The 115,343-nt window shown below is 73.3% G+C and carries 78 protein-coding genes and 1 pseudogene (1 of these 79 running past the window's edge); 27 read left to right on the forward strand and 52 right to left on the reverse strand.

What is annotated here, in order from left to right; genetic code table 11:
• Window positions 1-150: 150 nt before the first annotated feature.
• Window positions 151-1,215: a uroporphyrinogen decarboxylase gene (gene hemE / locus ACIQUR_RS17990; protein WP_403665084.1), complete on the reverse strand. Its 1,065-nt coding sequence runs from the start codon at window positions 1,213-1,215 to the stop codon at window positions 151-153.
• A gap of 91 nt (window positions 1,216-1,306) precedes the next feature.
• Here hemE and ACIQUR_RS17995 point away from each other — a divergent pair, with 91 nt between their 5' ends.
• The 3 genes from ACIQUR_RS17995 to ACIQUR_RS18005 all read left to right on the forward strand — a co-directional run bounded on the left by ACIQUR_RS17995 (window position 1,307) and on the right by ACIQUR_RS18005 (window position 4,312).
• Window positions 1,307-1,957, forward strand: coding sequence for a DUF3000 domain-containing protein (locus tag ACIQUR_RS17995; protein ID WP_403665086.1), 651 nt, complete (start codon window positions 1,307-1,309; stop codon window positions 1,955-1,957).
• 258 nt (window positions 1,958-2,215) lie between these two features.
• A complete protein-coding gene (locus tag ACIQUR_RS18000) occupies window positions 2,216-2,878 on the forward strand; it encodes a LuxR C-terminal-related transcriptional regulator (protein ID WP_399952367.1) in 663 nt (220 codons plus the stop codon).
• A gap of 141 nt (window positions 2,879-3,019) precedes the next feature.
• A complete protein-coding gene (locus tag ACIQUR_RS18005) occupies window positions 3,020-4,312 on the forward strand; it encodes an HRDC domain-containing protein (RefSeq protein WP_403665088.1) in 1,293 nt (430 codons plus the stop codon).
• Window positions 4,313-4,441: 129 nt separating this feature from the next.
• Here the strand turns inward: ACIQUR_RS18005 and ACIQUR_RS18010 are convergent, their stop codons facing one another.
• Entirely contained in the window at window positions 4,442-5,623 is a 1,182-nt protein-coding gene (locus ACIQUR_RS18010; RefSeq protein ID WP_403665090.1) for an alpha/beta hydrolase, read from the reverse strand.
• Window positions 5,624-5,950: 327 nt separating this feature from the next.
• On the opposite strand from ACIQUR_RS18010, the gene ACIQUR_RS18015 reads away from it, so the two are divergent.
• The 3 genes from ACIQUR_RS18015 to ACIQUR_RS18025 all read left to right on the forward strand — a co-directional run bounded on the left by ACIQUR_RS18015 (window position 5,951) and on the right by ACIQUR_RS18025 (window position 10,617).
• On the forward strand, window positions 5,951-7,171 hold the full coding sequence (locus ACIQUR_RS18015) for a thiolase family protein (protein WP_403665092.1): 1,221 nt from the start codon (window positions 5,951-5,953) through the stop codon (window positions 7,169-7,171).
• Window positions 7,168-9,306, forward strand: coding sequence for a 3-hydroxyacyl-CoA dehydrogenase NAD-binding domain-containing protein (locus ACIQUR_RS18020; RefSeq protein ID WP_403665094.1), 2,139 nt, complete (start codon window positions 7,168-7,170; stop codon window positions 9,304-9,306). Before ACIQUR_RS18015 ends, ACIQUR_RS18020 begins: the two co-directional genes overlap by 4 nt.
• A gap of 270 nt (window positions 9,307-9,576) precedes the next feature.
• The gene (locus tag ACIQUR_RS18025) at window positions 9,577-10,617 is read left to right on the forward strand and encodes a signaling protein (RefSeq protein ID WP_403665096.1); all 1,041 of its coding nucleotides are present in this window, start codon (window positions 9,577-9,579) and stop codon (window positions 10,615-10,617) included.
• A 24-nt stretch (window positions 10,618-10,641) separates the two neighbouring features.
• Here ACIQUR_RS18025 and ACIQUR_RS18030 read toward each other — a convergent pair whose 3' ends face one another.
• From ACIQUR_RS18030 to ACIQUR_RS18060, 7 genes are all read right to left on the reverse strand, one after another.
• Window positions 10,642-11,652, reverse strand: a complete 1,011-nt coding sequence (locus ACIQUR_RS18030; RefSeq protein WP_403665098.1) for a quinone oxidoreductase family protein — start codon at window positions 11,650-11,652, stop codon at window positions 10,642-10,644.
• A gap of 152 nt (window positions 11,653-11,804) precedes the next feature.
• On the reverse strand, window positions 11,805-13,412 hold the full coding sequence (locus ACIQUR_RS18035; protein WP_403665100.1) for a glycosyltransferase family 2 protein: 1,608 nt from the start codon (window positions 13,410-13,412) through the stop codon (window positions 11,805-11,807).
• A gap of 64 nt (window positions 13,413-13,476) precedes the next feature.
• Window positions 13,477-14,304: an Ig-like domain-containing protein gene (locus ACIQUR_RS18040; protein WP_403665102.1), complete on the reverse strand. Its 828-nt coding sequence runs from the start codon at window positions 14,302-14,304 to the stop codon at window positions 13,477-13,479.
• The gene (locus ACIQUR_RS18045; RefSeq protein ID WP_403665103.1) at window positions 14,301-15,176 is read right to left on the reverse strand and encodes a rhamnogalacturonan acetylesterase; all 876 of its coding nucleotides are present in this window, start codon (window positions 15,174-15,176) and stop codon (window positions 14,301-14,303) included. Before ACIQUR_RS18045 ends, ACIQUR_RS18040 begins: the two co-directional genes overlap by 4 nt.
• Before the next feature lie 5 nt (window positions 15,177-15,181).
• Window positions 15,182-16,693 (reverse strand): SDR family NAD(P)-dependent oxidoreductase, encoded by a 1,512-nt coding sequence (locus ACIQUR_RS18050; protein ID WP_403665105.1) that lies wholly within the window; start codon window positions 16,691-16,693, stop codon window positions 15,182-15,184.
• Between the two features lie 82 nt (window positions 16,694-16,775).
• Window positions 16,776-18,896, reverse strand: coding sequence for a hypothetical protein (locus ACIQUR_RS18055; RefSeq protein ID WP_403665107.1), 2,121 nt, complete (start codon window positions 18,894-18,896; stop codon window positions 16,776-16,778).
• A gap of 259 nt (window positions 18,897-19,155) precedes the next feature.
• On the reverse strand, window positions 19,156-20,706 hold the full coding sequence (locus tag ACIQUR_RS18060) for a hypothetical protein (RefSeq protein ID WP_403665109.1): 1,551 nt from the start codon (window positions 20,704-20,706) through the stop codon (window positions 19,156-19,158).
• Window positions 20,707-20,947: 241 nt separating this feature from the next.
• Here ACIQUR_RS18060 and ACIQUR_RS18065 point away from each other — a divergent pair, with 241 nt between their 5' ends.
• A complete protein-coding gene (locus ACIQUR_RS18065) occupies window positions 20,948-22,021 on the forward strand; it encodes an LCP family protein (protein WP_403665111.1) in 1,074 nt (357 codons plus the stop codon).
• Window positions 22,022-22,107: 86 nt separating this feature from the next.
• Here ACIQUR_RS18065 and ACIQUR_RS18070 read toward each other — a convergent pair whose 3' ends face one another.
• The 6 genes from ACIQUR_RS18070 to ACIQUR_RS18095 all read right to left on the reverse strand — a co-directional run bounded on the left by ACIQUR_RS18070 (window position 22,108) and on the right by ACIQUR_RS18095 (window position 30,643).
• A complete protein-coding gene (locus tag ACIQUR_RS18070; protein WP_403665113.1) occupies window positions 22,108-23,625 on the reverse strand; it encodes an amino acid permease in 1,518 nt (505 codons plus the stop codon).
• Between the two features lie 226 nt (window positions 23,626-23,851).
• Entirely contained in the window at window positions 23,852-25,765 is a 1,914-nt protein-coding gene (gene dxs / locus ACIQUR_RS18075) for a 1-deoxy-D-xylulose-5-phosphate synthase (RefSeq protein WP_403665115.1), read from the reverse strand.
• Window positions 25,766-25,897: 132 nt separating this feature from the next.
• Window positions 25,898-27,196, reverse strand: a complete 1,299-nt coding sequence (locus tag ACIQUR_RS18080; protein WP_403665117.1) for a sugar ABC transporter permease — start codon at window positions 27,194-27,196, stop codon at window positions 25,898-25,900.
• Entirely contained in the window at window positions 27,193-27,981 is a 789-nt protein-coding gene (locus ACIQUR_RS18085) for an ATP-binding cassette domain-containing protein (RefSeq protein WP_403665119.1), read from the reverse strand. Before ACIQUR_RS18085 ends, ACIQUR_RS18080 begins: the two co-directional genes overlap by 4 nt.
• Window positions 27,982-28,173: 192 nt before the next feature.
• The gene (locus ACIQUR_RS18090) at window positions 28,174-29,292 is read right to left on the reverse strand and encodes a sugar ABC transporter substrate-binding protein (protein WP_403665121.1); all 1,119 of its coding nucleotides are present in this window, start codon (window positions 29,290-29,292) and stop codon (window positions 28,174-28,176) included.
• Window positions 29,293-29,410: 118 nt separating this feature from the next.
• Window positions 29,411-30,643: an ROK family transcriptional regulator gene (locus ACIQUR_RS18095; protein ID WP_403665122.1), complete on the reverse strand. Its 1,233-nt coding sequence runs from the start codon at window positions 30,641-30,643 to the stop codon at window positions 29,411-29,413.
• A gap of 649 nt (window positions 30,644-31,292) precedes the next feature.
• Here ACIQUR_RS18095 and mgtA point away from each other — a divergent pair.
• Window positions 31,293-34,013, forward strand: coding sequence for a magnesium-translocating P-type ATPase (gene mgtA, locus ACIQUR_RS18100; protein WP_403665124.1), 2,721 nt, complete (start codon window positions 31,293-31,295; stop codon window positions 34,011-34,013).
• 72 nt (window positions 34,014-34,085) lie between these two features.
• Here the strand turns inward: mgtA and ACIQUR_RS18105 are convergent, their stop codons facing one another.
• The 4 genes from ACIQUR_RS18105 to acnA form a co-directional block, all read right to left on the reverse strand.
• A complete protein-coding gene (locus ACIQUR_RS18105) occupies window positions 34,086-35,021 on the reverse strand; it encodes a carbohydrate ABC transporter permease (protein WP_403665126.1) in 936 nt (311 codons plus the stop codon).
• Window positions 35,022-35,035: 14 nt separating this feature from the next.
• On the reverse strand, window positions 35,036-35,980 hold the full coding sequence (locus ACIQUR_RS18110; protein ID WP_399952300.1) for a carbohydrate ABC transporter permease: 945 nt from the start codon (window positions 35,978-35,980) through the stop codon (window positions 35,036-35,038).
• A gap of 27 nt (window positions 35,981-36,007) precedes the next feature.
• A complete protein-coding gene (ngcE, locus tag ACIQUR_RS18115) occupies window positions 36,008-37,459 on the reverse strand; it encodes an N-acetylglucosamine/diacetylchitobiose ABC transporter substrate-binding protein (protein ID WP_403665129.1) in 1,452 nt (483 codons plus the stop codon).
• A gap of 352 nt (window positions 37,460-37,811) precedes the next feature.
• Window positions 37,812-40,526 (reverse strand): aconitate hydratase AcnA, encoded by a 2,715-nt coding sequence (acnA, locus tag ACIQUR_RS18120; RefSeq protein WP_403665131.1) that lies wholly within the window; start codon window positions 40,524-40,526, stop codon window positions 37,812-37,814.
• Window positions 40,527-40,961: 435 nt separating this feature from the next.
• Between acnA and ACIQUR_RS18125 the strand changes: the two genes are divergently transcribed.
• The 3 genes from ACIQUR_RS18125 (at window position 40,962) to ACIQUR_RS18135 (ending at window position 44,167) form a co-directional block, all read left to right on the forward strand.
• Window positions 40,962-41,585 carry a hypothetical protein gene (locus ACIQUR_RS18125; protein ID WP_403665133.1) on the forward strand — a complete coding sequence of 208 codons (624 nt, stop codon included), beginning with the start codon at window positions 40,962-40,964 and terminating at the stop codon, window positions 41,583-41,585.
• 222 nt (window positions 41,586-41,807) lie between these two features.
• Entirely contained in the window at window positions 41,808-43,337 is a 1,530-nt protein-coding gene (locus ACIQUR_RS18130) for a helix-turn-helix domain-containing protein (protein ID WP_399952290.1), read from the forward strand.
• Between the two features lie 140 nt (window positions 43,338-43,477).
• Window positions 43,478-44,167 carry a hypothetical protein gene (locus ACIQUR_RS18135; RefSeq protein ID WP_403665136.1) on the forward strand — a complete coding sequence of 230 codons (690 nt, stop codon included), beginning with the start codon at window positions 43,478-43,480 and terminating at the stop codon, window positions 44,165-44,167.
• 38 nt (window positions 44,168-44,205) lie between these two features.
• Here the strand turns inward: ACIQUR_RS18135 and ACIQUR_RS18140 are convergent, their stop codons facing one another.
• On the reverse strand, window positions 44,206-45,732 hold the full coding sequence (locus ACIQUR_RS18140) for an MFS transporter (protein ID WP_403665138.1): 1,527 nt from the start codon (window positions 45,730-45,732) through the stop codon (window positions 44,206-44,208).
• Between the two features lie 123 nt (window positions 45,733-45,855).
• Between ACIQUR_RS18140 and ACIQUR_RS18145 the strand changes: the two genes are divergently transcribed.
• Window positions 45,856-47,910: a prolyl oligopeptidase family serine peptidase gene (locus ACIQUR_RS18145; RefSeq protein WP_403665140.1), complete on the forward strand. Its 2,055-nt coding sequence runs from the start codon at window positions 45,856-45,858 to the stop codon at window positions 47,908-47,910.
• Between the two features lie 131 nt (window positions 47,911-48,041).
• Here the strand turns inward: ACIQUR_RS18145 and ACIQUR_RS18150 are convergent, their stop codons facing one another.
• The 14 genes from ACIQUR_RS18150 to ACIQUR_RS18215 all read right to left on the reverse strand — a co-directional run bounded on the left by ACIQUR_RS18150 (window position 48,042) and on the right by ACIQUR_RS18215 (window position 64,238).
• Complete coding sequence (locus ACIQUR_RS18150) at window positions 48,042-49,073, reverse strand: ABC transporter ATP-binding protein (RefSeq protein WP_403665142.1); 1,032 nt, start codon at window positions 49,071-49,073, stop codon at window positions 48,042-48,044.
• Window positions 49,070-50,080, reverse strand: coding sequence for an ABC transporter ATP-binding protein (locus tag ACIQUR_RS18155; protein WP_403665144.1), 1,011 nt, complete (start codon window positions 50,078-50,080; stop codon window positions 49,070-49,072). The genes ACIQUR_RS18150 and ACIQUR_RS18155 overlap by 4 nt, the downstream gene beginning before the upstream one ends.
• The gene (locus ACIQUR_RS18160; RefSeq protein ID WP_403665146.1) at window positions 50,080-51,066 is read right to left on the reverse strand and encodes an ABC transporter permease; all 987 of its coding nucleotides are present in this window, start codon (window positions 51,064-51,066) and stop codon (window positions 50,080-50,082) included. Before ACIQUR_RS18160 ends, ACIQUR_RS18155 begins: the two co-directional genes overlap by 1 nt.
• Window positions 51,063-52,007 (reverse strand): ABC transporter permease, encoded by a 945-nt coding sequence (locus ACIQUR_RS18165; RefSeq protein ID WP_403665148.1) that lies wholly within the window; start codon window positions 52,005-52,007, stop codon window positions 51,063-51,065. Before ACIQUR_RS18165 ends, ACIQUR_RS18160 begins: the two co-directional genes overlap by 4 nt.
• Window positions 52,008-52,036: 29 nt before the next feature.
• Window positions 52,037-53,782, reverse strand: coding sequence for an ABC transporter substrate-binding protein (locus ACIQUR_RS18170; RefSeq protein ID WP_403665150.1), 1,746 nt, complete (start codon window positions 53,780-53,782; stop codon window positions 52,037-52,039).
• Window positions 53,783-53,962: 180 nt separating this feature from the next.
• Window positions 53,963-54,682 (reverse strand): GntR family transcriptional regulator, encoded by a 720-nt coding sequence (locus ACIQUR_RS18175; protein ID WP_403665152.1) that lies wholly within the window; start codon window positions 54,680-54,682, stop codon window positions 53,963-53,965.
• 41 nt (window positions 54,683-54,723) lie between these two features.
• Window positions 54,724-55,668: an ornithine cyclodeaminase family protein gene (locus ACIQUR_RS18180; protein ID WP_403665154.1), complete on the reverse strand. Its 945-nt coding sequence runs from the start codon at window positions 55,666-55,668 to the stop codon at window positions 54,724-54,726.
• Window positions 55,665-56,720: a proline racemase family protein gene (locus tag ACIQUR_RS18185; RefSeq protein ID WP_403665554.1), complete on the reverse strand. Its 1,056-nt coding sequence runs from the start codon at window positions 56,718-56,720 to the stop codon at window positions 55,665-55,667. Before ACIQUR_RS18185 ends, ACIQUR_RS18180 begins: the two co-directional genes overlap by 4 nt.
• Complete coding sequence (locus ACIQUR_RS18190; RefSeq protein WP_403665156.1) at window positions 56,708-57,709, reverse strand: proline racemase family protein; 1,002 nt, start codon at window positions 57,707-57,709, stop codon at window positions 56,708-56,710. The genes ACIQUR_RS18185 and ACIQUR_RS18190 overlap by 13 nt, the downstream gene beginning before the upstream one ends.
• 1 nt (window position 57,710) lies before the next feature.
• The gene (locus ACIQUR_RS18195; protein ID WP_399952255.1) at window positions 57,711-58,622 is read right to left on the reverse strand and encodes a dihydrodipicolinate synthase family protein; all 912 of its coding nucleotides are present in this window, start codon (window positions 58,620-58,622) and stop codon (window positions 57,711-57,713) included.
• A 74-nt stretch (window positions 58,623-58,696) separates the two neighbouring features.
• Window positions 58,697-60,277, reverse strand: coding sequence for an NAD(P)/FAD-dependent oxidoreductase (locus ACIQUR_RS18200; protein WP_403665159.1), 1,581 nt, complete (start codon window positions 60,275-60,277; stop codon window positions 58,697-58,699).
• Window positions 60,258-60,581, reverse strand: coding sequence for a (2Fe-2S)-binding protein (locus ACIQUR_RS18205; protein ID WP_403665161.1), 324 nt, complete (start codon window positions 60,579-60,581; stop codon window positions 60,258-60,260). Before ACIQUR_RS18205 ends, ACIQUR_RS18200 begins: the two co-directional genes overlap by 20 nt.
• Window positions 60,578-61,753 (reverse strand): NAD(P)/FAD-dependent oxidoreductase, encoded by a 1,176-nt coding sequence (locus ACIQUR_RS18210; protein ID WP_403665163.1) that lies wholly within the window; start codon window positions 61,751-61,753, stop codon window positions 60,578-60,580. Before ACIQUR_RS18210 ends, ACIQUR_RS18205 begins: the two co-directional genes overlap by 4 nt.
• Before the next feature lie 103 nt (window positions 61,754-61,856).
• Entirely contained in the window at window positions 61,857-64,238 is a 2,382-nt protein-coding gene (locus ACIQUR_RS18215; protein ID WP_403665165.1) for a collagenase, read from the reverse strand.
• A 194-nt stretch (window positions 64,239-64,432) separates the two neighbouring features.
• Between ACIQUR_RS18215 and ACIQUR_RS18220 the strand changes: the two genes are divergently transcribed.
• Complete coding sequence (locus tag ACIQUR_RS18220) at window positions 64,433-65,809, forward strand: aminopeptidase P family protein (RefSeq protein ID WP_403665167.1); 1,377 nt, start codon at window positions 64,433-64,435, stop codon at window positions 65,807-65,809.
• A gap of 132 nt (window positions 65,810-65,941) precedes the next feature.
• Here ACIQUR_RS18220 and ACIQUR_RS18225 read toward each other — a convergent pair whose 3' ends face one another.
• Together ACIQUR_RS18225 and ACIQUR_RS18230 are read right to left on the reverse strand one after the other, a co-directional pair.
• Window positions 65,942-66,340, reverse strand: a complete 399-nt coding sequence (locus tag ACIQUR_RS18225) for a RidA family protein (RefSeq protein WP_403665169.1) — start codon at window positions 66,338-66,340, stop codon at window positions 65,942-65,944.
• Window positions 66,337-67,449 (reverse strand): acyl-CoA dehydrogenase family protein, encoded by a 1,113-nt coding sequence (locus ACIQUR_RS18230; RefSeq protein ID WP_403665171.1) that lies wholly within the window; start codon window positions 67,447-67,449, stop codon window positions 66,337-66,339. The genes ACIQUR_RS18225 and ACIQUR_RS18230 overlap by 4 nt, the downstream gene beginning before the upstream one ends.
• Before the next feature lie 121 nt (window positions 67,450-67,570).
• On the opposite strand from ACIQUR_RS18230, the gene ACIQUR_RS18235 reads away from it, so the two are divergent.
• The 3 genes from ACIQUR_RS18235 (at window position 67,571) to ACIQUR_RS18245 (ending at window position 70,927) form a co-directional block, all read left to right on the forward strand.
• Entirely contained in the window at window positions 67,571-69,175 is a 1,605-nt protein-coding gene (locus tag ACIQUR_RS18235) for an AMP-binding protein (protein ID WP_403665173.1), read from the forward strand.
• A 4-nt stretch (window positions 69,176-69,179) separates the two neighbouring features.
• The gene (locus tag ACIQUR_RS18240; protein WP_403665175.1) at window positions 69,180-69,986 is read left to right on the forward strand and encodes a PaaX family transcriptional regulator C-terminal domain-containing protein; all 807 of its coding nucleotides are present in this window, start codon (window positions 69,180-69,182) and stop codon (window positions 69,984-69,986) included.
• 101 nt (window positions 69,987-70,087) lie between these two features.
• Complete coding sequence (locus ACIQUR_RS18245; RefSeq protein ID WP_403665177.1) at window positions 70,088-70,927, forward strand: GNAT family N-acetyltransferase; 840 nt, start codon at window positions 70,088-70,090, stop codon at window positions 70,925-70,927.
• 157 nt (window positions 70,928-71,084) lie between these two features.
• Here ACIQUR_RS18245 and ACIQUR_RS18250 read toward each other — a convergent pair whose 3' ends face one another.
• Window positions 71,085-73,352: a bifunctional salicylyl-CoA 5-hydroxylase/oxidoreductase gene (locus ACIQUR_RS18250; RefSeq protein WP_403665179.1), complete on the reverse strand. Its 2,268-nt coding sequence runs from the start codon at window positions 73,350-73,352 to the stop codon at window positions 71,085-71,087.
• Window positions 73,353-73,354: 2 nt separating this feature from the next.
• Window positions 73,355-74,182: an enoyl-CoA hydratase family protein gene (locus ACIQUR_RS18255; protein WP_399952216.1), complete on the reverse strand. Its 828-nt coding sequence runs from the start codon at window positions 74,180-74,182 to the stop codon at window positions 73,355-73,357.
• Window positions 74,183-74,370: 188 nt separating this feature from the next.
• Here ACIQUR_RS18255 and ACIQUR_RS18260 point away from each other — a divergent pair, with 188 nt between their 5' ends.
• Window positions 74,371-74,859, forward strand: a complete 489-nt coding sequence (locus tag ACIQUR_RS18260; RefSeq protein ID WP_403665182.1) for an ATP-binding protein — start codon at window positions 74,371-74,373, stop codon at window positions 74,857-74,859.
• Here ACIQUR_RS18260 and argF read toward each other — a convergent pair whose 3' ends face one another.
• The 7 genes from argF to ACIQUR_RS18295 all read right to left on the reverse strand — a co-directional run bounded on the left by argF (window position 74,860) and on the right by ACIQUR_RS18295 (window position 83,966).
• Complete coding sequence (gene argF, locus ACIQUR_RS18265; RefSeq protein ID WP_403665184.1) at window positions 74,860-75,870, reverse strand: ornithine carbamoyltransferase; 1,011 nt, start codon at window positions 75,868-75,870, stop codon at window positions 74,860-74,862. It lies immediately after the preceding gene.
• A 150-nt stretch (window positions 75,871-76,020) separates the two neighbouring features.
• Window positions 76,021-77,250, reverse strand: a complete 1,230-nt coding sequence (locus tag ACIQUR_RS18270) for an arginine deiminase (protein WP_403665186.1) — start codon at window positions 77,248-77,250, stop codon at window positions 76,021-76,023.
• Between the two features lie 40 nt (window positions 77,251-77,290).
• Window positions 77,291-77,749 carry a hypothetical protein gene (locus tag ACIQUR_RS18275; protein WP_403665188.1) on the reverse strand — a complete coding sequence of 153 codons (459 nt, stop codon included), beginning with the start codon at window positions 77,747-77,749 and terminating at the stop codon, window positions 77,291-77,293.
• A 186-nt stretch (window positions 77,750-77,935) separates the two neighbouring features.
• Window positions 77,936-80,521: a polynucleotide kinase-phosphatase gene (locus ACIQUR_RS18280; RefSeq protein WP_403665189.1), complete on the reverse strand. Its 2,586-nt coding sequence runs from the start codon at window positions 80,519-80,521 to the stop codon at window positions 77,936-77,938.
• Entirely contained in the window at window positions 80,518-82,041 is a 1,524-nt protein-coding gene (locus tag ACIQUR_RS18285) for a 3' terminal RNA ribose 2'-O-methyltransferase Hen1 (protein WP_403665191.1), read from the reverse strand. The genes ACIQUR_RS18280 and ACIQUR_RS18285 overlap by 4 nt, the downstream gene beginning before the upstream one ends.
• A gap of 66 nt (window positions 82,042-82,107) precedes the next feature.
• Window positions 82,108-83,016, reverse strand: coding sequence for a homocysteine S-methyltransferase (gene mmuM / locus ACIQUR_RS18290; protein WP_403665193.1), 909 nt, complete (start codon window positions 83,014-83,016; stop codon window positions 82,108-82,110).
• The gene (locus ACIQUR_RS18295; RefSeq protein ID WP_403665195.1) at window positions 83,016-83,966 is read right to left on the reverse strand and encodes an LLM class F420-dependent oxidoreductase; all 951 of its coding nucleotides are present in this window, start codon (window positions 83,964-83,966) and stop codon (window positions 83,016-83,018) included. Before ACIQUR_RS18295 ends, mmuM begins: the two co-directional genes overlap by 1 nt.
• A 204-nt stretch (window positions 83,967-84,170) precedes the next feature.
• Between ACIQUR_RS18295 and ACIQUR_RS18300 the strand changes: the two genes are divergently transcribed.
• Window positions 84,171-84,410, forward strand: a complete 240-nt coding sequence (locus ACIQUR_RS18300) for a hypothetical protein (protein ID WP_403665197.1) — start codon at window positions 84,171-84,173, stop codon at window positions 84,408-84,410.
• Between the two features lie 92 nt (window positions 84,411-84,502).
• Here ACIQUR_RS18300 and ACIQUR_RS18305 read toward each other — a convergent pair whose 3' ends face one another.
• From ACIQUR_RS18305 to ACIQUR_RS18325, 5 genes and pseudogenes are all read right to left on the reverse strand, one after another.
• Complete coding sequence (locus tag ACIQUR_RS18305) at window positions 84,503-85,147, reverse strand: dihydrofolate reductase family protein (protein ID WP_403665199.1); 645 nt, start codon at window positions 85,145-85,147, stop codon at window positions 84,503-84,505.
• Between the two features lie 161 nt (window positions 85,148-85,308).
• Entirely contained in the window at window positions 85,309-85,803 is a 495-nt protein-coding gene (locus ACIQUR_RS18310; RefSeq protein ID WP_403665201.1) for a DUF6099 family protein, read from the reverse strand.
• Between the two features lie 162 nt (window positions 85,804-85,965).
• A complete protein-coding gene (locus ACIQUR_RS18315) occupies window positions 85,966-86,334 on the reverse strand; it encodes a nucleotide pyrophosphohydrolase (RefSeq protein WP_403665203.1) in 369 nt (122 codons plus the stop codon).
• Window positions 86,331-87,483: pseudogene (locus ACIQUR_RS18320) on the reverse strand (AAA family ATPase). The gene ACIQUR_RS18315 and the pseudogene ACIQUR_RS18320 overlap by 4 nt, the downstream one beginning before the upstream one ends.
• A 55-nt stretch (window positions 87,484-87,538) precedes the next feature.
• A complete protein-coding gene (locus ACIQUR_RS18325; protein ID WP_403665205.1) occupies window positions 87,539-87,922 on the reverse strand; it encodes a cell division protein SepF in 384 nt (127 codons plus the stop codon).
• 332 nt (window positions 87,923-88,254) lie between these two features.
• Here ACIQUR_RS18325 and ACIQUR_RS18330 point away from each other — a divergent pair, with 332 nt between their 5' ends.
• A complete protein-coding gene (locus ACIQUR_RS18330) occupies window positions 88,255-89,496 on the forward strand; it encodes a YncE family protein (protein ID WP_403665556.1) in 1,242 nt (413 codons plus the stop codon).
• Here the strand turns inward: ACIQUR_RS18330 and ACIQUR_RS18335 are convergent.
• Entirely contained in the window at window positions 89,472-89,846 is a 375-nt protein-coding gene (locus ACIQUR_RS18335; RefSeq protein ID WP_403665207.1) for a nuclear transport factor 2 family protein, read from the reverse strand. The two genes, ACIQUR_RS18330 and ACIQUR_RS18335, sit on opposite strands and share 25 nt — an antisense overlap.
• 177 nt (window positions 89,847-90,023) lie before the next feature.
• On the opposite strand from ACIQUR_RS18335, the gene ACIQUR_RS18340 reads away from it, so the two are divergent.
• Complete coding sequence (locus ACIQUR_RS18340; RefSeq protein ID WP_403665209.1) at window positions 90,024-93,122, forward strand: AfsR/SARP family transcriptional regulator; 3,099 nt, start codon at window positions 90,024-90,026, stop codon at window positions 93,120-93,122.
• Window positions 93,123-93,127: 5 nt separating this feature from the next.
• On the opposite strand, the gene ACIQUR_RS18345 is transcribed toward ACIQUR_RS18340, so the two are convergent.
• Window positions 93,128-93,307 carry a hypothetical protein gene (locus tag ACIQUR_RS18345; protein ID WP_403665211.1) on the reverse strand — a complete coding sequence of 60 codons (180 nt, stop codon included), beginning with the start codon at window positions 93,305-93,307 and terminating at the stop codon, window positions 93,128-93,130.
• 301 nt (window positions 93,308-93,608) lie between these two features.
• Here ACIQUR_RS18345 and ACIQUR_RS18350 point away from each other — a divergent pair, with 301 nt between their 5' ends.
• The 7 genes from ACIQUR_RS18350 to ACIQUR_RS18380 all read left to right on the forward strand — a co-directional run.
• Window positions 93,609-95,138 (forward strand): helix-turn-helix domain-containing protein, encoded by a 1,530-nt coding sequence (locus ACIQUR_RS18350; RefSeq protein ID WP_403665213.1) that lies wholly within the window; start codon window positions 93,609-93,611, stop codon window positions 95,136-95,138.
• Between the two features lie 178 nt (window positions 95,139-95,316).
• Complete coding sequence (locus ACIQUR_RS18355; RefSeq protein WP_403665215.1) at window positions 95,317-101,742, forward strand: amino acid adenylation domain-containing protein; 6,426 nt, start codon at window positions 95,317-95,319, stop codon at window positions 101,740-101,742.
• A 12-nt stretch (window positions 101,743-101,754) separates the two neighbouring features.
• Window positions 101,755-102,573 (forward strand): thioesterase II family protein, encoded by an 819-nt coding sequence (locus tag ACIQUR_RS18360; RefSeq protein ID WP_403665217.1) that lies wholly within the window; start codon window positions 101,755-101,757, stop codon window positions 102,571-102,573.
• A gap of 47 nt (window positions 102,574-102,620) precedes the next feature.
• The gene (locus ACIQUR_RS18365) at window positions 102,621-103,652 is read left to right on the forward strand and encodes a TauD/TfdA family dioxygenase (RefSeq protein ID WP_403665219.1); all 1,032 of its coding nucleotides are present in this window, start codon (window positions 102,621-102,623) and stop codon (window positions 103,650-103,652) included.
• 5 nt (window positions 103,653-103,657) lie between these two features.
• Complete coding sequence (locus ACIQUR_RS18370) at window positions 103,658-105,496, forward strand: amino acid adenylation domain-containing protein (RefSeq protein ID WP_403665221.1); 1,839 nt, start codon at window positions 103,658-103,660, stop codon at window positions 105,494-105,496.
• Window positions 105,493-110,742, forward strand: coding sequence for a condensation domain-containing protein (locus tag ACIQUR_RS18375; protein ID WP_403665223.1), 5,250 nt, complete (start codon window positions 105,493-105,495; stop codon window positions 110,740-110,742). Before ACIQUR_RS18370 ends, ACIQUR_RS18375 begins: the two co-directional genes overlap by 4 nt.
• A gap of 237 nt (window positions 110,743-110,979) precedes the next feature.
• Window positions 110,980-115,343, forward strand: partial view of an amino acid adenylation domain-containing protein gene (locus ACIQUR_RS18380; protein WP_403665225.1) — the 5' portion only. 2,881 nt of this gene lie beyond the right edge of the window; 4,364 of the gene's 7,245 nt are visible here — the first part of the coding sequence; its start codon is at window positions 110,980-110,982; its stop codon lies beyond the right edge, outside the window.

The following is a 115,343-nucleotide window of genomic DNA, read 5'->3' on the forward strand; positions in this document are numbered from 1 at the left end:
TGGACCTGGGCCACCCCCCCGGGTTCCCGCGGGTTGGGGCCGGGTTGGGGGGGGGGGCGGGGGGGGCGGCCCGGGGGGGGGGGGGGGGGGGGGGGGGCCCGGGGGGGGGGGGCCGCGGGGGCGGGCCCCGGGCGCCACCGCGCGGGAGTGCTAGCGCTGCGTGCGGGTGTGGACGTAGTCCACCAGGCGGGTCAGGGCGTCGGGGTCCGTGGTCGGGAGGACGCCGTGGCCGAGGTTGAAGACGTGGCCCTCCAGGCCGGCGGCCGCGGCCAGGACCTCGTCGGTCTTCTTCTCGACGGCCTCCGTCGTGGAAAAGAGGACGGCCGGGTCCAGGTTGCCCTGGAGCGCCTTGCCGGGGCCCACCCGGCGGGCGGCCTCGTCGAGGGCGACCCGGTAGTCGACGCCCACGACGTCCGCGCCGGCCTCGCCCATCAGGCCGAGCAGCTCGCCGGTGCCCACGCCGAAGTGGATGCGCGGGACGCCGTAGGAGGCGACGGACTCCAGGACCTTCGCCGACGCCGGCATCACTGCGCGGCGGTAGTCGGCCGGGGGCAGGGCGCCGACCCAGGAGTCGAAGAGCTGGACCGCGGAGGCGCCGGCCTCGATCTGGACCTTGAGGAAGGCGGAGGTGATCTCGGCGAGGCGGTCGACCAGGTCGGCCCAGAGCTGCGGGTCGCCGTACATGAGCGCCTTGGTGTGCTCGTGGTTGCGCGACGGGCCGCCCTCGACCAGGTAGCTCGCGAGGGTGAACGGCGCGCCGGCGAAGCCGATCAACGGCGTGCCGCCGAGTTCACCCGTGAGCATGCCGATGGCCTCGGTGACGTACGGGACGTCCTCGGGCGTCAGGTCGCGCAGCTGTGCGAGGTCGGCGCGGGAGCGGATCGGCTGGGCCACGACCGGGCCGACGCCCGGCTTGATGTCCAGGTCGATGCCGATGGCCTTGAGCGGGACCACGATGTCGCTGAAGAAGATCGCGGCGTCCACGCCGTGGCGGCGGACCGGCTGCAGCGTGATCTCGGTGACCAGGTCCGGGCGCATGCAGGATTCGAGCATCTGGGTGCCCTCGCGGACCCGGCGGTACTCGGGGAGTGAGCGGCCGGCCTGGCGCATGAACCACACGGGGGTGTGCGGTACGGGCTCGCGGCGGCACGCCTTCAGGAAGGCGGAATCGTACGTCTGGCTCTGCTGGCCCGCGGGCCGGTCAATGGCGCTCACGGTGCAAATCTTCGCACGTATGAAGAAGTGCCCGACCCGGGGCGGGTGTCCCTGCGCTGAACGGGGCCTCCTTCCGCCTAGTCTTCCCCGCATGGCTGCGGCTCAGGGACGATTTTCAGATGGCGCTGACGGTACTGACAGCGCGGAGGAGAGCTCCGTCCCGCTCCCGTTCCGGCGGGCGGTCGACGGCTTGCGGAAGGCGCGGCTGAGGCCGGGGATCGAGATCGACCCGACCAGACCGCCCAAGCGACTGGCCCCGCACGCCTACGCGCTGGAGGCGGCGGTGGTCGAGGACGACGAGGACCTGGCCGACGGCCGGCTGATCCTGCTGCACGACCCGGCCGGGCACGAGGCCTGGCACGGGACCTTCCGGCTGGTGACGCTCGTACGGGCCGAGCTGGAGCCGGAGATGGCGGCGGACCCGCTGCTGCCCGAGGTGTGCTGGTCCTGGCTGACCGGGGCGCTGGAGGCGCGCGGGCTGACCTACGGGGAGCCGAGCGGCACGGTGACCCGGGCCGGCTCGTACTACTTCGGAGGGCTGTCGGCCCGGAGACCGGCGACCCAGATCGAGATCAGGGCCTCGTGGACGCCGCGCGAGGGCGTGGGCGGGGTGCCGGACACGGCGTCCCACCTGTCGGCCTGGTGCGAGCTGCTGGCCCAGGTGGCCGGGCTGCCGCCGGCGGGCCCGGCGGACACGGCCGTGGTGTCCCTGCCACAGCGGCGCGGCCCGCACCACCCGTAGGAGTGGTCCGTCCGGCCGTGCGTGCGGGGCACGCGTGGCCGGGTCCGACCGCATCGGCGCGGCGGAGTGTCCCCCTTGCGGGGTTCTGATCACCCTACGATCGATCGCGCGTCCGAATTGCCCGAATTGTTACTCACCAAATCGTGATCATTCTCTAAAGCCGGGCGGGTGACGTGCCGAAGAGGTCAGTGACCATCCGCACGGTTCGCACCGGCTTCTTCCCCGAGCCGGCCGTCCCGCCACTCCCCAGGAGGCCTGGTGTCCGTTCTTCTCGAGCAGCCCGCAAGCCTGGTCGCCTACCGCCCGAACAAGCCGACGGCCATGGTCGTCGTGGCCGACCCGCGCGTCCGTTCCACCGTGACCCGCCATCTGTGGGCCCTCGGAGTACGTGACGTGATCGAGGCTTCGTCCATCGCGGAGGCCCGCCCCCGCGTCGGCAACCCGCGCGACATCTGCGTGGCCGACGTCCACCTGCCCGACGGTTCCGGGCTCACGCTGCTGTCCGAGACCCGCGCCGCGGGCTGGCCCAACGGCCTGGCCCTGTCCGCCGCCGACGACATCGGCGCCGTCCGCAACGCCCTCGCGGGCGGCGTCAAGGGTTACGTCGTCACCGGCACCCGCACCAACCTCGGCCTGCCCAGCCGCCCCGGCGCCGCCCCCATCGGCGCCGCGGCGGCCCGGATGCACCGCCGCCCCCCGGGTGCCCCGAGCCACCCGGGCGGCTACCGCGAGCTGTCCGGCCGCGAGGTCGAGGTGCTCCGCCTCGTCGCCGAGGGGCAGTCCAACAAGGCCATCGGCGTCTCGATGGGCCTGTCCGCCCTGACCGTCAAGTCCCACCTCGCCCGGATCGCCCGCAAGCTGGGCACCGGGGACCGGGCCGGGATGGTCGCGGTCGCCCTGCGGACCGGGATCATCCACTGACCCCCGGCTCCCGCACGACCGGCACGCCAACATCCGGCATAGGCCGGGCGAACGGCCGGACAACCGCTTCACACCACGACCGCGCCCGTCGACGGAACGTTCCGGCGACGGGCGCGCCGTATCCACGGATACCCTTGACAGGTGACCGACGCCCAAGAGACCACACGTGACGCGACCACACCGCGCACCACCACCGGGGGCGGCCCTCCGGACGACGTCGTTTCTGCCGATGGGCTGCCGATCCCGTTGCTCGAACCCCGCGAGGGGATCCCGCCGGTGGTCGCCGACCAGGACGGCCTGGACCGGGTGATCGCGGCCTTCGCCGCGGGTACCGGCCCGGTGGCCGTCGACGCCGAGCGCGCCTCCGGCTACCGCTACGGCCAGCGCGCGTACCTGGTGCAGCTGCGCCGCGAGGGCGCCGGCTCCGCGCTGGTCGACCCGGTCGGCTGCCCCGACCTGTCGGGGCTCGGCGAGGCGCTGTCCGGCACCGAGTGGATCCTGCACGCCGCCACGCAGGACCTGCCGTGCCTGCGGGAAATAGGCATGGTGCCCACCACGCTGTTCGACACCGAGCTGGCCGGACGGCTGGCCGGCTTCCCGCGGGTGGGCCTGGGCGCCATGGTCGAGAGCGTCCTCGGCTACGCCCTGGAGAAGGGCCACTCGGCCGTCGACTGGTCCACCCGCCCGCTGCCCGAGCCCTGGCTGCGCTACGCCGCGCTCGACGTGGAGCTGCTGGTGGACCTGCGGGACGCGCTGGAGAAGGAGCTGGACCGCCAGGGCAAGCTGGAGTGGGCCCGCCAGGAGTTCGACGCCATCGCCTCCGCCCCGCCGGCCCCGCCGCGCAAGGACCCCTGGCGCCGCACCTCCGGCATGCACAAGGTGCGCCGCCGCCGTCAGATGGCCGTGGTGCGGGAGCTGTGGAACACCCGCGACCGGATCGCGCAGCGCCGCGACGTCTCCCCCGGCAAGGTGCTGGGCGACGCGGCCATCGTCGAGGCGGCCCTCGCCCTGCCGCTGAACGTGCACGCGCTCGCCGCGCTGCCGGGCTACGGCCAGCGGATGGGACGGCGCCAGCTGGACCAGTGGATGGCGGCCGTGGACCGGGCCAAGGCCCTCCCCGACACCGAGCTGCCGCAGCCGGGCCAGACCCCCTCCGGTCCCCCGCCGCCGCGCTCCTGGGCGGAGAAGGACCCGGTCGCCGCGGCCCGGCTCTCGGCGGCACGGGCCGCCGTCTCCGCGCTGGCGGAGGAGCTGAACCTGCCGCAGGAGAACCTGATCACGCCGGACACGGTGCGCCGGCTGTGCTGGGAGCCCCCGCAGCGGGTGGACCCGGACACGGTGGCCGAGGCCCTCGCCGGCCACGGCGCCCGCCCCTGGCAGGTCGAGCAGGTGACCCCGGCCCTGGTCGGGGCGCTGACCTCCGCGCAGGCCTGACCCGGCGACGGACCCGCGACACCCCGAGAGCCCCCCGGCCATCCGTCCGGGGGGCTCTCGCATGGGGGCTCTCGCTTGGCGCTCGCTCGCTCGGGGGCGCCGGGGACTCCCCGGCCGGGGCGGCAGCCCCTACGGCACGGGCAGCGGCGTGACGTCGTCGTTGCCGTCCACGTGGAAGCTGCCCGTCTCCCTGCCGAACACCTTGCCGTGCTTGAGCCACTGCTTCGACATCGTGTGCAGTGTCGTCCGCCGGCCCTCCCAGGGCCACTGGTGGCTGGCGCAGGACACCTTGAACAGGAGCTTCCTCCCGCCCGGGACGGTCTTGTACAGCTCGGTGACCGACAGGCCCAGGGTGGTCACGGTCTTGTCCAGGTCGCCGTAGACGATGCACACCGGGACCTCGCCGCCCAGCACCCCGCGCAGCGGCACCGTCTGCTTGTTCCAGCCCCACCAGAAGGGCTGGCGCTGCCGGCTCACGCCCTCTGTCCGGCCGTCGGGCAGCACCTTGCCCCAGGTGCGCCCCTTGGTGTCGCTCGCCATGATCTCGGCCCAGACCAGGTCGACGAGGGCGTCGAGGTCGTCGCCGTGCTGGCCGGGGCAGTCCGCCCCGGCCTCGGCCTCCAGGGCCGCCTTCAGCCCCGCCTTCGTACCGAGGTTCATCGGGAACGGCGGGGTGTTCACCGGCATCGTGAACGGCGCACCGAACTCGGTCCCCGGGGCACTGGCCTGGCCGTCGGGCCGGAAGACCGGCGCCTGGAGGAACAGGCTGCGGACGTTCTCCTTGTGCTGGATGGCGTACGGGCCGAGCGCGAAGGCCGCGGCCGAGTTGCCGATCAGGTCCAGTCTGCCGACCCCGGGGTGCACCTCCGTCCTGATGTACTCGACGACCCGGTGGACCTCGTCCCAGTCGCTCTGCGAGTTGTTGAGCTGGAACTTGTATTCCGGCGCGCAGGGGGCCGTGAGCGGCAGGTTGGGGTCCGTCACCCGGCTGTGGTGTTGCGGGTTCGCGTTGCACGGTTTGTCCATCTTCGGGCGGGGCGAGCGGCCCATGCCCTGGAGGTCCATGACGAACACGTCGTAGCCGGCGTGCGCCAGCACGCGGGACCAGCTGTAGTCGCCGGTGCCGATGTCGTAGATCGCCAGGCCGGGCACCGTCCTGCCGTGCAGCATCAGGACGGCGCGGCGGTCCTCGATCGGGGTGCCCGGAGGGGTTCCGTCGTACTCGCGGACGAACAGGCTGACCAGCTCGTTCTCGTTCGCGGGGACGGTCGACTTGTGCTGGACGGCGTGGTCGGTGTGCTTGATGGGCATGCGGGACTCCGTTCCGTCGGCGGCCGCCCCGGGGCGGGCGGCCGGGCGCGCCCAGGATCCGGGCCGCGCGGCCGCCGGGTCCCGGGACGGGCCGGACGGCCGGCCGGGGACGACCCCTTCGGGGCGCGCGGCCGGTCCGATCGGTCGGCGCGCGGCGGGGGCGCGCGGCGATCGGGGCCCACCGTCCAGGTGTGACCTTCGCCGCTCCCGGGGCAGGGGCTGTGCACATTGGTTACCCGCAAGTAGCATGGGCGAGGTGAGCGCGCGCTCAGTCGCGGTGCGCGCTCCCGCGCAGCAGTGCCATCCCGCACCTGGAGGAGAGCCAACGTGCCTCGTACCGTCAGGGACGTCGTCTTCGTCGACGGCGTCCGCACCCCGTTCGGCAAGGCGGGCCCGAAGGGCATCTACCACGAGACCCGCGCCGACGACCTCGTCGTGAAGGCGATCCGGGAGCTGCTGCGCCGCAACCCGGACCTCGACCCCAAGAAGATCGACGAGGTCGCGATCGCCGCGACCACGCAGATCGGCGACCAGGGCCTGACCCTCGGCCGCACCGCGGGCATCCTCGCGGGCCTGCCGCAGTCCGTCCCGGGCTACTCGATCGACCGCATGTGCGCCGGCGCGCTCACCGCCGTCACCGCGGTCGCCGGCTCGGTGGCCTTCGGTGCGTACGACGTCGCCATCGCGGGCGGTGTCGAGCACATGGGCCGCCACCCCATGGGCGAGGGCGTGGACCCGAACCCGCGCTTCGTCTCCGAGAAGCTCGTCGACGAGTCGGCCCTCTTCATGGGCATGACCGCCGAGAACCTGCACGACCGCTACCCGACCATCACCAAGCAGCGCGCCGACGAGTACGCCGTGCGCTCGCAGGAGAAGGCCGCCAAGGCGTACGCGGACGGCAAGATCCAGCCCGACCTGGTGCCGATCTCGGTCCGCCGCACCAACCCCGAGGCCGGCGAGACGGGCTGGGGCCTGGTCACCGCCGACGAGCCGATGCGCCCGGGCACCACCCTGGAGTCGCTGGCCAACCTGAAGACCCCGTTCCGTACGCACGGCCGGGTCACCGCGGGCAACGCGGCCGGTCTGAACGACGGCGCCACCGCCTCGCTCATCGCGTCCGAGGACTTCGCGCGGGCCAACAACCTGCCGGTCAAGATGCGCCTGGTCTCCTACGCCTTCACCGGCGTGGAGCCGGAGGTCATGGGCTACGGCCCGATCCCGGCCACCGAGAAGGCGCTGGCCCAGGCCGGCCTGTCGATCTCCGACATCGGCCTGTTCGAGATCAACGAGGCCTTCGCCGTGCAGGTGCTGGCCTTCCTGGAGCACTACGGCATCGCCGACGACGACGCCCGCGTGAACCAGTACGGCGGCGCCATCGCCTTCGGCCACCCGCTCGCCTCCTCCGGCGTCCGCCTGATGACGCAGCTGGCCCGCCAGTTCGAGGAGCAGCCGCACGTCCGCTACGGCCTGACCACCATGTGCGTGGGCTTCGGCATGGGCGCGACGGTCATCTGGGAGAACCCGCACTTCGAGGGAGACGACAAGTGAGCACCACCGCTGAGCTCCTGAAGGGCGCGGCCGAGCTGTTCCCGGACGAGGTCGTCACGCAGGCGCACGTCCGCCACCTCGACCTGCCGTACGGCGCGGGCCGCTTCGCCCTGATCACGCTGGACAACGGCTTCGACCACACCAAGCCGACCACCTTCGGCCCGCAGTCCCTCGCCAACCTGAACACGGCGCTGGACCAGGTCGAGAAGGAGGCCGCCGAGGGCTCCATCGTCGCTGCGGGTCTGACCGGCAAGCCGTTCATCTTCGCGGTCGGCGCCGATCTCAAGGGCGTCGAGCTGCTGAAGAAGCACGAGGAGGCCCTGGCCATCGGCAAGGGCGGCCACGACGTCTTCAAGCGCCTCGCGGCCCTGGCCGTCCCCACCTTCGCGTACTACAACGGCGCGGCGATGGGCGGCGGTGTCGAGGCCGGTCTGCACTGCACGTACCGCACGGTCTCCCGCGCGCTCCCCGCGTTCTCGCTGCCCGAGGTCTTCCTCGGCCTCGTCCCCGGCTGGGGCGGCTGCACGATCCTGCCGAACCTGATCGGCGCGGAGAAGGCGGTCTCGGTGATCATCGAGAACTCGCTGAACCAGAACAAGCAGCTCAAGGGCCAGCAGGTCTTCGACCTGGGCATCGCGGACGCCGCGTTCGACGGCGCCGACTTCCTGGAGCAGTCGCTGCTGTGGACCGCGAAGGTCCTCAAGGGCGAGACCGAGGTCGTCCGCCCCGAGATCGACCGCGGCGAGGGCTGGGACGCGGCCGTCGCCAAGGGCCGCGCCATCGCGGACTCCAAGGTGCACGGCGCCGCCCCGGCCGCCTACCGCGCCCTCGACATCATCGAGGCGGCCAAGGACGGCGACCTCCAGAAGGGCTTCGACGCCGAGGACACCGCGCTCGCGGACCTCATCATGGGCGGCGAGCTGCGCTCCGGCATCTACGCCTTCAACCTGGTCCAGAAGCGCGCCAAGCGCCCGGCCGGTGCCCCGGACAAGTCCCTGGCCCGCCCGGTCACCAAGGTCGGCGTCGTCGGCGCGGGTCTGATGGCCTCGCAGCTGGCGCTGCTCTTCCTGCGCCGCCTGGAGGTGCCGGTGGTCCTCACCGACATCGACCAGGAGCGCGTGGACAAGGGCGTGGGCTACGTCCACGCCGAGATCGAGAAGCTGCTCGGCAAGGGCCGCATCAACCAGGACAAGGCCAACCGCCTCAAGGGCCTGGTCAGCGGTGTCCTGGACAAGGCCGAGGGCTTCGCGGACGCGGACTTCATCATCGAGGCCGTGTTCGAGGAGATGACGGTCAAGCAGAAGGTGTTCGCGGAGGTCGAGGCGGTCGCCCCGGCGCACGCGATCCTCGCCACCAACACCTCCTCGCTGTCGGTGTCGGAGATGGCCTCCAAGCTCCGGCACCCGGAGCGCGTGGTCGGCTTCCACTTCTTCAACCCCGTCGCGATCCTCCCGCTCCTGGAGATCGTCCGCGGCGAGCAGACCGACGACGCCTCCCTGGCCACCGCCTTCGGCGTCGCCAAGAAGCTGAAGAAGACCGCGGTCCTCACCAAGGACGCCCCGGCGTTCGTCGTGAACCGCATCCTCACCCGCTTCATGGGCGAGATCCAGAACGTCATCGACGAGGGCACCCCGGTCGTCACGGCGGAGAAGGCCATCGAGCCGCTCGGCCTGCCGATGTCCCCGCTGGTGCTCCTGGAGCTCGTGGGCCCGGCCATCGGCCTGCACGTCTCCGAGACCCTGAACCGCGCCTTCCCGGAGCGCTTCACGGTCTCCCCCAACCTGAAGGCGGTCGTCGAGGCCGGCAAGCGCGGCTTCTACGTGTACAACGCGGAGAACGGCTTCAAGCCGGAGCTGGACCCCGAGGTCGCCGCGCTCCTCAAGCAGGGCGACTCCGTCCTGACCGAGGAGCAGGTGCGCGACCGCGTCCTGGACGCCGTCGCGCAGGAGATCGGCCTGATGCTGGAGGAGGGTGTCGTGGCCGAGGCCCAGGACATCGACCTCTGCCTGATCACCGGCGCCGGCTGGCCCTTCCACCTGGGCGGCATCACGCCGTACCTGGACCGCGAGGGCGTGTCGGAGCGCGTGAACGGCAAGAAGTTCCTGGCCCCGGGCCTGGCGAGCGTCCCCGCCTGAGCCTGAACGGTGCCGCCCGGCTGCCCGTCCGTGGAACCGCCACGGACGGGCAGCCGTCTTTCCGGGCGGCGTACGGGATCTTCCCGGCCGCCGTGCGGGATCCGGCGGGGTGCCCGTACCGGATCGGGGCGTGCTGCCGACCGGGGCGACGTACCGGCCCCGGGGGCGACGTACCGGATTGGGCGTCCGTCCCGGGGCGTGGAAGAATGCCCGGTCCCGCACCCACCAGGACACCTGGTGCCACGTCAACCCGAGGCGGAAGGACGCCCCATGCACCGGCCGCGCACCCGGCTGTCCCGCCGCGCGCTCCTGCTGACCGGCGGCTCGGCCGCCGTCGCGGTCTCCGGCGGACTGCTGGCCGGCCGGCTGGCCGGCGGCCCGGAGGAGTCCTCCCGCGTCGGGGTGTTCGACGCGGCCGACACCGGCGAGGTGCTGGCCCCCACCCGCCTCGCCCAGACCACCGTCGCCCAGTCCTTCGCCTTCGACGACACCCGCGGCGAGGTGTACGCCGTCCAGCTCGTCCAGGGCGGCCTGCGCCTGCCGGGCGAGCGGGAACGTTTCTCCAGCGAGGTGCGGGCCCGCAGCGGCGATCTCTGCGTCACCCGGGTCCCGGCCGACGGCGGCGACCTCCAGCACATGGTCCTGCGCGGCTTCGGGCACGGCGTCTCGATGGGCGTCCAGCCCACCCGCAGCGGCGTGTGGCTGTGGACCGAGTCGGACGCCGACCCCACGACCGGGTACGGGCGGGCCGTGGCCCGGATCCCCTTCGAGCCCGGCGCCGTGCTGGACAGCGACGACCCGGCGGTCCGTCACCACCGGCCGGTCCCCGGCTCGTTCGCGAACCAGCCGGTCTACGACGCCGTCGAGCACCGCGTGATGGTCGCCTACCAGACCGCGCGGAAGCCCGACCGGCAGTGGTACGCCGTCTACCCCGCGGACTCCTTCGCCGCCGGGCGGTACGAGGAGCTGTACGCGGTCCGCCAGGCGGGCCGGAAGCCGGACGAGACCTTCCAGGGCTGCGCGCTGTACGGCGACCACGTGTACCAGGTGACGGGCAACGAGTACACGGACGGCGAGGGCGGCAACCCGCGCTCGTCCGGGGGCAACACCGTGCTGTCGGCCGTCGACCTGCGCACCGGCCGGGTCGACGGCCGCGCTCCGGTCGCCGCCGCGCTCTCGCTGCCCTACCGGGAGCCCGAGGGGCTGGCGGTACGGGTGACGGACCGCCCCCGGCTCTGCGTGGGCTTCGCGACCGGCGACTCCGGCGACCGCAGGCTCACCGTCCACGCCTTCGGCCCGGCGGGCACCTGACCGGGAGCCCGACGTCACCCGCGGTCAGCCCTGCGACTCCGCACGGCGTCCGAAAGCGGCCGCATCGGGTATGACGAGCAGTTTGCCGGTGGTGCGCCGGGCCTCCAGGTCGCTGTGGGCCCGGGCGGCCTCGGACAGGGCGTAGCGGCCCGTCACGGTGACCTCCAGCGCCTCGGAGCGCACCCACTCGAACACATCGGCGGCCCGTCGGAGCAGTTCGGACCGGTCGGCGATGAAGTCCCCGAGGCTGGGCCGGATCAGGGTCAGCGAACCGCCGTGGGCGAGCCGCATCGGATCGAACGGCGGCACGGCACCACTGGCCGCGCCGAAGAGCACGAGGTGGCCGCGGGCTCGCAGGCTGGCGAGGCTCGCGTCGAAGGTGTGCGCGCCCACGCCGTCGAAGACGACCGGCAGCCCCTGACCGCCGTTGAGCCGCCTCACCTCGGCGGCGAGATCGTCGACCGCGGAGGAGAGGATCACCTCGGCGGCCCCGGCACGCTTCGCCAGCTCGGCCTTCGCCGGGGTCGACGTCGTGCCGATCACCCTGCCGCCGAGATGGGTGACGAGCTGGGTCAGCAGCAGCCCCATGCCACCGGCGGCCGCGTGCACGAGCACCGTGTCGCCCGCCTGGACCGGGTAGGCGTCCGTGACGAGGTAGTGCGCGGTCATGCCCTGCAGGAGCACGGCGGCGGCTGTCTCGAAGCCGATGTCGTCGGGCAGCGGAACCAGCCGGGAGGAGTCCACGACGGCCCGCTCGGCGTACGTGCCGGGAACCTCCACCCAGCCGACCCGGTCCCCCACCGCGACGTCGGCGACGCCGGGTCCGACGTCGACCACGGTGCCGGCGCCCTCGGCGCCCGGGGTGAAGGGCAGCGGGAGGCCGTACCGGCCTTCGCGGTGGTAGACGTCGAGGAAGTTGACCCCGGATGCGGCGACCTCCACGACCGCCTCGCCCGGCCCCGGCCGCGGCTGCTCCACCTCGGCCTCCCGCAGCACCTCGGGACCGCCCACTTCGTACACCTGAATCGCTCGCATGACCCCTCCGGTAACGGCTCACCCCCGTCAACCCCGATGATCGCGATCCGATTCCCGGCGAGCCGGCCTCGCGCCGGGCCGGGACCGCGGTCCGGGTGCGAAACGGGGGTCCGGTACGCGGCGGGGCTGTGGGCCGGCCGGCGCCGCCGGGCTCAGGCGCCGGGCAGCGGGCGCCGGTCGGAGACCTCCAGGGTCAGGTTGCCGGCCTTGGTGGCGTACAGGTGGCAGACGGGCTCCAGGCCCATGGCGTCGACGGGGCCGACGACGACGCCCTGCCGGGTGCGGTCGGTCACCGCGTCGCCGCGCGAGGAGCCCAGCCGCACCTCCTTCGCGACCCCCTGGAAGGAGACGGAGAGGAAGACGTCCCACAGGCCCCCGGTGATGGGCCGGTGCCCGTCGGCGGTCGACAGGTCGATGCGCGCCTCCCAGGAGGCGAGCCCGCGCTCGATCTTCGGCGAGGCCGCCTTCAGCTTGGGCGAGTCGAACGCGAAGGTGCGGAAGCGCAGTTCGGCGCCGGTGCGGCGTTCGCGGAGCACGACCCGGGTGTTCGGGTCCCGGGTCGGCAGCTGCTCGATGTAGGCGGTGCCCAGCAGCTGGAGGGTGGCGTCCGTCCAGGCCACCTTGGTGAGCTGGTGCCTGGCGCGCAGGGTGTGGGTGATCTCGTACCGGTCGTCGGGGACGCCCACGTCCGGGTCGCGGAAGTAGGGGTAGGTCCGGAAGACCCGCCCGTCCTCGATGGTCTGCTCGGGCTTCTCCTTGTCGAGTTCGTACGCGACGAGCCGCTCGGCCTCGGCGAACCGGCCCCGCCTGATCAGCTCCAGGCGGACGGAGAGCGGCCGCGGCAGCTTGGCGAAGACGCCCGGGGTGCCGTACGCCTCCAGCAGCTCGCGGCACTCGGACATGACCTGCCAGCGCAGCTCGGTGTCCTTGCTCGCGCGGTACGGGGCGCCGGTGGCCTTGCCGAGCTCCAGCTCGAAGTGGCGGGCCATCACGTGGTCGCGGCCGGGGCCCGGCGGGACCCGTTCGGCCACCATCTGCACGAGCTGCCGGGTGATGGCCATGCGGTCGGCGAGGGAGCCGCCGAACCGGGAGGCGTTGACCCCGGCGACCCGGCGGGCCTGCTGGACGCAGACGGTGTCCGCCACGACCGAGACGCGGTCGGCGTACAGGTACGCGAGGGCGGTGAAGGCGACCTCCTCGCCGAGCCGCCAGTCGGCGGGGAAGCGCAGGAAGCAGCGCTCGACCAGGCTGCGGCGGAACAGCTTGTCGGGGCTGAGGGACCAGTAGACGCGGGAGGCGAAGACGTCCGCGTCGGCCGTGTTGCGGGCGAACATCGACGTGCCGACCTTCTGGCCGTCCAGGCCGGCGACCTTGCCGAGCACGATGTCGGCCTCGTTCTGGTCGGCGGTGGCGACCATCCGGCGCAGGGCGCCGGGGGTGAGCCGGTCGGTGCCGCTGAGGAAGAACAGGTGGCGTCCGGTGGCCTGTTCGATGCCGGTGTTGCGGGCTTCGGCGGGCGTCTCGGAGGGCGGGAGGGCGGCGAACCGGAGGAGGCCGGGGTACTGGGCGGCCCACTGCTGGAGCAGTTCGCGGGAGCCGTCCTGGGAGCCCCGGTCGAAGGCCAGCACCTCGACGCGGAAGCCCTCCTCGGCCTGGGCCAGCACCGAGGTGAGGCAGTCTGCGAGGCCGGGCAGGGCGTTCGCCGCGTCGATGACGACGCTGACGTCGGGCTGGTCCTGGGGGGTCACGGTGCGGTTCACCACTCTTCGTCGCGTACGGGGGCCTGGGCGGCCGGGGTCCGGGGCCGGCGGCGGGCGGGGCCGGTCAGCCGGTGCGGGATTCGGGCGGCCAGGGCAGCTCGCCGATGATCTTCGGCTGGCGCCAGGGCAGGTGGGCGGTGGTGCCCGCGCCGTTCGCGCCGGGCGGGGTCAGCAGGCCGGGGGTGGCCGACAGGTCGCCGACGTACACCACGACCTGGCCCTCGGCCGTCTCGCCGTGCGGGGACCTGACGGTGTAGGCGAAGCCGTCGTACCCCTGGGCGCCGGGCGCGGCCTGGTAGGCGAGGACGCCCTCGGGGGTGACCGAGACGGTGCCGTGGCGCGCCTGGCCGTGGCCGGTGAGGACGGTGCCCGGGGGCAGGCCCTGGCGCGGGTCGAGCAGGGCGGGCAGGTGGGCGGCGTGCGGGGCGACGTTCAGGGCGCGCCCGGGTACGTGGAACCGGCGGATGCGTACGCCGAGGTCGGCCAGCGGCTCGGTGCGGACCGGCTTGCGGGGCTCCTCGCCGGGCACGGCGGCGGCGATGGCCGGGCGCAGCACGGGTTCGGCGGTCTCCGGCCGGATCCGCAGGGTGAGGTAGCCGGTCTCGGCGGCGCCGCCCTGGGCGCGTACCCGGTAGGTCCGGCGCTCGGGGAGGTACTCGACGCCCTGGACGGCGAGGACCTCGGCGGCCTCGCCGAAGCCGAAGGGGCGGGTGTCGAGGTAGCCGTAGGCGTGGCGGGCGCCGGGGGCGGCCTGGACGGTGAGCGCGAGGCGCAGGGTCTGGCCGGGGGCGGCGGTGGCGGCCGGGTGGACCTCGGAGTGGACGGCGGCGACGGCGGAGTTGCCGGGCCGGCCGGGTTCGGCCACCTTGACGACCGTGAGCAGGTAGGTCACTTCATCACTCCCGGCTTGGCGACCCCGGGGCCGCTGGGCGCGCGGACGGCGCCGGCGACCCGGGCCCTGGCGTCCTCGGTGGGCGGGGCGACGCGCTCCTTGGCGCGCCGGTCGGACTCGGCGACGGAGACCCAGCCCATCTCGTCGGCGGTGAACTCCGTGCGGTCGAGTCCGGTCACCTGGTGGGCGGGGATCAGCCCCTGGTCGCGCATGGCGCGGGCGATGAACCGGGCGAACTCGGTGCAGCCCTCGGCGCGGCAGTGGGTGTCGTCCCAGCCCTTGATGTTGGCGAGCGGGTTCTCGTACTGGCGCAGGTGGGTGAAGAGGTCCTTGCTCACGTCGGGGCCGAGGGCCTCCCACCACTCCAGGCTCTGGGCGTAGAGGTCGATGAGCGGGGTGGAGGTGTCGGCGGCCACCTCGCGCATCGCCATCGGGTAGGTGGTGATGTAGCGGATGAGGTTGTCGTGCTTGTCGAACTTCCGCCGCTCGTGCGTCATCACCAGGACGGGGTGGGCCTGGTGCTCGCGGGTGAGCTGGACCATGGCCTTCAGGTAGAGCTGGTAGTCGGCGTGCGGGCCGGCGTACAGCCCCTTGCCCGGCTTGTAGTCGACCTGGCCGAACGTGATGATCACGTAGTCGCCGGGGCTGACGTTGTTCAGGATCCACTGGAACCGGCCGCGGTCGAAGAAGCTCATCGAACTGGCGCCGGCGCGGGCGCAGTTGACGACCTCGACGTCGGGCGTGAAGAACAGCTGGAGCATCTGGCCCCAGCCCGCCATCGGCAGGTAGTCCACCCCGCGGGTGATCACCGTGGAGTCGCCCGCGAGGAAGATCCGCCGCCGGGTGCCGCCGTGCCCCTGCATCGCCGTCATCGCGCTCAGACCCCCTCGGTGTCCCCTGCGCCGGCGTCGCCCTCGTCGCCCTTGGCGAAGGCGTCGGCGAGGTCGCCCTCGGGCACGGCCACCGTCTTGAAGGGGTCCTGCCGGCGTACGTCGATGACGTGGCCGGTGAGCTGCGAGATGAGCACGTCGACCGAGGTGCGGGCGACCGACTCGGAGGTGAGCAGCGAGTCCACGGGCTCGTCGCCGAAGGCCTTGGTGCGCATCGGGGTGCGGGTGCGCTCGGGGTTGACGCAGTTGACGCGGATGCCGTCGGCGGCCCACTCGTCGGCCAGGGCCTGGGTGAGGTTGACGGTGGCGGCCTTGGCGGAGGAGTAGAGGCTGTAGCCGGCGCGGCCGCGGGTGTAGCTGCTGGAGGTGTAGAGCAGCAGCTGGCCGCGGGTCCGGGCGAGGTACTGGTGGGAGGCGCGGGCGATGTGGACCGGGGCGAGGTAGTTGACGAGCGTGGCGCTCTCGATGGTCGCGTGGTCGGTCTCGGCGAGCTTGCCGGTGCGCAGCACGCCGGCGGTGTTGACGACGTAGTCGATGCGGCCGGCGCTCTCGTACGCCTCGGCGAGGGCCTTCTCGACGTGGGTGGGGTCCTCGACGAAGGTGCCGGTGCCGGAGCGGCTGAAGCGGAAGACGGTGGCGCCGTAGGACTCGGCGAAGTCGGCTATGTCGGCGCCGATGCCGTAGCTGGCGCCGAAGACGACGAGCGCCTTGCCCTGGAGGGCGGCGCGGTAGGTGTCGTCGTCGCCGTGGGCGGGCGCGGCCTGGTGGGCCAGCTGGAAGAACTTGTCGGCGATGAAGATGTCGACCGGGTGGGTGACCTTCATGTTGTGCTCCTCGCCCTCGACGACGTGCACGGGCACGTCGGGGAGGTAGCGCAGGACCACGGAGCAGTCGTCGGTGGCCTCGAAGTTCGGGTCGCCGGCGGCCACCGCGTAGGCGCGGCGGATGGTGGAGAGCAGGAAGGCCTGGGGGGTCTGGCCGCGGCGCAGCCGGGAGCGGTCCGGGATGTCCGTGATGAACTCGCCGTCCTCGCCGTGGGTGCGGGTGACGATGATGGTGTCGGCCGAGGGGATGGCGACGTCGACGGCCTCGTACTTGTCGAGGGCGGCGACGCAGTCGTCGATGACCCGCTGCGAGAGCAGGGGGCGGACGGCGTCGTGGAAGAGGACCTTCGGGTCGGCCTCGCCCTCGGCGAGCCCGGCCGAGATGGCGTCGATGGCACGGCAGGTGGTCTCGTTGCGGGTGGTGCCGCCGGCGATGACGCGGCTGACCTTCCGCAGGCCGGCCGCGGCGACGATGGCCTCGACGTCGGCCACGTAGTCGGGGTGCATCACGACCATCACCTCGTCGACCGAGGCGGTCTCCTCGAAGACGGCGAGGGTGTGTTCCAGGATGGTGCGCCCGGCGATCTTGACGAGCTGCTTGGGGATGGCGAGACCGACCCGCTGGCCGGTGCCGCCCGCGAGGACGACTGCGATCGTTCGGGCAGTGAGGGACAAGACGACTCCTCGGCTCTGCTGTTCTGGGAAGGGGTGGGCGCCGGCGTGGGCCCGAGCGGTACGGACGGGTCCCGGAGGGGACCTAGAAGTACTGCTCCATGGAGTTCGGGTGGGGCTGCCTGATCACGCGGATCGGCATGGTGGCGTCGTGCATGACCGTCTGCCCCCGGGTGAACGGGTTGGCCAGGATCGGCTCGGCGACGTCGCCGGGCGGGAACTTCTCGGAGGCCTTGCTGAACAGCGCGTTGACCGCGTCGTTGAAGCGGACCATCGAGTCGCCGTCGCCCAGGAGGTAGCGCTTGAGGATGGCGCGGTGGTCGGCGAGCCGGTCCCGGCCGCCCGAGCGGGCGGCGTCGACGCCGGTCTGGAGGTCGGCGCAGGAGGGGCCCAGGATGTACGCGGCCGAGGCGGCGGGGTTGAGCTGCTTGAACAGCTCGGGGTCCATGTCCGAGGGGTTGCAGACGACGTACGGCTTCTCGCTCTGCACGAAGTCGGAGACGACACTGGAGATGTCGCTGATCATCATGTCCGACTCGTTGTAGCAGCTGTAGAGCGAGGGCAGCTGGCCGGTGACGACCTGGTGGCGGTCGTGGCCGCGGGACTGCCAGAAGGTGTCGTGCCATTCCGCCTGGAGCTGTTCCCAGGACTCCTTCGGGGGCTTGGCGAGGGCCGCGCGGTCCTTGTCCCAGATGCCGTAGACGCCGACGACGGTCCAGGCCTTGAGCTTGCCCATGCGGCCTTCGAGCTCGGAGAGCCGCTTGTCGCCCTGGGCCATCGCCTTGGCGGCGGCCCCGGCCTGCTTCTCGCGGCGGGCGTTGTCGGCCTCCAGCATCGCGATGATGCGGCGGTGGGCGCGGGTGGCCTGGATCGAGCGCTTGCCCGTCAGGGGGTGCGGCTTGTAGATGACGCGGACCGGCTGGTCGAGGTTGAGCAGCATCCGGATCATCTTCTCGCCCATGAGGACGAGGGAGGTGTGGTACGGGTCGGCCGTCCAGCCCTCCCAGGTGGGCGCGTACATGATGGTGGTCATGTGCTCCCGCGGGCGGGGGCCGACGGTCTCGACGGCGCTGAGCTGGGGGCGGCCCACGCGGACCAGGTCGGCGGACGGGATGGTGCCGCGCAGGCGCTGGTAGCGGTCCTCGCCGGCCTCGCCGGCGGTCCAGATCTCGTCGTAGACCTTGCTGACGCGGTTGGAGCTGGCGAGCTTGTCGCTGTCGCCGTGGCCGATGAAGACGTGCTTGGCCTCGGCGATGCGGAGCATGTGGACGTTCTTGCCGGCGTTGGCGGGGTAGAGGATGACCCGGGCCTCGGGCAGCTCCAGCAGCGAGAGGTCGTCGGCCTTGGGTATGCAGACCACCGGCAGCGGGGTGTACGCGAGGAAGCGCAGGGTGGTGACCTCGCGCAGCACGATCAGCGGGCGGCGGCCGAGGCGGGCCAGCGTGTCCAGCCACATGTTGACCTGGTAGGCGGAGTCGCGCGCACCGGCGGCGTAGCTGAAGTACAGGACCACTTCCGGCTTGTACTTCGCGACCTGCTGGTTGAGGATCTTGAAGGTGCGCTCGTGGCTGGGGACGCGGCGGCACTGGCTGACCGTCGGCAGCAGCATCAGCATGCCGACGACGGCGAGGGTGACGGCGAGCGCGACGCCGAGCACACCGAAGCCGATGATCTTCGTGTAGTGCGAGGCGAGGGCGCCGGCGATGACCGCGGTGTCCAGGTAGAGGAGCTTGCGCTCGTGGCTCTTGAACGCGATCTGCGGGGGCGGCTCCGGCATGTTCAGCTTGCTCAGGTCCAGGTTGCGCACGCGGACCGGCAGCGCACGGCGGCGCTTGATGAACATGCAGAGGAACGTGTAGACGAGGCGCAGCGAGTGCACGGCGACGAAGCCGAGGAAGACGACGACGAACGCGTCGCCGTCGATGCCCGCGACGCCGCGCAGCATCACCAGGACGGAGAGCTCGCGCACCAGGACGCGGATCGACAGGCCCCACTTGAGCTTGCCGAGGAACCTGATGAGGTCCGGCTCGTGCTTGTGGAGGTGGATGTCCGAGAGGTAGCTGAGCGCGAGGGCGCCCGTGAAGACCCAGAAGTACCCGAGCACGGCCGAGACCAGCATGGCCAGGTAACTGCCCAGCAGCGTGAGAAGGACAAGCACGTTCTTGTCCTTGCTGATCTCCGCATGGCGGATCAGCGCGGCGATCACAGTCGTCCTCTTCTCTCGTCGGCGCTGCGGACACCAGGCAAAAGAGGCAGAGGGGGAGGATGCTGAGGCCACATCAACAGGACCGGAAAGCACCCGTGGTGACAGTCAGGCTGAGTTCCCCGCGTCGACTTCCAGCCTTCACCTCAGCTTTACCTGGAGTGAGGAATAGTACCCGCCGGATTGTCACGGCCATGTAACCGCTGGAATAACTCGGGCAACCCGGACAGTCGTCGCGCCGTCCGCACGCGGCCCCGGGCCGCTACCCGATCGTCTCCCACGCTGCGAAGTCAAGGGCCTGACCCGGTATCTGCCGGGTCACCTCCAGCCGCCCGGAAGGGGACAGTGTGGCGATCATCACCCGGCCGGTCCGGTCCCGGACGACCGCGGGCGGTACCAGAGTTCGCCGGCCGGTCGGCGACCACCACACGCCCGACTCCGGCGCCCCGTCGACGTACGTGCCGATGGCACACGTCCCCCGCTCGTCCTCGGCCGCCAGCACCGTGCAGTTCCAGCCACCCACCGGAACCCCCTGGACACCGGTGATGCGCCCGGTGACCCCCGGCGCGTTGAGGCCCGCAGGACCCTGCGCGCCCCACCGCCACTCGCACGGCTCGCCCGTCTCGGCGTACCGGTAGCGCAGCGCGCCCGCCTCCGGGGCGGCGGCCAGGGAGCCGGGCGCCGGGTGCACGGGGACCCGCCGGTCCTCGGCCCAGGCACCGTCCGGCCCGCCCCGGTGCCAGCGGACCGTCCCCGCGTGGTCCCGCAGCCGCGCGTACAGTTCGACGCCGCCGTCGGGCACGCGCAGCGCCGCCAGGTCCTCGGAGGCCCGGGTGCCGCGCAGCAGGGTCCAGCCCGACCAGGCGCCGTTCTCCCGCTCGTAGCAGTGGTTGAGGGTGTGCAGGTCGTTGCGGAGGAAGAGGTGCAGGGTGCCCGCGCCGTCGCAGACGGCCGCCGGCATGCCGATGAACTTGCCGCGCTCCGGCTCCGAGCGGTGCGGGTTGTTCTTCACGTGCCAGGGCCCGAGCGGCCGGCCCGTCTGGTACTGGAGCGCGCCGACCACCTCGGTGCTCCAGTCGGCACCCGCGGAGGTGCGCCGCAGCCCGAGCAGCCGCGCGTACCCGTCCGGCCCCTGTACGACCGTCAGCCCGGGCAGCAGGCCCGGCACCGGCAGCAGCTCCGGACCGCCCCACCGCCCGTCGGCGCCCTCGGTCCAGCGCACCACCGCACCGGGCACGGGCAGGTACGCGGTGACCCGGCCGTCGGTGCCGCGCACCGCCCACCGCAGCGGCGCCGGGTAGCGCGGACGCGAGGCGACGGCCGGCCAGGCGTCGTGGTCGACGACCCGGCAGTCCGTGAACACCGGGGTGCCGGTGCCGCGCTGGTACTCCTCCACGGCGTCCAGGACCGCGAGCGCGAGCTCGCTCTCCCACGCCCCGGCGGCACCGCCGTCGCGCACCGCGTGCGGGTCGCCGGTGACGACCCGGTCCGGCCTTACGGCGTACAACTCGCGCAGCAGGGTGTCCGCGAGGCCCTCGGGGCGCAGCGGGCGGGGGGCGGCGTCGGCCGGGCAGCCGCGCCGGGTGGCCTCGGCGGCGGCGCGGGCGTACGCGGACCGGTCCTCGGCACCGCCGGCGTCCGGGCACAGCGCGGTGACCGCACCCGGGCCCCGCTCCTCCCCCAGCAGCACGGCGGCGGCCCGCACATGGGGGGCGACCAGCAGGACGCGGGTGCCCGCGTGCGCCTGCGCGGCCCGGTCCGGCGGGGGTTCTGCGGTGCGCACACCCTCGGTTCGGCGGTCGACTGCGCGCACTTGCCCCTCCCGGTTCCCTTTCCCGACACAGCGGGTTCGTCTCGCGGTACCCGCGAGCACGATAAGGGCACTCCCGTTCGACGTGCACGTTTGCCTATAGTTCTCGGGTATCGCTCCACGGCCGCAGCGTGCAGACCCCCGGCTCCGCTGCCGGAGAGCGAACGACCGCCCGGTCCCCCGCAGAGGTGGCGGTCGCCTCACCCACACGACCGATCACCGGGATCGAAGGACTTCACACGGCATGACTCAGGCAACCGAAGCACCGCCGCGTTCCCGCCGGGCCCCCCGCAAGAGCAGCCGGGGCGGCAAGGCATTCAAGATCATCCTGCTGGCCCTGCTCGTCCTCGTCCTGATCGGCGGCGGCGCGCTCTGGTGGATGTACAGCCACCTCAACGGCAACATCGACAGCGTGGACCTGGACAAGGCCATCGGGGACAACCGCCCGCAGAAGGTGGTGGCCGGCGCCCAGAACGTCCTGGTCCTCGGCTCGGACTCGCGCAGCGGCGCCAACGGCGACCTCGACCACGGCGACGTCGGCGGCACCGCCCGCTCGGACACCGCGATGCTGATGCACATACCCGAGGGCCGGTCCAAGGTGACCGCGGTCAGCATCCCCCGCGACACCCTGGTCACCCGGCCCGAGTGCAGGAAGAAGGACGGCGGGACGCTCCCGTCGAAGAAGCGCGTGATGTTCAACTCCATCTACACGGTGGCCGGTCCGGCCTGCGTGGTGAACACGGTGGAGAAGATGTCGGGCGTCCGCATCGACCACTTCGTGGAGATCGACTTCGCCGGCTTCAAGGGCCTGGTCGACGCCCTCGGCGGCGTCACCGTCACCACCGACAAGCCGATCCACGACACCAAGGGCGGCTTCACGCTGGAGCCCGGCACCCACAAGCTCAACGGCACCGACTCGCTGAAGTTCGTCCGTACCCGGTACGGCTACGGCGACGGCAGCGACCTCGGGCGCATCGGCCTCCAGCAGCAGTTCATGCTCGCCATGCTGACGGAGATCAAGAAGCAGGACGCCCTCGGCAGCCCGGCCCGGCTGTACAAGCTCGCCGACGCCGGCACCAAGTCCCTGACCACCGACTCGGACCTGGCCTCCCTCACCGCCCTGGCCGACTTCGCCAAGTCCATGAAGGGCGTCGACGCGAGCACGATGGAGACCATCATGCTGCCGGTGGCCTACGACAAGGTCGACCCCAACCGCGTGGTCGTGGCGGAGCCCCAGGCCACCGACCTGTGGACGGCCGTCCGCGAGGACAGGAAGATCCCGGCCTCCGCCAAGAAGTCGCCGGCGACGGGCGGCTGACGGACCGCCGGACATCCGGTCCGGCCCCCGTGCACACGCAGCGTGGCCCCCGCCTGTCGGACAGGCGGGGGCCACGTCGCGTGCGGCTAGACGCGGCCGCGCTCGTTCATCCGGCTGTGCGAGCGCCCGTACAGGAAGTAGACGGCGAAGCCGATCACCATCCAGATGGCGAACCGCAGCCAGGTCTCGGCCGGCAGGTTGAGCATCAGCCAGACCGAGGCCGCGATGGACAGGATCGGGATCACCGGCACCCAGGGGGTGCGGAAGGCGCGGTGCAGGTCCGGCCGGGTGCGGCGGAGGATGATGACGCCCAGCGCCACCACCACGAAGGCGAACAGGGTGCCGATGTTCACCAGCGTCGCCAGCTCGTTGATGCTGGTGAAGCCCGCCACGATGGCGATGATGACGCCGAGCAGGATGGTCGGCCGGTACGGCGTCTTGAAGTGCGGGTGGGTGACCGAGAAGAACCGCGGCAGCAGCCCGTCACGGCTCATCGCGAAGAACACGCGGGTCTGGCCCAGCAGCAGGATCATGCACACCGTGGTCAGGCCGACCGCGGCGCCGAAGCTGATGATGCCGCCGTACACGGGATGGCCGGCCGCCTTGAAGGCGTCGGCCAGCGGGGCGCTGGTGGACAGCTCGGTGTAGTGCTGCATGCCGGTGACCACCAGCGAGACCGCCACGTACAGCACGGTGCAGATGAGCAGCGAGCCCAGGATGCCCTTGGGCATGTCCCTCTGCGGGTGCTTGGTCTCCTCGGCCGCGGTGGCCACCACGTCGAAGCCGATGAAGGCGAAGAAGACCACGGACGCCGCCGTGAAGATGCCCATGACGCCGAAGTTGGTGGGCTCGTAGCCGAACATCAGCTGCACCAGCGGGGCGTCGAGCCCCGCGCCGCCCTCCTGCTTGACGGCGGGCGGGATGAACGGCGAGTAGTTGTCGCCGACGATGAAGAACAGGCCCGCGATGATCACGATCATCACGACGGTGACCTTGATGGCCACGACCAGCGCGGTGATCCGCGCCGACAGCTTCACGCCCACCACCAGGATCGCGGTCAGCACCAGGACCAGCAGGAAGGCCAGCAGGTCGAAGGTGCCGCCCGGCACGTCGGGCCCTTCCAGGGCCCGTGGCAGGTGCCAGCCCGCGTTGTCCATCAGCGAGCGGACGTAGCCGGACCAGCCGACCGCGACCACCGCCGTGCCCAGCGCGAACTCCAGCACCAGGTCCCAGCCGATGATCCAGGCGGGCAGCTCGCCGATGGAGGCGTAGCTGAAGGTGTACGCCGAACCCGCGACCGGCACGGTCGAGGCGAACTCGGCGTAGCAGAGTGCGGCCAGGGCGCAGACGACACCGGCGGCCACGAAGGCCAGGGCGGTGGCGGGACCCGCGGTCTCCTTGGCCACCTTGCCGGTCAGCACGAAGATGCCCGTGCCGATGATGACGCCGACGCCGAAGACCGTCAGGTCCCAGGCCGACAGGGATTTCTTGAGCGCGTGCTCGGGCTCCTCGGTGTCCAGGATCGACTGCTCGACCGATTTGGTCCGGAACATGCCGTCGGCCCGGCCGGGCCGCCCTGGTCCCGTGTCATGCTGCGTGCTCACCGGCGTACCTCCACGCACTCGTCGTGATGGCCATGATGGGAATCCGGGCGGCCCAGGACGCTCTGGTGGGGCTCCGTACGGGTGCTTTTCACGCGAATGGGCCGGTCGGACCACCCATTAAGGGTGACCCGACCGGCCCGGATGCTCAAGGCGGGATCCCGTCAGGACCCGCCGTGCGGGGTGCCGGGGACGTGCCCCGGCACCGGCGCGGCGGCACGGTGCCGGGTCAGTCGGCGGCGGCCTCCACGGCCTCGCTGTCGAAGCGGCCGTCGAGCTTGGCGACCAGGCCGGTGACCTGGCGGGCGATGTCGGGCGCGGTCAGCCCGATCTCCGCCATGACCTCGGCGCGGGAGGCGTGGTCGAGGAAGCGCGGCGGGATGCCGAAGTCGCGCAGCGGCATGTCCACGTCGGCGTCGCGCAGGGCCTGGGCGACGGCCGAGCCCACGCCGCCGACCCGGCTGTTGTCCTCGACGGTGACGACCACGCGGTGGCGCTCGGCGAGCGGGGCCATGGCCTCGTCGACGGGCTTGACCCAGCGGGGGTCGACCACGGTGGTGGAGATGCCCTGCCGGTCGAGCAGGTCGGCGATCTCCAGGCACATCGGGGCCAGCGCGCCCACGGAGACCAGCAGGACGTCGGGCCGGTCGGTGCCGGCCTCGCGGAGCACGTCCATGCCGCCGACCCGGCCCACGGCCGGTACGGCCGGGCCGACCGCGCCCTTGGAGAACCGGACCACCGTCGGGGCGTCCTTGACCTCGACGGCCTCGCGCAGCTGGGCGCGGACCTGGTCGGCGTCGCGCGGGGCGGCGAGCCGCAGGCCCGGCACCACCTGGAGGATCGACATGTCCCACATGCCGTTGTGCGAGGCGCCGTCGGTGCCCGTGACGCCGGCCCGGTCCAGGACGAAGGTGACGCCGCACTTGTGCAGGGCCACGTCCATCAGGACCTGGTCGAAGGCACGGTTGAGGAAGGTCGCGTAGACGGCGAAGACGGGGTGCACGCCGCCGGTGGCCAGGCCCGCCGCGGAGACCGCGCCGTGCTGCTCGGCGATGCCGACGTCGTACACGCGGTCCGGGAAGGCCTTGGCGAACTTGTCGAGGCCGACCGGCTGGAGCATGGCGGCCGTGATGGCGACGATGTCCTCGCGCTCCTTGCCGAGCGCGACCATCTCCTCGCCGAAGACGGAGGTCCAGTCGGCGCCGGAGGAGGCGATCGGCAGGCCGGTGTCCGGGTGGATCTTGCCGACGGCGTGGAAGCGGTCCGCCTCGTCCTGGAGGGCCGGCTGGTAGCCGCGGCCCTTCTCGGTCAGGCAGTGGACGATGACGGGGCCGCCGAAGCGCTTGGCGCGGGTGAGGGCGGACTCCAGGGCGGTGATGTCGTGGCCGTCGATGGGGCCGACGTACTTCAGGCCGAGGTCCTCGAACATGCCCTGGGGGGCGATGAAGTCCTTCAGGCCCTTCTTGGCGCCGTGCAGGGTCTCGTACAGCGGCTTCCCGACGACCGGGGTGCGCTCCAGGATGTCCTTGCCGCGGGCGAGGAACCGCTCGTACCCGTCGGTGGTGCGCAGGGTGGCCAGGTGGTTGGCCAGGCCGCCGATGGTCGGCGCGTACGACCGCTCGTTGTCGTTGACGACGATGACCAGCGGGCGGTCCTTGGCGTCGGCGATGTTGTTGAGCGCCTCCCAGGCCATGCCGCCGGTGAGGGCGCCGTCGCCGATCACGGCGGCGACGTGGTGGTCGGTGCGGCCGAGCACCTCGTTGGCCTTGGCCAGGCCGTCGGCCCAGCCCAGCACGGTGGAGGCGTGCGAGTTCTCGATGACGTCGTGCTCGGACTCGGCCTGGGCCGGGTAGCCGGACAGACCGCCCTTCATCTTCAGCCGGGAGAAGTCCTGGCGGCCGGTGAGCAGCTTGTGCACGTAGCTCTGGTGGCCGGTGTCCCAGAGGACCTTGTCCTTCGGCGAGTGGAAGACGCGGTGGAGCGCGATCGTCAGTTCGACCACGCCGAGGTTGGGGCCCAGGTGCCCGCCGGTCTTGGAGACCGCGTCGACCAGGAAGGACCTGATCTCCGCGGCCAGCTGGTCCAGCTGCTCCGGGCTGAGCCGGTCCAGATCGCGCGGTCCCGTGATGCGGGTCAGCAGCACCCGTGCCTCCTTGCAGTTGCTTGCTGGTCTGTCGAGTCTAATGTTCCACGCCGAAGTGCCCGGTACCGCGTCCGCGGTACCGGGCACTCGACGGTGTGACCCGGGCCGCCGGAGCGGCCCTTTCCGGCCGCGCTAGGCGCGTCCGGCCGTCTTCTGGGTCTTGCGGGTGACGGAGTCGATCACCACGGTGGCCAGCAGCACCGCACCGGTGATCATGTACTGGATCGGGGTGGCGATCCCCTCCAGGGCGAGACCGTACTGGATGGACGTGATGACCATGACGCCGAGGAGGGCGTTCCAGGTACGGCCGCGGCCGCCGAAGAGGCTGGTGCCGCCGATCACGGCCGCCGCGATCACGTTCATCAGCAGGTCACCGGCACCGGCGCTCTGGTTCGCCGCCGCGATCTTGGAGGCCCAGAACAGGCCGCCGATGGCCGCGAAGGTGCCCGCGATGGAGAACACCGCGATCCGGACGCCGGTGACGTTGATGCCCGCGCGGCGGGAGGCCTCGACGCTGCCGCCGAGGGCGAAGACCTTGCGGCCGAAGGAGGTGCGGCGCAGCAGGAAGTCCGTGCCGACCAGGACCACCAGGAACAGCAGCATCGCGAGCGGCAGGCCCTTGTACTGGTTGAACACGGCCGCGGCGCCGAAGGCCACGACCGCCAGCAGGCCGGTGCGCAGCGCGATCTCGCCGACGGGCCGGGACGGCACCCCGGCGGCCGCACGGCGGCGGGCGTCGAAGAAGGAGCCGAGGAAGTACGCCACGACCGCGACCAGCGCCAGGCCGTAGGCGGCGGCGACGTCGGTGAAGTAGTACGTGGTGAGCTTGCCGACCAGGCCCTCGGAGTCGAGGTTGATCGTGCCGTTGCTGCCCAGGATCTGGAGCATGAAGCCGGACCAGAACAGCAGGCCGGACAGGGTGACGGCGAAGGCCGGGGCGCCGATCTTGGCGAAGAAGAAGCCGTGGATGGCGCCGATCAGCGCGCCGCCGGCGATGGCGACGAGCACCGCGAGCCACTCGTTGACACCCTGCGTGACGGTGAGCACGGCGACGATGGCGCCGGAGACACCGCTGACGGAGCCGACGGACAGGTCGATCTCGCCGAGCAGCAGGACGAAGATGATGCCGACGGCGATCATGCCGGTGGCGACCATCGTGACCGCGATGTTGCTCAGGTTCTCGGCCGAGAGGAAGTTGGAGTTCAGGCTCTGGAAGATGGCGCAGATGATCAGCAGGCCGACGACCACGGGCAGCGAGCCCAGGTCACCGGCGCGCATCTTGCGCTTGAACTCCCCGACGTAGCCCGCGAGCCCCTGCTCGCGGACCAGCAGGCGCGGGTCGACCGCGGGGACCGCGGCGAGGGGGATCTCGTCCGCCTGGGTCGCGGGGCCGGGGACCTCGGCGTCGACGGGCGTGTGTTCGGTGCTCACTTGCGAGCCTCCCCGGTGCGCGCCGCACGGCGGGTCACGGCGTTGTCCGTGGCTCCCGTGATGGCGGAGATGATCTCTTCCTGCGAGGTGTCCGCGACCTTGAAGACACCGTTGTTGCGGCCGAGGCGCAGGACGGCGACCCGGTCGGCCACCGCCTTGACGTCGGCCATGTTGTGGCTGATGAGGATGACGGCGTGGCCGCGCTCGCGGAGCCGCTCCACCAGGTCGAGCACCTGGGCGGTCTGCTCGACGCCGAGGGCGGCGGTGGGCTCGTCGAGGATGACGAGCTTGGGGTCGCCCAGCATGGAGCGGGCGATCGCCACGGTCTGGCGCTGGCCGCCGGAGAGCGAGGCGATGGGGATCCGCACACTGGGGATGCGGATGGACAGGGTGGTGAGGAGCTCGCGGGCGCGCCGCTCCATCTCCACCTCGTCGAGGACTCCACGACGGCGCAGCTCGCGGCCGAGGAAGAGGTTGCCGACCACGTCGATGTTGTCGCAGAGCGCGAGGTCCTGGTAGACCGTCGCGATGCCGAGGTTCTGGGCGTCGTGGGGCTTGGTGACCTGCACGGCGCGGCCTTCCCACTCGATGACGCCGTCATCGATGGGGTGGACGCCGGCGATCGTCTTGACCAGCGTGGACTTTCCGGCGCCGTTGTCGCCCACGAGGGCGACGACCTCTCCGGCGTGGATCTCGAGGTCTACGTCGGTGAGCGCCTGGACGGCGCCGAACCGCTTCGAGACGCCTCGCAACGCCAGCACGGGCGCAGCGGACACATGAACCATCTCCTTCGCCGCCTGACCGGCGGGGATGTCGTACAGAGAAGAGCGAAAAAGGAAGAAGGGAATCGTTTCTGCCCGGCGCCCCGCCGCGGGTGGCGGGGTGAGGAGGGGCGGGGCGCCAGGCAGGATCCGGGGGCCCGGACGGACGGGTCGCGAAGGTCCGTCCGTCCGGGCGGGGCCGCGGTGGGCCTGGGGCTACTTCAGCCCGGCCGCGGCGCAGGCGGCGGCGTACTTGTCGGTGCAGATCTCGTCGACGGTGTAAACACCGTCCTTGACCACAGTGTCCTTGATGTTGGCCTTGGTGAGCGAGACCACCGGGATCAGGAGCGACGGGACGCCCTTGGTGGTGGGGCTGTCGACCTTGGACTTGGCGATCGCGTCGAGCTTCTCGCCCTTGGCCAGCGCGACGGCCATCTCGGCGGCGGCCTCGGCCTCGGGGGCGTACGGCTTGTAGACGCTCATGTACTGCTCACCGGCGACGATGCGCTGCACACCCGCGAGTTCGGCGTCCTGGCCGGTGACCGGCGGCAGGGGGCTGACGCCGGCGGACTTCAGGGCGGTGATGATGCCGCCCGCCATGCCGTCGTTCGCGGAGTAGACGCCGACGATCTTGTCCTTGCCGAGGGCGGAGATCGCCGCCTCCATGTTGGCGTTGGCGTTCTCCGGCTTCCACTCCTTGGTGTCGTACTCCTTGCCGATGGTCACCTTGCCGTCGAGCTCGGAGTGCGCGCCCTTCTTGAAGAGAGCGGCGTTCGGGTCCGTGACGGAGCCGTTCATCATGACGATCTGGCCGGCCTTGGCCTTGTCGCCCAGGGCCTCCAGCAGGGCCTTGCCCTGGACCTTGCCGACCTCTTCGTTGTCGAAGGAGGTGTAGGCGTCGATCGGGCCCTCGGCCAGGCGGTCGTACGCGACGACCGGGATGCCCGCGTCCTTGGCCTTCTTGACCGAGCCGGCGATCGCCTTGGAGTCGACCGCGTCGACGATCAGGACGTCCACCTTGTTGGTGATCATGGTGTCGACCTGCGAGTTCTGCGTGGTCGCGTCCTGCTTGGCGTTGGCGTAGACGACCTCGCCCTTGCCGTTCGTCAGCTCCTTGACCTTCTTCTCGATCAGCGGCTGGTCGAACTTCTCGTAACGCGCGGTCTGGTTCTCCGGCAGGAGCAGACCGACCTTGATCGCGTCGCCCTTGGCGGCGCCCGGCGAGGACTCGCTGGTGCCCCCGCCCGACTCCTTGGCGCTGCCACAGGCAGCGAGGGAAGCGGCCATCGCGGCGCCCGCGACGACTACGGCAACACGACGGATACGCGTGTTCATCTTGTGAACCTCCCTGACGAGGCCGCAACGTTGCGGCCGAGGTGTGACGTGAGTCAACTCGGCCGCAAGGTTGTCGTCAAGGAGTGAAGACTTAACGAGATGACAACGGTGCCATCCGTTATCTAACTGAAGACAGGGCGGAGGTCTTCTCCGAGCCGACAGACCCAGGCGAAGTGGCCGAACTGCTCTCCAATAGCGTCGAATCGCCCATCTCCGAGAGTACGAGGGCCAGGGCCCCCAGCACCTCGGCGCGCCCGCCCAGGGCACCCGTAAGGACGGAAAGCCGGCGCGCGGCACTCGGGATCGCGTACCGCGAGACCGACTCCCTGATGGGCGCCAGGACCAGCTCGCCGGCCTCCGCGAGGCTGCCGCCCAGCACCACACGGCTGGGATTGAGCAGGTTGCACAGGTTCGCCACGCCGCTGCCGATGTGCCGGCCGACGTCGGCGATGACCCGCCGGCAGCCCGGATCGCCCTCTTGGGCCAACTGGACGACGCGCTCCATGGTGAGGTCCGGTCCGTGGCCGGGCTGGAGCAGCGGCAGCACGTACCGGGCGGCGGCGAACGTCTCCAGGCAGCCGCGGTTGCCGCACCGGCAGACCGGCCCCGACTCGTCCAGCGTGATGTGCCCGATCTCCCCGGCCGTACCGCCCGGACCGCGGTAGATCTGGCCGTTGATGACCAGCCCGGCGCCGACGCCGCTGGCCACCTTGATGTAGGCCAGGTCCTTCACGCCCCGGCCGCTCCCCCAGACCAGCTCCCCCAGCGCCCCGAGATTGGCGTCGTTGTCGACGTACACGGGCACGCCAAGCCGCTCGGAGAGCTCCTGGCGGGGGTTGATGCCGGTCCAGCCCGGGAGGATCGACGTGGAGCCCAGGGTGCCGGACTCGACGTCGATCGGGCCCGGGACGCCGAGCCCGACGCCGATCACCTTGTCCCGGCCCACCCCGACCGTCTCGATCAGCCTCCCGACCAGCACCTCCGCCCGGTCGAAGCCCTCCTTGGACGAGGCGTCGACGTCCAGCGGCTCGGACTCCTCGGCGACCACCTGGTGGGCCAGGTTGCCCACCGCCACGCGCAGGTGCGTGTGGCCGAAGTCCACGCCGATGACGATCCCGGCGTCGCCGCTGAGCGAGACGGCGCGGGCCCGGCGGCCGCCCGCCGAGGTCGGCGTGACCTCGACCGTGCCGCCGTCCTTCAGTTCCCGGACGATGTTGGAGACCGTGGCCGCCGACAGTCCGGTGGTACGGGCGATCTCCGCCTGGGTGAGCGAACCGGCCAGCCGTACCGCGCGTACGACCCGCTCGAGATTCGCCCGGTGCAGTGACGACTGCGAACCCGGAGTCTCCACGACTGATCCACTCCTGCCCTTCAGCGACGGCGCTGCCATCGCCCCCCGGCCAAGGCCCCGGAAAATCGCAAAAACGCAAAAACCGGACCCTCGGCTCTTTCAACTTGTGAACACCTAAGTCGAGCCCTTGGGATTCCTTACGTCAAGAGCCCAAGACGGCCCTCACCCGCACGGGACCACCTCTGCGCACTCGTCCCTATGACCGAGGAAAGGGCCAAAAGGCCCAGAGCGCACCTTCTGGGACACGTGTTAGCCTCGCTGAGGCGTTGATCCTCTGCGGCCGTCCGGCCGGATCGACCCCATTTTCCGACAGCGCGAGGCGAGGAGGTGTTCGGGATGAGTCCCGACCGAAGTTCCTGCCGCGCTCTCGTCGGCTGACCCGCCGGCGACCTCTCTCCCGGCCGTACCGGCTCCACGGGCCGTGCCCGTCTCACCGGGCCGCCCCGTGCCACCGGGTCCCACCCGTCCCACCGGTTCCGGCCGTCTCCTTCCGTACGCCCTGACGCCCCGCGCGGCGGCCCCAGGGGCTGCGGCACACCCATGCCGACGCGCGGGCCCCCGGCCCCGCCGGGACACCCCCGCGCGTCCATGACCACTCCGCGTCACCGTGCGGCTCCGCGCTGCCCGGACACGCGGAGGGAGGCTTCACATGACCATGATCACCCCGCGCACCCCGCAGAAGCTCGCTCCGCCGGGCCCCACCCGCCGCGAGCGGAAGGCGGCCGAGCTGGAGGCCGGCACCCGCCGCGCCGGCGAGCGGCTCGCCGGGCTCAGCGCCCGCCCCGCCGACCGCGTGCTCCAGGAGCTCGGCGCCACCCGCGACGGCCTCAGCGGCCAGGAGGCACGGCACCGCCTGGAGCGGCACGGCCCCAACGTCGTCGCCCGCGAGCGCGCCCCGCGCTGGTACGTCCAGCTGGCCAGGGCCTACTGGAACCCCTTCATCCTCGTCCTCGTGTTCCTCGCCGGGATCATGTACTGGCAGGACCCCGCCGACCCCGGCGTCGTCATCCTCTCGGTGATGGTCGGCGTCAGCGGGCTCCTCCGGTTCTGGCAGGAGTACCGCTCCGGCCGGGCCGCCGAGGCGCTGAAGCAGCTGGTCACCACCACCTGCGCCGTGCAGCGCCGGGCCGGCACCGCCGCGGCCGCCACCCCGGTGGAGATCCCGATGGACCAGGTCGTCCCCGGCGACGTGGTGCGGCTCGCCGCCGGCGACCTCGTCCCCGCCGACCTGCGGCTGATCGCCGCCAAGGACCTGATGGTCTCCCAGGCCGCGCTCTCCGGCGAGTCCCTCCCGGTGGCCAAGGCCGACAGCCGCGCGCAGGACCTCGGCCAGAGCGACACCACCGACCCCGTCGAGGCCGGCAACCTCGCCCTGATGGGCACCTCGGTCACCTCCGGCACCGCCACCGGCGTGGTCGTGGCCACCGGCGCCGACACCTACTTCGGCTCCATGGCCGGCTCGCTGGTCGGCGAGCGCCCCCAGACCAACTTCGACAACGGCGTGCGCAAGGTCAGCTTCCTGCTGATCCGCTTCATGCTGGTGATGGTCCCGGTGGTCTTCGCGATCAACGGCCTCACCAAGGGCGACTGGGACGAGGCCTTCCTCTTCGCCGTGGCCGTGGCGGTCGGCCTGACCCCCGAGATGCTGCCGATGGTGGTCTCCGCCAACCTCGCCCGCGGCGCCGTCGCGATGGCGCGCAAGAAGGTCGTCGTCAAGCGGCTCAACGCGATCCAGAACCTGGGCGCGATGGACGTGCTCTGCACCGACAAGACCGGCACCCTCACCGAGGACCGCATCGTCCTCGACCGCTACCTCGACGTGCACGGCCGGGAGGACACCGAGGTCCTGGAGTACGGCTACCTCAACGCCCACTTCCAGACCGGCCTGCGCAACCTGATGGACCGGGCGGTCATCGACCGCGTCAACGAGGCCGAGGAGGTTGTCGTCGACGCACGGTTCTCGATGGTCGACGAGATCCCCTTCGACTTCGCCCGCCGCCGGATGTCCGTGGTCCTCAACCGCAACAGCCTGGTCGGCGACCCCGGCCGCACCGAACACGTCATGATCACCAAGGGTGCCGTCGAGGAGGTCCTCGCCCTGTGCACCCACATGAAGGACCGCGGCGAGCGCGTCGAGCTCACCGAGGCCCTGCGCACCGGCGCCGCCCTCACCGCCCGGGCCCACAACCGGCAGGGCCTGCGGGTCCTCGCGGTCGCCACGCGCACGCTCGACACGCCCCGCGACAGCTACACCGTCGCGGACGAGGACGGCCTCACGCTGGTCGGCTTCCTCGCCTTCCTCGACCCGCCGAAGGCCGACGCGGCCGCGGCCCTGCGGGGCATGGCGGACAAGGGCGTCGCCGTCAAGGTGATCACCGGCGACAACGAGCTGGTGGCCGCCCGGGTCTGCGCCGACGTCGGCCTCGACGTCGGGCAGGTGGTGCTCGGCGCCGGCATCGACGCCGTCGACGACGCGCAGCTGCGCGAACTGGCCGCCCGTACCACCGTGTTCGCCAAGGTGAACCCGGTGCAGAAGGCCCGGGTCGTCCGGGCCCTGCAGGCCGACGGCCACACGGTCGGCTTCCTGGGCGACGGGATCAACGACGCGGCCGCGCTGCGCGACGCCGACGTCGGCATCTCCGTCGACACCGCCGTGGACATCGCCAAGGAGTCCGCGGACATCATCCTGCTGGAGAAGGACCTGACCGTCCTGGAGCAGGGCGTGGTGCAGGGCCGGACCACGTTCGGCAACACGATCAAGTACATCAAGATGACCGCGTCGTCGAACTTCGGCAACGTCTTCTCGGTGCTGGTGGCGAGCGCGTTCATCCCGTTCCAGCCGATGCTGGCGATCATGCTGCTGGTGCAGAACCTGGTGTACGACATCGCCCAGCTGGCCACGCCCTGGGACCGGATGGACGAGGAGTACCTGCGCAGGCCGCGGAACTGGGACGCCCGGGGCATCGGCCGCTTCATGGTGGTGATCGGGCCGATCAGCTCGGTCTTCGACATCGCGATGTTCGTGATCATGTGGAACGTGTTCGGCGCGAACAGCGAGGCGCACCAGGCGCTCTTCCAGTCCGGCTGGTTCATCGAGGGCCTGCTCTCGCAGACCCTGGTCGTCCACATGATCCGGACCCGGAAGATCCCGTTCGTGCAGTCGCGGGCCTCCTGGCCGGTGATGGTGATGACGGTCCTGGCGGTGCTGACGGGCCTGTTCCTGCCCTTCTCGCCGCTGGCCTCCTCGCTGGGCTTCGTACCGGTCCCGATGTCCTACTTCCCGTGGCTGGTGGGCGTGCTGCTGGCGTACTGCACCCTCACGCAGCTGGTGAAGACCTGGTACATCCGCCGCTTCGGCACCTGGCTGTAGGCCGGGCCGGGACGTGGAGGAGGGCGGGGCCGTCTCGGGGCGGCCCCGCCCTCCTCGTCCGTGCCGGCCGGGCTACTTGAGCGTGGCCGAGGTGAGGCCGGCCTGGATCTGCCGCTGGAAGGAGAGGTAGACCACCAGCATCGGGATCATCGCGATGGTCACGCCCGCGAACAGCACCGGCAGGTCGGTCTCGTACCCCTGCTGCTGCTGGAGCTGGATCAGGCCCTGGGTGAGCAGGTAGCGCTCGGGGTCGGAGCTGCTCTGCGGCTGCATCAGCACCGAGGGCAGGATGTACTGGTTCCACTGCCCCAGCGTGTTGAAGATGCCGACGCTGATCAGGCCCGGCTTGGCCATCGGCAGCATCACCTGGAAGAAGATCCGGGTGTGCGAGGCCCCGTCGATGACCGCCGCCTCGTGCACCGCGGTCGGCAGGGTGCGGAAGAAGCTGTGCATGAAGAAGACGGTGAACGGCATCGAGTACGCCACGTACACGAGGATCAGCCCGTGGTACGTGTTGAGCATGTCGAACCGCTTGACCATGAAGAAGAGCGGCACGAGGGCGAGGAAGACGGGGAACATCGCCCCGCTGACGAAGAAGTAGTAGACGAACCGGTTCCCCTTGAAGGGGTAGCGGGCCAGCACGTACGCCGCCATCGACCCGAAGAGCATGGTCAGCGGCACCGAGAAGACCAGGACGATGAAGGTGTTGGCGAAGTAGTCGCCGATGCCCTTGTCCCAGGCGCGCCCGAAGGCGTCGAAGTGCCAGTTGGAGGGCCAGCTCAGGGCCGACCCGCCGATCTGCGCGTCGGTCTTGAAGGAGCCCAGGGCCAGCCAGATCAGCGGCAGGACGATCAGTATGGCCCAGACGGCCAGGAAGCCGTGCGAGAAGACGTTGAGGACGGTGCCGTCGGCGCCGCGGCGCTCGCGCTCCCCGGTGCGTCCCGATCCCCCGGCCCGGTCGGCGGCCGCCTCACCGGGGGCCTTGATCACTGTGGATTCGGTGGTCATCGTGGCACTCCCGCTCAGAACTCGATGCGCTCGCGGCGGGTGGCGCGCAGCGTGATGACGGAAAGGATCATGGTGAGGACGAGCATGACGACGCCCATGGCGCAGGCGTAGCCGCTCTTGCCGAAGAAGAGGAAGTTGCGCATCAGGACGGTGGCCATGACCTCGCTGTGGTGGTCGGGCCCGCCGCCGAACTGCCCCTGGGTCATGGTGGACACCAGGACGAACATGTCCATGGCCGCGATGCCGAGGTAGACCGCGGAGGTCTGCACGGAGTCCCACAGCAGGGGCAGGGTGACCTTGAAGAAGGTCTGGGCGCGGCCGGCGCCGTCGAGCAGCGCCGCCTCGTAGATGTCCTTGGGGACGGACTGCATGGCCGCGGAGAACAGGACCAGGTAGAAGCCGACCCCGTGCCAGACGACGACCAGCAGCAGGCACCACAGGACGAGGTCGGGCTCGTTGAGCCATTCGATGGGGGTCTGCGGGTCGACCAGGCCGATGCGGGTCAGCACGCCGTTGAGCAGGCCGCCCTCGTCGCTGCGGTAGACCGCCCCGAAGAGCACCGCGAGGATGGCGAGGGAGAGCACCTGCGGGAAGAAGTAGACGATCTTGTAGAACCGGGAGCCGGCCACGCCCTGCACTCCGCCGGCGCCGCTGCGGCCGCCGGCGTTGAGCATGAAGGCGAAGAACAGGGCCAGCAGGATGGTGACGACCGGGACGAACACCAGGAGCAGCAGGTTGTGCCAGAGTGCGCCGCGGAAGACCTCGTCCTTCAGCAGGTCGGCGTAGTTGTCGAAGCCGACGATGTCGAACGTCGGTGACTGTCCCGTCCAGTTGGTGAAGGAGTAGCCGAACGTCTGCACGTACGGCCAGATGACGAAGATCAGGTACAGCGCGAGCGGCACGACGAGGAATCCGGCGATGAAGCCGCCCCGCCCCCTGCTCTTGGCTACGTTGCTCATGGTGTCCGTCCCGTCCGTCCCGCCCGGTCAGTCGCGGTGGTTGTTCTTGGCGTTGGGGTCCTTGGCCGCCTTGTTGACCGCGGCCTGGGCCCGCTTGATCCATTCCTTGGGCTGGATGCGCTTGGCCATCAGCTCGTTGGACGCGTTCTGGATGTCCAGGTCCATCTGGCTGTACCAGTCCGGGTAGCGGTAGTTGAAGGTGTTGTCACCGGCGGCCTTGAGGGCCTCCACGGCCGACTTGGTGCCCGGGCGCAGCTGCACGTTCGGGTCCACGCCGTCCTTGACGATGGTGAGCGAGTTGGCCTGCTGGGCGAAGAGCGTCGACCACTCGCGGGACAGCATCGAGCGGATGAACTCCAGGCCGCCGGGCTTGTTCGCGGCCTTCTCCGGGACGATGAACGGCTCGCCGGCGCCGGCGCGGATGGCCTCGAAGGGGAGCTTGCTGCCCGGCAGGACCGGCATCGGGAGGAAGCGCATGTCGAAGTCGGCCGGGGTCTGCTTGAGCTGCTCGTTCTCCAGCCAGGAGCCGCTGGTGATGAACGCGGCCTTGTACTGGTTCCACCGGGTCTGGCTCTCGGTGTGGGTGAGGCCGTTGGTGCCCGGCATCAGCAGGCCCTTCTCGACGACCTCGTAGACGGCCTCGACGGCCTCCAGCGCGACCGGGTTGTTCTCGAAGGCGTTGGCCTCGAGGTTGTCGATGGCCTTCATGGCCTCCAGACCGCCCTTCTTGGCGATCAGGTCCATGATGGCGACGTTGATGTAGTACGGGTACTTGCCCTGGTGGGCGAGTCCGCCGAGGCCCGCGGCCTTGGCCTTGGTACAGACGTCGAGGAACTCGTCCCAGGTCTTGGGCGGGTTCCAGCCCTTCTCCTTGAAGAGCTTGCCCGAGTACCACAGGCCCCAGACGGTGTAGACGTAGTTCACCGCGACGAACTTGCCGCCCTGGGTGCCCTGTTCGATGGTGCCGGGGATGAGCATGTCCCGGACCTTCTTGTTGGGGTCGTCCAGGGAGGGGGCGTCCAGGACCGGGGTGAGGTCGGCCAGCTGCCCGCCCTTGAAGAGCACGTCCAGCTTGATCTGCTGGGCGCCGGAGTCGTCGATGACGTCCGGGGGGTTGCCGCCGTTGAAGCGGGGCTGGAGCTTGCCGGTGATCTCCTGGGTGCCGAGGTGGGAGCTCTTGGTGCCCCACTTCTTGTCGAACGCGGCCTCCCAGGCCTTGGCGTAGTCGTCGCCGTAGCCGCCCTTGAAGACGACGACGTCGAGCTTGCTGCCCTTGGCCACGCCGAAGGGGTTCTCCTTGGTGGCCTTGGTGCCGCTGTTGCCGCCGCTGGGCTCCTCGCCGCCGCCGGAGGCGCACGCGGACAGGAAGCTCATCGTCGGCACGGTGATCAGGCCGAGTGCCGCGGACCGCTTGATCAGATCGCGGCGGCCCAGCCCCTCACCGGTGCTGCGCTCGCCGTGGGCGGAGGTGGATCCCATGCTCAAGTCCTCGCCTTCGTCAGATGTGTGAAGGACGCCGAAAAAACCAGGCAGTTGCGAATTCGGACATCACCGCAGGTCGCCCGCCGTCCCCCGGTCCGGGGCCGCTCGTGCCGCGGTGGGCCGGACGGGCACAGGTATAGTCCACTTCCGCTCGGCGGAGCAAGATCGAGCACAAGGATGACTCCGGGCTTTTCCGAGTTGAGACCTCTCCGTCACACGGCATGCTTTCCCCGAAAAGCGGAAGGGCCGTACCCCCTTAACGGGGATACGGCCCTTTGGTGCCGTCAGGCACCCTTATGCCTCAATCGACGACGCCGCTCGGCGTGTCGGCTGGTTCCGGCGGCGGTTTTCAGCCGCGGATGAGGTTGCGCAGCACGTACTGCATGATGCCGCCGTTGCGGTAGTAGTCCGCCTCGCCGGGGGTGTCGATGCGGACGACCGCGTCGAACTCCACGCCGGTGTCGGTGGTGACCTTCACCGTGCTGGGGGTGGTGCCCTCGTTCAGCTCCGTGATGCCCGCGATGGAGAAGGTCTCCTCGCCGGTCAGGCCGAGCGAGTCGGCCGACTGGCCGGCCGGGAACTGCAGCGGCAGGACGCCCATGCCGATGAGGTTCGAGCGGTGGATGCGCTCGTACGACTCGGTGATGACGGCCTTGACGCCGAGGAGCGCGGTGCCCTTGGCGGCCCAGTCGCGGGACGAGCCGGAGCCGTACTCCTTGCCGCCCAGGATGACCAGCGGGATGCCGGCGGCCTGGTAGTTCTGCGAGGCGTCGTAGATGAAGGAGACCGGGGCGCCCTCGACGGTGAAGTCGCGGGTGAAGCCGCCCTCGGTGCCCGGCGCGATCTGGTTGCGCAGGCGGATGTTGGCGAAGGTACCGCGGATCATGACCTCGTGGTTGCCGCGGCGGGAACCGTACGAGTTGAAGTCGCGGCGCTCGACGCCGTGCTCCGTGAGGTACTTGCCGGCCGGGGTGTCGGCCTTGATCGCACCGGCCGGGGAGATGTGGTCGGTGGTGACCGAGTCGCCCAGCTTGGCCAGCACGCGGGCACCGGTGATGTCGGTGACCGGGGTGGTCTCCATGGTCATGCCCTCGAAGTACGGGGGCTTGCGCACGTAGGTGGACTGCGGGTCCCACTCGAAGGTGTTGCCGGTCGGGATCGACAGGGCCTGCCACTGGGCGTCGCCGGCGAAGACGTCCTGGTAGGACTTGGAGAACATGTCCTCGCCGATGGCGTTGGCGACGACGTCGTTGACCTCGGCCTCCGACGGCCAGATGTCCTTGAGGAAGACCGGGTTGCCCTCGGTGTCGACGCCGAGCGCGTCCTTGGTGATGTCCACCTTCATGGAGCCCGCGAGGGCGTACGCGACGACCAGCGGCGGGGAGGCCAGGTAGTTCATCTTGACGTCGGGGTTGATCCGGCCCTCGAAGTTGCGGTTGCCCGAGAGGACCGAGGTGACCGCGAGGTCGTGGTCGTTGACGGCCTTGGAGACCTCCTCCGGCAGCGGGCCGGAGTTGCCGATGCAGGTGGTGCAGCCGTAGCCGACGAGGTTGAAGCCGACCTTGTCGAGGTACGGGGTCAGACCGGCCTTGTCGAAGTAGTCGGTGACGACCTTCGAGCCCGGGGCGAGCGTGGTCTTGACCCACGGCTTGCGGGTCAGGCCCCTCTCCACGGCCTTCTTCGCCACGAGGGCGGCGGCGACCATGACGTACGGGTTCGAGGTGTTGGTGCAGGAGGTGATCGCGGCGACCGTGACGGCGCCGTGGTCGATCGTGTAGGTGGTGCCGTCGGGGGCGGTCACCTCGACCGGGTTCGACGGGACGCCGTTGCTGACGGCAGGGGCGTCGGAGGCCGGGAAGGACTCCTGGCCTGCCTCGTCGACCATGTCGACGTAGTTGCGGACGTCCTGGGCGAACTGCGCGGCGGCGTTCGCGAGGACGATGCGGTCCTGCGGGCGCTTCGGGCCGGCGATCGACGGGACGACGGTGGAGAGGTCGAGCTCCAGCTTCTCGGAGAAGTCGGGCTCGGCGGCCGGGTCGAGCCAGAGGCCCTGCTCCTTGGCGTACGCCTCGACGAGCGCGACCTGCTGCTCGGAGCGGCCGGTCAGGCGCAGGTAGTTCAGGGTCTCGCCGTCGATCGGGAAGACCGCGGCGGTGGAGCCGAACTCCGGCGACATGTTGCCGATGGTGGCGCGGTTCGCGAGCGAGGTGGCGGCGACGCCCTCGCCGTAGAACTCGACGAACTTGCCGACGACGCCGTGCTTGCGCAGCATCTCGGTGATCGTCAGCACCAGGTCGGTGGCGGTGGTGCCGGTGGGCAGCTCGCCGGTCAGCTTGAAGCCGACGACGCGCGGGATCAGCATGGAGACCGGCTGGCCGAGCATGGCGGCCTCGGCCTCGATGCCGCCGACGCCCCAGCCGAGCACACCGAGGCCGTTGACCATGGTGGTGTGGGAGTCGGTGCCGACGAGGGTGTCGGGGTACGCCTGGCCGTTGCGGACCATGACGGTGCGGGCCAGGTGCTCGATGTTCACCTGGTGGACGATGCCGGTGCCCGGCGGGACGACCTTGAAGTCGTCGAACGCGGTCTGGCCCCAGCGCAGGAACTGGTAGCGCTCCTTGTTGCGGCCGTACTCCAGCTCGACGTTCTGCGCGAAGGCGTCGTTGGTGCCGAACTTGTCGGCGATGACGGAGTGGTCGATGACCATCTCGGCCGGGGAGAGCGGGTTGATCTTCGCCGGGTCGCCGCCGAGGGCGGCGACGGCCTCACGCATGGTGGCGAGGTCGACGACGCAGGGCACGCCGGTGAAGTCCTGCATGATCACGCGGGCCGGCGTGAACTGGATCTCCTGGCTCGGCTGGGCCTGGGAGTCCCAGCTGCCGAGCGCCCGGATGTGGTCGGCGGTGATGTTGGCGCCGTCCTCGGTGCGGAGCAGGTTCTCCAGCAGCACCTTCAGGCTGTAGGGAAGGCGGGCCGAGCCCTCAACCTTGTCCAGCCGGAAGATCTCGTACGACTCGTCGCCCACCTGCAGCGTGCTGCGGGCGTCGAAGCTGTTCGCCGACACGACAGTCTCCTTCATGCATGAATTCGCGCGTTCTACCGCATCCTGCCGCGTGGCACTCTGGCCAGTCCGCTAAGGTAGGGCTAAGTTAGGTAACCCTTACCTGCGGCGCGGCTGCGGGACGCCTTCGGCAGATATCTCGATGTCGAGATAACTCTAGTGCATGAGGGCGTCCTGGTCATGCACGGGCATGCGACCACCATCAACCAGTCACCCCTTTTGCGGCGAATGCAGCCGTTTTCGGCTCCCCCAACAGCCACCCCGACCCCACCCACCGCAGCCCCACTCGCCCCACAGCGCGCAAGGCGGCCCCCTGCCGCGCACCCGGGAAAGCGATCGACCACGGGGGCTGCGCGAGAGATCCTCGACCCGCAGCGCACCGCGCAGCGCGGCACAACACTGCGCACCACAGCACGGCACGGCACCGAGGAGACGGGCTTGATCACGAACCATCAGCAGCGGCTGCGGGAGCGCTACCTCGCGGCTCCCGTCATGCCGGCCCCGACGCCGTGGCAGCCCGCCCCGGGCCACACCATCGCCGTCGGCGGACTGCTGGGCATCGGCTTCGCGGTCCATCCGGACACCGGGCGCGACCTCGTCGTGGTCGTGTCCGGCGGCGGGCGCGGCCTCTTCGACGCGGCCACCGGCGAGCAGATCGCACGCGACCGGAATCCCGATCCCGCCACCGACACCGGCACCGGCACCGGCACCGGCACCGGCATCCCCGACGTACGCAGGGACCTCGTCTGTCCCGGGCCCGGCCCCCTCGCGGGGGTTCCGGTCCGTATCGCGGGCCTCTTCGGCGGTGGCCTGCACAGCACGACCCCCGACGGCTGGACGCTGGACGTCGTCAGCCCCGACTGGCCCCACCACCGGGTCATCCTCTCCGCCGACGGCGGAGCGCACGGCGGGCCGGCCGGAGGCGCCTGGTGGCACGTCCCCCACTCCGAGCACGCGGAGCTGCGCGCCGCCGGGTTCTCGCCCTCCGGCCTCACCCTGGCCGTCGCCACCGGCGGCGACCTCACCCTCTGGACCCGCCAGGAACTCCGCACACGCGCCTGAGCGGACGTGCGGGTTCCGCGCCTGAGGGGGGCTCAGACCGGAGGCACGGCACGGAACCGGCCGCCCCGCCCACCCCTCGCGCGGCAGTGGCGCTCACCACACCACCACAACAGCGCCACCCCGCAGGGCCAATTGGCCTGATTACCCCATAACAGCCATACCGGACACACGAATGGGGCACCCCCGGAAGGCGAGATCTCATATCTGAGATACGGTGCACCCATGGCAGACGACTACCTCGTACGCATCGGCAAGCTCATCCGTGACGCCCGGCAGCACCGCGGCTGGACGCAGAGTCAGCTCGCCGACGCACTGGGCACCAGCCAGAGCGCCGTGAACCGCATCGAACGCGGCAACCAGAACATCAGCCTTGAGATGATCGCCCGAATCGGTGAAGCGCTCGACAGCGAGATCGTCTCCCTGGGCTACGCCGGACCGATGCACCTGCGCGTGGTCGGCCGCCGCCGCCTCTCCGGCGCCATCGACGTCAAGACCAGCAAGAACGCCTGCGTCGCGCTGCTGTGCGCCTCCCTCCTCAACAAGGGCCGCACGGTGCTGCGCCGGGTCGCCCGCATCGAGGAGGTGTACCGCCTCCTGGAGGTGCTGAACTCCATCGGCGTACGGTCCCGCTGGATCAACGACGGCGTGGACCTGGAACTCGTACCGCCGGCCGAGCTCGACATGGACGCCATCGACGCCGAGGCGGCCGTCCGCACCCGCAGCATCATCATGTTCCTGGGCCCGCTGCTCCACCGCATGGACCGCTTCCGGCTGCCCTACGCCGGCGGCTGCGACCTCGGCACCCGGACCATCGAGCCGCACATGATCGCCCTCCGCCGGTTCGGCCTGGACATCACCGCAACCGAGGGCATCTACCACGCCGAGGTGGAGGCCGGGGTCTCCCCCGAACGGCCCATCGTGCTGACCGAGCGCGGGGACACCGTCACCGAGAACGCGCTGCTGGCCGCGGCCCGCCACGACGGCGTGACCGTCATCCGCAACGCCTCCTCCAACTACATGGTCCAGGACCTGTGCTTCTTCCTGGAGGCCCTGGGCGTCCGGGTCGAGGGCATCGGCACCACCACCCTGACCGTGCACGGCGTGCCGAACATCGACGTCGACGTCGACTACTCCCCCTCCGAGGACCCGGTCGAGGCGATGAGCCTGCTGGCCGCCGCGGTGGTCACGGAGTCCGAACTGACCATCCGGCGCGTCCCGATCGAGTTCATGGAGATCGAGCTGGCGGTCCTGGAGGAGATGGGCCTGGACCACGACCGCTCGTCGGAGTACGTGGCGGACAACGGCCGCACCCGGCTGGTGGACCTCACGGTCCGCCCGTCGAAGCTCGAAGCCCCCATCGACAAGATCCACCCGATGCCGTTCCCGGGCCTGAACATCGACAACGTCCCGTTCTTCGCGGCCATCGCGGCGGTGGCCCAGGGCCAGACCCTGATCCACGACTGGGTGTACGACAACCGGGCGATCTACCTCACGGACCTCAACCGCCTCGGCGGCCGCCTCCAGCTCCTCGACCCGCACCGGGTCCTGGTGGAGGGCCCGACCCGCTGGCGCGCGGCGGAGATGATGTGCCCGCCGGCCCTCCGCCCGGCGGTGGTCGTGCTCCTGGCGATGATGGCCGCCGAGGGGACCTCGGTCCTGCGCAACGTCTACGTCATCAACCGCGGCTACGAGGAACTCGCCGAGCGCCTCAACTCGGTGGGCGCCCAGATCGAGATCTTCCGGGACATCTAGAACACCCCGGACCTTCCACGGCGCGGGGCCCCGCGGCTCTCTCCGGAGAGCCGCGGGGCCCCGGCGCTTCGGGCGGGCGGGCGCCGGTTGCGCGTGCAGACACCTTGATGGGCCGCACGCGCGGGGGCTTGAATGAGCCGATGACCACACAGGCGCCCTTTTCGGCCACGGTCGCGGGAGTGCCGCTGGACCGCGTGATGACCGCGCTGCGGCGCGACCGGCCGGTCTTCCACTCCGAGGCGGACCTCCAGCACGGCTTCGCCCGCGCCCTGTGGGACGCGGCCCCCGGGGTGCACTCCCGGCTGGAGGTGCCCCGGCGCCGCCCGGGCCGTGCCGAGTACCTCGACCTGCTGTGCCTGGGGCCGGAGGGCGGGCAGACCCTGATCGAGTTCACGTACTTCACCCGCGACTGGACCGGTACGCTGCCCGGCCCGCCGGACGAGGAGTACCGGCTGCGGAACCACGGGGCGGACGACCTCGCCCGGCTGCGCTTCGTGGAGGACGTCGTGCGGCTGGAGGCCTTCTGCGACCGGCCGGACCGGAACGGCCTGGCGATCCTGGTCACCAACGCCCCCGCCCTGTGGACCGCCCCGAAGCCCCGGCCCACGCCGCCGCGCGACCGCGAGTTCCGCCTGCACGAGGGCCGCACCCTCACCGGCACCCTCCGGTGGGCCGGGGGCACGTACGCCCCCAACACCCGCCACCTCCGCGGCAGCTACCCGCTGGCCTGGCAGCCGTACTCGCACCTCCCGGGCCCGGGCGGCCTCTTCCGCTACCTGGCCGTACCGGTCGCCCCCGGAGCGGAGCCCGACACCCCGGTCACCGCCTGACCGGCTGACCGGCCACCCGTCGCGCCCCGGAATCGGTGTCAGCCCATCGGGGTGTGGGTGCCCTTGAGGCGTTCTATGTCGTCCGGGCGGACCTGGATGACGAAGAGGGCTATCAGGGCGCCGACGGCGGCGAAGATGGCGGCTGCCACGAAGGAGCGGGTGACGCCGTAGGTGAGGACCTGGTCGCCCCAGGGGTCGGGGAGCTGGCCGGTGCGCTGGAAGGCGATGCGTTCCGCCGGGGTGGCCTGGGCGAGGAAGGACGGGACGATCTCCTTGGCCTCGTTGCGGCTGGCCGTGCCGAAGACCGTGACCAGGATGGAGAGGCCGAGTGAACCGCCGACCTGCTGCGTGGCGTTGAGGAGGCCGGACGCGGCGCCGGACTCCTGGTCGGGGACTCCGGAGAGGGCCATCAGGGTGAGGGAGACGAACTGGAGGCCCATGCCGAGGCTGAAGACCAGCATCGGTCCGAGGATGCTGCCCAGGTACGTGGAGTGGATGTCGGTCTGGGTCAGCCAGGCCAGGCCGGCGGCCGAGAACAGCGCGCCGATCACCATGAAGGGCTTGGGGCCGTACTTCGGCAGCAGCTGGGAGGTGATGCCCGCGCCGACCGCGATGACGGCGCTGACCGGCAGGAAGGCCAGGCCGGCTTCGAGGGGGCTGAAGCCGAGCACGTTCTGCACGAAGAGGGTGAGGAAGAAGAACATGCCGAAGATCGCGCAGGCGAGCATCAGCATGATGCCGTAGGTGCCGGCGCGGTTGCGGTCGGCGAACATGTGCAGCGGGGTGATGGGCTGTTCGGAGCGGCGCTCGACGAGGACGTAGACGGTCAGCAGGACGACGGCGGCGGCGAAGGAGCCGAGGGTGAGGGGGTCCCGCCAGCCTTCCTGGGCGGCCCGGATGAAGCCGTAGACCAGGGCGACCATGCCGATGGTGGCGGTCACGGCGCCGGTGAAGTCGAAGTGGCCGGGGTGGCGTTCGGACTCCCTGAGGACCCGGGGCGCGGCGAAGGCGATGAGCAGCGCGATGGGTGCGTTGACGAAGAAGATCCAGCGCCAGTCGAGCCATTCGACGAGGATGCCGCCGAGCAGCAGGCCGATGGCGCCGCCGGCGGCGGAGACGCCGGCGAACACGCCGAACGCCCGGTTGCGGGCGGGGCCTTCGGTGAACGTGGTGGTGATCAGCGCGAGGGAGGTCGGGGAGGCGATGGCGCCGCCGACGCCCTGGAGGGCGCGTGCGGCGAGCAGTTGTCCTGAGTCCTGGGCGAAGCCGCCGAGCAGGGAGGCGAGGCCGAACAGGAGCACACCGAAGATGAACACGCGGCGCCGGCCGAGGATGTCGCCGGCGCGGCCGCCGAGGAGGAGGAGTCCGCCGAAGGTCAGCGTGTACGCGTTGACCACCCAGGAGAGGGTGGTCGTGGAGAACCCCAGCGCCGTCTGGATGTGCGGCAGCGCGATGTTCACGATGGTGATGTCGAGGACGATCATCAACTGGCAGGAGGCGATGACGAGCAGGGCGATCCCGCTCCCGCTTCCTTGGACCTTGCCATTGGTCCCGGTGGTCGGCATGGCACTCGGTTCCACCCTTTCGACGGTATGCCCCGTGCCGGGGGGTCACCACTCGGGCATACTGCCCGCCCGCACGAACGGGGGCTGGCAGTGGTGCAATTTCACATGTCACACTGCTGTGCTATGGACCCCTACCTCGACCTCTCCGCCCGCACCGGCCGCTTCACCTACGGCGCCCCCCGCGCCGCCGCCTTCGGCGACTCCGGCCGCCTGCTCTGGTTCCTGCGCTCCGCCGGCCCCGCCGACCCGGTCGACTCCCTCTGGGTGCTCGACACCGCCGACGGCACCGAGCGCCTCGTCGCCGACCCCGCCCAACTGGCCCCCGGCCCCGCGGAACTCCCGGAGGCCGAACGCCGGCTGCGCGAGCGGATCCGGCTCTGGGCCCCCGGCATCGGCTCGTACGCCCTCGCCGCCGACGGCCTCAGCGCCGTCTTCGCCCTCTCCGGCCGCGTCTTCCAGGCCTTCGCCGACGGCGCCGCCCCCAAGGAGCTGCCCACCGCGGGCCCCGCCTTCGACCCCCGCCCCAACCACGACGGCTCCCGCGTCGCCTACGTCACCGGCGACGCCCTCCACACCACCCCCGGCGACCGGCTCTCCCCCGCCGACGGCGCCCGCTGGGGCATCGCCGAATTCGCCGCCGCCGAGGAACTCGGCCGCTCCCGCGGCCACTGGTGGTCCCCCGACGGCATCACCCTGCTCGCCGCCCGGGTCGCCGAAGGCGCCCTGGAGCGCCGGTACTTCACCGACCCGGCCCACCCCGAGAAGGCACCCGAGTCCTTCGCCTACCCGGTGGCCGGCGGACCCAACGCCGACGTCGCCCTCTGGGTCTTCGGCCCCGACGGCCGCCGCGTCCGCCTGGCCTGGGACGCCACCGCCTTCCCCTACCTCTCCGACGCCTCCTGGGCCTCCTCCGACGAGATCCTGCTGACCGTCCAGGACCGCCTCCAGCAGAACGTCCTGCTGCTCACCGCCGACCCCGCCACCGGCCGCACCCGCGAACTGTCCCGCACCACCCACCCCCAGTGGGTCGACGCCCTGCCCGGCACCCCGGCCCGGCTGTCCGGCGGACGGCTGCTCACCGCCGCCGACACCCCGGGCGGCACCGCCCGCGGCCTCGCCCTGGACGGCGTACCCCTCACCGGCGACGGCATCCAGGTGCGGCGGGTGGCCGGCGAGTACGCGGGCGCGCTCGCCGTGGAGGCCGGCACCCGGGACCCCGCCGAGCAGCAGGTGCTGCTCCTCGGCCCGGGCACCGGCGAGGTACGGGCCCTGGCCGACGGGCCCGGTGTGCACTCCGTACTCGTCGACGGCGGCGCGCTGCTGCTGACCTCGGCCGGCCCCGACGGGGTCACCAGGACCGTACGGACCGCCGACGGCCGGGAGTTCACCCCGCGCGACCTGTCGGAGCCGCTGCCGTACCGGGTGGTGCCGCGGCTGGCCCGGGTCACCGAGCACGGGCTGCCGACGGCCGTGGTCTACCCGCGGGGCCACGTCACCGGCGAGCGGCTGCCCGTCCTCCTCGACGTGTACGGCGGCCCCGGCTACCAGGCCGTGAGCGCCGAGCCGCGCCGCTGGCAGCTGCGCCAGTGGTGGGCCGACCAGGGCTTCGCCGTGGTGACCACCGACAACCGGGGCACCCCCTTCGTCTCCCCCGCCTTCACCCACGCGATGTACCGCGGCTTCTCCGCGGTGACCCTGGACGACCAGGTGGCGGCCCTGCGCGCGCTTGGCGACCGGGACCCCGACCTGGATCTGGACCGGGTGGGCGTGCGCGGCTGGTCGTACGGCGGCTACCTGGCCGCGATGGCGGTGCTGCGTCGGCCGGACGTGTTCCACGCGGCGGTGGCGGGCGCCGCGCCCACGGACTTCCGGTACTACGACACCGCGTACACCGAGCGGTACCTCGGACTGCCGGCCGAGCACCCCGAGGTGTACGAGCGGGACTGCCTGCTCGGGGACGCGGCGGGGCTGTCGCGGCCGCTGCTGCTGGTGACCGGGCTGGCGGACGACAACGTGCACCCCTCCCACACGCTGCGGCTCTCCGAGGCGCTGACCGGGGCGGGCCGGCCGCACCGGCTGCTGGCGCTGCCGGGCGTCACCCACATGACCCCGGACGGGGTGAACGAGAAGCTGGTCGCCCTGGAGCGGGACTTCCTGCTCCGCGAACTGTCCGTCTGAGGAGGGCAGGTCCGCGGACGCCGGGTGCCAGGACACCCGGCCCGCGGGCACCCGGCCCGAGCACATCAGGAGGGGGCCCGGGCGCGCGTCGCGCCCGGGCCCCCTCCCGTGTGCCTCCTGCCGGCGGGGGGTCAGTCCCCGGGGAAGTGGCAGGCCACCTCGCGCGCCTCGCCGGGTACGGCGATGCGCAGCAGCGGGCGTTCGGTGCGGCAGACCTCCTGGGCCTTGGCGCAGCGCGGGTGGAAGGAGCAGCCCGGCGGCGGGGCGGCCGGGCTCGGCGGGTCCCCGAGGAGGGTGATCCGCTCGCGCCGCCGCTCGGCCGCCGGGTCGGGCAGCGGTACGGCGGACAGCAGCGCCCGCGTGTAGGGGTGCTGGGGGGAGTCGTACAGGGCGTGCTTCTCGCCGATCTCGACGATCCGGCCGAGGTACATCACGGCGACCCGGTCGCTGACGCGCTTGACCACGGACAGGTCGTGGGCGATGAAGACGTACGAGAGGCCGAGTTCGTCCCGCAGCCGTTCCATCAGGTTGACGATCTGGGCCTGGACGGAGACGTCGAGTGCGGAGACGGGTTCGTCGGCGACGATCAGCCGGGGGCTGGTGGCCAGGGAGCGGGCGATGCCGATCCGCTGGGCCTGGCCGCCGGAGAACTCGTGCGGGTAGCGGTCGATGTGCTCGGGGATGAGGCCGGTGAGCTCCATCAGCTCGGCGGCCCGGACCCGGGCGTCCGCGGCGCTCCAGCCCTGGACCAGCAGCGGGTCGGAGATGATCCGGGCGACGGTCTGGCGGGGGTTGAGGGAGGAGTGCGGGTCCTGGAAGACCATCTGGAGGTGCCGGCGGTGGGGGCGCATGGCCCCCTGGGAGAGCCGGCCGATCTCCTGGCCTTCGAAGCGGATGCTGCCGGAGGTGGGTTCCAGCAGGCGTACGAGCATGCGGCCGGTGGTGGACTTGCCGCAGCCGGACTCGCCTACCAGGCCGAGGGTCTCCCCGGACCGGAGGGTGAAGGAGACCCCGTCGACGGCCCTGACCGGGGCGCCGCGGCGGCCGGTGGCGGAGCGGCGGCCGGGGAAGGCCATGGTCAGGTCGCTGACGGCGAGGAGCGGGGGCGTGCCGGGCTCCTCGCCCTGGCGGGCCGCGGGGATGCCGGCGGGTGCCGTGGTCATCGGGCTGCCTCCTGGACGGTGCCGGCGAAGTGGCAGGCCGTCATGCGTGCGGTGGCACCGTGGGGTGCGAACGGGGGCCGGTCGGTGCGGCAGCGCTCCCGTTCCTCCTCGGTGCCGGCGGCCGCCCGGGCGCAGCGCGGGGCGAACGCGCAGCCGGGGGCGGGTGCCAGGAGGGAGGGCGGGGAGCCGGGGATGGCCCGCAGGGGCTCTTCGTCGGTGTCGTCGAGGCGGGGCAGCGAGTCGAGGAGGCCGCGGGTGTAGGGGTGGGCGGGTCCGGCGAACAGGTCGTCGACCCGGGCCTGTTCGGCGGCGCGGCCGCCGTACATGACGAGGACCTCGTGGGCGACGCGGGCGACCACCCCGAGGTCGTGGGTGATCATGATGACGCCGAGGCCGCGGTCCTGCTGGATGCGGGCGATGAGTTCGAGGATCTGGGCCTGGACGGTGACGTCGAGGGCGGTGGTGGGCTCGTCGGCGATGAGGAGGTCGGGTTCGCAGGCCAGGGCCATGGCGATCATGGCGCGCTGGCGCATGCCGCCGGAGAACTGGTGCGGGTACTCCCGCGCCCGGCGGGCGGGTTCGGGGATGCCGACCTCTCCGAGCATGTCCACGGCGTGCTTGCGGGCGGCCGCCCGGCGGGTGCGGAAGTGGACGCGGTGGTGCTCGGCGATCTGCTCGCCGACGGTGTAGTAGGGGTGGAGGCTGGACAGCGGGTCCTGGAAGATCATCGCCATGCGGCGGCCGCGGAGCTTCGAGAGTTCCTTCTCGGGCAGGCCGAGGAGTTCGCGTCCTTCCAGGGCGATGGAGCCGGTGACCTCGGCGCCGCGGTGGAGTCCCATGACGGCCAGGGAGGTGACGGACTTGCCGGAGCCGGATTCGCCGACGATGCCGAGGGTGCGGCCGGCCTCGACGGTGAAGGCGAGGGAGTCCACGGCGCGGACGGTGCCGCGGGGGGTGGTGAAGGCGACCTGCAGGTCGCGGACGGCGAGCAGGGGCGGCGCGGTCATCAGTACCTCACCCTCGGGTCGACGACGGCGTACAGGAGGTCGACCGCGAGGTTGGCGACGACGATGAAGAAGGCGGCGAGCAGGGTGACGCCGAGGACGACGGGCTGGTCGGAGTTGACGAGCGCTCCGTAGAAGAGCCGTCCGATGCCGGGGAGTCCGAAGATGGACTCGGTGATGACGGCTCCGGCGAGGAGGCCGCCGAGGTCCATGCCGAAGATGGTGAGGATGGGGGTCATGCCGGAGCGCAGTCCGTGTTTGACGACGACGGTGCGTTCGGGCATGCCCTTGGCGCGGGCGGTGCGGATGTACGGCTCGGCCATGGCCTCGATCATGGAGCCGCGGCTCTGGCGGGCGTACATGGCCGCGTAGAGGAGGGCCAGGGCGGTCCAGGGGAGCAGCAGGTTGGTGGCCCAGGCGAGGGGGTTGTCGGTGAAGGCCTGGTAGCTCGGGTAGGGCAGCAGGCCGGCGATGCGGATGACTCCGTAGATGAGCATCACGGAGGTGAAGTAGACGGGCAGGGAGGCGGCGGCGACGGCGCCGACCATCAGGGCCCGGTCGGTGGCGGTGTCCTTGCGCAGGGCGGCGGTGACGCCGGCGCCGAGGCCGAGGAGCAGCCAGAGGGCGGCGGCGCCGACGGCGAGGGAGGCGGAGACCGGGAGCCGGTCCATGAGGAGGTCCCAGACGGGCAGGGAGTTCTCGTACGAGTAGCCGAGGCAGGGGAAGTCGCAGGCGACGGCGTACTGGCCGGTGCCGAGGGTGCGGCCGGTGAAGATGCCGGTGAGGAAGGTGCCGAACTGCTCCCACAGGGACCGGTCGAGGCCGAGGTACTCGCGGACGACGGCGAGCCGTTCGGGGCTGCAGGTCTTGCCGCAGGCGTCGGCGGCGGGGTCGGAGGGCAGGACGTAGAAGATGAGGAAGGTGACGGCGGCGATGGCGAGCAGGACGCCGGTCAGGGCGAGCAGCCGGCGCGCGAGGTAGAGGATCACGTGCGGCCGCCCCTCGGGTCGAGGATGTCGCGCAGGGCGTCACCGAGCAGGGTGAAGGCGAGCACCGAGAGGAAGAGGAAGGTGCTCGGGATGACGAAGTACATGGGGTCGGTCTCGTAGAAGGCGACGCTCTCGGCGATCATCTGGCCCCAGGAGGGGGTGGGCGGGCGGACGCCGACGCCGAGGTAGCTGAGGGCGGCCTCGGTGCTGATCATGCCGGGGATGAGCAGGGTGGTGTACGCGATGACCGGTCCGGAGACCCCGGGCAGGATGTCGCGGGTGAGGATGCGCCAGGGGCCGGAGCCGCCGACCCGGGCGGCGTCCACGTACTCGCGGTGTTTGAGGGAGAGGGTCTGGCCGCGGACCACGCGGGCGACGCCGGGCCAGCCGAAGAGGCCGATGACGGCGGTCATCAGGACGATGCGGTTGACGTCCTTCGCCACCGACAGCATCGCGATCATGAAGATCAGCGAGGGGAAGGACATGGTCAGGTCCATGAGGCGGGAGAGCACGGCGTCCGTGCGCCCGCCGAAGTAGCCGGCGGCGATGCCGGCCGCGGTGCCGGTGAGCACGACGATCGCGGTGGCGGCGAAGGCGATGAGGAGGGAGACCTGGGCTCCGTGGACGACGCGGGCGAACAGGTCGCGTCCGGTGACGGGTTCGACGCCGAGCCAGTGCTCGGGGCCGATCCCGCCGAAGGAGCCCAGCGGGAGGCCGCCGAGGTAGGGGTCGATGGCGGACTTGTCGAACTCCTCGGGGGACCAGCCGCCCAGGGCGCCCAGCCAGGGGGCGGTGAGGGCCATGAGGACGAAGAGGACGACGACGGAGAGGCTGATGCGGACGGCGGGGCGGCGGCGGAGTTCCCTCCGGGCGAGCTGCCAGGGGCTGCTGCCCGGAGGGACCGCCGCGGCCGGCGCGGTACCGGCTGCGGTGGTGGTCACGGCGACGGGTGTCTCGCGGGTGCGGGTGCTCAGCCCTGGCCCTTGGCGGGGTCCTTGAGGCCGATGGTGGCGTAGTCGATGGCGCCGCTCCAGACGGGGTGGCCGAAGGCGCCGGCGATGTTGGTGCCGATCAGCAGGGGCTTGCGCTCCAGGACGACGGGGACGGCCGGGGCCTTCTGCATGATCTCGGCGTCGAGGTCGATCCAGCCCTGGCGGGCGCGCTGGGCGTCGTCGTAGGCGCTGATCTCGTCGATGCGCTTGATGGTCGCGTCGTCCTTGAACTGCGCGTAGTTGCCGCTGTTGCCCTTGACCTTGATGGTGCGGCCGTCGAAGACGAAGGGCAGGAAGGTGGAGCCGGAGGGGTAGTCGGGGCACCAGCCGGCGAGGGTCATGTCCGGGGCGGTGGTGGTGTCGCCGATGACGTCGTAGAAGGCGCCCGGGTCGACGGTGTCGATGACCACCTCGATGCCGGCGCGGGACAGGCCCTGCTGGAGGGCCTCGGCGCGGGTCTTGTCGCCGGTGGAGACGGCGAGGGAGACCTTGAGCTTCTCCTTGCCGGCGGCCTTGAGGAGTTCCTTGGCCTTGGCCGGGTCGCCGGCGGGGGCGATCTTGAGGGTGTCGGCCTGGGCGCCGCCGGTGAGGGAGGAGGGCAGGTAGGCGGTGGCGATCTCGTTGAAGGCGGGGCCGCCGCCCGCGGTGACCATCGACTCCTTGTCGACGGCGTACTGGAAGGCCTGGCGGACCTTGACGTCGTCGAAGGGGGCGCGCGAGGTGTTGAGCTGGAGCATGGTCGTACAGCCCTGGGACTCGGCGAGCAGGCGGGCCTTCACCTCGGGCTTGGGGAGGACCTTGGGGGCGCTCTCGGGGCGCATGTTGGAGTAGGAGACGGCGGAGGCGTCGGCGCCGGCGGAGGCGATGATGCGGTCGTCGATCTGGCCGCCCTTGAGGCCCATGACGACGACGAACTTGTCCGGGTAGGCCTTGCGGACGGTGTCGGTCGCGGCGTCCCAGTGCTCGTTGCGGACGAGGACGAGCTTCTTGTCGCGGTCGTAGCTCTCGATCTTGTACGGGCCGGAGGAGAAGGGGCGGGAGTCGTACTGGGTGCCCTTCTCCTGGGCCTGCGGGACCGGGGCGAAGGTGGGCAGGGTGGCGGTGGCGGAGAACTCGGCGACGGGGCGGTTGAGTTCGAAGACGATGGTCTTGTCGTCGGGGGTCTTCACCGAGTCGAGGTGCTTGCCCTGGAGGGGGCCGGTGTAGCCCTTGGTGCCGGCGAGGTAGCGGGCGGCGTAGTCGGGGCCGCCGGTGAGGTCCGGGGAGAAGGACCGCTCGACGTTGTACTTGATGTCCTGGGCCTTGATGGGGGTGCCGTCCTCGTACTTGAGGCCGTCCTTGAGGGTGAAGGTCCAGGTGCGGCCGCCGTTGGAGGGCTTGCCGAGGTCGGTGGCGAGGTCGGGGACGAGCTCGCTGCCGGCCTTGCCGGGCTCGGACTTGAAGGTGACGAGGGTGCGGTAGAGCAGGCGGGTGCCGAAGTCCATGGCCGGCATCACCCAGTTGCGGGCCGGGTCCAGGTGGGAGAAGTCCTGGTTGGACAGGATCGTCAGGGTGCCGCCCTTGACCGGGGTGCCGCCGAGGATCTTGCCGTCGTTGGCGGCGGCGGGGTTGCTCGCGCCGCCCTTGCCGGCCTGGCCCTTCTTGGTGTCGGAGCAGCCCGAGGCGCCGAGTGCGAGTGCGGCCACCAGGGCGGTGGCGAGGGCGAGTTGGGTGCGCTTGGTCATGGTCACTCCAGAGAAGGGCCGCGCTGTAAGGTGTGACCGGTAACATAGTAATGTGAAATTGCACTGACAAGGGGTGTGCACCGCCGTTATCCAGCCGTGTCCAAATCCCCGGCCGCTCCACGCACGCGGGGCCCCGACCTGCGCGGTCGGGGCCCCTGTGGCGTGCTGCGGGTGCGGCGGTTACGCGGTGCGGCTGCCGCCGAGCTTGCGCTTGGTGCGCGGTTCCACCGGCTCGTCCCGGCCCTGCGCCCACAGCGAGCGGACGTGGCCCAGGTGGCGGCGCATGCACTCCTCCGCCGCCGGCGCGTCCCCGGCCAGCATCAGGTCGAGCAGCTCGTGGTGCTCCTCGGCGGACGCCACCAGCAGCCCGGCCTCGTCCAGGCCGGTCAGCCCGTACAGGCGCGAGCGCTTGCGCAGGTCGCCCACGGTCTCCACCAGGCGCTCGTTGCCCGCGAGGGCGAGCAGGCCGAGGTGGAAGCGGCGGTCCGCCTCCAGGTAGCCGATGAGGTCGTGGTTCCGCGCGCTGGTGACGATCTCCTCGGCCACCGGGCGCAGGGCCTCCAGGGCCTCCTTGGACGCGATCTGGGTGACCCGGCCGATGGTGGGCACCTCGATCATGGCGCGGAGTTCGGTGTACTGGTCGAGGTCGCGCTCGCTGACCTCGGTGATCCGGAAGCCCTTGTTGCGCACGGGCTCCACCAGGCCCTCGCGCGCCAGGTCGAGCATCGCCTCGCGCACCGGGGTGGCCGAGACCCCGTACTCCGCGGCCAGGCCGGGGGCCGAGTAGACCTGGCCGGGGCGGAGTTCACCCGCTATCAGGGCGGCACGAAGGGCGTGGGCGACCTGGTCGCGGAGCCTCTCCTGGGCTGTGATGAGACTGGTCTGCTTCAGGTCACCCATCGCTTTTCCTCCGAGAATTCGCAGAGGAACAGCGTACAATGTCACGTTTCGCTGTTCGCCCTGGTGGCGAGGTACAAGGCCACCGCCACGGCGAGATCTTCCCAGGCCATGCCGACACTCTTGAAGACCTGTGGACAACCCTCCTGCCGGCCCGCCTCCCCGCTGACCAGGTCCGCAAGGGTGCCGGCGACGTGGTCGGGGCCGATCGCGCCCTCGGCGAGCGGCACCAGCAGGTCCCCGGCCTCGCGCAGGGCGGCCGACCGGGCCTCGACGTACACGGCGGACCGGGCGACCAGCCCGGTGTCCAGTTCCCGGGCGTCCGGCTCGTGGGAGCCGACCGCCACGACCGTGGCGCCGGGCCGGGCCAGTCGGCCGTCGAAGAGCGGCTCCCGGGCCGTGGTGCAGCAGACCACCAGGTCCGCCCCGGCCACCGCGCCCGGCTCCCCGGTCCGCGCGTCCGGGACGCCCTGTTTCCTTGCGTACGCGGCCAGTTGCTCCGCCGCTTCCGGCCGGCGCCCCACCACCGTCAGGGCGGAGAGGGGGCGGACGGCGAGCACCGCGTCGAGGTGCCCGTACGCCTGGGGGCCGGTGCCGAAGAACACCGCCCGGAGCGGTCCGGGCGGGGCCAGCCGGCCGACCGCGAGGGCGGACACGGCGGGGGTGCGCAGCGCGGTGAGCGCGGCCCCGTCGAGCAGGGCGACGGGGGTGAGGGTGACGCCGTCGAGCAGGAGGTAGCTGCCGGTGATGCGGGGCAGGCCCCGGGCGGCGTTGCCGGGCGCCACCCCGGCGATCTTCACTCCGGCCCAGGAGCGGGTGGCGGCGGGCATGAGGAGCAGTTCGCCGCCGGGGACGGCGAGGGCGGTGCGGTGCGGCGCCGTCTCGGGGTCGAGTCCGTCGCGGAGCGCCCCCGCCAGGGCGTCGGCCGCCCCGGCGGGGCCGAGCAGCCGGGCCGTGTCGGCGGCGGTGATCAGCGTGGGTGCGGTCACAGCAGGAATCCGGTGTCGAGGCCGTCGTACGGGTCGAGGACGAAGGTGTGCTCGCCGGTGCGGTAGGCGGTGCCGGTGACCTCGGTGACGGTGCCGGCGTCCGGGGCCGCGCCCGGGGCCGGGGCGACGGTCCGGGCGGTGAAGACGGTGCCGGCGACGGATTCGTGCAGGAGGTCCTCGCCGGGGGCGAGGGTGCCGTCGTCGGCGAGGAGGGCCAGCCGGGCGCTGGTGCCGGAGCCGCAGGGCGAGCGGTCGATCTGGCCGTCGGCGAAGACGGTGACGTTGCGCTGGTGCGGGCCGAAGGGGGTGTCGGGCAGTTCCTCGTAGAGGATCACGCCGTAGACGCCGGAGAGCAGGGGGCTGTCCGGGTGCCAGGTGGCGGGGTGGGTGGCGAGGGCGGCGCGGATCTCGCGTCCGGCGGCGACGAGTTCGGGGAGGCGGGCGGGGGTGACGTCGAGTCCGAGGCGCCGGGCGGGCAGGGCGGCGTAGCAGGCGCCGGCGTGGGCGATGTCGACCTCGACGGGGCCGCGGGCGGTGACGACGGGGACCTTGCGGGCGGCGACCCGGGCGGGCACGTTGCGGAAGGTGACGCCGGTGGTGCGGCCGCCGGTGCGGTGCACGGTGGCGGTGACGCGGCCGGAGGGGACGTCGATGCGGACCTGGGCGGCGCCGTCGTCGGGGGCGGGGACGCGGCCGCTGTCGACGGCCCAGGCGCCGAGGGCGATGGTGCCGTGGCCGCAGGCGGTGGAGAAGCCGTCCTTGTGCCAGAACAGGACGCCGAGGTGGGCGCCGTCGTCGTCGGGCGGGACGAGGAAGCCGCCGTACATGCCGGCGTGGCCGCGGGGTTCCTGGACCAGGAGGCGGCGTACGTCGTCCAGGGGGCCGGGGCGGGGTGCGGTGCCGGAGCCGCCGGGGCCGACGGCGGTGGCGCAGCGCTCGGCGACGGTGTCGCCGGGGACCGGGGGGAGGCCGTCGGTGACGATGCGGAAGGGTTCGCCGGCGGTGTGGTAGTCCGTGGTGCGCACGGTGTGGAGGCGGGTCACAGGAGGAATCCGGCGGGGAAGGGGTCGGTGGGGTCGAGGAAGTACTGGGCGGTGCCGGTGATCCAGGCGCGTCCGGTGACGGTGGGGATCACGGCGGGCAGGCCGCCGACGGTGGTCTCCTCGACGAGCCGGCCGGTGAACTCGGTGCCGATGAAGGACTCGTTGACGAAGTCCTGGCCGAGGGGCAGCTGTCCGCGGGCGTGCAGTTGGGCCATGCGGGCGGAGGTGCCGGTGCCGCAGGGTGAGCGGTCGAACCAGCCGGGGTGGATGGCCATGGCGTGGCGGGAGCGGGTGGCGTCGGAGCCGGGGGCGGCGAGGTAGACGTGCTTGACGCCGTTGATCTCGGGGTTCTCGGGGTGGACGGGCCGGTCGGTGGCGTTGATCGCGTCCATGATGGCGAGTCCGGCGGCGATCAGGTCGTCCTTGCGGGCCCGGTCGAAGGGGAGGCCGAGGCTGTCGAGTTCGACGAAGGCGTAGAAGTTGCCGCCGTAGGCGAGGTCGTAGGTGACGGTGCCGTGGCCGGGGACGTCGACCTTGCGGTCGAGGCCGACGCTGAAGGCGGCGACGTTGGTGAGGGTGACGGCCTTGGCGCGGCCGTCCTCGACCTGGACGTCGACGGAGACGAGGCCGGCGGGGGTGTCGAGGCGGACGGTGGTGACGGGTTCGGTGACGGGCACCATGCCGGTCTCGACGAGGACGGTGGCGACGCCGATGGTGCCGTGGCCGCACATCGGGAGGAGGCCGGAGACCTCGATGTAGAGGACGCCGTAGTCGGCGTCGGGGCGGGTGGGCGGCTGGAGGATGGCGCCGCTCATGGCCGCGTGGCCGCGGGGCTCGTACATGAGGAGCGTGCGCACGTGGTCGAGGTGTTCGATGAAGTGGAGGCGGCGTTCGGCCATGGTGGTGCCGGGGATGATGCCGAATCCGCCGGTGATGACGCGGGTGGGCATGCCCTCGGTGTGGCTGTCGACCGCGTGGTAGACGTGTGTGGTCCGCATGTCAGTGGTGGCCCTCCGCGATGGCCTTCTCGGTGGCGGCGCGGACGGCGGCCTCGGTGTCGCCGGTGAGCGGGAAGCGCGGCGGGCGGGTGGGGCCGCCGGGCCGGCCGGCGATGTCCATGGACAGCTTGATGGCCTGGACGAACTCGGTCTTGGAGTCCCAGCGCAGCAGCGGGTGGAGGGACTTGTAGAGGGGGAGGGCGGTGTCGAGGTCGCCGGCGACGGCGGCGTGGTAAAGGTCGGCGCTGGTGCGCGGGAGGGCGTTGGGGTAGCCGGCGATCCAGCCGACGGCGCCGGCGAGGGCGAGTTCGAGGAGGACGTCGTCGGCGCCGATGAGGAGGTCGAGGCCGGGGGCGAGTTCGGCGATCTCGTAGGCGCGGCGGACGTCGCCGCTGAACTCCTTGACGGCGACGATGCTGCCGTCGGTGTGGAGGCGGGCGAGGAGCTGGGGGGTGAGGTCGACCTTGGTGTCGTAGGGGTTGTTGTAGGCGACGACGGGGAGGCCGGCCTTGGCGACTTCGGCGTAGTGGGCGCGTACGGTCTGCTCGTCGGCGCGGAAGGCGTTGGGCGGGAGGAGCAGGACGGAGCCGGCGCCGGCTTCGGCGGCCTGGTCGGTCCAGCGGCGGGCTTCGGCGCTGCCGTAGGCGGCGACGCCGGGCATGACGCGGTCGCCGTCTCCGGCGGCTTCGACGGCGGTGCGGACGACGCGGGCGCGCTCGTCGTCGGTGAGGGTCTGGTACTCGCCGAGCGAGCCGTTGGGGACGACGCCGTCGCAGCCGTTGGCGATGAGCCAGGCGACGTGTTCGGCGTAGGCGTCGTAGTCGACGGAGAGGTCGTCGCGCAGGGGCAGGGTGGTGGCGACCATGATTCCGTGCCAGGGGCGGGTGCGGGGGGTGGTGGACGCGTGGGTCATGGCAGGACTCCCTAGTGTGATGTGTGACATTTTACTGTGGGGTGTGAGGGGCCACAAGGGCCCCGGGGTGTGGGTCAGTGGGATCCGTGGGGCGCGCCGGGGGCGGTTCCGGCCTCCGCGGCGTCGTCCGCCGGGAGGGCCGCGAGGTGGCGCAGCGGGACCGGGCAGGACAGCGGCCGCCGGTCGGGGGCCTGGTCCTCGCCGGCCAGGGCGGCGACGGCCGGGCCGCACATGCGGCCCTGGCACCAGCCCATGCCGGCGCGGGTGAGGAGTTTGACGGTGCGGGCGTCCCGGGCGCCGAGTTCGCCGACGGCCTCGCGGATCCGGCCGGCCGGCACCTCCTCGCAGCGGCAGACGTGGGTGTCATCGCCGAGCCAGCCGGTCCAGCCGGTGCCGGGCCGGTGGGCGGCGGCCATCGCGCCGGCGAAGGCGCGCAGCCGGGCGCGGCGGCGGACCAGGGCCGCGGGGGCGGGGGCGGGGCGGGCGCCGGGGGCGCTGCCGGTGGCCGTGGTGCCGGGGCCGAGGAGTTCGCGGGCGATGGCGTGGGCGGCCAGTTCGCCTTCGGTGAGGGCGAGTTCGGCGCCGCCGATGCCGCCGGTCTCGCCCGCGGACCAGAGGCCGGGCACGGAGGTGCGCTGCCGGTCGTCGAGGGTGAGGGCGGGGGTGCCGTCGGCGGTGTGGTGGGTGGCGCAGCCGAGGGCGGTGGCGAGTTCGAGCTGCGGGACCAGGCCGTGGCCGACGGCGAGAGCGTCGCAGGGGATGCGGCGTCCGGTGCCGGGTACGGGGCGCCAGTCGCGGTCCAGGCGGGTGACGGTGACGGCTTCGACGCGGTCGGTGCCGTGGGCCTCGGTGACGGCGTGCCGGGTGAGCAGCCGGACGTGGTGGCGCAGCAGGGCGCTGCCGTACTGGGCGCCTTCGGCGAGTTTGGCGGGGTTGCGCAGCAGGGCGGGGAGTCGGCCGGCGTATCCGGTGTAGGCGGCGGCTTCGACGACGGCGGGCACCCGGGCGCCGGCCGCGGCGAGGGAGCCGGCGACGGCGAGGAGGAGGGGGCCGCTGCCGGCGACGACGACGCGGCGGCCGGGCAGGACGAGGCCGGCCTTGAGCATGGCCTGGGCGCCGCCGGCGCCGACGACGCCGGGCAGGGTCCAGCCGGGGAAGGGGAGTTGGCGTTCGTAGGCGCCGGTGGCGAGCAGCACGGCGCGGGCGTGGACGGTGGCGGGGCGCTCGGTGCCGTCCGCTCCCCCGGCGTCGGCCGGGGTGGTGTCGTACGGGGTGGCGACGGCGTGCAGGGTCCAGTGCGGTGCGGCTCCGGTGACGCTCCACACGTGGTGGCCGGGCAGGTACGTGATGCGGCCGGCGGTCTGGTGGGCGCGCAGGGCGGTCTCGCGGGCGGCGAAGGCGGGCCAGCCGTGGTGCAGGGCCTCGGGGCGGGCGGCGCCGAGGCCGGGTGCGGGGTGGCGGTAGAACTGGCCGCCGGGGCGGGCGGCGGCGTCGAGGAGGGTGACGCGGAGGCCGAGGCCGGCGGCGGTGACGGCGGCGGCGAGTCCGGCGGGGCCGGCGCCGACGACGGCGAGGTCGGCGGGCCGGGTGCCGGCGGCGGGGTCGGCCGGCCGGGTGTCGACGGCGGGGTCGGGGTCAGACGCCGAGGTCGGCATGGCCGGTCCCTTCCTGGGTGGTGATGGTGTCGCCGGGGCGGGCCGGGACGAGGCAGGCGCGCTGGTTGGGGCGGCCGTTGACGGTGACGAGGCAGTCGTGGCAGGCCCCGATGCCGCAGAAGGCGCCGCGGGGGGCCGCGCCGTCGCGGGTGGTGCGCCAGGCGAGGATGCCGGCCGCCCAGAGGACGGCGGCGATGGTCTGGCCTTCCTCGGCGGGCAGGGGGCGGCCGTCGAAGTCGACCGTGTGGGTGGAGCGGGGGGTGCCGCCGACGAGGCCGCGGGGGGTGCGGGGGCGGGGGGTCATCGGCCGGCTCCGTTTCCGGGGGTGTCGCCGAAGCGTTCGGGGCGGAACGGGGCGGGGTCGAGCGTGGGTGCCGTGCCGGTGAGTGCCTCGGCGATGAGGAGGCCGGTGGCGGGGGCGAGTCCGATGCCGGCGCCTTCGTGGCCGCAGGCGTGGAGGAGGCCGGGGGCGCGGGGGTCGGGGCCGATGGCCGGGAGGTGGTCGGGGAGGTAGGGGCGGAAGCCGTGGTAGGTGCGCATGACGTGGACGTCGGCGAGGACGGGGAAGAGGGCGGCGGCCTGGGAGGCGAGGCGGCGGAGGGCTTCGGTGGAGAGGCTGCGGTCGAAGCCGACGCGTTCGCGGGTGGCGCCGATGAGGACGGGGCCCGCGGGGGTGCCCTCGACGACCGCGGAGGACTGGAGTGCGGCGGAGCCGCTGGCGACGTCGGCGATGTAGTCGGCGGCGTAGACCTTGTGGCGGACGACGCGGGGCAGGGGTTCGGTGACGAGGACGAAGCCGCGGCGGGGCAGGACGGGCAGGTGGACGCCGGCGAGGGAGGCGATGCGGCCGCCCCAGGTGCCGGCGGCGTTCACGACGTGGGCGGCGGTGAGGTCGCCGGCGGGGGTGCGGACGCCGCGTACGGTGCCGTCGGGGCCGGTGAGGAGTGCGGTGACCTCGGTGCCGAGGTGGGTGCGGGCGCCGTGGCGGCGGGCTGCGCGCAGGAACTGGGCGGCGGCCTGGGCGGGCTGGACCTGGGCGTCCTGGGGGTAGTGGAGGCCGCCGGCGAGGCCGGGGGCGAGGTGGGGTTCCAGGTCGGGGAGGTGGTCCGGGCCGATCTCCTGTGCTTCGACGCCGGCGGCGCGCTGGCCTTCGGCGAAGATCCGGAGGGCCTTGAGGGTGGCCTCGTCGGGCGCGACGACGAGGCCGCCCTTGGGCTCGTACTCGGTCTCCGGTGGGAGGACGTCGGTGAGTTCGCGCCAGAGCCGGGTGGACAGCAGCGCGAGGTCGAGCTCGGGTCCCGCCTCTTTGTCGGAGACGAGGAGGTTTCCTTCCCCGGCGCCGGTGGTGCCTCCCGCGACGGGGCCGCGGTCGACCACGGCGACGGAGAGGCCGGAGCGGGCGGCGTAGTACGCGCAGGCCGCTCCGACGACGCCGGCACCGATGACGACGGCGTCCAGGGGGTGTCTGTTGGGCACGGCAGTAATATGTCACATAACTCAGTAGGGGCCAAGGGTCTGCGGGGTCCGGCGCGGTCCGGCCCCGCCCCCCGTGGAACGGGGCCGGACCGCGCCGGGGGCGTCAGCTGCGCAGCGGGCCGTCGCAGGAGTAGCTGGAGGTGCCGGCCACGTTGTTGGACCAGATCTCCACGGGGCCGAAGTGGCAGTTCATGTCGGCGAGGTTGTTGGAGGCGGCGCCGGCGCGGTCGAGGATGAAGTAGTCGACGGTCTCGGACATGTCCTTGAAGACCTGGTCGGGGTTGCGGAAGTTCTTGAGGTTGGCCGTGATGCGGCCGGTACAGACGAAGCGCCGCTTGCCGGGGTCGCCGTTCTCGACGCAGTCGGGGTTGTTGTAGGTGGCGGTGGCGAAGGCGGAGCGGACGGCCGCGAGGGAGGCGTCGCGCAGCTGCTCGTTGGGGGTGTAGGTGGTGTTGGGGACGAACAGCTGGTCGACCTTGGCGATCTGGGCGTCCAGGAAGCGGTTGTAGTCGCGCTGGAGGTAGCTGTCGCCGCCGAGGCGGTTGCGCCAGGCGTCGAAGGCCGCCGGGTCGTTGGCGCGCAGGTGGCGGTACATCTCCTGGAGCAGGGCGGGCCGCTCGGTCCAGAGGAACTCGAAGAAGGTGCCGGCGTAGCTGTAGAAGCGGAAGCCGTCGCCCTCGTAGGTGGCGTTGAGGAGCTGCTCGACGGTCATGCGGGGGCCGCCGCCGGCGGTGTCGTTGATGATCGAGCGGACCAGGGACTTGCGGACGGCGATGCCGTCGTCGCGGGTGGCGCCGTCGAAGAACTCGGCGGTGCCCTCGTCCATGGCGGTGGTGCGGTCGCCCTGGTACCAGTCGCCCTCGCCGAAGAAGCCGGGGACGGCGAACCGGCCGTTGAGGTAGTGGACGTACTCGTGGCGGAAGAGCTCTTCGAGGGTGAGGGTGGAGTCCTGGGGGACGCGGCGCTGGTAGGTGTAGAAGGTGGCGCCGCGCTCGATGTAGATGCCGCCGTTCTCGGTGCCCATGCCGGTGAGGATGGGGTGGTAGTTCACGTAGTCGGCGCGTGAGGCGTACAGGACGATGTTGAGGGTGGCGTTGGGGTCGCCGGCCAGGGGCTGGTCGGTGCCGATGACGCGGTGGAACTGGGCCTTGACGCGCTTGCTGGCGTAGTAGAGCTGGTCGACGGTGGCGCGGTCGAGGCCGGTGCGGACCTTGATGGCGCCGTTGTCGTAGGTGTAGGTGTTCGGGAAGAGCTGGGCCTCGATGTCCTCCTTGCACACGCCGTACGGCTTGCAGGCGTTGTAGAAGTTGAGCCAGGAGACGGCCTTGGCCCACTGCTCGCTGCCGGCGCCGAAGGTGGCCTTGGCGGTGGTGAGGACCTGGCCGAGGTCGGCGACGACGGAGTCCTTGAGGGCGTCGATCTGGCCGAAGCGGCCGAACTCGCCGATGGCGTCGCGGGCGACCCAGGAGTTGCCGGTGCCCTTGAGGTGGGAGTAGCCGGCGAAGGCCTTGAAGAGGGCGCGGTAGGCGGGGTCGGCGGCGGCCGCGGCGTGGAAGGCGGCGTCCTGGTTGCCCGGGTAGACGCCGAGGTAGTTCACGGAGAGCGCGGCGAGGGCGGCGCCGGCCCAGGCGGGGTCCAGGTGGGTGGCCGGGTGGGCGGGGTCCATGGTGGCCAGGACCTTCTTGATGAGGCCGAGCTGGTGGTGGCGCAGGCCGGGGGCGCTGCCGGCGTAGAGGGCCTCGCGGAGGGTGTTGGCGTTGGACTTCGTGACGTCGAAGGTGCGGGCGGCGTTGCCGAAGTCGGCTATCGCGCGGCGCATGGCGTCGACGGTGGGGGCGTCGGTGACGTCGATCTCGGGGCGGCCGTAGTCCTGGTAGGCGACGGCGTGGAGGTAGGTGAACTGCTGCTCCAGGTTGCTGCCGTTCCTGCCGTCGTGGGCGGCGGCGAGGGTGGATATGCGGCGGGAGACGGCCTGGACGTGGGCGTCGGACATGACGGGGGTCAGCCGGGCGTCCCAGGTCCAGAACAGGCTGTTGACGCAGTCCATGGTGACGGCGGGGTCGGCCAGGAAGTCGGCGAAACGTTCCGGCGAGAGGCCGGTGATGCCGTCGAGGGTGCAGGGGACGCCGGCGGCCGTGGTGGCGGCGGCACCCTGGGCGGTACGGGCGGCGGCCGCGGCCTGCTGCTTCTTGGCGGGGGCCTTGACCGGGCCGGCGACGCGGCCCTTGGCGAGGCCGCCGGGCGCGGGGGCGGCGGACCGGGTGAGCGCGGGGGCCTTGGCGAGGTGCTGGACCTCGTCGAAGGGGTTGCGCGTCTCCGCGGCCGGGCCGGGGCGGGCGCCGGTGAAGGCCGCGGGGGCGGCGGGGGCGGCGTTCGCCGGGGCGGTCTCGGCGGCCTGGACCACGGCCTGCCCGGCGGAGGCGAGCAGGGTGGCCGCGATGGCTGCGGCGAGGAACGGCTTGCGCACGGTGCTCAGCTTGGACACCAAGGACTCCTGGGTGGGGAGGAAAAGGTGGGGGGTGTGCGTGAAATGCCTTGAAATGCACGGCAGTTGAGAGGCCGTCGGGCCAGTGCCATGTGAGCTGTAACATAGTAATGTGAAATTGCACTGACAAGAGGTGTGCACCTTCCGTTTTCCGGAACTACACATTCCGACCGCCGTCACCCCTGGGAGCCCCCGTGACCGATCGCCCCTCCCGCCTGAACACCGGCAGCCACGACCTGCCGGTTTCACCCGAGTTGAGCCGTTTCATGGCCGGCGGCTGGGCCGCCTCTCCCCTGCCCGCCGACGCCCGCGTCCCCGCACACGCCGTCACTCCGGCCCGCCGCGCCCGGCTTTCGGCCCGCTTCCCCGGCGAGCGCCTGATCGTCCCGGCCGGCGAGCTGAAGGTCCGCTCCAACGACTGCGACCACCGCTTCCGCCCGCACAGCGCGTACGCCTGGCTGACCGGCCTCACCGGCGAGGACCAGGTCGGCCACGTCCTGGTGCTGGAGCCCTCGGGCCCGCACGGCCACGAGGCCGTCCTCTACCTGCGCCCCCGCTCACCCCGGGCCGGCGGCAACGAGGAGTTCTTCCGCGACCGCCGCTACGGCGAGTTCTGGGTGGGCCGCCGCCCCGACCTCGCCGAGGCCGAGCGCCTGACCGGCCTGCGCTGCGCCCACCTCGACACCCTCGGCTCCCCCGCCGGCCGCAACGCCGCCACCGACTCCGAACTGGCCGGCGTCCTCTCCGAACTGCGCCTGGTCAAGGACGCCTGGGAGGTGGCCCAGCTCCAGCTGGCCGTCGACCACACCGCGGCCGGCTTCGAGGACGTGGTCCGCGCCCTCCCCGCGGCCCTCGCCCACCCCCGCGGCGAACGCTGGATCGAGGGCGTCTTCGGCCTGCGCGCCCGCGCCGAGGGCAACGGCACCGGCTACGACACCATCGCCGCCTCCGGCGCCCACGCCTGCGTCCTGCACTGGATCCGCAACGACGGCCGGCTGAACCCGGACGACCTCCTGCTCCTGGACGCCGGCGTGGAGACCGACACCCTGTACACGGCCGACATCACCCGCACCCTCCCGCTCTCCGGCCGGTTCACCCCGCTGCAGCGCCAGGTGTACGAGCTGGTGCTCGCCGCCCAGGACGCCGGCATCGCCGCGCTCCGCCCCGGCGCGAGCTTCCGCGACTTCCACCGCGCCGGGATGCGGGTCATCGCCGAGGGCCTGGCGGAGTGGGGCGTGCTGAAGGACGCGGAGGGCGACCTGCACCGCCGCTACACCCTCTGCAGCAGCGGGCACATGCTGGGCCTGGACGTCCACGACTGCGCGCAGGCCCGCGCGGACACGTACCTCGACGGCGTCCTGGAGGAGGGCCAGGTCCTCACGGTCGAGCCGGGCCTCTACCTCCAGCCCGACGACGAGACGCTCCCGGCGGAACTGCGCGGCATCGGCGTACGCATCGAGGACGACCTGGTCATCACCTCGGACGGCGCCCGCCTGATGTCCGGCGCCCTCCCGCGCACCGTCTCCGGCATCGAAGAATGGATGGGCACCCTCCTGGACGCCACGCGCTAGCCGTCGTACACGCACCGCACGAAGCCCCGGCAGGGCCGCCCGGCACCTGCCGGGGCTCCAGGTCCGTGCCCCTTCACAAGCCGCCGCAGATCGCTACGCGCTCCGGCAGTCGGGCGGCCTGCGGTCCGTGGGTCAGTCGAGGACGGCCAGGCCGTCCAGTTCCACCTGGGCCGTGGTGTCCCAGAGGCGGACGGCGCCGATGACTGCCATGGCCGGGTAGTCGCGGCCTGCCAGGGTCCGCCAGATGCGGCCCAGTTCGGGGGCGTGTTCGCGGTATGCGGCGACGTCGGTGGTGTACACCGTCACGCGGGCCAGGTGGGCCGGGGTGCCGCCCGCTGCCCGGAGGGCGGTGAGGAGGTTGCCCAGGGCGGTGGCGAACTGTTCCGGGAGGGTGTCGCCGACCACCTTGCCGTCCTGGTCGAGCGCCGTCTGGCCGGCCAGGAGGACCAGGCGGGTGCCGGTGGCGACGACGGCGTGGGAGAAGCCGGTGGGCGGGGAGAGTTCGGCGGGGTTGATGCGCTCCAGGCTCATCGGTAGAGCTCCTTGGCGATGATGGTCCGCTGCACTTCGCTGGCGCCTTCGTAGACCCGGGGCGCGCGGACCTCCCGGTAGAGGTGTTCGAGGAGGTGTCCGCGCTGGAGGGCGCGGGCGCCGTGGAGTTGGACGGCGTGGTCGACGACGTACTGGGCGGTTTCGGTGGCGAGGAGTTTGGCCATGGCGGCGCGGGTGCGTACGTCGGGGGCGGCGGTGTCGTGGGCGGTGGCGGCGGCGTAGACGAGGAGGCGGGCGGCCTCGGTGCGGGTGGCCATGTCGGCGAGGCGGTGGGCGACGGACTGGAGGTCGCCGAGGACGCCGCCGAAGGCGGGGCGTTGCCTGGTGTGGGTGAGGGTGGCGTCGAGTGCGGCCTGGGCCATGCCGAGGGCGAAGGCGCCGACGCTGGGGCGGAAGAGGTTGAGGGTGTCCATGGCGACGCGGAAGCCCTGGCCGGGGGTGCCGAGGAGGTCGTCGGTGGTGACGGGTACGGCGTCGAAGGTGAGGGTGCCGATGGGGTGGGGGGAGAGCATGTCGAGGGGGTGGCCGGTGAGTCCCGGGCGGTCGGCGGGGACGAGGAAGGCGGTGACGCCGCGGGCGCCGGGGGCTTCGCCCGTTCGGGCGAAGACGGTGTAGAAGTCGGCTTCGGGGGCGTTGGAGATCCAGGTCTTGGTGCCGGTGAGGCGCCAGTGGGCGGGGCCGTCGGGGGTGGCGTCGAGGGTGAGGGCGGCGGCGTCGGAGCCGGCGGCGGGCTCGCTGAGGGCGAAGGCGGCGACGGCGCGTCCGGTGCGGACGGCGGGCAGCCAGCGGTCACGCTGTGCGGGTGTGCCACTGGTCAGGACGGGGTGGGTGCCGAGGCCCTGGAGTGCGAGGGCGGTTTCGGCTTCGGTGCAGGCGTAGGCGAGGGATTCGCGGAGGAGGCAGAGGTCGAGGGCGCCCGAGGTGAAGAGGCGGTCGAGGAGGCCGTGTTCGCCGAGTGCGGCGAGGAGGGGGCGGTTGACGCGGCCGGGTTCGCCTTTGTCGGCGAGGGGGCGCAGGTGGGTGGCGGCGAGGTCGCGCAGGTGTGCGCACCAGGCTCGTTGTTCCGGATCGAGCGTGAAACTCGGCATGCGCCGCCTCATTTCTATCGCGTCCAGTTGACTGTCGTCACCGTCACGATACGCTCGTTGGGCGTTCGTACGGCACCGGCACCACCCCTTTTCCGGCCCGTCGCAAGGGGGCGAACCCGCCTTGGAACTCACGCCGTCCGCTCATGTCGACACGTTCTCGCGTGATCATCTGCCGCCTCCCGACCAGTGGCCCGATCTGGTGTTCGACCTGCCGGAGCTGGCGTATCCGGACCGGCTGAACTGTGCGGCGGAGCTGCTGGACGGGACGGTGGAGCGGCTGGGGGGTGAGCGTCCGGCGTTCCGTACGGCGGACGGGGGTGTGTGGTCGTACGGGCTGCTGCGGGAGCGGGTGGACCGGATCGCGCACGTGCTGACGGCGGACCTGGGGGTGGTGCCGGGGAACCGGGTGCTGCTGCGGGGGCCGACGGGGCCGTGGCTGGCGGCGTGCTGGCTGGCGGTGGTGAAGGCGGGGGCGGTGGCGGTCACGGTGCTGGCGCAGCAGCGGGCCCAGGAGCTGGCCACGGTGTGTGACATGGCACGGGTGACGCATGCGCTGTGTCACGTGGGGGCGCTGGACGACCTGGTGAAGGCGGAGGTGCCGGGGCTGCGGATCACCGCGTACGGCGGGGAGGGCCCGGACGATCTGCTGCGGCTGGCGGAGGGGCGGCCGGGCCGGTTCGGGGCGGTGGACACGGCGGCGGACGACGTGGCGCTGATCGCGTTCACGTCGGGGACGACGGGGCGGCCGAAGGGGTGCATGCACTTCCACCGGGACGTGCTGGCGGTGGCGGACACGTTCTCGCGGGAGGTGTTGCGGCCGGGTCCCGACGACGTGTTCGCGGGGAGTCCGCCGCTGGGGTTCACGTTCGGTCTCGGCGGGCTGGTGGTGTTCCCGCTGCGGGTGGGGGCTTCGGCGCTGCTGCTGGAGCAGGCCGGTCCGCGGCAGTTGCTGCCGGCGCTGGCGGAGCACCGGGTGTCGGTGCTGTTCACGGCGCCGACGGCGTACCGGGCGATGCTGGAGGAGCTGGGGGCGTACGACCTGGGGGCGCTGCGGCGGTGCGTGTCGGCGGGCGAGAACCTGCCGGCGGCGACGTGGGAGGCCTGGCACGCGGCGACCGGTCTGCGGATCATCAACGGGATCGGTGCGACGGAGCTGCTGCACATCTTCATCTCGGCGGCGGACGGGGAGGTGCGGCCGGGGACGACGGGGCGGCCGGTGCCGGGCTGGCAGGCGCGGGTGGTGGACGGGGCGGGGCGGCCGGTCGCGGACGGTGAGCCGGGGCTGCTGGCGGTGCGGGGGCCGGTGGGCTGCCGGTACCTGTCGGACGAGCGGCAGCGGGAGTACGTGCGGGACGGGTGGAACGTCACGGGTGACACGTACGTGCGGGAGGCGGACGGGTACTTCCGGTACGTGGCCCGCGCCGACGACATGATCATCTCGGCGGGGTACAACATCGCGGGCCCGGAGGTGGAGGAGGCGCTGCTGCGCCATCCGGAGGTGATCGAGGCCGCGGTGGTGGGCCGTCCGGACGAGCGCCGGGGGCAGGTCGTGGTGGCGTACACGGTGCTGCGTGACGGGTCACATGTCACCGAGGAGGAGCTGAAGGTCTTCATGAAGGCGGAGCTGGCGCCGCACAAGTGCCCGCGGGAGTTCGTCTTCGCGGCCGCGCTGCCGCGCACGGCGACCGGGAAACTGCAGCGGTTCCGGCTGCGCGATCTAGAGTGATGTGGTGGCCGAGCTGCACACCCCCCGATCCCTGATCGTCACCTTCTACGGCGCCTACGGGCGGACGGCGGAGGGTGCCGTTCCCGTGTCCTCGCTGATCCGGCTGCTGGGCGCGGCCGGGGTCGACGCGCCGTCCGTCCGGTCCTCGGTGTCGCGGCTGAAGCGGCGCGGGTTCCTGCTGCCGGGGCGCGCCCCGGACGGTTCGGCGGGGTACCTGCTGTCGGACGAGGCGCGGCAGCTGCTGGAGGACGGTGACCGGCGGATCTACGGCAGCCGGCCGGTGGACGGTGACACGGGCTGGGTGCTGGCGGTGTTCTCGGTGCCGGAGCAGGAGCGGCACAAGCGGCACCTGCTGCGCTCGCGGCTGGCGCGGCTGGGTTTCGGTACGGCGGCGCCGGGGGTGTGGATCGCGCCGGCCCGGCTGTACGACGAGACGCGCCACACGCTGGACCGGCTGCAGCTGCGGCCGTACGTGGAGCTGTTCCGGGGGGAGCACCTGGGCTTCGCGCCGACGGTGGAGGCGGTGGGCCGGTGGTGGGACCTGACGGCCATCGCCAAGCAGCACGAGGAATTCCTCGACCTGCACGAGCCGGTGCTGCGGGGCTGGCAGACGGGCCCGGAGCCGGAGCCTGAGCCGGCGTACCGCGACTACCTGCTGGCTCTGGACTCGTGGCGGCGGCTGCCGTACGCGGATCCGGGCCTGCCGTCGTCGCTGTTGCCGGCGGACTGGCCGGGCGACCGGTCGGCGGCGGTGTTCGCGGAGCTGCACGCCCGGCTGCGGGACCGGGGCGCGGCGTACGTACGGCTGTGAGCCTCCGGCAGCGTACGGGGGGCGGACGCGGGGTGTCCCGGGGCGGGCGTGGCGGCGGAAATCGCGCTGCGCGGCGTCGGCCGGGCGCGCCATGATGCGGCATGACGTGGACCTTTACGCATGATCTGGCGGCCTATCTGAGGGCCGCGGGGGCGTTCGTCGCGGCCCGCCCGGTGGAGAACACGCTGATCCTGACAGTCGGGGACGCCCTGCGGCGGTCCGGGCTGGACCGGTACGGGGAGCGGGCGCCGGTGTTCGGCTGGTGGGCCGGTGCGGACGGCGAGGTGGCGGGGGCGGTGCTGTGGACGCCGCCGTACCCGCTGAACGTGGCGGGGCTGCCGGCGGAGGCGGTGGGGGCGCTGGCGGCGGCGCTGGTGTCGGAGCCGCTGCTGGCGGGGGTGGCGGAGTTCAACGCGGCGCGTGGGGACGCGTCGGCGCTGGCCGGGGCGTGGGGGCGGGGTGCGGAGGTGGTGGAGGAGCTGCGGCTGTACCGGCTGGCGGGGCTGGTGGAGCCGGATCCGGTGCCGTCGGGGCGGGCCCGTACGGCGGGGCCGGCGGACGCTCCGCTGCTGCGGGAGTGGCTGGCCGCGTTCGGTGAGGAGCTGTCGGACCCGGGCTGGGCGCGTGCGGAGCTGCTGGAGGAGCGCCTCGCGTACGGCGGGTTCACGCTGTGGGAGGACGGGGGCCGGCCGGTGTCGCTGGCGGGGCGCGGGCCGGTGGTGTGCGGGACGGCGCGGGTGGCGCCGGTGTACACGCCGCCGGAGTGGCGGGGTCGTGGGTACGCGGCCGGGGTGACGGCGGCGGTGAGCCGGGCCGCGGGTGCTGCGGGGGCGGCGGAGGTGCTGCTCTTCACGGATCTGTCGAACCCGACGAGCAACGGCGTCTACCGGCGCATCGGCTACCGCCCGGTGGAGGACCGCGTCCAGGTGCGCGTCGGCTGAGCCGTTCCGTGCGGGGCCCGGGCGGGGGCGGCGAAGGTCAAGGCCGGCCGCGGGACGGGACCCGTGCGGGTCGGGGTCACGTCGCGGGTCGGGGTCCCGCAGCGGGTCGGAGTCCTGCCGCGGATATCGGCTGCCGCGAACAGGGGGCCGGCGCGGGTCAGGGGAGGGTGAGGCGGGGGCGGGGGGTGTCGGTGCGGCCCGTGGGGGGTGTGCGGCTGCCGGCGCGGTAGGGGTCGGGCCAGGGGGCGGCGGGGCCGGTGTAGCCCTGCTCGGCGGCGGCGTGGAGGGTCCAGTGGGGGTCGTAGAGGTGGGGGCGGGCGAGGGCGCACAGGTCGGCGCGGCCGGCCAGGAGGAGGGAGTTGACGTCGTCCCAGGAGGAGATGGCCCCGACGGCGATGACGGGGACGCCGAGTTCGTTGCGGATGCGGTCGGCGTAGGGGGTCTGGTAGGAGCGGCCGTACTCGGGCTTCTCGTGGGGGACGACCTGGCCGGTGGAGACGTCGATGGCATCGGCGCCGTGGTCGGCGAAGGCGCGGGCGATGGCGACGGCGTCGTCGGTGGTGGTGCCGCCGGGGGCCCAGTCGGTGGCGGAGATGCGGACGGTCACGGGCCGGTCGGCGGGCCAGGCGTCCCGGACGGCGTCGAAGACTTCGAGGGGGTAGCGCAGCCGGTTGGCGAGGGTTCCGCCGTAGTGGTCGGTGCGCTGGTTGGTGAGGGGCGAGAGGAAGCCGGAGAGGAGGTAGCCGTGGGCGCAGTGGAGTTCGAGGAGGTCGAAGCCGCAGTCGGCGGCGCGGCGGGCGGCCTGGACGAACTGGTCGCGTACGGTGTCCAGTTCGGCCGGGGTGAGGGCGTGCGGGGTCTGGCTGGTGCCGGGCTGCCAGGGCAGGGGTGAGGCGGCGGCGACGGGCCAGTTGCCGGTGGGGAGGGGCTGGTCGATGCCTTCCCACATGAGGCGGGTGGAGCCCTTGCGGCCGGAGTGGCCGAGCTGGATGCCGAGGGCGGTGCCGGGGGCCTGGGTGTGGGCGAAGTCGACGATGCGGGTCCAGGCGCGGGCCTGTTCGTCGGTGTAGAGGCCGGAGCAGCCGGGGGTGATGCGGCCTTCGGGGCTGACGCACACCATTTCGGTCATGACGAGTCCGGCGCCGCCGAGGGCGCGGGATCCGAGGTGGACGAGGTGGAAGTCGCCGGGGAGGCCGTCGGGGGCTCGGTAGGTGTCCATCGGGGAGACGACGACGCGGTTTCGGAGGGTGAGGCCGCGGAGGGTGAGCGGGGTGAACATCGGCGGGGTGCCGTCGGGGCAGCCGAAGTCGCGTTCGACGGTGGTGGTGAAGCGGGGGTCGCGCAGGCGCAGGTTGTCGTGGGTGACGCGGCGGCTGCGGGTGAGGAGGTTGAAGGCGAACTGGCGGGGCGGCTGGTCGAGGTAGACGGCGAGGTCCTCGAACCAGCGGAGGCTGGCGTGGGCGGCGCGCTGGGTGGATTCGACGACGGGGCGGCGTTCTGCTTCGTAGGCGGCGAGGGCGGCGGGGAGGGTGTCGTGTTCCTCGGTGCAGGCGGCCAGGGCGAGGGCGTCCTCGACGGCGAGTTTGGTGCCGGAGCCGATGGAGAAGTGCGCGGTGTGGGCGGCGTCGCCGAGCAGGGTGATGTTGCCGTGTGACCAGTGGTCGTTGACGACGGTGCGGAAGGCGGTCCAGGTGGAGTTGTTGCCGCGCAGGGGCCGGCCGCGGAGGGCTTCGCTGAAGGTCTTGGCGCAGCGCTGGGCGGATTCGTTCTCGTCGCAGAGGTCGAGTCCTGCGGCGCGCCAGACTTCTTCGCGCATTTCGACGATGACGGTGGAGGCGTTGGCGGAGAAGGGGTAGCCGTGGAGCTGCATGACGCCGTGTTCGGTTTCGGCGGTCTCGAAGCGGAAGGCGTCGAAGGCGAAGTCGGCGGCGAGCCAGATGTAGCGGCAGCGGTGGGTGGTGAGGGTGGGGCGGAAGACGTCGGCGTGGGCGGTGCGGGTGGCGCTGTGGACCCCGTCGGCGGCGATGACGAGGTCGTGGCCGGCGGCGAGTGCGGCGGCGGGCGGGGCCTCTTCGCGGGAGCGGAGGCGTACGCCGAGTGCGGCGCAGCGTGCGTGGAGGATCTCCAGGAGGCGGCGGCGGCCGAGGGCGGCGAAGCCGTGGCCGCCGGAGGTGAGGACGCGGCCGCGGTGGACGACGTCGATGTCGTCCCAGCGGACGAATTCGGCCTGGAGGGCGGCGTACACCTCGGGGTCGGCGTGTTCGATGCCGCCGAGGGTCTCGTCGGAGAGGACGACGCCGAAGCCGAAGGTGTCCTGGGGGGCGTTGCGTTCCCAGACGGTGATCTCGCGGTCCGGGCCGAGGCGTTTGAGGAGGGCGGCGGCGTAGAGGCCGCCGGGGCCGCCGCCGATGACCGCGATCCGCATGGTCACCTCCCCTGCCAGGCGGGGGGCCGTTTGCCGGTGAAGGAGGCGTGGAACTCGGCGTAGTCCCGGCCGTTCATCAGCAGGGCCTGGGTGTTGGCGTCGAGTTCGACGGAGGCGGCGAGCGGCATGTCGAGTTCGGCGGTGAGCAGGGCCTTGGTCTGGGCGTAGGCGAGGGCGGGTCCGGCGGCGAGGTGGGCGGCGAGTTCGGCGGCGCGGATGCCGGCCTTGCCCTCGTCGGTGAGTTCGCTGAGGAGGCCGATGCGTTCGGCTTCCTCGGCGCGTACGGGTTCGCCGAGCATCAGCAGGCGGGTGGCGTGGCCGAGGCCGACGACGCGGGGCAGCAGGTAGGCGGCGCCCATGTCGCCGCCGGAGAGGCCGACGCGGGTGAAGAGGAAGGCGAAGCGGGCGGTGGGGTCGGCGATGCGGAAGTCGGCGGCGAGGGCGAGGACGGCTCCGGCGCCGGCGGCGACGCCGTGGAGGGCGGCGATGACCGGGAAGGGGCATTCGCGGAGGGCGCGGACGACCTGTCCGGTCATCCGGTTGAAGTCGAGGAGCTGGGCGGTGTCCATGGCGAGGGTGGCGCCGATGATCTCGTCGACGTCGCCGCCGGAGCAGAAGCCGCGTCCCTCGCCGCCGAGGACGAGGGCGCGGCAGGCGCGTTCGCGGGAGAGTTCCGAGAGCAGGTCGCGCAGGTCGGCGTAGGCGCCGAAGGTGAGCGCGTTGAGCTTCTCGGGGCGGTCGAGGGTGACGGTGACGACGCCGTCCTGCCGGGTCACCCGGAGGTGGCGCCATCGCTCCGTTGCGGCTGCGGAACCGGTGAAGGGGCTCACACCCACGACGGTATCACCGTCTTGTGACTGTCGTCAGGAGAACGCGACAGGCGAAGGTCCGGTACGGAGGTCCCGGGGCGGAGGTGGCGCACGTCCTCGGTACGGGGATCGGGGTGCCCTGGGGGGCGGGGCGCCGGCTCCGTAGCGTGGAAGGCACGTTCCCCTTCCGCCCGAAAGGACGTCCTGCCGTGTCCGCGACCACCGCTCCCCCCGTCTGGCGGACCGCCCTCCCCCGCACCGCGGCGGCCGTCCCCCTCGCCCGTGCCGTGGTCCGCTCGGCGCTGGCCGGTCCCGGTGCGCCGGTGGACCCCGACACGGCGGAGCTGCTGACCGCGGAGCTGGTGGCGAACGCGGTGGAGCACGCGGGCGCGGGTGCCGGGGCGGACACCGGGGCGGGTGCCGCGGTGGAGCTGGTGGTGGAGCTGCTGCCGGAGGGGTGCCGGATCGAGGTGCACGACGGCGATCCGCGGCCGCCGGGTGCGCTGACGCCGGCCGTGCCGGGCGAGCACCCGGACCCGCTGCAGGAGCACGGGCGGGGTCTGCTGCTGCTCCGCACGCTGAGCGCGTCCTGCGGCCACCGGCCGACGCCGCGCGGGAAGGCGGTGTGGTTCACGCTGTCCGCGCGGCCCCGGCCGCGGCGCGGCGGCTGCGACCTGGGCCGCCCGGCGGGCGTATGACTATGCGTCGGTGCCGGCGAGGGTGGCGACGAGGATCGCCTTGATGGTGTGGAGCCGGTTCTCGGCCTCGTCGAAGACGACGGAGTGGGCCGACTCGAAGACCTCGTCGGTGACCTCCAGCGACTCCAGGCCGTGCCGCTCGTAGATCTCGCGGCCGACCTTGGTGCCCAGGTCGTGGAAGGCCGGCAGGCAGTGGAGGAACCTGACGTCCGGGTTGCCGGCGGCGCGCAGCACGTCCATGGTGACGGCGTAGGGGGCCAGGGCCTTGATGCGCTCGTCCCAGACCTCCTTCGGCTCGCCCATGGAGACCCAGACGTCGGTGGCGACGAAGTCGGCGCCGGCGACGCCCTCGGTGACGTCCTCGGTGAGGGTGATGCGGGCGCCGCTGGTCTCGGCGGCGGCCCGGGCCCGGGCGACGACCTGCTCGGCGGGCCAGTAGGCGCGGGGGGCGACGATGCGTACGTCCATGCCGAGGAGGGCGCCGGTGACGAGGTAGGAGTTGCCCATGTTGAAGCGGGCGTCGCCCAGGTAGGCGAAGCTCGTGGCCTCCAGGGGCTTGGCGCAGTGCTCGGTCATGGTGAGCACGTCGGCGAGCATCTGGGTGGGGTGCCAGTCGTCGGTGAGGCCGTTGTAGACGGGTACGCCGGCGAAGGCGGCGAGTTCCTCGACGGCGTCCTGGCTGTCGCCGCGGTACTGGATGGCGTCGAACATGCGGCCGAGGACGCGGGCGGTGTCGCGGACGGACTCCTTGTGGCCCATCTGGGAGGCGGAGGGGTCGAGGTAGGTGGTGTGGGCGCCCTGGTCGGCGGCGGCGACCTCGAAGGCGCAGCGGGTCCGGGTGGAGGTCTTCTCGAAGATCAGGGCGATGTTGCGGCCCCGGAGGTGCTGGATCTCGGCGCCGGCGCGCTTGGCGGCCTTCAGGTCGGCGGCCAGGGAGACCAGGCCGCGGAACTCGGCGGCGGTGAAGTCGAGCTCCTTGAGGAAGCTCCGGCCAACGAGGTCGGTCGCCATGGGGGCACTCCTAGGTCACGCACGGGGACGGGGACGACAAGGATTGGAAGTCTATACGAGCCTCCGTATCTCTATACGGTCTGTGCGCGGTGACGCGGGCCACAGCCGGGGCCCGCCACCGTGCATCGCGCACCGTCCGCCGTCCCCGGCCTACCCCACCGGATCCCGCTCCACCGGGCAGCTCATGCACCGCGGGCCGCCCCGGCCCCGGCCCAGCTCGCTGCCCGGGATCTCGATCACCTCGATGCCCTGCTTGCGCAGGTGGGTGTTGGTGGTGACGTTCCGCTCGTACGCCACGACCACGCCCGGCTCGACGGCCAGGACGTTGCAGCCGTCGTCCCACTGCTCGCGCTCCGCCGAGTGCACGTCCTGCGTGGCCGTCAGCACCCGGATCGCGTCCAGCCCCAGCGCCTCCGCGATGGCCCGGTGCATGTGCTCCGGCGGGTGGTCGGTCACCCGCAGCTCGCTCTCGGCCTCGCCGGGGCGGATCGTGTACGAGCGGAGCATGCCGAGCCCCGCGTACTGGGTGAAGGTGTCCCCGTCGACCATCGTCATCACCGTGTCCAGATGCATGAGCGCCCGCCGCTTCGGCATGTCGAGGGCCACGATCGTACGGGCGGACCCGGCCGCGAACAGGCCCCGCGCCAGCATCTCCACGGCCTGCGGGGTGGTCCGCTCGCTCATCCCGATCAGCACCGCGCCGTTGCCGATGACCAGCACGTCGCCGCCCTCGATGGTGGACGGGTAGTCGGCCTGGCCCTGGGACCAGTAGTGGAAGGCGCCGGAGGCGGTGAAGAGGGGGTGGTGGCGGTAGATGGCCTCGAAGTGGACGGTCTCGCGCTGCCGGGCCGGCCAGCGCATCGCGTTGATGGAGACCCCGTCGTAGATCCAGGCGGAGGTGTCGCGCGTGAAGAGGTGGTTCGGCAGCGGCTGGAGGAGGAAGCCGTCCAGCTCCAGCGCGTGGAAGCGGACCGAGGTGGGCTCGCCGTGCCGCTCCAGGTACTCGCGCTTCGTCATCCCGCCGACCAGCGCCTCGACCAGCTCCGCCGCCGGCAGCTCGTCGAAGGCGGCCCTGAGGTGGCCCGTGGCCAGCGGCCCGAACTCCTTCTCGTCGAAGACCCGGTCCAGCACCAGCCGGCGCGCCTCCGGGATCTCCAGCGACTCCCGCAGCAGATCGCCGAAGAGGTGGACCTCGACGCCCCGGTCGCGCAGCACGTCGGCGAACCCGTCGTGCTCCTGGCGGGCCCGGCGCACCCACAACACGTCGTCGAAGAGGAGCGCGTCCTTGTTGCTCGGGGTGAGCCGCTTCAGCTCCAGGTCCGGCCGGTGGAGGATGACGCGGCGGAGCCGCCCGGTCTCGGAGTCGACATGGAATCCCATGCCTACACGGTCGCAGACCGGGCGGCTTTTCGAGCGGGTGTCAGCTCAAGCCCAGCAGCGCGCCCGGGTCGCCCTGGAGCGCCGGGGTGAGGATGCCCAGCTGCGGCTTGGTCAGGGCCGGCAGGCCGAAGTGGTCGCCGTCGGGCAGCAGCACGGGCGCGCCCACGACCGCGCCCGGGGTCTTGGCGACCATGTCGGAGGCCGGGGCGGACAGCTTGGCCTCGCCGTTCCTGCCGGTGCCCAGCAGGTCGGGCACCGGGGTGGAGGCGAGGGTGGGGGCCAGTTCGCCGGTCAGCGGGACCGCGGGCAGCACCGGGTTGGGCAGCAGCTCGCCCGTGTGGTGGACCGGGCCCTCGGGGACGCCGGGGACGGGCACAGGCAGACCGGTCGCCAGGTGCGGGGTCTGCATGCCGAGCGGCACCTCCAGCGCCTCCAGCGGCACGTCGACCGGGACGTGCTCGGCCGCCAGCGCCGGGGACACCGCGGCCGCCGTCGCCATACACGTCATGAGCGCCGCAAGGCTTCCGCGCGCGGTCTTGTTCATCATGCGTTCCGTTCTTTCCGGGATCGCGGACACTCCGCTTCCCTGGAAGAACGAGCCCGCCCGCCGATTCCCCGCGAAATTCCCCCGTTTGCCGTAACGGCGGGAGGTTTCCGCAGGGTGCCGGCGGGCGGGCCCGGTGCGTCACAGGCGGGGGTCGACGGGCTCCGACTCCAGGGCCAGCACGGCGAACACGGCCTCGTGGACCCGCCACAGCGGCTCGCCGCCGGCCAGCCGGTCCAGGGCCTCCAGGCCGAGGGCGTACTCGCGCAGCGCCAGGGACCGCTTGTGGCCGAGGAACCGCTCGCGCAGCCGCTCCAGGTTGTCCGGGCGGGTGTACTCGGGGCCGTAGACGATCCGCAGGTACTCGCGGCCTCGGACCTTGATGCCGGGCTGCACCAGCCGGCCCTTGCCGTCGCGGACGCACGCGTCCAGCGGCTTCACGACCATGCCCTCCCCGCCGGCCTCGGTCAGCTCCAGCCACCAGTCGGTGCCCGCGCGGACGGAGTCCTCGTCGCCGGTGTCGACCACCAGCCGGCCGGTGGTGCGCAGCAGCCCGGTGGCGTCGTGCTGCACGAGCCGGTCCAGCCAGCCGAGCTGGCGGTCGTGCGGCACGTCCGCGAGGGACCGGCCCTCGGCCGCGAGCAGCTGGAAGGGGGCGAAGCGCACCCCGTCCAGGCCGTCGGTGGGCCAGCAGTAGCGGCGGTAGGCGTCGGTGAAGGCGGCCGCGTCGGCGGCCCGTTCCCGCTGCCTGGCCGTCAGGGCGCCGGTGTCGACGCCGCGGGCCGCGGCGGCGTCCAGGGCGGCGAGCGCGTCCGGGAAGACGGCCGCGGCGGCGGCGCCGACGGCGGCGTACTGGTCGCGGAGCAGGCCGGTGGCCTTCAGCGACCAGGGCAGCAGCTCGCCGTCCAGCAGCAGCCACGGGGTGTCCAGTTCGTCCCAGAGGCCGGCTCCGGAGACCGCGGTGCGCAGCCGGTCGAGGACCGTCTCGGTGACCTGCGGGTCGTCGAAGAAGGGGCGTCCGGTGCGGGTGTACAGGGAGCCGGTGACGCCGGTGACGCCGAAGCGCTCGCGGGCGGTGTCGGCGTCGCGGCAGACCAGGGCCACGGCGCGGGAGCCCATGTGCTTCTCCTCGCAGACCACGCGGGTGACGCCGTCGGCCCGGTACTGGGCGAAGGCCTCGGCCGGGTGCTCCAGGTAGGCGCCGTCGGCGGCTCCGCCGCGGGCCCCCTCGCGGGAGGTGGCGGTGGGCGCCATGGTCGGCGGCAGGTACGGGACCAGCCGGGGGTCGACGGCGAAGCGGCTCATCACCTCCAGGGCGGCGGCCGCGTTCTCCTCGCGCACCGTGACGTTGCCGAGGTGGCGGGTCTCGACGACGCGGCGTCCGTGTACGTCGGCCAGGTCCAGCGGGCGGCCCTCGCGGCCGCCGGGCGCCTCGGTCGCGAGCGGCTTGGCCGGCTCGTACCAGACCTTCTCGGCGGGTACGTCGACCAGTTCGCGCTCGGGCCAGCGCAGCGCGGTCATCCGGCCGCCGAAGACGGCGCCGGTGTCGAGGCAGATGGTGTTGTTGAGCCAGGAGGTGTTCGGGACCGGGGTGTGTCCGTACACGACGGCGGCCTTGCCGCGGTACTCCTCGGCCCACGGGTAGCGGACGGGCAGGCCGAACTCGTCGGTCTCGCCGGTGGTGTCGCCGTAGAGGGCGTGGGAGCGGACGCGGCCGGAGGTGCGGCCGTGGTACTTCTCGGGCAGGCCGGCGTGGCAGACCACGAGGCGGCCGCCGTCGAGGACGTAGTGGCTGACGAGTCCGTCGATGAACTCGCGGACCTCGGCGACGAAGGACTCGTCCTCGCGCTCCAGCTGCTCGATGGTCTCGGCGAGTCCGTGGGTGCGCTGGACGGTGCGGCCCTTGAGGTGGCGGCCGAGCTTGTTCTCGTGGTTGCCGGGCACGCACAGGGCGTTGCCCGACTTGACCATGCTCATGACGCGGCGCAGGACGCCGGGGCTGTCGGGGCCGCGGTCGACGAGGTCGCCGACGAAGACGGCGGTGCGGCCGTCGGGGTGGACGCCGTCCCGGTAGCCGAGTTTGGCGAGCAGGGTCTCCAGCTCGCCGGAGCAGCCGTGGACGTCGCCGACGATGTCGAAGGGGCCGGTGAGGTGGGTCAGGTCGTTGAAGCGGCGCTCGCGGACGACCCGGGCGGCGTCGACCTCCTCGACGGTGCGCAGCACGTGGACCTTGCGGAAGCCCTCGCGTTCCAGGCCGCGCAGGGAGCGGCGCAGTTCGCGGCGGTGGCGGGTGACGACGTGGGGGGACATGCCGGCCCGGTCGGGGCGGACGGCGTTGCGGGCGGCGCAGACCTGCTCGGGCAGGTCCAGGACGATGGCGACGGGCAGGACGTCGTGTTCGCGGGCGAGCGCGACGAGCTGCCGGCGGGCCTCGGTCTGGACGTTGGTGGCGTCGACGACGGTGAGCCGGCCGGCGGCGAGGCGCTTGGCGGCGATGTAGTGGAGGACGTCGAAGGCCTCGCGGCTGGCGCTCTGGTCGTTCTCGTCGTCGGCGACCAGGCCGCGGCAGAAGTCGGAGGACAGCACCTCGGTGGGCTTGAAGTGGCGGCTCGCGAACGTGGACTTGCCGGATCCGGTGGCGCCGACGAGGACGACGAGGGACAGGTCGGGGACGGGCAGGGTGCGGGCGGTGCGCTCGGCGGCGTCGGTGGTGTGCTCGGTGCTCATGCGGCCTTCTCCTCCTTCTCGGCGGTGTCGGTGGCCCGGGTGGTGTGCTCGCGGTGCGTGCCGTGCGCGGTGGGGTCGGTGTCGGTGCGGGTGAAGACCGCCATCTGGGTGGGCGGGCCGACCTCCGGGTCGTCGGGGCCGACGGGCAGGTGGGCGACCTCGTAGCCGTGCCGGGCCGCGACCTCGCCGGCCCAGCCGCGGAACTCCTCGCGGGTCCACTCGAAGCGGTGGTCGCGGTGCCGGACGTGCCCGGCGGGGAGCGACTCCCAGCGGACGTTGTACTCGACGTTCGGCGTGGTCACGAGCACGGTGCGGGGGCGGGCCGCGCCGAAGACGGCGTACTCCAGGGCGGGCAGCCGGGGCGGGTCGACGTGCTCGATGACCTCGCTGAGGACGGCCGCGTCGTAGCCGGTGAGCCGCTTGTCGGTGTACGCCAGGGAGCCCTGGAGCAGCTGGACGCGGGCGCTCTGCCGCTCGCCCATGCGGTCGAGGCGCAGGCGGCGGGCGGCGGTGGTGAGCGCGCGCATCGACACGTCGACGCCGGTGACGGTGGTGAACGCGGGGTCCTTGAGCAGTTCCTGGACGAGCTGGCCCTGGCCGCAGCCGAGGTCGAGGACGCGCTGGGCGCCGGCCGCGCGCAGGGCCGCGAGCAGGGCCTCGCGGCGCCGGGCGGCGAGCGGCACGGGCCGCTCCTCGGTGTCCACGGCCTCGTCGACGGCGTTGTCCAGCTCCTCGGCGGCGGTGTCGTCGGCCTCGGCGAGGCGGGCCAGCTCCAGGCGCTCCATGGCCTGCCGGGTCAGCCCGCCGCGCCGGGCGAGGTAGCGGCTGGTGATGAGCCGGTGCTCGGGGTGGCCGGCGAGCCATCCGTCGCCGGCCCGCAGCAGCTTGTCGACCTCGTCCGGGGCGACCCAGTAGTGCTTGGCGTCGTCGAGCACCGGCAGCAGCACGTACAGCTGGCGGAGGGCGTCGGCGAGGGTCGGCTCGCCCTCCAGGACCAGGCGTACGTAGCGGGAGTCGCCCCACTCGGGGAAGCGCCCGTCCAGGGGGACGGGGTCGGCGGTCACGGTGTGCCAGCCGAGGGGTCCGAAGAGCCGGCGGACCAGGTCGGGGCCGCCGCGGGCGGGCAGGGCGGGGATCTCCACGCGCAGCGGCCTGGCCTGCCCGGGCAGCTCCGGCCGGTTGCGGCACTGGCCCTTGAGGGCGCTGGAGAACACGGTGGCGAGGGCCACGGCGAGCAGGGAGGAGGCCGCGTAGGGGCGGTCGTTGACGTACTGGGCGAGGGCGGAGTCGGGGGCGCCGCCGCGGCCCTTGCCGCGGCCGCGGCGCACCAGCGCCACCGGGTCCACTTCGAGCAGCAGCGCGGCGGTGCACCGCTCGGCCGTGGCCTCGGGGTAGAGGACGTGGGCCGTGCCGTGCGACGTCGAGAACGCCTGCGCCTTGTCGGGATGCTTGTGCAGCAGGAAGCCGAGGTCGGTCGCGGGGCGCTCGGGGGTACCGGTGGTACTGATCGTCAGGAACACGCGTCCGAGTATGGGCGCGCGCCGAGGCCCGCCACCAGGGATTTTCGGGCGGGCCCCGGGCGCGGGTCAGGGCGTCAGGGCGGTCGCGAGGCCGGCGACGGCGGGGGGTCCGACGCGGCAGCAGCCGCCGATCAGGCGGGCGCCGGCGGCCCGCCAGGCGGCCACCGGCCAGGGTGCCGGGGTCTCGGGGGCGTGCCAGTGCCGGGTGGCGGCGTCCCAGACGGATCCGTCGTTGGGGTAGGCGACGACGGGTTTCCCGCAGGCGGCGGCCAGCCGTACGGCGCCCTCCACGTCCTGGGGGTCGCAGCAGTTGACGCCCACGGCGATGACCTCGGGTGCCTCGGCGGCCAGGGCGAAGGCCTCGGCGAGGGGCTGGCCGGCGCGGGTGCGGTCCCCATGGACGGTGTACGAGAGCCAGGCGGGCGTGCCGGAGCCGGCGAGGACGCGGAGCAGCGCCTCGGCCTCGTCCGTGTCGGGCACGGTCTCCAGGGCCAGTACGTCCGGCCGGGCGGCCAGCAGGGCGGTCACGCGGGGGCGGTGGAAGGCGGCGAGCTCGGCCACGGTGAGTCCGTACCGGCCGCGGTACTCGGAGCCGTCGGCGAGGACCGCCCCGTACGGGCCGACGGAGGCCGCCACCCACACCGGGTGTCCGGGCGGTGCCGTGCGGGCGGCCCGGTCGGCCAGCTCCACGCTGCGCCGGAGCAGGCGGTCGACCTGGGCGGGGGTGTGGCCGTGGCGGCCGAAGCCCTCGTGGGAGACCTGGTAGGAGGCGGTGATGAGGACTTCCGCGCCGGCCCGGACGTAGGCGGTGTGGGCGGCTTCGATCTGGTCGGGTGCCTCGTCGAGGACGCGGGCGGACCACAGTTCGCCGGAGAGGTCGCAGCCCTGGTCGGCGAGCTGGTTGCTGAGACCCCCGTCGAGGAGGACCGGCCGGCGGGCCAGTTCCGCGGCGAGGGGCGTGGTGGCGCGGGCCATCAGCCGAGCTGGGGCATGACGCGGGCGGAGATCAGCTCCAGGTGGTCCAGGTCGTGCAGGTCGAGGACCTGGAGGTAGATCCGCTGGGAGCCGGCGGCCTGGTAGGCGCCGATCTTCTCGACCACCTCGGCGGGGGTTCCGGCCAGGCCGTTGGCCTTGAGTTCGTCGACGTCGCGCCCGATGGCGGCGGCGCGGCGGGCGACTTCGGCGTCGTCGGCGCCCACGCACACGACGAGGGCGTTGGAGTAGACGAGGTCGCCGGGGGCGCGGCCGGCCGCCTCGGCGGCGGCGCGGACCCGGCCGAACTGGCGCTCGGTGTCGGCGAGGGAGGCGAAGGGGATGTTGAACTCGTCGGCGTAGCGGGCGGCGAGGCGGGGGGTGCGGACGGCTCCGTGGCCGCCGATGAGGACGGGCACCTTGCGCTGCGCGGGCTTGGGCAGGGCCGGGGAGTCGGTGAGGCGGTAGTGGGTGCCCTCGAAGGTGAAGGTGTCGCCGGGCTTGGTGTCCCAGAGGCCGGTGACGATGGCGAGCTGCTCTTCGAGGCGGGCGAACCGCTCTTCGGGGAAGGGGATGCCGTAGGCCTGGTGTTCGCGGGCGAACCAGCCGGCGCCCAGGCCGAATTCGACGCGGCCGCCGGACATCTGGTCGACCTGGGCGACCTGGATGGCGAGGACGCCGGGGAGGCGGAAGGTGCCGGCGGTCATCAGGGTGCCGAGGCGGATGCGGCGGGTCTCGCGGGCGAGTCCGGCGAGGGTGATCCAGGCGTCGGTGGGGCCGGGCATGCCGGGCGGTTCGGCGCCCTCGGGGAGGGGCAGTTCGGGGCCCATGCGCAGGTAGTGGTCGGAGCGGAAGAAGGCGTCGAAGCCCAGGTCCTCGGTGGCGCGGGCGACGCGGAGGAGGGTGTCGTAGTCGGCGCCCTGCTGGGGCTCGGTGAAGATGCGGAGATCCATGGGCCCATCCTGCCGCCCGGTCACCCCGGCCGGGTGAATCTGCGTCAACCTGGGAATTCGTGCCCGTCCTCGCCAGTGACCGGGGGTCGGGGAGATCGTTGGCCGGGTCGGAGCCGGACCGCCCGGCCCGCGCGCCGGGGCGTTCGCCCGGTGCGTCCACCGCCCCCTTCCCCGTGGGGAGGGGCCCGGGCCGAGGAGGCCGCCATGTCCCAGGATCACGTGCCCGAGCACACCGGACAGGCCGGGCAGGAGCAGACCGTGCCGGCGCAGGGCGGGGCCCCGAAGGGCCTGCTCCAGCAGATGGAGGAGCTGATGGCCGCTCTGAACGCCGACCTCTCGCAGCTCGACGCGGACCTCCAGACGTCCGCGGAGCGCCCCCGGACGGACGCCGTCCCGGTGGACCGCGCGCCCCACGCCGACCGTCCGGCACCGCGTCCCTTCTGAGACGGCCCGGGCCCGGACCGCCCGGACCCGGCACCGGCCGTGCCGGGTGCGGCGGGTCCGGGTGCGGCGGGTCCGGGTGCGGGCGGTCCGGGTCACTTGCGCCAGAACAGGTGGTGCACGACGCCGCTCGGGCTGGGGACGGCCTCGTGGTGGAAGCGGTCGAGCAGTTCCTCGGGGGACTCCCAGATCCGGACCCCGGTCCCGAGCTTCACCGGCGAGACCGCCACGTGGAGGGTGTCGACGAGGCCGGCGTCGAGGAACTCCCGGATGGTGGTCGCCCCGCCGCCGAGGCGGACGTCCTTGCCCTGCGCGGCCTCCCGTGCCTGTGCGAGGACGGTGGCCGGGTCGGCGTCGACGAAGTGGAACGTGGTGTCGGAGAGGGTGAACGAGGGCCGGGTGTGGTGGGTCATCACGAACACCGGGGTGTGGAACGGCGGCTCGTCCCCCCACCAGCCCTGCCAGTCGTGGTCGCGCCACGGGCCGCGCTGGGGGCCGAACTTGTTGCGGCCCATGATCTCGGCGCCGATGTTGTGCCCGAAGTCCCGGATGAAGTAGTCGTCCAGGCCGCGGCTGCCGTCCGGGGTGGTGCGCATCGGCCAGCTGGCCGTGGCGCCGGCCCAGGCGAAGAGGGCGCCGGGGTCGACGTGGCCGAAGGGCCGGTCGAGGGTCTGGTCCTCGCCGGCGGCGATCCCGTCGCTGGAGACGGAGAAGTTCTGGACGCGGAGCAGCTGGGTCACGGGTGCCTCCTGAGTGTCGGTGACAGGGGGTGGACTCCCCGGGCCACGAAAACTCATCGGCCGCGCGGCGGCCGGTTCGGCGACGGGACTTCCGGGCGGAGACCGCCCGTCCGGCCGCACCCGTCACCGTCCGGCCCCGGCTGCTGCACCGCCCGCCGCGCTCAGCGGCCCCGGCCCGCCGTGGGCGAGGCGCTGCCGCGCCGGGCTGCGTGGCGGCGCAGCAGCACGCGGACCCGGTCGCAGGAGTGGTCGAGCGTGTCGATGGTCTCGACGATGTGCCAGTACAGGTGGTCGTTCTCCGGTGCGCAGGCGACCGTGGTGAGGGCCCTGACCGTGTCGTCGAGCAGGGCTATGAGTCCGAGGAAGACCTGCCGGAGGTCTTCCATGCCGGAGAGCTGGTCGGCCCGGAGCGGGCCGGTGTCGCCTCCGGGTTCCGGTCCGGGGGCGCGGCGTTCGATCGTCGCGCGGCCCTTGCGTCCCGCGTCGCCGAGGCCCCGGGCCTCCGTTCTGAGTTCGGGCGGTCCGTTGACCGCGAGCCAGCTTCCTATCTCCTGGGCGAGTGCCTGCGCCTGCAGTGCCTCCGCCATGGTGTCCCCCGCCGTCCGGCTCCTTGCCAGAGCGTGACGGCCGGCCGCGATGAGCCGTACCGCATCCATATGCCGTCCCCCGTCCGTACGACATCTTGCTGTCTAGCCACTACCCAGCGTGAGGGCAATGGACCCGTAAAGCCAGGGGTATTCGGAAATCTGTGGACACTCTCGCGGTTGCGGACAAGTCCATCACTCCGAAGAGTGACGATGGGGTGTCGCGGGGGCGTGTCAGGTGTGCTCGGGGCGGTTCTGCCCGGGTTTGGGGAAGCGGGTCTCGTTCCGGTCGATCTTGGCGTCGAGGGCGGCCAGCGGGTCGACGCCGAGCACCTCGCAGAACTGCAGGAGGTAGGCGAGGACGTCGGCGACCTCGTCGGCGACGCGGTGGGCGCGGTCCGGGTCCTCCATGACGCGGGCGGACTGCTCGGGCGTCAGCCACTGGAAGATCTCGACGAGTTCGGAGGCCTCGACACTGAGCGCCACGGCCAGGTTCTTGGGCGTGTGGTAGGGCTCCCAGTCGCGGGACCGGGCGAACTCCTTGAGGCGGCGGCTCAGCTCGTCGAGGGACGGCGGGGCGGGCCGGTCGGCTGCGTCTGTCACGGGGTCAGGTCTACCACCGACACGCCGGGGACCCGGCGGGCGGCCCCGGCCGCGCCGTCGCCCACGGTGCCGGTCAGCCGGAGGTGGCCGCGGGCGCAGGAGAGGAGGGCCAGGCGGAGGAGTTCGGCGGTCTGGCGGGTGTCGAGGGAGCGGTCCAGGCCGTCGGCGAGGACGGTGAGGGCCTGCTGGGCGGGGAGGAGTTCGGCGGCGGGGTCCATGGCGAGCACGCCGGGGCCGGTGAGCAGCACGAGTGCGAGGCCGAGGAAGCGGAGTTCGCCCTGGCCGAGGCGGCCGAGGGGGGTGGCGGCGCCGGGACCGCGGTGGAGTTCGGCGACGGTGCGGCCGTCGGAGAGGGCGCGGGCGGCGAGGTCGGCGACGGGGCCGGCGCATCCGGTGCGGGCGGCGCGGACGAGTGCGGCGTGCCGGGTGGCGCATTCGCCGCGGGTGCGGTGCAGGACGTCGGCGAGGTTGGCGCAGTCGCCGTGGAGGCGGCCGCCGGCGGCGGTGACGGGGGCGCGCATGCGGTCGGGGCGGGGGTCGCAGGCGAAGACGGAGCGGAGGGCGACGACGACCTGTTCCGCGGCGGCGAGGACGCGGCGCTGGCCTTCGGTGCTGCCGGCCACGCGCAGGGGCAGCAGGGCGGTGCCGAGCCGGTCGTCGGGGAGGGGTTGCGCGGGTGACGCCGGCGGTGCCGCCGGTGAGCCAGGCGGCCTGGACGGTGCGGCGGCCGGGGTCGCGTAAGGCGGTGGTGAGGAGGATCCGGCCGTCGGCGGTGAGGCGTTCGCCGACGATGCGGAGTTCGGGTTCCGCCTGGACGGCGAGGTCGAGGCGGGCGGGGCCGGCCGGGCCGTCGACGGTGCAGCCGATGCGGAAGCCGCGGCGGCCCTGGGCGTCGGGGGCGGCGCCTTCGGGCACGCAGGAGACGGGGTCGGGGAAGACCTCGGCGACGGACCGGCCCGAGGCGAGGTGCGCCAGGCGGGCGTGGGCCTCCAGGGCGGTGGACTTGCCGCTGCCGCTGGGGCCGGCGAAGAGGGTGACGGGGCCGAGGGGGTAGGCCGCGCCGCGGTGGGAGCGGTAGGCGGAGAGGCGGAGTTCGGCGACCGCGGGGCGGGAGTGCGCGGGAGTGGCGTGTGCGGGGGTGGCGTGCATGCGCCGGACGCTACGCACCCCGTCCCGGGGCGAACCGTTCCGTCGTGGGGCCTTCCTACGTTTGGGGGATGGCGGCGGCGATGCCCTCGACCTCGGTGCCCACGGGGGCGAGGAGGAAGACGTTCCGGTCGACCCGGTGCATGCCGCTGCCGAGGCCGAAGACCACGCCGCTGCTGAAGTCGAGGATGCGCTTGGCGACCTCGGTGTCGGCTCCCGTGAGGTCGAGGAGCACGGGGATCTGCGCGATCAGGTACTCGGCCACCTCGCGGGCGTCGGCGAAGACCTGCACGCGCAGGACGACGAACCGCCGCTGCCGCGCGGCGTGGTCGCCGGGGATGGTGCGGTGGTCGACCCGCGACGGCCATTCGTTGCGGCTGCGCAGGGGGACGACCTGGGCGAGCCCCTCCCACTGTTCGTCGGTGACGTCGTACCTGCTCACCGGACCACCTCGGCCCCGCCATTCATGTGCATCCGCCCATCCTCTCGTGTTTCACCCGATCAGCCCAACACCGACACGGGTGGAAGACGCCGGGTTCCGGACGTTCCCGCCCGCGGGGCGGCCGCGAGGGGTCACTGCCGGAGGGGGACGCGGTCAACGTACCCGGTGGAGCGGGCCGGGAACGATCGCGTGAGGTGTCTGGCAAGACTACTGACGGGTCAGTACCTTACCGCCAGGTCATCCGCCACCCGCCGCGTCAGGAGTCGCTCGTGAGTAGCCGTACGCACCACAACTCCCGCTCCCCGTACGTCCGTTCAGGCCGCCGAGCCGGGCTGGCGACCGCGGCCCTGGTGGCCGCGCTGACCCTCGCCGCGCCCTCCCCCGCGTACCCGGCGGAAGCCGCCGGAGCCGGCTCCGGCCTGCGCGAGGTGCTGTTCGTCGGGAACAACTGGGAGGGCACCGCCGACGTGCTGGCGTCCTCCGGCGACCTGGCCAGGATCGGCCGGGTCAACGTCATACCCGACAAGGAGGAGCGGCTCCGGGAGATCTACCTCAACCCGGTGAAGCTCGCGTACTTCCTCGGCGTCCGCAACACCGCCGGCGAGGGCCACGACCAGTTCGTGGACGACATGTACGCCACCCCCGACGGCACCGCGCTCGTCGTGTCCCGGCCCAGCTTCGCGGACGTGGTGTCCCTGGACCTGGCCACCGGCAGGGTCAACTGGCGCTTCGCGGTCTCCGGTTACCGGGCCGACCACATGGCGGTGTCGCCCGACGGCACCCGGGTCGCGGTGTCGGCGTCGACGGCGAACACGGTGCACGTCCTGGACATCACCACCGGCCGGCAGGTCGGCTCCTTCGCCACCGGCGACAAGCCCCACGAGAACGTCTTCACCGACGGCGGCCGGTACCTGTGGAACATGTCCATCGGCGACGTCACCAGCGCACTCGACGCGCCCTGGCTGGACTGGACGAAGGGCGACCGGAAGATCACCGTGGTGGACGCCCGGACCTTCGCCACGGTCCGGGTGATCGACATGCGGTCCCGGCTGGACGCCTTCGGCCGCTCGGACCTGTCCGACGCGGTCCGCCCGGTGGCGTTCACCCCCGACGGCTCGAAGCTGTACTTCCAGGTGTCCTTCTTCAACGGCCTGCTGGAGTACGACGTGGCCGCCGACCGGATCACCCGCTCCAAGACCCTGCCGAAGAACCCCGCCACCAGCGAGGACCGCACCACCTGGGTGAACGACTCCCGCCACCACGGGATGTCCGTGGACCCGGCGGGCGAGAAGCTGTGCGTGGCCGGGACGATGGACGACTACGCCACCGTCCTCGACCGGGCCACCCTCCAGGAGGGGCCGCTGGTGCCGGCGTCGAAGCCGTACTGGGCGACGGTGAGCGGCGACGGCAAGGCCTGCGTGATCTCCGAGAGCGGCGCCGACCGGGTCACCGCCATCGACTTCGCGACCGGCCGGAAGACCGTCTCGGTCCCGGTGGGCGACCACCCGCAGCGCGTCCGCCTCGGCCGCGTTCCGGCCGGCTGGACGGGTCAGGCCGCGGGCGGCGCGAAGTAGTAGCGGCGACAGCCGCGGAGCATGCCCTCCGCGGACAGCGTGAACACGTCGACGAACTCGGACCGTCCGGTGCTCCCCATGGCCACCACGCGGTCGCCCTCGGCGACGATCCGGTGGATGAGGTGGCGCGCGGCCGGCACGAGCCCGTCGCGGTGCAGCCGGACCACCTCGGCGCGCCCGTGTCCGGACGGCGCGTCGGGGCGGTCCAGCTCCACCTGCTCGTGCAGCAGCGACCCGTAACCGTCCAGGTCCCCGCTGTCCAGGTAGTGGTAGGAAAGCCGTACGTGGTCGACGCCCGCGGCGGTGACGAGGCGGCTCGGCGAACGCTGCCCGGTCTGCTGACTGTTCATTTCGTGTCCTCTCCTCCAGCCCTGGACACTCTGCGCCGGAGGCACAACTGCGGACTATCGCCGTCCTATCACCACCACGGAATATCCACACCATGGACAAGCGCACACCTGTTCCGTAAGACTGCTTTTCGAGCCGTCCTCGACCGCCACTCCGCCGTGCCCCGAGCTGGGAGACGCATGACCGAACCTGCCGGCGGGGTGCGCCCTGTCCCGGAACCCCCGGTGTTCCGGATCCTCGGTCCGTTACAGGTCAGCGGCTCGACCGGGCCCGTACGCGTCCCTCCGGGGCGGCAGGAGACGATCCTGGCCGCGCTGCTGCTGGAGGCCAACCGCGTCGTCAGCACCGACTACCTGGTCGACCTCATCTGGGACGACGACCCGCCGGACACCGCCCGCACCCAGGTCCAGATCTGTGTGTCCCGGCTTCGCAAACTCTTCACAAGCGCCGGCATCGACGCGGCCATCACCACCCGGCCGCCCGGTTACGTGCTCCGCGCCGCCGACGACAGCGTCGACGCCGCCGTGTTCGCGCGCGCCGTGGCCGAGGCCCGGCTCATGGAGAAGGAGGGCCGGGCCGCCCACGCCGCGGAACGCCTGCGCGTCGCGGGAGAGTTGTGGCTCGGCTCCTGCCTGGGCGGACTCACCAGCGACACCCTGCGCAGCAAGGCGCTCCAGCTCGACGAGGAACGGCTGACCGCCCTGGAGGCCCGGATCCGGCTGGAGCTGGACCTGGGCCGGCACCACGAACTGGTCGGCGAACTCCAGCTGCTGGTCCACGAACACCCCCTGCGCGAGCGGCTGCGCGGCCAGCTGATGCTGGCCCTCTACCGCTCGGGGCGGCAGGCCGAGGCCCTGGAGGCCTACCGGGTGGGCCGCGAACTGCTGGTGGAGGAGCTGGGGCTGGAGCCCGGCGAGGAGCTGCGGGCCCTGGAGTCGGCGATCCTCTCCGGCGACTCCGCGCTGCGCCGCGGCGGACCGCCGGCCCAGCCCGGTACGGGCTCCCCCGCGCCCGGCGCCGGGAGCCCGGCGCCCGAGGTGCCGGCGGCCGGGGCGCCCGTACCCGCCGTCACCGGACCGGCCGGTCCCGGCGCGGCGGCGGACGGCGGCGAGCCGGAGCCCGCGGCGGCGGCGCCCCGGCCGGCCGAGGTGCCGCGGCAGCTCCCGGCCGACACCGGCGACTTCGTCGGCGACGAGGAGCAGATCCGCACCATCGAGCAGGCGCTGCTGGGCGACGGATCGCGGCGCGCCGTCGGGGTGGCCGTGATCGTCGGCAAGCCCGGCACCGGCAAGTCCACGCTGGCCACGCACGTCGCGCACCGGCTGAGCGACACGCACTTCCCCGACGGGCAGCTGTACTGCGACCTGCGCGGCACCGGCACGCCCGCCACCCCGGCGGAGGTGCTGGGCCGCTTCCTGCGCGCGCTCGGCATCCCCGGCCCGGTGATCCCGGAGACGCTGGACGAGCGGGCCGAGATGTACCGGACGCTGCTGGCCTCCCGGCGGGTGCTGGTGGTGCTCGACGACGCGGCCGCCGAGTCCCAGGTGCGGCCGCTGCTGCCGGGCACCAGCTCCTGCGCGGTGCTGGTGACCAGCCGGGTGCGGCTGACCGGGCTGCCCGGGGCGCACCGGGTGGAGCTGGACGTGCTGGACACCCGGCGGGCGCTGGAGCTGCTGGTCCGGGTGATCGGCGCGGACCGGGTGGAGCGCGAGGGGGTCGCCGCCGAGGCGCTGATCCGTACGGTCGGCGGGCTGCCGCTGGCGCTGCGCATCGTGGCCGCCCGGCTGGCGGCGCGTCCGCACTGGTCCCTGGCGTCGATGGTGCACCGGCTCGCCAACGAGCGGCACCGGCTGGACGAGCTGACGCACGGCGAGATGACGATGCGGGCCAGCCTGTCCCTGACGCACGACGGGCTCGGGCCGGCAGACCGCAGGCTGCTGCGGCTGCTGAGCCTGGCGCAGGGGCCGACGCTGCCGGGCTGGCTGGCGGGGGCGCTGCTGGACGACGACCGGCCGTTCCCCTCGGACCTGCTGGAGCCGCTGGTCGACGTGCAGATGCTGGACGTGGTGGGGGTGGAGAGCACCGGCGGGTTCCGCTACCGCTTCCACGAGATCATCCGGGTGTTCGCGCGCGAGCAGCTGGCCGCCCACGACGAGCCGGCGGTACAACGGCAGGCGCTGGAGCGGATGTTCGGCGGCTGGCTGGCGCTGGCGGAGACCGCGCACCGGCGGATCTACGGCGGGGACTACACCGTGCTGCACGGCGCGGCGCCGCGCTGGCGGCCGCCGGAGCCGGTCGTGGACGAGCTGCTGGTGGACCCGCTGGAGTGGCTGGACAGCGAGCAGGCCAACCTCTGCCAGGTCGTGGAGCACGCGGCGGCCGAGCGGATGGACGAGCTGTGCTGGGACCTGGCCACCACCCTGGTCACGCTCTTCGAGGTGCGCGGCTACCACGACCACTGGGAGCGCACGCACCGGCTGGCGCTGGACGCCGTACGCCTGGCCGGGAACAAGCGGGGGACGGCGGCGCTGCTCAGCTCGCTGGGCTCGCTGTACCTCAGCCGCAGCCAGTACGAGGATTCGAGGGCCTCGCTGGAGTCCGCGCTCGGCCTGTTCCTGGAGCTCGACGAGCCGGGCGGGCTGGGCCTGTGCCGGCGGGACCTGGCGCTGCTGGAGCGGATGCGCGGCAACGACGAGCGGGCGCTGACGCTGTACGACCGGGCGCTGAAGGACTTCGACCTGGCGGGCGACGTGGTGGGGCGGGCGATCGTGCTGACCCAGAGCGCGCACGTCTTCATGCGGCGGGGCGGGACGATGACCGCGCAGGGCCAGCTGGACGAGGCGCTGGCCATCTACCGTTCCGTCGGCTACACGGGCGGTCTCGCCCGGACGCTGCGGCGGGTGGGCCAGCTGATGCTGAGCCAGGGGGAGCACGAGCAGGCGGTGCGGACCCTCACCGAGGTGCTGGAGCTGTGCCGGAAGAGCGGCGACGTGATCGGCGAGGGGCATCTGCTGCGGGATCTCGGCCAGGCCCTCGCGGCGATGGGCCGGGTCGGCCAGGCCCGGGATTTCCTCGACCGGTCCCTGGAGGTGCGGGAGCAGATCATGGACCATGCGGGTGCGGCGCTGGTCCGGCTGGACCTCGCCCGGCTGCTGGGGCGGACCGGGGAGCGTTCCCGGTCGCGGGATCTGCTGGAGTCCGCGGCGCAGGCCTTCCGGGACCGGAGCATGGCACGTGAACTGCGCGAGGCGGAGCTGCTGCTGGAGGCGGCGGGCTGAAGGGGTCAGTCCCAGGGGTTGTTGTCGTTGGTGGCGGTGGGGGTCGGCTGGACCTGGGTCTGGGCGGGGGCCGGGCCGGTGCCGGCCTCCGCGCCGTCGGCCTGCGCGGCCTGGGCGCCGAGCGCGGCGGCGCCGGCGATGACGACGGTGACGACGGCGGCGCGGAGGGCCTTGGCGAGGTTCATCTTCAGCTTCCCTTCGTCGTGGGCGTCTGCCCTGGTGAGGGGCCCTTCCGGGCTCCTCGTTCCTTGTGGGCACCACGTTAGGAAGAGCCGGAATCCCCGCACCGTCCGCGCGCCTATCGCGGCGCTATCACCGGTCCCGGCCGGCGGGGGCGCGGGGCGCGGCGTGATAGCGGCCGGCCGTCCGTGATAGCGGCCCGGCGGCCGGGCGATAGGGGCCGGCGGCGGGGCGGTGTGTGCGGTGATGCCTGGCGGATAGCGCGCTGCCGACGATGGGAACCCACGACGACGTGGGGAGTACGAGATGACCATCACCGGCCCTGTCGCCCCGGAGCGGGACGCCTCCCACCAGGGGGTTTCCCCGCAGGGGTCCGACCGGCAGGAGACCTCGCAGCTGGGCGCGCTGATCCGCCGGCACCGGCTGCGGATCGGGCTGACCCAGCGGGAGCTGGCCGATCTGTCCACCATCAGCGTGCGGGCCATCCGCGACCTGGAGCAGGGCAAGGCGAGAAGGCCCAGAACGGACACCGTCCGGCTGATCGCCGACGCGCTGCGGCTGGGGCCGCGGGCGCGGGCCGCTCTGGAGGGGGCGGCGCAGCAGGGCCGGGGCGGCTGGGGGGCGGTGAAGTCGGGGTTCGACGCGGAGCCGGCGGCGCCGCCGACCGCCCTGCACCCGCTGGTGGGCCGGGAGGCGGAGACCGAGGTGCTGGTCCGGGAGCTGGGGTCGGCGGCCGAGCGGCTGGTGAACCTGGTGGGGCTGAGCGGCGCGGGCAAGACCCGGCTGGCGCTGGAGGTCGCGGAGCGGCTGCACGGTGCGGGCGTCCCGGTGCTCTGGTACGCGTTCCCCGGCGCGGTACGGGACTACCTCGACCCGACGGGGCCGGAGCTGGCCGCCCTGCTGGGCGACTGCGCGGAGGCGCTGTTCGGACCGGCGGGCGGGGCGGGGGCCGGCGGTGCGGCCGGGCGGGCTGTCCCGTACGGCGGGGTCGGCGGCCCGGACGGGGGTGCCGGCGGCCCGGACCGGGGTGCCGGTGGGGAGCGTGCCGGGGCGGCCGGGTCGGGCGGGGTGTGTGGCCTCGCCGAACTCGTCGGTGACCGGCCGGTGCTGCTGGTCCTCGACGGGGCCCCCGAGCACGGGCCGCGCTTCGACCGGCTGACCCGGCTGCTGCGCGAGTGCCCGGGGCTGCGGCTGCTGGTCACCGCGGAGCAGCCGTGGGAGGTGCCGGGCGAGCGGACCTTCGTCCTGGGACCGCTGGAGGTGCCGGCGCCGGACGCCGCCGGGGAGGCGGTCGCGGCGGCCGCCGCGGTGCGGGTCTTCCTGGGTCACGTGCGGCGCGTACGGCCGGAGTTCGACGCCGCCGGCGAGGACCTGCTGCTGGCCGCCGAGGTGTGCCGCCGGCTGGACGGGCACCCGATGGCGCTGGGGGCGGCCGCCTCCTGGCTGGCCGTCTGCGACCTGCGCACGCTGCGGGACTGCCTGGAGGGGGATCCCGCGCCGTTCCTCGACCACCTCGCGGGCGGTGACGGGGGGCGCCGCTTCCGGGACGCCCTGCACCGCCGGCTGCTGCGGCTGCCGGCCGGCCACCGCTCGCTGCTGGCGGCCCTGCGCGCCGTGCCCGAGGGGGACTTCGGGCTGCCGGACATCGTGCGGCTCACCGGGGCGGGCCTGGCGGACTGCGGCCGGATGGTGCGGGACCTGCTGGTCTGCGGGGCGCTGCGGTCCACCCACGAGACCGGCCGCTCCGTGTTCCGGGTGCCGCACCTGGTCCGCGCCTTCCACCCGGACGCCGCCCCCGGCACCCTGCCCGCGGCGGCGGCCGGAGTGCCCGCCTGAGCGGCGGCCGGGGGGCACCACCGCCCCCGAGCTGCTGGCGGAGTGCCGTCCCAACTGCCGCTCCGGACAACGCCGTCGGGGTGAGATGACTTCGCCCGGCCCGAACGTCCCCGCCGTGGGGACGGCGGACGGCCGTGCGGCAACCGCACCGACCACCCACCGTGAACGAGGAGCCCCCATGGCGTCTGAGCCGACCGCCGCACGGCTGCCCCTGTCGGCCGCGCAGCGCGACATCTGGATGGCCCACGAGCTGGACCCGAGCGGCTGCCGCTACAACATCGCCGAGTACCGGGAGATCCACGGGCCGGTCGACACCGCGCTGTTCGCCCGCTGCTGGGAGCAGCTGGTGCGCGAGTCGGACGCCCTGCGCACCCGGGGCGTGGAGTCCGGCGAGGACGGGCCCCGGCAGCTGGTGGCCGCCGGACCGGACGGCTCGGAGCTGGAGTTCCTGGACCTGACCGGAGCCGAGGACCCGGCGGGGGCGGCCCACGCCTGGTGCGTGGCGGCCGTCAACACGCCGTTCGACCTGGCGCGGGGGCCGTTGTGCCGGCACGCGCTGGTCAAGGTGGCGGAGGACCGTTTCCTCTTCTATAAGAGCTACCACCACCTGGTGATCGACGGGATGGGTGTGGCGCTGCTCGACGCGCGCCTCCAGGAGCTGTACGACGGCGCGCTGGCCGGCGAGCCGTGGGGTCCGGGCCCGTTCGGGAGCCTCGCGGAGCTGCTGGCGGAGGACGCCGCGTACCGGGGGTCGGAGGCGGCGGCCGAGGACCTGGCCCACTGGGCCGGGCGGCTGGCGGACCCGCCGGAGACCCCCCGGCTCGCCGAGGGCCGTACGGCGGCCGCGGCGGCCGGGACCGGGACCGGGACCGGGACCGGGGCCGGGGAGCGTGCCGGGCTGCCGTTCGTGCGCCGGAGCGTGGCGCTCCCGGCGGCGGAGGCGGACCGGCTGCGGGCGGCCGCCCGGGACCGGCGGGCGCCCTGGTCGATGCTGGTGATCACGCTGATCGCGGGGTACCTGCACCGGGTGAGCGGGGCGGGCGAGCTGCTGCTGGGCCTGCCGGTGACCGGCCGGACCACCGAACTGGCCCGCCGCACGCCGGGGATGTGCTCGAACGTGATCCCGCTGCGGCTGGCCGTACGCCCCGGGGAGACCCTCGCCGGGCTGCTGGGCACGGTGGTCGGCGAGGTGCGCGGCGGGCTGAAGCGGCAGCGCACCCGGTACGAGGAGACCGTCGCGGCCCTCGGGGAGGACGGTGCCGGCCGGCGGACGGCGACCCCGCTGGTCAACATCATGGCGTTCACGCCGGGGATGACCCTGGGCGGGCACCCGACGGTGCAGTGCAATCTGAGCAACGGCCCGGTGGAGGACCTGGCGGTCGGCATCTACGACCTGGGTCCCGAGGCGGGCATGCGGATCGACTTCGACGCCGCGCCGGACGTGTGCGACCTGGACGCGGTCGCCGCGCACCAGGACCGGCTGCTCCGGTTCTTCGACACCGTACTGGCCGAGGGTGCGGAAGAGCTGCCGCTCCAGGAAGTGGAGTTGCTGGACGAGGCCGAACGTCGGCTGGTGCTGGAGGAGTGGAGCGGGCGGCCGGACCGGGACGCCGCGCCGGAGGAGTACGGGACGCTGGGCGGGCTGTTCGAGCGGCAGGCCCGGCTGCGCCCCGAGGCTGCCGCGCTGGTGTACGAGGGCCTGGTGGTGCCGTACGGGGAGCTGAACGCCCGTGCGAACCGGCTGGCCCACCACCTGCGGGCCCAGGGCCTGGGCCGGGGTGACCTGGCCGGCGTACTCCTGGACCGCGGGATCGAGTTCGCCGTCGCCGTCCTGGCGGTGGTCAAGGCGGGCGCCGGGTACGCGCTGCTCGACCCCGAGTTCCCCGACGACCGGCTCGCCTCGACCGCCCACGACGCCCGGATCGCGCTGCTCGTGACGGACGAACGGTACGAGGACCGGGTGCGCGGGGACTGGGGCGTGGTGTGCGTCGACCGGGAGCGGGAGGTGGTGGCGGGCCAGCCGGCGACGGATCCGGGGGTGGCGGTCACGGATGACGACACGGCGTGCGTGATGTTCACGTCGGGGTCCACGGGACGGCCCAAGGGCATCCTCTCCAGCCACCGCAACCTCGTCTCGACCGTCACCGGCCAGACCTACGCCACCTTCGGACCCGGCGAGGTCTTCCTCCAGTGCTCCCCCGTCTCGTGGGACGCCTTCTCCCTGGAGTTCTGGGGCGCCCTCCTCCACGGCGGCACCACCGTCCTCCAGCCCGGACAGCGCCCCGAACCCTCACTGATCACCGAACTCGCCCGGCACCACGGCGTGACGATGCTCCAGCTCTCCTCCAGCCTCTTCAACCACCTCACCGACGAAGCCCCGGACACCTTCACCACCACCCGCATCGCCTACACCGGAGGCGAACCCGCCTCCCCCCACCACATCCGCCTCCTCCAGCAACACCACCCCCACCTCACCATCACCAACGGCTACGGCCCCGCCGAATCCATGGGCTTCACCACCACCTACCGCGTGCCGCCCGAGGAGCAGCACACCTCGGCGGTGTCCATCGGCGGCCCGGTGGCGCACAAGTACGCGTACGTCCTCGACGCACGGCTCCGCCCCGTGCCGCCCGGTGTGACCGGCGAGCTCTACCTCACCGGCGACGGCATCGCCCACGGCTACCTCGACCGGCCCGCACTCACCGCGGAACGCTTCGTCCCCCACCCCTACGGACCCCCCGGCACCCGCCTCTACCGCACCGGCGACCAAGCCCACTGGGACACCCACGGCACCCTCCACTACACCGGACGCACCGACACCCAGATCAAAATCCGCGGCTTCCGCGTCGAACCCGGCGAGATCGAAGGCGTCCTGCTCTCCCTGCCCGGAGTCCAGCAGGCGGCCGTCACGGCCCGCGAGGCCGGGCCGGGCGACCGGCAGCTCGTCGCGTACGCCGTCACCGAGGAGGACGGGACGGCCGTCCGGGAGCGGCTGCGGGCCCTGCTGCCCCAGCACATGGTCCCGGCGCACGTGGTCGTCCTGGACCGGCTGCCGCTCACCGCGAACGGCAAGCTCGACACCCGCGCCCTCCCGGCGCCGGCGGCGGCCGGCGGGCCCGGCCGGGCCGCCCGCACCCCGCTGGAGGAGATCGTCTGCGGGCTGTTCGCGGAGCTGCTGGCCGCACCGGGGCCGGTGTCGGCGGAGGACGACTTCTTCGCCCTGGGCGGGCACTCGCTGCTCGCCGCCCGGCTCACCAGCCGGCTCGGCGCCGCGCTCGGCGGGCTCCGGCTGACGATCCGCGACCTCTTCGCCCATCCCACCCCGGCCGCCCTGGCCCGGCACGTCGCCGCGCGGCGCGGGGCGCGCGAGCTGCCCGCGCTCACCGGCGGGCAGCCGGTGCCGGAGCTGCTGCCGCTCTCCCCCGCGCAGCGCCGGCTGTGGCTGGTGTCCGACCTGGAGCGGGGCGGGACGGCGTACAACGTGCCGCTGCGGGTGCGGCTGGAGGGCGACCTCGACGTGGCCGCCCTGCGCGCCGCCTTCGACGACGTGGCCGGCCGCCACGAGCCGCTGCGCACGGTCTTCCCGCAGGTCGACGGCGAGCCGTACCAGCGGGTGCTCACCCCGGCCGAGGCGCCGGTCGCCTTCGAGGTGCGGACCGTCGGGGACGGGCCCGGGGCCGGGGACGTCGCGGAGGCGGTGCGGGCCGCCGCCGGGCACGCCTTCGACCTGGCGGCCGAGGCTCCGCTGCGGGTGACGCTGCTGGACCTCGGCGGGGGCGCGTACGAGCTGATGGTGGTGCTGCACCACATCGCGACGGACGGCCAGTCCCTGCGGCCGCTCTTCGGCGACCTGGCCACCGCCTACGCGGCCCGCCGGTCGGGCCGGGCGCCGGAGTGGGAGCCGCTGCCGGTGCGGTACGCGGACTACACGCTGTGGCAGCGCCGGGCGCTGGGCGATCCGGCGGACCCGGAGAGCCTGCTCGCCGCCGAGCTGGCGCACTGGCGGGAGGCCCTGTCCGGGCTGCCGGAGGAGCTGGGGCTGGTCCTGGACCGGCCGCGCCCGCCGGTGGCGGGGCAGGCGGGCGGGGTGGTGCCGGTGGACCTCGGGCCGGAGCTGCTGGCGCGGGTGCGGGAGCTGGCGCGGGCCGAGCGGTGCACGCCGTTCATGGTGGTGCACGCGGCGCTCGCGGCGACGCTGACCCGGCTCGGCGCCGGTACGGACGTCCCCCTCGGCGCACCGGTGGCGGGGCGGTCCGACGAGGCGCTGGCCGGTCTGGTCGGGTTCTTCGTGAACACGCTGGTGCTGCGCGCCGACACCTCCGGCGACCCGAGTTTCCGCGAGCTGCTGGCGCGGGTGCGGGCGGCCGATCTGGAGGCCTTCGCCCACCAGGAGGCGCCGTTCGACCTGGTGCTGGAGGCGGTGAACCCGGCGCGTTCGCTGGCCCGCCACCCGCTGTTCCAGGTCTGCCTGGCGCTGGAGGAGGGCCCGGAGGCTCCGGTGGAGCTGGCCGGGGTGCGGGTCACCGAGGCGGGCGCGGTGTCCGGCGGTTCGGTCAAGTTCGACCTGGAGTTCCTGCTGCGGGGCGACGAGGGTGCCGGGCTGTGCGGGTCGGTGCTGTACCGGTCCGACCTCTTCGACCGGTCGACGGTGGAGCGGATGGTGGCGGTGCTGGGCCGGGTGCTGGCCCAGGCGGTGGCCGAACCCGGGCTGCCGATCGGCGCGTTCGAGGTGCTGGACGAGGCCGAACGTCGGCTGGTGCTGGAGGAGTGGAGCGGGCGGGCGGACCGAGGCGCCGCGCCGGAGGAGTACGGGACGCTGGGCGGGCTGTTCGAGCGGCAGGCCCGGCTGCGCCCCGAGGCTGCCGCGCTGGTGTACGAGGGCCGGGTGGTGCCGTACGGGGAGCTGAACGCCCGTGCGAACCGGCTGGCCCACCACCTGCGGGCCCAGGGCCTGGGCCGGGGTGACCTGGCCGGCGTACTCCTGGACCGCGGGATCGAGTTCGCCGTCGCCGTCCTGGCGGTGGTCAAGACGGGCGCCGGGTACGCGCTCCTCGACCCCGAGTTCCCCGACGACCGGCTCGCCTCGACCGCCCACGACGCCCGCATCGCGGCGCTGGTCACCGACTCGGGGCACGCGCACCGGCTGGGCGGCGACTGGGCCGTGGTCCTGACGGACCGGGACGCGGCCGCGATCGCCGCCGAGGACCCGCGGAACCCCGGAGAGGGGCTCTCGCCCGAGGACGTGGCGTGCGTGATGTTCACGTCGGGGTCCACGGGCCGGCCCAAGGGCATCCTCTCCAGCCACCGCAACCTCGTCTCGACCGTCACCGGCCAGACCTACGCCACCTTCGGCCCCGGCGAAGTCTTCCTCCAGTGCTCCCCCGTCTCGTGGGACGCCTTCTCCCTGGAGTTCTGGGGCGCCCTCCTCCACGGCGGCACCACCGTCCTCCAGCCCGGACAGCGCCCCGAACCCTCACTGATCACCGAACTCGCCCGGCACCACGGCGTGACGATGCTCCAGCTCTCCTCCAGCCTCTTCAACCACCTCACCGACGAAGCCCCCGAGACGTTCACCACCACCCGCATCGCCTACACCGGAGGCGAACCCGCCTCCCCCCACCACATCCGCCTCCTCCAGCAACACCACCCCCACCTCACCATCACCAACGGCTACGGCCCCGCCGAATCCATGGGCTTCACGACGACGCACACGGTCGACCCCGCCCGGCACGTCCCCGGCCCGGTCCCGATCGGCACGCCGCTGGCCGGCAAGTGCGCGTACGTGCTGGACGACCGGCTCCGGCCGGTGCCGCCCGGTGTGACCGGCGAGCTCTACCTCACCGGCGACGGCATCGCCCACGGCTACCTCGGCCGGCCCGCACTCACCGCGGAACGCTTCGTCCCCCACCCCTACGGACCCCCCGGCACCCGCCTCTACCGCACCGGCGACCAAGCCCACTGGGACACCCACGGCACCCTCCACTACACCGGACGCACCGACACCCAGATCAAAATCCGCGGCTTCCGCGTCGAACCCGGCGAGATCGAGGGCGTGCTCCTCGGGCTCCCGGGGGTGGAGCGGGCGGCCGTCACCGCGTACGAGGCCGGGCCGGGGGACAAGCGGCTCGCGGCGTACGTGGTCGCCGCCCGGGAGGCGGGCGAGCTCCGGCAGGAGCTGCGCGCGCTGCTCCCGCAGCACATGGTCCCGGCGCACGTCGTGGTCCTGGACCGGCTGCCGCTCACCCCGAACGGCAAGCTCGACACCCGCGCCCTGCCCGCACCCGCCCCGGCCTCCGCCGCGGCGCCCGGCCGCACGCCGCGCACCCCGGCGGAGGAGAAGCTGTGCGCCCTCTTCGCCGAGGTGCTCCGGACCGACCAGGTGCCGTCCCCCGAGGCCGACTTCTTCGATCTGGGCGGGCACTCGCTGCTCGCCGCCCGGCTCACCAGCCGCATCGGCACCACCTTCGGCGCCCGGCTGACCACCCGGGACGTGTTCCTGCACCCCACCCCGGCCGCGCTGGCCGGACACCTCACCTCACTCACCGACGCCGCCGCGGCACCCCGGCGGGCCCGGCCCGCCCTGCGCCGCCGCACCTCCTCCTGAACGGAGTACGCCATGACGTACGACATGTCACACGACCACCCGGCTCCCGCGCCCGAGGACGTCGTCTGGGCGATCCCAGGCTCCGCGCCGGCCCGCACCGCGCTGCTGGTCCTGCCGCACGCCGGCGGCAACGCCCACGCCTACGCCGAGTGGCGCGACCACCTGCCCGCGGACGTCACCCTGCTGATCGGCCAGTACCCGGGGCGCGGGGCCCGTTTCTCGGAGCCGCTGCCCGAGTCCGTGGACGACCTGGCCGGTCCGGTCGTGGCCGCGCTCCCCGAGGGCACCGAGGACCTGGTGGTGCTGGGGCACAGCATGGGCTCGCTGGTGGCCTTCGAGGTGGTCCGGGCCCTCCGGGCGGCCGGCCGGGCTCCGCGCGCCCTGATCGCCTCGGCCTGCCGGGCCCCCTTCCTGCCCAACCCGAGCCCCGTCCACCCCGAACTCCTGGACGACGACGCCCTGGTGGCGGCCATCAAGGAGCGCGGCGGCACGGACGACGGCATCCTCGACGAGCCGGAGCTGCGGGAGATCATCCTGCCGTCCATCCGCGCCGACTTCGCGATCGACGACGTCTACCGGTGCGCGGAGGAGCGGGTGCGGACCGGCTGCCCGGTGACCGTGATCGGCGGGGACGCGGACCCGATCGTGCCGGTGGAGGCGCTGACCCACTGGGCCGGGGTGACCGACGACGGCTTCGCGATGTCGGTGCTGCCCGGCGGCCACTTCTACTTCCAGGAGCAGCTGCCCGCGTTCTTCGCGCTGGTCAACCCGGTGCTCGACGGCACGGCGGGCGCCCTGGCCGGCGGCGTTCCGGCCGCCCGCGCCGCCTGAGCCGTACGTCCCCTTCCTCCTTCCCCTACCTCAAGGACACGTCTGCCATGACCGCGATCGCCGATACCCCGGCCACCTCCCTCGACGCCGTGCGAGAGCCCGGCAAGCCCGTCGTCGTGACCGCGCCGCCGGTCTCCTCGATGGCCGAGGCCACCGCCTGGCTCACCGCCCACCGTCCCGCGATCCAGGCGGAGTTGCACCGCTCCGGCGCGGTGCTGCTGCGCGGCCTGCCCGTCGAGGACGCGGCCGGATTCGCCCAGGCCCGCGACGCGCTGATCGAGACCCGCGCCGGCTACAAGGAGAAGGCCACCCCGCGCACCGACTTCGGCGAGGGCGTCTTCTCCTCCACCGACCTGCCGGCCGTGCAGCCGATCCGGCTGCACAACGAGAACAGCTACACGCTGGACTTCCCCGGGGTGCTGCTGTTCGGCTGCGTCACCGCCCCCGAGACGGGCGGCGCCACGACCGTCGGGGACATGCGCGAGGCGCTGCGGCAGATGCCGGCCGAGCTGGTGGAGCGGTTCGAGCGGGCGGGCTGGCTGCTGGTGCGCAACTACTCGGAGCTGGCCGGGCTGCCCTGGTACAAGACCTTCGCCACGGAGGACCGCGCGGTCGCCGAGGCGTACTGCGACGAGAACACCGTCGGGTACGAGTGGCTCGACGACGACTCGATGCGCACCCGCCAGCGCCGTTCGGCGATCGTCACGCACCCGGTGACCGGGGAGCGGGTGTGGTTCAACCACTTCGCCTTCTGGAACAGCCGGACCCTGGACGAGGACGTGCGGGAGGTGCTCGTCGAGACCTACGGGGAGGACGGCCTGCCGTTCAACACGTACCTCGGTGACGGCACCCGGCTCACCGACGCGGAGGTCGACGCGGTCAACGCCGTCTACGACCGGGTGACCGTGCGGGAGACCTGGCAGCGGGGCGACCTGATGCTCGTCGACAACATCCTGTGCGCCCACGGCCGCGAGGCCTACACCGGTGACCGCAAGATCCTCGTCGCGATGGGCGAGCCGGTGGCCCTGGCCGACTGCCGTCCCGCGACCGCCCCTTCGACCACCCTCCACGGGGAGTGAGCCCGATGACCGCCGTACTTCCCGAGACCTCCGCCGCCCCGGCGGCCGGTGCCGTGCCCGCCGTCCCGACCGCCCCCGCCGACCTGCTGGACCGTCTGGCGCGGGTGCCCGGCGAGCGGCCCGCCGTGGTGGCCGGCGACCGGAGCCTGAGCTTCGACGCGCTGCGCGCCGAGGCCGGCCGCATCGCGGCCCGGCTGGCCGCCCGCGGGATCGGCCCCGAGTCCGTGGTGGCGCTGTGCCTGCCGCGCGGTGCCGACCTGGTGGCCGCGCTGATCGGCACGCTGACCGCGGGGGCCGCGTACCTGCCCGTCGACCCGAAACTGCCGGCCGAGCGCCGCCGTTACCTGGTCGAGGACTCCGGCGCGGACCTGGTGGTGACGGCCGGTGCGGACGGTGTGCCGCTCGCGGAGGGCGTGCCGCACCTGCCGGTGGCCGAACTGACCGCGGCCGGGGGGCCGGCGGAGTTCCGGCCGGTGCCCGTGCCGGGCGGGACCCTCGCGTACGTGATCTACACCTCGGGTTCGACCGGCCGCCCCAAGGGCGTGGAGATCGGCCGGGCGGCGGCCGCGGCCCTGCTGGCCGAGCTGGAGGGGGCCGGGATCGCGGTCACCGACGGCGGCCGGGTCGGCTGGAACGCCTCGCCGTCCTTCGACGCCTCCGTGCAGCAGTGGGTGCGGATCTGCCGCGGCGACACCCTCGTGATGATCGACGACGAGACGCGGGCCGATCCGGCGCTGCTGGCGCGGCTGGTGGACGAGCAGGCGCTGACCGACCTCGACATCACCCCCTCCCACGCGGACCCGCTGCTGGACCTGCTCACCGAGGACGGCGGGCCGCGCCCGCTGACCCTGCTGGTCGGCGGCGAGGCGGTCAGCCCGGCGCTGTGGCGGCGGATCGTGGAGCGCTCCGAGGCCGGGGTGCTGCGCGCGGTGAACCTGTACGGGCCGACCGAGTGCACGGTCGACGCGACGGCCGGCTGGATCGACGCGGACGAGCCGCCGCACATCGGGGCGGTGCTGCCGGGCCTGCGGATGCGGCTGCTGGACGACGGGCTGGCCCCGGTCGGCTTCGGCGAGACCGGCGAGCTGTACCTGGCCGGTCCCCGGGTGGGCCGCGGGTACCGGCGGCGGCCGGCGCTGACCGCGGAGCGGTTCGTCGCCGACTCGGAGCCGGGCGCGGCGGACGGGCAGCGGATGTACCGCACGGGCGACCTGTGCCGGCTGCTGCCCGACGGGCGGCTGGTCTACCTGGGGCGGGCGGACGGCCAGGTCAAGCTGCGCGGGCACCGCATCGAACTGCCGGAGATCGAGGCGGCGGTGGCGGCCTTCCCGGGGGTGGCCGAGGCGGTCGTGGTCGTACGGGACGACCTCAACGGGGCGCCGGGGCTGGTCGCGTACCACCGTCCCGCCGAGGGTGCCGCGGTGGACGAGGGCGCGCTGCGCGAGCGGCTGGCGGCGGGGCTGCCGGCCTACATGGTGCCGGGCGCGTTCGTGGCGGTGGACCGCTTCCCGACCACGCCGAACGGCAAGCTGGACCGGGCGGCGCTGCCCGCTCCGGCGACCGCGCCGGCCGGCTCCGGTACCGCGGACGCGGCGGGGGCGGGGTCCGGGCTGGAGGGCCCGGTGGAGGAGCTGATCGCCGGCGTCTGGGCGACCGTCCTGGGCGCTTCCCGGATCGGCCCGGACGACAACTTCTTCAAGCTCGGCGGGCACTCCCTGCTGGCCATCAAGCTGGTCTCGCGGGTGCGTGCCGAGCTGTCCGTCGCACTGCCGGTGAAGGCCGTGTACGCCAACCCGCGGCTGCGTGACCTGGCCGCGTTCATCGAGGGGCTGCTGGAGAAATGACGACCATCCCGTTGTCCTACGCGCAGCGGCGGCTGTGGTTCCTGAACCGGCTGGAGGGGCCGTCCGCGACCTACAACGCGCCCGTGGTGCTGCGGCTGGCGGGCGTGCCCGACCGGGTGGCGCTCGACGCGGCGGTACGGGACCTCGCCGGGCGGCACGAGGTGCTGCGCACCGTGTACCCGGCGGTGGACGGCGAGCCGTACCAGCGGGTGCTGGAGGCGCCCGCGCCGGGGACCGGTGTCGAGGTGCGGGTCTGCGGGCCCGGCGAGGTGGCGGCCCTGGTGGCGGAGTTCACCCGGGAGGCCTTCGACATCGCCGGCCGGCGGCCGCTCCGGGCACGGCTGTTCGTGCCGGGCGACGGGAGCTCCACCCTGGTGCTGCTGGTGCACCACGTGGCGACGGACGGCTGGTCGCTGGGGCCGCTGCTGCGGGACCTGTCGGCGGCGTACGGGGCGCGGTGCGCGGGCCGGGAGCCGGGCTGGGAGCCGCTGCCGGTGCAGTACTCGGACTACGCGCTGTGGCAGCGGGAGGTGCTGGGCGACCCGGACGACCCGGAGAGCCTGGCGGCGGAGCAACTGGCCCACTGGAGCGGGGTGCTGGCGGGTCTGCCGCCGGTGACGGAGCTGCCGGTGGACCGGCCGCGGCCGGCGGAGCCCACGCACCGGGGGGCCACGGTGCGGGCGGCCGTGGACGGCGGGGTGCGGTCGGGGCTGGCGGCGGTGGCCCGTACCGGCGGGGCGAGCATGTTCATGGTGGTGCGGGCGGCGCTGGCCGTCGCGCTGTCGGCGGCGGGCGCGGGTCCGTCGGTGACCGTCGGGACGCCGGTGGCCGGGCGGCCCGAGGAGGACCTGCACGAGCTGGTCGGGTTCTTCGTCAACTCCCTCGCGCTGCCGACCGATCTGTCGGGCGACCCGACGGCCCGGGAGCTGGTGGCGCGGGTGCGGGAGGCGGACCTGGCGGCGTACGCGCACGAGGAGCTGCCGTTCGATCTGCTGGTGGAGCGGCTCAACCCGGACCGGGCGCTGGGCCACCACCCGTACTTCCAGGTGATGCTGACGTACGCCGGGGCCGGGGAGGGTGACGGGCCGGTGCGGCTCGGGGAGCTGGCGGCGGAGGTCGAGGACGCGGACCTGGCGGCGGCGAAGTTCGACCTGACCGCGTACTGCGCGGAGCGGGGTGACGGGCTGGCGCTGGGCCTGCAGTACGCGCAGGACCTTTTCGACGCGGGCACGGCCGAGTTGCTGCTGGAGCTGTGGGTGCGGGCGCTGCGGGCGTTCGCGGAGCGGCCGGAGGCCCGGCTCGGGGAGCTGGATCTGCTGAGCGCGGAGGAGCAGGACGGGCTGGCCGGACGACGGGAGCGGGTGGCCGCGCTGACCGCGGCGGCCGCCGAGCGGGAGCGGGCCGGGGCGGCCGTGCCCGGGATCCGGACCGGGGTCTCGCCGCGCGAGGAACTGCTGTGCGGGCTGTTCGCCGAGGTGCTGGGCCGGGAGTCGGCCGGGCCCGACGAGAACTTCTTCAAGCTGGGCGGGCACTCCCTGCTGGCCAGCAAACTGGTCAACCGGATCCGGGCGGCGCTCGGCGCCGAGGTCGGCATCCGGGACCTGTTCCTCGCGCCCACCCCGGCCGGGCTGCACCGCCGGCTCGCCGGGCAGGAGGGCGTCCGGAGCGCGCGGCCCGCGCTGACCGCGGTGGCGGAGCGGCCCGAGCGGGTGCCGCTGTCGGCGGCGCAGCGGCGGCTGTGGTTCACCGACCAGCTCCAGGGTCCCGGCCCGGCCTACAACATGCCGCTGGTGGTGCACCTGGAGCGGCCGCTGGACGCGGCCGTGCTGCGGGAGGCGCTGGCGGACGTGGCGGGCCGGCACGAGGTGCTGCGCACGGTGTACGGGGCGGTCGGCGGGGAGCCGTACCAGCAGGTGCTGGACGCCTCCGACGGCCGGGCGCGGCCGGTGCTGGAGGTGCGGGAGGGCGGCCCGGCCGAGGCGGACGCGGTGTCCTCGTACGCCTTCGACCTGGCCGCCGAGATCCCCTTCCGGGCCTGGCTGCTGGCGCGGGAGGACGGCGGGCACACGCTGGTGCTGCTCGTGCACCACATCGCCGGGGACGGCTGGTCCAACGGGCTGCTGCTGCGGGACCTCACGCGGGCGTACGCGGCCCGGGCCGGGCGGCGGGCGCCGGACTGGGAGCCGCTGCCGGTGCAGTACGCGGACTACGCGCTGTGGCAGCGGGAGCTGCTGGGCGACCCGGACGACCCGGAGAGCCCGGCCGGCCGGCAGCTCGCCCACTGGAAGGGCGTACTGGCGGACCTGCCGCCGGTGACGGGGCTGCCCGCGGACCGGCCGCGGCCGGCCGAGCCGACCCACCGGGGCGGTCTGGTGCGGGCCTCGCTCGGCGCCGGGACGCAGGCCGGGCTGGCGGCGCTCTCGCGGACCGCGCGGGCCACCCTGTTCATGACGGCGCGGGCCGCGCTGGCGGCGGCGCTGTCGGCTGCCGGCGCCGGGACCCGGCCGTCCCTCGGCACGGTGGTCGCGGGCCGGGGCGACGACGCGCTGCACGAGCTGGTGGGCTTCTTCGTCAACTCACTCGCCCTGCCGGTGGACCTGTCGGGCGACCCCACGGCCGCCGAGCTGGTGGCGCGGGTGCGGGAGGCGGACCTGGCGGCGTACGCGCACGCCGACCTGCCGTTCGACCTGCTGGTGGAACACCTGAACCCGGACCGGTCACTCGCCCACCACCCGTACTTCCAGGTGGTGCTGACCTTCGCGGCGGACCCGGAGGAGGAGTCGGTGGCCTTCGCGGGGACGACCGGCCGGGTGACGACCACGGACCTGGCGGCCGCCAAGTTCGACCTGGCCTTCCACTGCGCCCGTACGGCCGACGGCCTCGACCTGATCCTGCAGTACGCGGAGGACCTGTTCGACGCGGGCACGGCGGAACTGCTGCTGGAGCTGTACGCGCGGGCGCTGCGGGCGTTCGCGGAGCGGCCGGAGGCCCGGCTCGGGGAACTGGCGCTGGTCAGCGCGGAGGAGGCGCGCGGGCTCGCCGGGCGACGGGAGCGGGTGGCCGCGCTGACCGCGGCAGCGGCCGAGCGGGAGCGGGCCGGGGCGGCCACGGCCGGGATCCGGACCGGGCTCTCGCCGCGCGAGGAACTGCTGTGCGGGCTGTTCGCCGAGGTGCTGGGCCGGGACTCGGCCGGGCCCGACGAGAACTTCTTCAAGCTGGGCGGGCACTCCCTGCTGGCCAGCAAGCTGGTCAACCGGATCCGGGCGGCGCTCGGCGCCGAGGTCGGCATCCGGGACCTGTTCCTCGCGCCCACCCCGGCCGGACTGCACCGCCGGCTCGCCGGGCAGGAGGGCACGCGGGCGGCCCGGCCGCCGCTGACCGCCGGGGAGCGCCCCGCGCGGGTGCCGCTCTCCCCCGCGCAGCGCCGGCTGTGGTTCGTCGACCAGCTGGAGGGCCCGTCCGCGACCTACAACATCGCGCTGGTGCGCCGGCTGGACCGGCCGCTCGACCCCGCCGTGCTGGCGGCCGCCCTCGCGGACGTGGCGGGCCGGCACGAGGTGCTGCGCACGGTGTACGAGGTGGCGGACGGGGAGCCGTACCAGCGGGTGCTCGATCCCTCCGACGGCCGGGCGCGGCCGGTGCTGGAGTTCCGGGCGGGCGGTCCGGCCGAGGCGGACGCGGCGGCCGGGTACGTCTTCGACCTCGCGGCCGAGATCCCCTTCCGGGCGGCGCTGGTGTCGGAGGACGACGGCGGGCAGATCCTGGTGCTGCTGGTGCACCACATCGCGGGCGACGGCTGGTCCACGGACGTGCTGCTGCACGACCTGGCGCGGGCGTACGCGGCCCGGTCGCGGCGGGTGGCCCCCGCGTGGGAGGCGCTGCCGGTCCAGTACGCCGACTACACGCTGTGGCAGGAGCGGCTGCTCTCCGAGGGGCTGGAGAAGACCCAGCTCGCGCACTGGGAACGGGCCCTGGCCGGGCTCCCGCCCCTGGTCGAGCCGTCGGACGCCGCGGAACGGCCGGCCGAGCCGAGCCACCGCGGCGGCCTGCTGACCTTCTCCGTGGACGCGGACACGCACCGGCGCCTGGTACGGGTGGCGCACGCGACGGGCACCACGCTGTTCATGGTGGCGCAGGCCGCCCTGGGCGCCCTGCTGGCCCGGCACGGCGCGGGCACCGACCTGGCGGTCGGCACGACCGTGGCCGGCCGGGAGGACGACGCGCTGCACGGGCTGGTGGGCTTCTTCGTCAACACCCTGGTGCTGCGCACCGACCTGTCCGGCGACCCCACGTGGGCGGAGCTGCTGGGCCGGGTGCGGGAGGCGGACCTGGCGGCGTACGCGCACGCCGAGGTGCCGTTCGACCGGGTCGTGGAGCACCTGAGCCCGCACCGGTCCACCGCGCACCACCCGCTGGCGCAGGTGTTCCTGCAACTGGCGGCGGCGAACACGGGCGCCACGGGTAGGGGCGCCACGGGTACGGGCGCCACGGGTACGGGCGGCTCGCCGCTGGCCGGCACGCAGCTGCCGGTGGGCGCCACGACGGCCAAGGCGGACCTGACCTTCGCGCTGACCGAAGCCCCGGGCCACGGCGGGCTGTCGGGAGTCCTGGAGTACGCGCGGGACCTGTACGACGCGGACGCCGCGGCACGCCTCGCGGCGGAGCTGACCGGGATCCTCCGGGAGATCGCGGAGGACCTCTCGGGGCGGCCCGGCCCGCTGCCGGCGCCCCGCGGGGAGACCGTGGACGGCTACCGGGTGGACGCGGAACGGGTGGCCCGCGTGCTGTCCGGGCACCCGGCCGTGACGCGGGCCCGGGCGGAGGTGCGCGGGGGCCGGCTGACGGCGTGGGTGACGGGACCGGTCGCGGAGCCGGAGCTGCGCGAGTGGGCCGCGGCCCGGCTGCCGGACTACGCGGTGCCGGGGACGTTCGTGACGGAGGACACCGGCCCGGCTCCGGAGACCTCTCCCGGCGCCTCGTGGGAGGACCGGCTGAGCGCCCTGTTCACGGAGGTGCTGGAGGGCAGGGAGGTCTCCCGGGAGGACAACTTCTTCCGGGTGGGCGGGCATTCGCTGCTGGCGGTGCGCCTGGTGAACCGGGTGCGGGCCGAACTGGGCCGGGAGATCACCCTCCGCGAGGTCTTCCGCCACCCCACGGTGGCCACCCTGGCCGCCCGCCTCGCCGAAGCCACCACCGCTCCCCCGGCCCCACCCCTGACGAAACTCCGCCGCCGGGCACGGAGCTAGCCCACAGGAACCACACCCACACCCACACCGAGGGGCATCGCCAGCCGCACCACGCGGCTGCCGATGCCCCTCTTCGCGTCCCGGAGCCCACCCCCGTGCCCGCACCCCGCACCCCGCACCCCGCACCGCCGCCCAACCTGCCTGCCGCACTGCCGGTCCCGGCGGGTGCGCGTTCCTACCGTGGTCGCAGCGAGGGCCGAGTGGCCTCTCCGCCCCACCCCGTCTGGAGGATCTGCGATGCCCTCGACCGACGTACTGGACGGCGGGCCCGCCGTACGCCCGGCGCCCCCGGCGCTGGAGCGGATCACCGCCCGGGTCGCCGAGGACCCGGAGCGGACCGCCCTGGTGCACGGCGAGACCCGGATGAGTTACGGAGAGCTGGCGCTGGCCGTCGCCTTCCGCGCCGACGAGCTGGCCGCGGCCGGTGCCGGGCCGGGGCGGCTGGTGGCCCTGCACCGGCGCCGGGGGGTGGACGCGGTGGTCAGCCTGCTGGCCGTGCTGCGGACCGGTGCCGCGTACCTGCCGCTCGACCCGGACGCCCCGGCCGCCCGGAACGCCGCCATCCTGCGCGACGCGGCCGGCGGGGTGCCCGTGCCGTCGGGCGAGCGGGACCTGGTGCTGCCGGCCCGGGAGGACGTCGTCCCCGGCGACGCGTACGTCATCTACACCTCCGGCTCCACCGGCACCCCCAACGGCGTGGTGGTCGGGCAGGAGGCCCTGGCCCACTTCATCGCCGGCGCCACCGCCGCGTACGGGATCGGCCGCGACGACGTGGTGCTGCAGTTCGCGCCGCTGCACTTCGACGCCAGCGTCGAGGAGGTCTTCCTGACCCTGGGCGCCGGCGCCACGCTGGTGCTGCGCGACGACGAGATGCTCGACGTGCCGGGGCTGCTGGACGGCTGCGCGCGGCACGGGATCACGGTGCTGGACCTGCCGACCGCGTACTGGCACGAGCTGGCCCACGCGGTCTCCGCCGGCCTGGCCGGACTGCCGGCCACGCTGCGGACCGTCGTGATCGGCGGGGAGGCGGCACTGCCGGAGCGGGTGGCGCAGTGGTCCCGGGCGGCCGGGTCCGTGCGGCTGCTCAACACGTACGGGCCCACCGAGGCCACCGTGGTCGCCACCGTCGCCGACCTGACGGGGTACACCGGGGGCCCGGTGCCCATCGGGCGGCCCCTGCCGGGGGTGCGCGCGGCCGTGGTGGAGGGTGAACTGTGGCTGCTGGGCGGCGGGCTGGCCCGCGGCTACCTCGGGCGGCCGGAACTGACGGAGCGCCGGTTCACCTCCCTGGACGGGGAGCGCGCCTACCGGACCGGGGACCTGGTGACCGTGCGGCAGGACGGGCAGCTGGGCTTCCGGGGCCGGTCCGACGACGAGTTGAAGATCAACGGCCACCGGGTGGACCCGGCGTCCGTGGAGTCGGTGCTCTCGGCGCACCCGGCGGTCCGCGAGGCGGCCGTGGTGGCGCAGCGGCCCGCGGAGGGCGTCGTCCGGCTGGTGGCCTTCGTGGTCGCGGACGGGCTGACGGCGGCGGAGCTGCGGGCGCACGTGCGGGCGGAGCTGCCGCCGGCCGCCGTGCCGGGCGCCTTCGGCCTGGTGGCGGCGCTGCCGCGGACCGCGTCCGGGAAGATCGACCGCCGGCTGCTGCGGGACACGGTGCCGCAGGAGCGGGACGCGGCGCCGGTGCGGGAGGCCGCGCCGACCTTCGAGCCGCCGGCCGAGGAGGACCGGGTGCCGCTGTCGTACGCGCAGCGCAGGCTGTGGTTCCTGGCCGCGCTGGAGGGGCCCTCGGCGAGCTACAACGCCCCGTTCGTGCTGCGGCTGGACGGGGTCCCGGACCGGGCGGCGCTGACCGCGGCGCTGGCCGACGTGGCGGAGCGGCACGAGGTGCTGCGGACGGTCTACCCGGCGCCGGCGGGCGGTGACCCGTACCAGCACGTGCTGGAGGGGGTGGAGGTGCCGCTGGAGGTGCACGCGTGCGGGGCCGGCGAGGTGGCCGGGCGGGTCGCGGCGGCCTGTGCGTACGCCTTCGACGTGGCGCGTGAACTCCCGCTGCGGGCCGAGTTGTTCGTGGGCGACGACGGTACGGCCACGCTGGTGCTGCTGCTGCACCACATCGCCACCGACGGCTGGTCCGTCGGGCCCCTGCTGCGCGACCTCGACCGGGCCTACCGGGCGCGGCTGGCGGGCGGGGAGCCCGGGTGGGAGCCGCTGCCGGTGCAGTACGCCGACTACACGCTCTGGCAGCACGAGCTGCTGGGCGACCCCGACGACCCGGACGGCATGGCGGGACGGCAGCTGGCGCACTGGCGGGCGGCCCTGGACGGCATGGCGCAGGAGGCGGCGCTGCCCTTCGACCGGCCGCGGCCGGCCGAGCCGAGCGGGGCGGGAGCGACGTTGGTCGGGCGGGTGGACGCGAGGACGCACCGGCGGCTGGCGGAGGTGGGCGCCGAGCACGGCGCGAGTTCGCTGATGGTGTTCCAGACCGCTCTGGGCCTGGCCCTGGCGGCCGCCGGGGCGGGCGACGACCTGGGGATCGGCACGCCGGTGGCGGGCCGGGGCGACGAGGCGCTCGACGAGCTGGTCGGCTTCTTCGTGAACACCCTGGTGCTGCGCACGGACGTGTCGGCCGGGCCGGGCGGGGACTCCTTCGGGGAGCTGGTGGAGCGGGTCAGGGACGCCGACCTGGCCGCGTACGCGCACCAGGAGCTGCCGTTCGACCTGCTGGTGGAGCGGCTGAACCCGCGGCGTTCGCTGGCGCTGAACCCCTTCTTCCAGGTGATGCTGACGGTCCAGCAGGAGGACGGCCCCGGGGACGGCACCGGGGACGGTTCGGAGCGCGGGGGCGGGGCCGGGGTCCCGCTGGGCGATCTGCGCGGCCGCTTCGCCGAGACCGGCCTGGCGGCGGTCAAGTTCGACCTGAGCCTGTCGTGCGTGGAGCGGCGCGACGCCGCGGGCGACCCCGCAGGGGTCGAGGTGTGGTGCGAGTACGCCGAGGACCTGTTCGACGAGGAGACCGGCCGGCTGCTCCTCGACCTGTACGTACGGACCCTCGCGGCCTGCGCCGCGCGGCCCGGGGAACGCCCGGACCCGGCGGAGCTGCTGGGCGCGGACGCGGCGGCGCTGGCGGCCCGGCGGGAGCGGCGGGCCGGAGCGGCGTCCGCCGGGGCGGTCCTCCCCGGCACCGCCCGGGAGGACGGGGCCGGCGACGGGACCGCCCGGCCCGGTCCGGTGCGCGGTGCGTCCGGTCCGGCGGCCGTCACGGAGATCCTGTGCGGGCTGTTCGCCGAGGTGATCGGCCGGGACCGGGTGGGCCCGGAGGACGACTTCTTCGCCGTCGGCGGCCACTCGATGATGGGCATCCGGCTGGTCAACCGCATCCGGGCCGTCCTCGGCCTGGAGGCGCGCATCCGGGACCTGTTCATCGCGCCCACCCCGGCCGCGCTGGCCCGGCACCTGACGGAGCGTGCGGCGCCCACGGCGCGGCCCGCGCTGGTGCCGGCCGAGCGGCCCGAACCGGTGCCGCTGTCGTACGCGCAGCGCCGGCTGTGGTTCATCGACCAGCTGGAGGGGCCGAGCCGTTCGTACAACATCCCCTTCGCGCTCCGCCTGGACCGGCCGCTGGACCCGGCGGTGCTGGCCGACGCGCTGGCCGACGTGGCCGGGCGGCACGAGGTGCTGCGCACGGTGTACCCGGTGGTCGACGGGCGGCCGTACCAGAGCGTGCTGGAGTCGGCGCGGCCGGCGCTGGGCGTGGTGCGGACCTCCCCGGAGAACCTGGCGGCGGCGATCGACGCGGCCACCGGGCACGTCTTCGACCTGGCCCGGGAGATCCCGTTCCGTGCCTGGCTGCTGGAGGCCGGGCCCGCGGAGGGGCAGGTCCTGGTGCTGCTGGTGCACCACATCGCGGCGGACGGCTGGTCCACGGCGCCGCTGCTGGCCGACCTCGCCGAGGCCTGCCGGGCGCGGGCGGGCGGTGCCGCGCCGGAGTGGGAGCCGCTGCCGGTGCAGTACGCCGACTACGCGCTCTGGCAGCGGGAGCTGCTGGGCTCGGCCGACGAGCCGGGTGGCGAACTGGCCCGGCACCTGGGGTTCTGGAAGGAGCGGCTGGCCGGGGCGCCGCCGGTGCTGGAGGTGACCGGGGCGCGGACGCGCCCGGCGGAGGCCTCGCACCGGGGCGCGGGGACGGCGTTCGGGCTGGACGCGGAGACGCACCGGGCGCTGGCCCGGCTGGCGCAGGAGCGCGGGGTCACGCTGTTCATGGTGGTGCAGGCGGCGCTGGCGGCCGTGCTGACCCGGCACGGTGCGGGTACGGACCTGCCGCTGGGCACGGTGGTAGCGGGCCGGGACGACGAGGCGCTGGACCGGCTGGTGGGGTTCTTCGTGAACACGCTGGTGCTGCGGTGCGACACCTCGGGCGATCCGACGTTCGGGGAGCTGCTGGCCCGGGTCCGGGAGACGGACCTGGCGGCGTACGCGCACCAGGAGCTGCCGTTCGACCAGCTGGTGGAGCACCTCAACCCGCAGCGGTCCACCGCCCACCACCCGCTGGTGCAGGTGGTGCTCCAGGTGCACCCGGCCGAGCCGGCGGGTGACGGGGA

The sequence above is a fragment of the Streptomyces sp. NPDC101132 genome (assembly GCF_044759225.1).
Lineage (GTDB): Bacteria > Actinomycetota > Actinomycetes > Streptomycetales > Streptomycetaceae > Streptomyces.

Excerpts from the sequence above, each read along its gene's own strand:
- ACIQUR_RS18365 (WP_403665219.1), top strand. The coding sequence starts at position 102,621 with ATGACCGCGATCGCCGATACCCCGGCCACCTCCCTCGACGCCGTGCGA.
- ACIQUR_RS18300 (WP_403665197.1), top strand. The coding sequence starts at position 84,171 with ATGTCCCAGGATCACGTGCCCGAGCACACCGGACAGGCCGGGCAGGAG.
- ACIQUR_RS18105 (WP_403665126.1), bottom strand. The coding sequence starts at position 35,021 with ATGACCACCGAATCCACAGTGATCAAGGCCCCCGGTGAGGCGGCCGCC.
- argF (WP_403665184.1), bottom strand. The coding sequence starts at position 75,870 with ATGGCGACCGACCTCGTTGGCCGGAGCTTCCTCAAGGAGCTCGACTTC.
- ACIQUR_RS18175 (WP_403665152.1), bottom strand. The coding sequence starts at position 54,682 with ATGGGTGACCTGAAGCAGACCAGTCTCATCACAGCCCAGGAGAGGCTC.
- ACIQUR_RS18145 (WP_403665140.1), top strand. The coding sequence starts at position 45,856 with ATGGACCCCTACCTCGACCTCTCCGCCCGCACCGGCCGCTTCACCTAC.
- ACIQUR_RS18295 (WP_403665195.1), bottom strand. The coding sequence starts at position 83,966 with ATGGATCTCCGCATCTTCACCGAGCCCCAGCAGGGCGCCGACTACGAC.
- ACIQUR_RS18090 (WP_403665121.1), bottom strand. The coding sequence starts at position 29,292 with ATGAACACGCGTATCCGTCGTGTTGCCGTAGTCGTCGCGGGCGCCGCG.
- ACIQUR_RS18150 (WP_403665142.1), bottom strand. The coding sequence starts at position 49,073 with ATGACCACGGCACCCGCCGGCATCCCCGCGGCCCGCCAGGGCGAGGAG.
- ACIQUR_RS18195 (WP_399952255.1), bottom strand. The coding sequence starts at position 58,622 with ATGACCCACGCGTCCACCACCCCCCGCACCCGCCCCTGGCACGGAATC.
- ACIQUR_RS18350 (WP_403665213.1), top strand. The coding sequence starts at position 93,609 with ATGACCATCACCGGCCCTGTCGCCCCGGAGCGGGACGCCTCCCACCAG.
- ACIQUR_RS18140 (WP_403665138.1), bottom strand. The coding sequence starts at position 45,732 with ATGCCGACCACCGGGACCAATGGCAAGGTCCAAGGAAGCGGGAGCGGG.
- ACIQUR_RS18190 (WP_403665156.1), bottom strand. The coding sequence starts at position 57,709 with ATGCGGACCACACACGTCTACCACGCGGTCGACAGCCACACCGAGGGC.
- ACIQUR_RS18360 (WP_403665217.1), top strand. The coding sequence starts at position 101,755 with ATGACGTACGACATGTCACACGACCACCCGGCTCCCGCGCCCGAGGAC.
- ACIQUR_RS18110 (WP_399952300.1), bottom strand. The coding sequence starts at position 35,980 with ATGAGCAACGTAGCCAAGAGCAGGGGGCGGGGCGGCTTCATCGCCGGA.
- ACIQUR_RS18245 (WP_403665177.1), top strand. The coding sequence starts at position 70,088 with ATGACGTGGACCTTTACGCATGATCTGGCGGCCTATCTGAGGGCCGCG.
- ACIQUR_RS18310 (WP_403665201.1), bottom strand. The coding sequence starts at position 85,803 with ATGGATGCGGTACGGCTCATCGCGGCCGGCCGTCACGCTCTGGCAAGG.
- ACIQUR_RS18010 (WP_403665090.1), bottom strand. The coding sequence starts at position 5,623 with ATGCCCATCAAGCACACCGACCACGCCGTCCAGCACAAGTCGACCGTC.
- ACIQUR_RS18340 (WP_403665209.1), top strand. The coding sequence starts at position 90,024 with ATGACCGAACCTGCCGGCGGGGTGCGCCCTGTCCCGGAACCCCCGGTG.
- ACIQUR_RS18345 (WP_403665211.1), bottom strand. The coding sequence starts at position 93,307 with ATGAACCTCGCCAAGGCCCTCCGCGCCGCCGTCGTCACCGTCGTCATC.
- ACIQUR_RS18135 (WP_403665136.1), top strand. The coding sequence starts at position 43,478 with ATGACCACACAGGCGCCCTTTTCGGCCACGGTCGCGGGAGTGCCGCTG.
- mgtA (WP_403665124.1), top strand. The coding sequence starts at position 31,293 with ATGACCATGATCACCCCGCGCACCCCGCAGAAGCTCGCTCCGCCGGGC.
- ACIQUR_RS18270 (WP_403665186.1), bottom strand. The coding sequence starts at position 77,250 with ATGGGATTCCATGTCGACTCCGAGACCGGGCGGCTCCGCCGCGTCATC.
- ACIQUR_RS18170 (WP_403665150.1), bottom strand. The coding sequence starts at position 53,782 with ATGACCAAGCGCACCCAACTCGCCCTCGCCACCGCCCTGGTGGCCGCA.
- ACIQUR_RS18205 (WP_403665161.1), bottom strand. The coding sequence starts at position 60,581 with ATGACCCCCCGCCCCCGCACCCCCCGCGGCCTCGTCGGCGGCACCCCC.
- ACIQUR_RS18085 (WP_403665119.1), bottom strand. The coding sequence starts at position 27,981 with ATGGTTCATGTGTCCGCTGCGCCCGTGCTGGCGTTGCGAGGCGTCTCG.
- ACIQUR_RS18370 (WP_403665221.1), top strand. The coding sequence starts at position 103,658 with ATGACCGCCGTACTTCCCGAGACCTCCGCCGCCCCGGCGGCCGGTGCC.
- ACIQUR_RS18225 (WP_403665169.1), bottom strand. The coding sequence starts at position 66,340 with ATGAGCCTGGAGCGCATCAACCCCGCCGAACTCTCCCCGCCCACCGGC.
- ACIQUR_RS18025 (WP_403665096.1), top strand. The coding sequence starts at position 9,577 with ATGCACCGGCCGCGCACCCGGCTGTCCCGCCGCGCGCTCCTGCTGACC.
- ACIQUR_RS18230 (WP_403665171.1), bottom strand. The coding sequence starts at position 67,449 with ATGCCGAGTTTCACGCTCGATCCGGAACAACGAGCCTGGTGCGCACAC.
- ACIQUR_RS18275 (WP_403665188.1), bottom strand. The coding sequence starts at position 77,749 with ATGGCGACGGCGGCCGCGGTGTCCCCGGCGCTGGCGGCCGAGCACGTC.
- mmuM (WP_403665193.1), bottom strand. The coding sequence starts at position 83,016 with ATGGCCCGCGCCACCACGCCCCTCGCCGCGGAACTGGCCCGCCGGCCG.
- ACIQUR_RS18045 (WP_403665103.1), bottom strand. The coding sequence starts at position 15,176 with ATGACGGCGATGCAGGGGCACGGCGGCACCCGGCGGCGGATCTTCCTC.
- ACIQUR_RS18375 (WP_403665223.1), top strand. The coding sequence starts at position 105,493 with ATGACGACCATCCCGTTGTCCTACGCGCAGCGGCGGCTGTGGTTCCTG.
- ACIQUR_RS17995 (WP_403665086.1), top strand. The coding sequence starts at position 1,307 with ATGGCTGCGGCTCAGGGACGATTTTCAGATGGCGCTGACGGTACTGAC.
- ACIQUR_RS18030 (WP_403665098.1), bottom strand. The coding sequence starts at position 11,652 with ATGCGAGCGATTCAGGTGTACGAAGTGGGCGGTCCCGAGGTGCTGCGG.
- ACIQUR_RS18280 (WP_403665189.1), bottom strand. The coding sequence starts at position 80,521 with ATGAGCACCGAGCACACCACCGACGCCGCCGAGCGCACCGCCCGCACC.
- ACIQUR_RS18200 (WP_403665159.1), bottom strand. The coding sequence starts at position 60,277 with ATGCCGACCTCGGCGTCTGACCCCGACCCCGCCGTCGACACCCGGCCG.
- ACIQUR_RS18250 (WP_403665179.1), bottom strand. The coding sequence starts at position 73,352 with ATGCGGATCGCGGTCATCGGCGGCGGCCCCGGCGGCCTCTACGCCGCC.
- ACIQUR_RS18355 (WP_403665215.1), top strand. The coding sequence starts at position 95,317 with ATGGCGTCTGAGCCGACCGCCGCACGGCTGCCCCTGTCGGCCGCGCAG.
- ACIQUR_RS18065 (WP_403665111.1), top strand. The coding sequence starts at position 20,948 with ATGACTCAGGCAACCGAAGCACCGCCGCGTTCCCGCCGGGCCCCCCGC.
- ACIQUR_RS18335 (WP_403665207.1), bottom strand. The coding sequence starts at position 89,846 with ATGAACAGTCAGCAGACCGGGCAGCGTTCGCCGAGCCGCCTCGTCACC.
- ACIQUR_RS18130 (WP_399952290.1), top strand. The coding sequence starts at position 41,808 with ATGGCAGACGACTACCTCGTACGCATCGGCAAGCTCATCCGTGACGCC.
- ACIQUR_RS18155 (WP_403665144.1), bottom strand. The coding sequence starts at position 50,080 with ATGACCGCGCCGCCCCTGCTCGCCGTCCGCGACCTGCAGGTCGCCTTC.
- ngcE (WP_403665129.1), bottom strand. The coding sequence starts at position 37,459 with ATGGGATCCACCTCCGCCCACGGCGAGCGCAGCACCGGTGAGGGGCTG.